At 71.4% G+C, this 112,698-nt stretch carries 100 protein-coding genes and 1 tRNA gene (2 of these 101 running past the window's edge); 65 read left to right on the top strand and 36 right to left on the bottom strand.

The features are described from left to right. On the top strand, positions 1-1,128 hold the 3' portion of the coding sequence (locus ACIGWZ_RS32240; RefSeq protein ID WP_400070259.1) for a DUF4185 domain-containing protein. 144 nt of this gene lie to the left of the window's left edge; 1,128 of the gene's 1,272 nt are visible here — the last part of the coding sequence; its start codon lies off the left edge, out of view; the stop codon is at positions 1,126-1,128. A 72-nt stretch (positions 1,129-1,200) separates the two neighbouring features. On the opposite strand, the gene ACIGWZ_RS32235 is transcribed toward ACIGWZ_RS32240, so the two are convergent. From ACIGWZ_RS32235 to ACIGWZ_RS32220, 4 genes are all read right to left on the bottom strand, one after another. Next, positions 1,201-1,602 carry a DUF1992 domain-containing protein gene (locus ACIGWZ_RS32235; RefSeq protein WP_400070258.1) on the bottom strand — a complete coding sequence of 134 codons (402 nt, stop codon included), beginning with the start codon at positions 1,600-1,602 and terminating at the stop codon, positions 1,201-1,203. A 107-nt stretch (positions 1,603-1,709) separates the two neighbouring features. Next, positions 1,710-2,315 carry a hypothetical protein gene (locus tag ACIGWZ_RS32230; RefSeq protein WP_400070257.1) on the bottom strand — a complete coding sequence of 202 codons (606 nt, stop codon included), beginning with the start codon at positions 2,313-2,315 and terminating at the stop codon, positions 1,710-1,712. Beyond that, positions 2,312-3,844: an ATP-binding protein gene (locus ACIGWZ_RS32225; protein ID WP_400070256.1), complete on the bottom strand. Its 1,533-nt coding sequence runs from the start codon at positions 3,842-3,844 to the stop codon at positions 2,312-2,314. The genes ACIGWZ_RS32230 and ACIGWZ_RS32225 overlap by 4 nt, the downstream gene beginning before the upstream one ends. Continuing rightward, positions 3,841-4,548, bottom strand: coding sequence for a response regulator (locus ACIGWZ_RS32220; RefSeq protein WP_400070255.1), 708 nt, complete (start codon positions 4,546-4,548; stop codon positions 3,841-3,843). Before ACIGWZ_RS32220 ends, ACIGWZ_RS32225 begins: the two co-directional genes overlap by 4 nt. 148 nt (positions 4,549-4,696) lie before the next feature. On the opposite strand from ACIGWZ_RS32220, the gene ACIGWZ_RS32215 reads away from it, so the two are divergent. Next, complete coding sequence (locus ACIGWZ_RS32215) at positions 4,697-5,476, top strand: polysaccharide deacetylase family protein (RefSeq protein ID WP_400070254.1); 780 nt, start codon at positions 4,697-4,699, stop codon at positions 5,474-5,476. Positions 5,477-5,521: 45 nt separating this feature from the next. Here the strand turns inward: ACIGWZ_RS32215 and ACIGWZ_RS32210 are convergent, their stop codons facing one another. Both ACIGWZ_RS32210 and ACIGWZ_RS32205 read right to left on the bottom strand, forming a co-directional pair. Continuing rightward, positions 5,522-5,935, bottom strand: a complete 414-nt coding sequence (locus tag ACIGWZ_RS32210) for an SsgA family sporulation/cell division regulator (protein WP_400070253.1) — start codon at positions 5,933-5,935, stop codon at positions 5,522-5,524. A gap of 194 nt (positions 5,936-6,129) precedes the next feature. Beyond that, entirely contained in the window at positions 6,130-7,395 is a 1,266-nt protein-coding gene (locus ACIGWZ_RS32205; RefSeq protein ID WP_400070252.1) for a LuxR C-terminal-related transcriptional regulator, read from the bottom strand. Between the two features lie 148 nt (positions 7,396-7,543). Between ACIGWZ_RS32205 and ACIGWZ_RS32200 the strand changes: the two genes are divergently transcribed. After that, the gene (locus tag ACIGWZ_RS32200; protein WP_400070251.1) at positions 7,544-8,458 is read left to right on the top strand and encodes an NADP-dependent oxidoreductase; all 915 of its coding nucleotides are present in this window, start codon (positions 7,544-7,546) and stop codon (positions 8,456-8,458) included. Between the two features lies 1 nt (position 8,459). Here the strand turns inward: ACIGWZ_RS32200 and ACIGWZ_RS32195 are convergent, their stop codons facing one another. Continuing rightward, a complete protein-coding gene (locus ACIGWZ_RS32195) occupies positions 8,460-10,004 on the bottom strand; it encodes a PH domain-containing protein (protein ID WP_400070250.1) in 1,545 nt (514 codons plus the stop codon). Next, positions 10,001-10,519: a PH domain-containing protein gene (locus ACIGWZ_RS32190; protein ID WP_400070249.1), complete on the bottom strand. Its 519-nt coding sequence runs from the start codon at positions 10,517-10,519 to the stop codon at positions 10,001-10,003. The genes ACIGWZ_RS32195 and ACIGWZ_RS32190 overlap by 4 nt, the downstream gene beginning before the upstream one ends. A gap of 128 nt (positions 10,520-10,647) precedes the next feature. Here ACIGWZ_RS32190 and ACIGWZ_RS32185 point away from each other — a divergent pair, with 128 nt between their 5' ends. Then, a complete protein-coding gene (locus ACIGWZ_RS32185; protein WP_400070248.1) occupies positions 10,648-11,316 on the top strand; it encodes a TetR/AcrR family transcriptional regulator in 669 nt (222 codons plus the stop codon). Positions 11,317-11,429: 113 nt separating this feature from the next. Here ACIGWZ_RS32185 and ACIGWZ_RS32180 read toward each other — a convergent pair whose 3' ends face one another. Then, positions 11,430-11,843, bottom strand: a complete 414-nt coding sequence (locus ACIGWZ_RS32180; protein WP_400070247.1) for an SsgA family sporulation/cell division regulator — start codon at positions 11,841-11,843, stop codon at positions 11,430-11,432. A 477-nt stretch (positions 11,844-12,320) separates the two neighbouring features. Between ACIGWZ_RS32180 and ACIGWZ_RS32175 the strand changes: the two genes are divergently transcribed. Beyond that, on the top strand, positions 12,321-13,418 hold the full coding sequence (locus ACIGWZ_RS32175) for a WD40/YVTN/BNR-like repeat-containing protein (RefSeq protein WP_400070468.1): 1,098 nt from the start codon (positions 12,321-12,323) through the stop codon (positions 13,416-13,418). A gap of 213 nt (positions 13,419-13,631) precedes the next feature. Next, entirely contained in the window at positions 13,632-13,973 is a 342-nt protein-coding gene (locus ACIGWZ_RS32170; protein ID WP_400070246.1) for a hypothetical protein, read from the top strand. 30 nt (positions 13,974-14,003) lie between these two features. On the opposite strand, the gene ACIGWZ_RS32165 is transcribed toward ACIGWZ_RS32170, so the two are convergent. Together ACIGWZ_RS32165 and ACIGWZ_RS32160 are read right to left on the bottom strand one after the other, a co-directional pair. Next, the gene (locus ACIGWZ_RS32165) at positions 14,004-14,510 is read right to left on the bottom strand and encodes a MarR family winged helix-turn-helix transcriptional regulator (RefSeq protein ID WP_400070245.1); all 507 of its coding nucleotides are present in this window, start codon (positions 14,508-14,510) and stop codon (positions 14,004-14,006) included. Positions 14,511-14,709: 199 nt separating this feature from the next. Beyond that, complete coding sequence (locus tag ACIGWZ_RS32160; RefSeq protein WP_400070244.1) at positions 14,710-16,611, bottom strand: FUSC family protein; 1,902 nt, start codon at positions 16,609-16,611, stop codon at positions 14,710-14,712. Positions 16,612-16,697: 86 nt separating this feature from the next. Between ACIGWZ_RS32160 and ACIGWZ_RS32155 the strand changes: the two genes are divergently transcribed. Next, on the top strand, positions 16,698-17,315 hold the full coding sequence (locus ACIGWZ_RS32155; protein WP_400070243.1) for a TetR/AcrR family transcriptional regulator: 618 nt from the start codon (positions 16,698-16,700) through the stop codon (positions 17,313-17,315). A gap of 220 nt (positions 17,316-17,535) precedes the next feature. Here ACIGWZ_RS32155 and ACIGWZ_RS32150 read toward each other — a convergent pair whose 3' ends face one another. After that, positions 17,536-17,847 carry a hypothetical protein gene (locus tag ACIGWZ_RS32150; RefSeq protein WP_400070242.1) on the bottom strand — a complete coding sequence of 104 codons (312 nt, stop codon included), beginning with the start codon at positions 17,845-17,847 and terminating at the stop codon, positions 17,536-17,538. A 230-nt stretch (positions 17,848-18,077) separates the two neighbouring features. Further along, positions 18,078-18,722 (bottom strand): TetR/AcrR family transcriptional regulator, encoded by a 645-nt coding sequence (locus ACIGWZ_RS32145; RefSeq protein WP_400070241.1) that lies wholly within the window; start codon positions 18,720-18,722, stop codon positions 18,078-18,080. Between the two features lie 392 nt (positions 18,723-19,114). Here ACIGWZ_RS32145 and ACIGWZ_RS32140 point away from each other — a divergent pair, with 392 nt between their 5' ends. After that, a complete protein-coding gene (locus tag ACIGWZ_RS32140; protein WP_400070240.1) occupies positions 19,115-19,891 on the top strand; it encodes an SDR family oxidoreductase in 777 nt (258 codons plus the stop codon). 134 nt (positions 19,892-20,025) lie between these two features. Then, entirely contained in the window at positions 20,026-20,460 is a 435-nt protein-coding gene (locus tag ACIGWZ_RS32135) for an SRPBCC family protein (protein ID WP_400070239.1), read from the top strand. A 139-nt stretch (positions 20,461-20,599) separates the two neighbouring features. Here ACIGWZ_RS32135 and ACIGWZ_RS32130 read toward each other — a convergent pair whose 3' ends face one another. Further along, positions 20,600-21,427 (bottom strand): DeoR/GlpR family DNA-binding transcription regulator, encoded by an 828-nt coding sequence (locus ACIGWZ_RS32130; RefSeq protein WP_400070238.1) that lies wholly within the window; start codon positions 21,425-21,427, stop codon positions 20,600-20,602. A 644-nt stretch (positions 21,428-22,071) separates the two neighbouring features. On the opposite strand from ACIGWZ_RS32130, the gene ACIGWZ_RS32125 reads away from it, so the two are divergent. Beyond that, on the top strand, positions 22,072-23,328 hold the full coding sequence (locus ACIGWZ_RS32125; RefSeq protein ID WP_400070237.1) for an SLC13 family permease: 1,257 nt from the start codon (positions 22,072-22,074) through the stop codon (positions 23,326-23,328). Positions 23,329-23,333: 5 nt separating this feature from the next. Continuing rightward, a complete protein-coding gene (locus ACIGWZ_RS32120) occupies positions 23,334-23,825 on the top strand; it encodes a universal stress protein (protein WP_400070236.1) in 492 nt (163 codons plus the stop codon). Positions 23,826-23,967: 142 nt separating this feature from the next. On the opposite strand, the gene ACIGWZ_RS32115 is transcribed toward ACIGWZ_RS32120, so the two are convergent. Both ACIGWZ_RS32115 and ACIGWZ_RS32110 read right to left on the bottom strand, forming a co-directional pair. Continuing rightward, the gene (locus tag ACIGWZ_RS32115) at positions 23,968-24,849 is read right to left on the bottom strand and encodes a ketose-bisphosphate aldolase (RefSeq protein ID WP_400070235.1); all 882 of its coding nucleotides are present in this window, start codon (positions 24,847-24,849) and stop codon (positions 23,968-23,970) included. Between the two features lie 55 nt (positions 24,850-24,904). Further along, positions 24,905-25,813: an SIS domain-containing protein gene (locus ACIGWZ_RS32110; protein ID WP_400070234.1), complete on the bottom strand. Its 909-nt coding sequence runs from the start codon at positions 25,811-25,813 to the stop codon at positions 24,905-24,907. Positions 25,814-26,135: 322 nt separating this feature from the next. On the opposite strand from ACIGWZ_RS32110, the gene ACIGWZ_RS32105 reads away from it, so the two are divergent. Beyond that, entirely contained in the window at positions 26,136-27,578 is a 1,443-nt protein-coding gene (locus ACIGWZ_RS32105; RefSeq protein WP_400070233.1) for a sugar porter family MFS transporter, read from the top strand. Between the two features lie 156 nt (positions 27,579-27,734). On the opposite strand, the gene ACIGWZ_RS32100 is transcribed toward ACIGWZ_RS32105, so the two are convergent. After that, positions 27,735-28,034, bottom strand: a complete 300-nt coding sequence (locus ACIGWZ_RS32100) for a YciI family protein (RefSeq protein ID WP_400070232.1) — start codon at positions 28,032-28,034, stop codon at positions 27,735-27,737. Between the two features lie 221 nt (positions 28,035-28,255). Here ACIGWZ_RS32100 and ACIGWZ_RS32095 point away from each other — a divergent pair, with 221 nt between their 5' ends. After that, entirely contained in the window at positions 28,256-28,987 is a 732-nt protein-coding gene (locus tag ACIGWZ_RS32095; protein WP_400070231.1) for an endonuclease V, read from the top strand. A 7-nt stretch (positions 28,988-28,994) separates the two neighbouring features. On the opposite strand, the gene ACIGWZ_RS32090 is transcribed toward ACIGWZ_RS32095, so the two are convergent. Continuing rightward, entirely contained in the window at positions 28,995-30,194 is a 1,200-nt protein-coding gene (locus tag ACIGWZ_RS32090; protein WP_400070230.1) for a saccharopine dehydrogenase family protein, read from the bottom strand. 243 nt (positions 30,195-30,437) lie between these two features. Here ACIGWZ_RS32090 and ACIGWZ_RS32085 point away from each other — a divergent pair, with 243 nt between their 5' ends. Both ACIGWZ_RS32085 and ACIGWZ_RS32080 read left to right on the top strand, forming a co-directional pair. Beyond that, positions 30,438-31,379 carry a dihydrodipicolinate synthase family protein gene (locus ACIGWZ_RS32085; RefSeq protein WP_400070229.1) on the top strand — a complete coding sequence of 314 codons (942 nt, stop codon included), beginning with the start codon at positions 30,438-30,440 and terminating at the stop codon, positions 31,377-31,379. 59 nt (positions 31,380-31,438) lie between these two features. Then, positions 31,439-32,908, top strand: a complete 1,470-nt coding sequence (locus ACIGWZ_RS32080) for a sialate:H+ symport family MFS transporter (RefSeq protein WP_400070466.1) — start codon at positions 31,439-31,441, stop codon at positions 32,906-32,908. A 7-nt stretch (positions 32,909-32,915) separates the two neighbouring features. On the opposite strand, the gene ACIGWZ_RS32075 is transcribed toward ACIGWZ_RS32080, so the two are convergent. Continuing rightward, a complete protein-coding gene (locus ACIGWZ_RS32075) occupies positions 32,916-33,083 on the bottom strand; it encodes a hypothetical protein (protein ID WP_400070228.1) in 168 nt (55 codons plus the stop codon). Between the two features lie 384 nt (positions 33,084-33,467). Between ACIGWZ_RS32075 and ACIGWZ_RS32070 the strand changes: the two genes are divergently transcribed. From ACIGWZ_RS32070 to ACIGWZ_RS32045, 6 genes are all read left to right on the top strand, one after another. Further along, entirely contained in the window at positions 33,468-33,845 is a 378-nt protein-coding gene (locus ACIGWZ_RS32070) for an MmcQ/YjbR family DNA-binding protein (RefSeq protein ID WP_400070464.1), read from the top strand. 195 nt (positions 33,846-34,040) lie between these two features. Further along, a complete protein-coding gene (locus ACIGWZ_RS32065; protein ID WP_400070227.1) occupies positions 34,041-35,198 on the top strand; it encodes a CaiB/BaiF CoA transferase family protein in 1,158 nt (385 codons plus the stop codon). Then, on the top strand, positions 35,198-36,223 hold the full coding sequence (locus ACIGWZ_RS32060) for an LLM class F420-dependent oxidoreductase (protein WP_400070226.1): 1,026 nt from the start codon (positions 35,198-35,200) through the stop codon (positions 36,221-36,223). The genes ACIGWZ_RS32065 and ACIGWZ_RS32060 overlap by 1 nt, the downstream gene beginning before the upstream one ends. Positions 36,224-36,250: 27 nt before the next feature. After that, complete coding sequence (locus ACIGWZ_RS32055; RefSeq protein ID WP_400070462.1) at positions 36,251-37,393, top strand: acyl-CoA dehydrogenase family protein; 1,143 nt, start codon at positions 36,251-36,253, stop codon at positions 37,391-37,393. Between the two features lie 117 nt (positions 37,394-37,510). Continuing rightward, positions 37,511-38,725 carry an acetyl-CoA C-acetyltransferase gene (locus ACIGWZ_RS32050; RefSeq protein ID WP_400070225.1) on the top strand — a complete coding sequence of 405 codons (1,215 nt, stop codon included), beginning with the start codon at positions 37,511-37,513 and terminating at the stop codon, positions 38,723-38,725. A gap of 35 nt (positions 38,726-38,760) precedes the next feature. Continuing rightward, entirely contained in the window at positions 38,761-40,965 is a 2,205-nt protein-coding gene (locus ACIGWZ_RS32045) for a 3-hydroxyacyl-CoA dehydrogenase NAD-binding domain-containing protein (RefSeq protein WP_400070224.1), read from the top strand. Between the two features lie 40 nt (positions 40,966-41,005). On the opposite strand, the gene ACIGWZ_RS32040 is transcribed toward ACIGWZ_RS32045, so the two are convergent. Next, positions 41,006-41,761: a MerR family transcriptional regulator gene (locus tag ACIGWZ_RS32040; protein ID WP_400070223.1), complete on the bottom strand. Its 756-nt coding sequence runs from the start codon at positions 41,759-41,761 to the stop codon at positions 41,006-41,008. 160 nt (positions 41,762-41,921) lie between these two features. Between ACIGWZ_RS32040 and ACIGWZ_RS32035 the strand changes: the two genes are divergently transcribed. From ACIGWZ_RS32035 to ACIGWZ_RS32005, 7 genes are all read left to right on the top strand, one after another. Next, positions 41,922-43,754: an AMP-dependent synthetase/ligase gene (locus ACIGWZ_RS32035; protein ID WP_400070222.1), complete on the top strand. Its 1,833-nt coding sequence runs from the start codon at positions 41,922-41,924 to the stop codon at positions 43,752-43,754. Between the two features lie 115 nt (positions 43,755-43,869). After that, positions 43,870-45,330, top strand: coding sequence for an amino acid permease (locus tag ACIGWZ_RS32030; RefSeq protein WP_400070221.1), 1,461 nt, complete (start codon positions 43,870-43,872; stop codon positions 45,328-45,330). A gap of 121 nt (positions 45,331-45,451) precedes the next feature. Next, the gene (locus ACIGWZ_RS32025) at positions 45,452-45,943 is read left to right on the top strand and encodes a macro domain-containing protein (RefSeq protein ID WP_400070220.1); all 492 of its coding nucleotides are present in this window, start codon (positions 45,452-45,454) and stop codon (positions 45,941-45,943) included. Positions 45,944-46,039: 96 nt separating this feature from the next. Further along, on the top strand, positions 46,040-46,480 hold the full coding sequence (locus tag ACIGWZ_RS32020) for a hypothetical protein (RefSeq protein ID WP_400070219.1): 441 nt from the start codon (positions 46,040-46,042) through the stop codon (positions 46,478-46,480). A gap of 259 nt (positions 46,481-46,739) precedes the next feature. Continuing rightward, positions 46,740-47,534, top strand: coding sequence for a lysostaphin resistance A-like protein (locus tag ACIGWZ_RS32015; RefSeq protein ID WP_400070218.1), 795 nt, complete (start codon positions 46,740-46,742; stop codon positions 47,532-47,534). Further along, positions 47,524-48,798: a sensor histidine kinase gene (locus ACIGWZ_RS32010; protein ID WP_400070217.1), complete on the top strand. Its 1,275-nt coding sequence runs from the start codon at positions 47,524-47,526 to the stop codon at positions 48,796-48,798. Before ACIGWZ_RS32015 ends, ACIGWZ_RS32010 begins: the two co-directional genes overlap by 11 nt. After that, complete coding sequence (locus ACIGWZ_RS32005) at positions 48,762-49,412, top strand: LuxR C-terminal-related transcriptional regulator (protein WP_400070216.1); 651 nt, start codon at positions 48,762-48,764, stop codon at positions 49,410-49,412. Before ACIGWZ_RS32010 ends, ACIGWZ_RS32005 begins: the two co-directional genes overlap by 37 nt. Before the next feature lie 153 nt (positions 49,413-49,565). Here ACIGWZ_RS32005 and sph read toward each other — a convergent pair whose 3' ends face one another. Further along, entirely contained in the window at positions 49,566-50,546 is a 981-nt protein-coding gene (gene sph, locus ACIGWZ_RS32000; RefSeq protein ID WP_400070215.1) for a sphingomyelin phosphodiesterase, read from the bottom strand. Between the two features lie 167 nt (positions 50,547-50,713). Next, a complete protein-coding gene (locus ACIGWZ_RS31995) occupies positions 50,714-51,898 on the bottom strand; it encodes an acyl-CoA dehydrogenase family protein (RefSeq protein WP_400070214.1) in 1,185 nt (394 codons plus the stop codon). Positions 51,899-52,092: 194 nt separating this feature from the next. Here ACIGWZ_RS31995 and ACIGWZ_RS31990 point away from each other — a divergent pair, with 194 nt between their 5' ends. After that, on the top strand, positions 52,093-52,680 hold the full coding sequence (locus ACIGWZ_RS31990) for a TetR/AcrR family transcriptional regulator (protein WP_400070460.1): 588 nt from the start codon (positions 52,093-52,095) through the stop codon (positions 52,678-52,680). 29 nt (positions 52,681-52,709) lie between these two features. Here the strand turns inward: ACIGWZ_RS31990 and ACIGWZ_RS31985 are convergent, their stop codons facing one another. The 3 genes from ACIGWZ_RS31985 to ACIGWZ_RS31975 form a co-directional block, all read right to left on the bottom strand. Further along, positions 52,710-53,591, bottom strand: coding sequence for an oxygenase MpaB family protein (locus ACIGWZ_RS31985; RefSeq protein ID WP_400070213.1), 882 nt, complete (start codon positions 53,589-53,591; stop codon positions 52,710-52,712). A 227-nt stretch (positions 53,592-53,818) separates the two neighbouring features. Next, entirely contained in the window at positions 53,819-55,072 is a 1,254-nt protein-coding gene (locus ACIGWZ_RS31980) for a DUF6114 domain-containing protein (protein ID WP_400070212.1), read from the bottom strand. Between the two features lie 18 nt (positions 55,073-55,090). Further along, complete coding sequence (locus ACIGWZ_RS31975; protein WP_400070211.1) at positions 55,091-55,711, bottom strand: DUF6230 family protein; 621 nt, start codon at positions 55,709-55,711, stop codon at positions 55,091-55,093. A gap of 170 nt (positions 55,712-55,881) precedes the next feature. Between ACIGWZ_RS31975 and ACIGWZ_RS31970 the strand changes: the two genes are divergently transcribed. Both ACIGWZ_RS31970 and ACIGWZ_RS31965 read left to right on the top strand, forming a co-directional pair. Continuing rightward, the gene (locus ACIGWZ_RS31970; RefSeq protein ID WP_400070210.1) at positions 55,882-56,826 is read left to right on the top strand and encodes an oxygenase MpaB family protein; all 945 of its coding nucleotides are present in this window, start codon (positions 55,882-55,884) and stop codon (positions 56,824-56,826) included. A 160-nt stretch (positions 56,827-56,986) separates the two neighbouring features. Then, entirely contained in the window at positions 56,987-57,763 is a 777-nt protein-coding gene (locus ACIGWZ_RS31965) for an oxygenase MpaB family protein (RefSeq protein ID WP_400070209.1), read from the top strand. A 77-nt stretch (positions 57,764-57,840) separates the two neighbouring features. On the opposite strand, the gene ACIGWZ_RS31960 is transcribed toward ACIGWZ_RS31965, so the two are convergent. Further along, positions 57,841-59,340, bottom strand: coding sequence for a M1 family metallopeptidase (locus ACIGWZ_RS31960; RefSeq protein ID WP_400070208.1), 1,500 nt, complete (start codon positions 59,338-59,340; stop codon positions 57,841-57,843). A gap of 119 nt (positions 59,341-59,459) precedes the next feature. On the opposite strand from ACIGWZ_RS31960, the gene ACIGWZ_RS31955 reads away from it, so the two are divergent. From ACIGWZ_RS31955 to ACIGWZ_RS31945, 3 genes are all read left to right on the top strand, one after another. Then, positions 59,460-61,484 carry a Xaa-Pro dipeptidyl-peptidase gene (locus ACIGWZ_RS31955; RefSeq protein ID WP_400070207.1) on the top strand — a complete coding sequence of 675 codons (2,025 nt, stop codon included), beginning with the start codon at positions 59,460-59,462 and terminating at the stop codon, positions 61,482-61,484. A 121-nt stretch (positions 61,485-61,605) separates the two neighbouring features. Next, positions 61,606-62,901 carry a M14 family metallocarboxypeptidase gene (locus tag ACIGWZ_RS31950; protein WP_400070458.1) on the top strand — a complete coding sequence of 432 codons (1,296 nt, stop codon included), beginning with the start codon at positions 61,606-61,608 and terminating at the stop codon, positions 62,899-62,901. Positions 62,902-62,930: 29 nt separating this feature from the next. Further along, complete coding sequence (locus ACIGWZ_RS31945) at positions 62,931-64,709, top strand: BCCT family transporter (RefSeq protein ID WP_400070206.1); 1,779 nt, start codon at positions 62,931-62,933, stop codon at positions 64,707-64,709. 45 nt (positions 64,710-64,754) lie between these two features. Here the strand turns inward: ACIGWZ_RS31945 and ACIGWZ_RS31940 are convergent, their stop codons facing one another. Then, on the bottom strand, positions 64,755-65,741 hold the full coding sequence (locus ACIGWZ_RS31940) for an FAD-dependent oxidoreductase (RefSeq protein WP_400070205.1): 987 nt from the start codon (positions 65,739-65,741) through the stop codon (positions 64,755-64,757). A 335-nt stretch (positions 65,742-66,076) separates the two neighbouring features. On the opposite strand from ACIGWZ_RS31940, the gene ACIGWZ_RS31935 reads away from it, so the two are divergent. Together ACIGWZ_RS31935 and ACIGWZ_RS31930 are read left to right on the top strand one after the other, a co-directional pair. Next, positions 66,077-68,065, top strand: coding sequence for an FUSC family protein (locus tag ACIGWZ_RS31935; protein ID WP_400070457.1), 1,989 nt, complete (start codon positions 66,077-66,079; stop codon positions 68,063-68,065). A 169-nt stretch (positions 68,066-68,234) separates the two neighbouring features. Continuing rightward, positions 68,235-69,725 (top strand): SDR family NAD(P)-dependent oxidoreductase, encoded by a 1,491-nt coding sequence (locus tag ACIGWZ_RS31930; RefSeq protein WP_400070204.1) that lies wholly within the window; start codon positions 68,235-68,237, stop codon positions 69,723-69,725. A 52-nt stretch (positions 69,726-69,777) separates the two neighbouring features. Here the strand turns inward: ACIGWZ_RS31930 and ACIGWZ_RS31925 are convergent, their stop codons facing one another. Together ACIGWZ_RS31925 and ACIGWZ_RS31920 are read right to left on the bottom strand one after the other, a co-directional pair. Further along, on the bottom strand, positions 69,778-71,658 hold the full coding sequence (locus ACIGWZ_RS31925) for an AAA family ATPase (protein ID WP_400070203.1): 1,881 nt from the start codon (positions 71,656-71,658) through the stop codon (positions 69,778-69,780). Beyond that, complete coding sequence (locus ACIGWZ_RS31920) at positions 71,655-73,058, bottom strand: hypothetical protein (RefSeq protein ID WP_400070202.1); 1,404 nt, start codon at positions 73,056-73,058, stop codon at positions 71,655-71,657. Before ACIGWZ_RS31920 ends, ACIGWZ_RS31925 begins: the two co-directional genes overlap by 4 nt. 128 nt (positions 73,059-73,186) lie before the next feature. On the opposite strand from ACIGWZ_RS31920, the gene ACIGWZ_RS31915 reads away from it, so the two are divergent. Next, complete coding sequence (locus tag ACIGWZ_RS31915) at positions 73,187-73,924, top strand: hypothetical protein (protein WP_400070201.1); 738 nt, start codon at positions 73,187-73,189, stop codon at positions 73,922-73,924. A gap of 100 nt (positions 73,925-74,024) precedes the next feature. Here the strand turns inward: ACIGWZ_RS31915 and ACIGWZ_RS31910 are convergent, their stop codons facing one another. Next, positions 74,025-76,481, bottom strand: a complete 2,457-nt coding sequence (locus ACIGWZ_RS31910) for a Tex family protein (protein ID WP_400070200.1) — start codon at positions 76,479-76,481, stop codon at positions 74,025-74,027. A 193-nt stretch (positions 76,482-76,674) separates the two neighbouring features. Continuing rightward, positions 76,675-77,544, bottom strand: a complete 870-nt coding sequence (locus ACIGWZ_RS31905) for a hypothetical protein (RefSeq protein ID WP_400070199.1) — start codon at positions 77,542-77,544, stop codon at positions 76,675-76,677. Positions 77,545-77,675: 131 nt separating this feature from the next. Between ACIGWZ_RS31905 and ACIGWZ_RS31900 the strand changes: the two genes are divergently transcribed. Together ACIGWZ_RS31900 and ACIGWZ_RS31895 are read left to right on the top strand one after the other, a co-directional pair. After that, positions 77,676-78,641 (top strand): GlxA family transcriptional regulator, encoded by a 966-nt coding sequence (locus ACIGWZ_RS31900; protein ID WP_400070198.1) that lies wholly within the window; start codon positions 77,676-77,678, stop codon positions 78,639-78,641. Between the two features lie 197 nt (positions 78,642-78,838). After that, positions 78,839-79,501 (top strand): DJ-1/PfpI family protein, encoded by a 663-nt coding sequence (locus tag ACIGWZ_RS31895; RefSeq protein WP_400070197.1) that lies wholly within the window; start codon positions 78,839-78,841, stop codon positions 79,499-79,501. Between the two features lie 37 nt (positions 79,502-79,538). Here the strand turns inward: ACIGWZ_RS31895 and ACIGWZ_RS31890 are convergent, their stop codons facing one another. Then, a complete protein-coding gene (locus ACIGWZ_RS31890) occupies positions 79,539-80,309 on the bottom strand; it encodes an enoyl-CoA hydratase/isomerase family protein (protein ID WP_400070196.1) in 771 nt (256 codons plus the stop codon). A gap of 55 nt (positions 80,310-80,364) precedes the next feature. Here ACIGWZ_RS31890 and ACIGWZ_RS31885 point away from each other — a divergent pair, with 55 nt between their 5' ends. From ACIGWZ_RS31885 to ACIGWZ_RS31870, 4 genes are all read left to right on the top strand, one after another. Next, positions 80,365-82,023 (top strand): ABC-F family ATP-binding cassette domain-containing protein, encoded by a 1,659-nt coding sequence (locus tag ACIGWZ_RS31885; protein WP_400070195.1) that lies wholly within the window; start codon positions 80,365-80,367, stop codon positions 82,021-82,023. A gap of 66 nt (positions 82,024-82,089) precedes the next feature. Continuing rightward, a tRNA-Met gene (locus ACIGWZ_RS31880) sits at positions 82,090-82,163 on the top strand. Positions 82,164-82,278: 115 nt separating this feature from the next. Further along, positions 82,279-82,896, top strand: coding sequence for an HdeD family acid-resistance protein (locus tag ACIGWZ_RS31875; RefSeq protein ID WP_400070194.1), 618 nt, complete (start codon positions 82,279-82,281; stop codon positions 82,894-82,896). A 192-nt stretch (positions 82,897-83,088) separates the two neighbouring features. Beyond that, positions 83,089-83,580, top strand: coding sequence for an ATP-binding protein (locus ACIGWZ_RS31870; RefSeq protein ID WP_400070193.1), 492 nt, complete (start codon positions 83,089-83,091; stop codon positions 83,578-83,580). Here ACIGWZ_RS31870 and idi read toward each other — a convergent pair. Continuing rightward, on the bottom strand, positions 83,555-84,166 hold the full coding sequence (idi, locus tag ACIGWZ_RS31865) for an isopentenyl-diphosphate Delta-isomerase (protein WP_400070192.1): 612 nt from the start codon (positions 84,164-84,166) through the stop codon (positions 83,555-83,557). The two genes, ACIGWZ_RS31870 and idi, sit on opposite strands and share 26 nt — an antisense overlap. Positions 84,167-84,712: 546 nt before the next feature. On the opposite strand from idi, the gene ACIGWZ_RS31860 reads away from it, so the two are divergent. The 17 genes from ACIGWZ_RS31860 to ACIGWZ_RS31780 all read left to right on the top strand — a co-directional run bounded on the left by ACIGWZ_RS31860 (position 84,713) and on the right by ACIGWZ_RS31780 (position 105,307). Continuing rightward, a complete protein-coding gene (locus ACIGWZ_RS31860) occupies positions 84,713-86,506 on the top strand; it encodes a DUF5941 domain-containing protein (RefSeq protein ID WP_400070455.1) in 1,794 nt (597 codons plus the stop codon). Next, positions 86,503-87,240, top strand: a complete 738-nt coding sequence (locus ACIGWZ_RS31855; RefSeq protein WP_238576330.1) for a sugar phosphate nucleotidyltransferase — start codon at positions 86,503-86,505, stop codon at positions 87,238-87,240. Before ACIGWZ_RS31860 ends, ACIGWZ_RS31855 begins: the two co-directional genes overlap by 4 nt. After that, positions 87,228-88,289 carry an iron-containing alcohol dehydrogenase family protein gene (locus ACIGWZ_RS31850; RefSeq protein WP_400070191.1) on the top strand — a complete coding sequence of 354 codons (1,062 nt, stop codon included), beginning with the start codon at positions 87,228-87,230 and terminating at the stop codon, positions 88,287-88,289. Before ACIGWZ_RS31855 ends, ACIGWZ_RS31850 begins: the two co-directional genes overlap by 13 nt. Continuing rightward, the gene (locus tag ACIGWZ_RS31845; RefSeq protein ID WP_400070190.1) at positions 88,267-89,046 is read left to right on the top strand and encodes a CDP-alcohol phosphatidyltransferase family protein; all 780 of its coding nucleotides are present in this window, start codon (positions 88,267-88,269) and stop codon (positions 89,044-89,046) included. The genes ACIGWZ_RS31850 and ACIGWZ_RS31845 overlap by 23 nt, the downstream gene beginning before the upstream one ends. A 14-nt stretch (positions 89,047-89,060) precedes the next feature. Beyond that, entirely contained in the window at positions 89,061-89,933 is an 873-nt protein-coding gene (locus tag ACIGWZ_RS31840; RefSeq protein ID WP_400070453.1) for a glycosyltransferase family 2 protein, read from the top strand. 78 nt (positions 89,934-90,011) lie between these two features. Further along, positions 90,012-90,941 (top strand): ABC transporter permease, encoded by a 930-nt coding sequence (locus ACIGWZ_RS31835; protein ID WP_400070189.1) that lies wholly within the window; start codon positions 90,012-90,014, stop codon positions 90,939-90,941. Next, complete coding sequence (locus tag ACIGWZ_RS31830; protein ID WP_400070188.1) at positions 90,934-91,719, top strand: ABC transporter ATP-binding protein; 786 nt, start codon at positions 90,934-90,936, stop codon at positions 91,717-91,719. The genes ACIGWZ_RS31835 and ACIGWZ_RS31830 overlap by 8 nt, the downstream gene beginning before the upstream one ends. Positions 91,720-92,202: 483 nt before the next feature. Then, complete coding sequence (hpnC, locus tag ACIGWZ_RS31825; protein WP_400070451.1) at positions 92,203-93,069, top strand: squalene synthase HpnC; 867 nt, start codon at positions 92,203-92,205, stop codon at positions 93,067-93,069. After that, positions 93,066-94,019 carry a presqualene diphosphate synthase HpnD gene (gene hpnD, locus ACIGWZ_RS31820; protein ID WP_400070187.1) on the top strand — a complete coding sequence of 318 codons (954 nt, stop codon included), beginning with the start codon at positions 93,066-93,068 and terminating at the stop codon, positions 94,017-94,019. The genes hpnC and hpnD overlap by 4 nt, the downstream gene beginning before the upstream one ends. 61 nt (positions 94,020-94,080) lie before the next feature. Continuing rightward, complete coding sequence (gene hpnE / locus ACIGWZ_RS31815) at positions 94,081-95,514, top strand: hydroxysqualene dehydroxylase HpnE (RefSeq protein WP_400070186.1); 1,434 nt, start codon at positions 94,081-94,083, stop codon at positions 95,512-95,514. Then, positions 95,511-96,635, top strand: coding sequence for a polyprenyl synthetase family protein (locus ACIGWZ_RS31810; protein ID WP_400070185.1), 1,125 nt, complete (start codon positions 95,511-95,513; stop codon positions 96,633-96,635). The genes hpnE and ACIGWZ_RS31810 overlap by 4 nt, the downstream gene beginning before the upstream one ends. A 164-nt stretch (positions 96,636-96,799) precedes the next feature. Continuing rightward, entirely contained in the window at positions 96,800-98,779 is a 1,980-nt protein-coding gene (gene shc, locus ACIGWZ_RS31805; protein WP_400070184.1) for a squalene--hopene cyclase, read from the top strand. Then, complete coding sequence (locus tag ACIGWZ_RS31800) at positions 98,779-99,435, top strand: 1-hydroxy-2-methyl-2-butenyl 4-diphosphate reductase (RefSeq protein WP_400070183.1); 657 nt, start codon at positions 98,779-98,781, stop codon at positions 99,433-99,435. The genes shc and ACIGWZ_RS31800 overlap by 1 nt, the downstream gene beginning before the upstream one ends. A 5-nt stretch (positions 99,436-99,440) precedes the next feature. Next, positions 99,441-100,466, top strand: a complete 1,026-nt coding sequence (gene hpnH, locus ACIGWZ_RS31795; RefSeq protein ID WP_400070182.1) for an adenosyl-hopene transferase HpnH — start codon at positions 99,441-99,443, stop codon at positions 100,464-100,466. 174 nt (positions 100,467-100,640) lie between these two features. Further along, positions 100,641-102,542, top strand: coding sequence for a 1-deoxy-D-xylulose-5-phosphate synthase (gene dxs / locus ACIGWZ_RS31790; protein WP_400070181.1), 1,902 nt, complete (start codon positions 100,641-100,643; stop codon positions 102,540-102,542). Further along, positions 102,539-103,924 carry an aspartate aminotransferase family protein gene (locus tag ACIGWZ_RS31785; protein WP_400070180.1) on the top strand — a complete coding sequence of 462 codons (1,386 nt, stop codon included), beginning with the start codon at positions 102,539-102,541 and terminating at the stop codon, positions 103,922-103,924. The genes dxs and ACIGWZ_RS31785 overlap by 4 nt, the downstream gene beginning before the upstream one ends. A 177-nt stretch (positions 103,925-104,101) precedes the next feature. Continuing rightward, on the top strand, positions 104,102-105,307 hold the full coding sequence (locus tag ACIGWZ_RS31780) for a serpin family protein (RefSeq protein ID WP_400070179.1): 1,206 nt from the start codon (positions 104,102-104,104) through the stop codon (positions 105,305-105,307). A 105-nt stretch (positions 105,308-105,412) separates the two neighbouring features. On the opposite strand, the gene ACIGWZ_RS31775 is transcribed toward ACIGWZ_RS31780, so the two are convergent. Next, positions 105,413-106,261: a tyrosine-protein phosphatase gene (locus tag ACIGWZ_RS31775; RefSeq protein ID WP_400070178.1), complete on the bottom strand. Its 849-nt coding sequence runs from the start codon at positions 106,259-106,261 to the stop codon at positions 105,413-105,415. 233 nt (positions 106,262-106,494) lie between these two features. On the opposite strand from ACIGWZ_RS31775, the gene ACIGWZ_RS31770 reads away from it, so the two are divergent. Continuing rightward, positions 106,495-107,295: an SGNH/GDSL hydrolase family protein gene (locus ACIGWZ_RS31770; protein ID WP_400070177.1), complete on the top strand. Its 801-nt coding sequence runs from the start codon at positions 106,495-106,497 to the stop codon at positions 107,293-107,295. Positions 107,296-107,367: 72 nt separating this feature from the next. Here the strand turns inward: ACIGWZ_RS31770 and ACIGWZ_RS31765 are convergent, their stop codons facing one another. Further along, positions 107,368-107,829, bottom strand: a complete 462-nt coding sequence (locus ACIGWZ_RS31765; RefSeq protein WP_400070176.1) for an ATP-binding protein — start codon at positions 107,827-107,829, stop codon at positions 107,368-107,370. Between the two features lie 136 nt (positions 107,830-107,965). Between ACIGWZ_RS31765 and ACIGWZ_RS31760 the strand changes: the two genes are divergently transcribed. The 3 genes from ACIGWZ_RS31760 to ACIGWZ_RS31750 are packed head-to-tail and all read left to right on the top strand — an operon-like array spanning position 107,966 to position 110,019. Continuing rightward, positions 107,966-108,832: a helix-turn-helix domain-containing protein gene (locus ACIGWZ_RS31760; protein WP_400070175.1), complete on the top strand. Its 867-nt coding sequence runs from the start codon at positions 107,966-107,968 to the stop codon at positions 108,830-108,832. A 6-nt stretch (positions 108,833-108,838) separates the two neighbouring features. Further along, positions 108,839-109,117: a DUF397 domain-containing protein gene (locus ACIGWZ_RS31755; RefSeq protein WP_388269505.1), complete on the top strand. Its 279-nt coding sequence runs from the start codon at positions 108,839-108,841 to the stop codon at positions 109,115-109,117. Continuing rightward, positions 109,114-110,019: an SAM-dependent methyltransferase gene (locus tag ACIGWZ_RS31750; RefSeq protein WP_400070174.1), complete on the top strand. Its 906-nt coding sequence runs from the start codon at positions 109,114-109,116 to the stop codon at positions 110,017-110,019. The genes ACIGWZ_RS31755 and ACIGWZ_RS31750 overlap by 4 nt, the downstream gene beginning before the upstream one ends. A 12-nt stretch (positions 110,020-110,031) precedes the next feature. Here the strand turns inward: ACIGWZ_RS31750 and ACIGWZ_RS31745 are convergent, their stop codons facing one another. Further along, a complete protein-coding gene (locus ACIGWZ_RS31745) occupies positions 110,032-111,666 on the bottom strand; it encodes an FAD-dependent oxidoreductase (RefSeq protein ID WP_400070173.1) in 1,635 nt (544 codons plus the stop codon). A 248-nt stretch (positions 111,667-111,914) separates the two neighbouring features. Between ACIGWZ_RS31745 and ACIGWZ_RS31740 the strand changes: the two genes are divergently transcribed. Further along, positions 111,915-112,698, top strand: the 5' portion of a protein-coding gene (locus ACIGWZ_RS31740; RefSeq protein ID WP_400070172.1) for a SchA/CurD-like domain-containing protein. Its footprint extends 341 nt past the window's final position; 784 of the gene's 1,125 nt are visible here — the first part of the coding sequence; the start codon lies at positions 111,915-111,917; its stop codon lies off the right edge, out of view.

Below are 112,698 nucleotides of genomic sequence, written 5' to 3'. Positions count from 1 at the left end.
GATACCGGACACACCGCCGCATTCGCCCGCTACGGGGACGACAACAGCCGCGTCGACGACTGGACCGGCGGCGACGGCACCCACTCCGTGCGCCTCCCCGACGGCCGAAGCCTCTGGCTCTTCTCCGACACCTTCCTGGACCGGGTGCAGCCGCCGCCCAACCCCCAGGGGCAGCCCTACCGCTGGCGGACCGCCGACCGCGGCGGCATCCCCTACCTCCGCCACAACTCCGCCGTCGTGACGTCCCGTTCGGGCCGGCCGGAGCGCACCCTGACCGGCGGCACCGCGGCCGACCCCGGCCCCCTCTTCCCGGACCCGCCGGGCGGCGGCTGGCGCTGGCCGGTGCACGCGAGCGTGGAGCCCCGTACGCCGGGCGCCCGGGAGAAGGTCGTCCGCGTGCTGCTGTGGAACCGCGCCCCCGGAACCGGTCCATGGATCTTCGGCGTGCCGCGCGCCACCGAGGTCGCCACGCTCTCGCTGCCCGGTCTGCGGCTGGAGGGCATCACGGAGACCGTCGGCCGAACGTCCGTCGCGGACCCGGGGCGACGGGTTCTGTACGGGACCGCGACGGTCACCGACGGCCCCTGGACGTATGTCTTCGGCGGCGACGACCCGCCGTCGTCACCGGCGTCCAGCGCCTATCTCGCCCGCGTCCCGGTGGGGCGGCTCGCCGATCGCGCCCACTGGCGGTTCTGGGACGGCGCCCGCTGGCAGCGGCGGGCCGGGCGGACCGCGCCGGTGCTGCGCGCGGGCGGGCGGCGCGGCGTCGGCAGCGCCTTCAGCGTCGTCCGCGACGGCCGGACCTGGGTGCTGTTCACCATGGACACCGGGGGCGGCGGCACGGCGGGGATGCGGACGATCACCGGCTACTGGTCCTGCTCGCCCCGCGGCCCCTGGCACGGCCCGGCCGGCCGCCTCACCCCGCCCCGCCCGGCCGACACCGATCCGCAGTACGTGGCCGCCTACAACCCCCAGGCGCATCCCGAATTCACCGCGTCCGGACGGCTGCTGCTCAGCTACGACGTCAACCGGCTCGGCCCGGGGCCGGCCGACCCGCATGTCAACGGGAACGTGGCGCTCTACCGGCCGCGGTTCCTGCGGGTGCGGCTGGCGCCGGTCACGCGGTGAGGGAACTCAACGCCGCGAACTCACCTTCGCGACGGTGAGGGAACTCACCTCCGCGAACTCACCTCCGCGAACTCAACTCCGCTTCTTCTCCCGCCAGTTACGGGCCGCCTCGTCGATGTCGAAGGGCGTCACCCGGAGCGGCGGGCCTTCCAGCGGTGTACGCAGGGCTTCGCGGATCCGTTCGTTGACGGCCGTCAGAATGCGGCGCAGGGCCGCCTCGGTGGGGGCGTTGGACGCCGCCTCCAGCGCGTCCTCGGCCTCCTTGCGCAGCACCAGCGACGGCGGCAGATACGAGAGGTCCTCGCGGCGCATCTTCTCCTTGATCCACCACAGCTCGTCGTACGGCTGATCCAGGTGGGGCAGCGGCTTGCCCGCGCCGGCCAGGCGTGCGAAGTCGCCGCGCTCGGTGGCCTCGCGGATCTGCTTGTCCACCCAGCTCTCGAAGGGGACACCTGGGGGCTTGCGCTCGGTCATCGCTACGTCTCCCGGGGGGTGTGGGGCCGTCCGGTCCTGGCGGCTCCGCCGCGGCTCACGCGGGGGCCTGTCTTCACACTAACGCGCCCGCCCCGCGGCGTGGGCCCTCAGTCCGAGGGCCGCGGCGTGGTGGTGTTCGGGCTCGGCTGGACCACCGGGAAGGCGTTGTTGCCGCCGCAGACCATGGGGCCGACGCGGACGCCCTCGCCCACGACCGTGACGGTCACCTCGCCCGGCGGCTTGTCCCCGGGGACGCGGGCGTTGGCCGCCGTACACACCAGCTGGTTCAGCGAAGCGGAGTCCAGCAGCTTCGCGTTCATCGGCAGCGTGAGGGCGACCCTGCCCCGCCCGGTGGTGGCGAGCAGCCGGCCGGGGAACTTCGGCAGCACGCTGGAGAGGCCGCGTTGCCGCTCGGCGTGGTTCGGGCCCTCCATCAGCATCGCGATCGCGTTCTGGGGATCGACCGGTGCCTTGGCGGGGCGGGTCGCGGAGCGCAGTCCGTTCGGGCCGTAGAAGAACAGCTGGACATCGGCGGCGGGCTGGCCGGGGGACTTCACGCCGGTGGCGGGCTCCCCGGCGTCGATCACATCCGTGGGGGCGATCCCGCAGGCGCTCAGCGCACCGGCCAGTGCACCGGCCAGCAGGCCGGCGCCGAGGCCGCCCGCCAGGATCCGCCGGGTCCGCGCGCCGAGCACGGTGGTCAGGGCGTTCATGCGTCGTCCTCTTTCCCGGCCCCGGGACCGTCGGCGTCCCGGCCGTCGTCCGCGGCGGTGTGCTCCGCGGCCCGTCGCAGCGGCAGTTCCACGGTGAAGACCGCGCCGCCTTCGGGGCAGTTGGCGGCGCGCAGGGTGCCGCCGTGCAGCCGTACGTTCTCCAGCGCGATGGCCAGGCCCAGGCCGCTGCCCTCCGACCGGGCGCGCGCCGAGTCGGCCTTGTAGAAGCGGTCGAAGACATGCGGCAGCACCTCGGGGTCGATGCCGGGCCCGCTGTCGGCGATCTCGATCAGCAGCCGGTCGTCGCCCGGCTCCGGTGCGTGCAGCACCACCCGCACCGGCTCGCCGCCGTGATGCAGGGCGTTGCCCACGAGGTTGGCGACCACCACATCCAGCCGCCGCGGGTCGAGCCGGGCCCGTACGTCCTCCGGCAGCTCGGCCGTCACCCGCCGCTGCCAGGCCCTGGCCTGCAGCGTCTTACGGATGGTCTCGGCGACGTCCACCTCGTCCGGATGCAGCGCCGCGGCCCCCGCATCGAACCGCGAGACCTCCATCAGGTCCTCCACCATCCGCGCCAGCTTCCCGGTCTCCTGGCTGATCAGCCGGACCGCGGAGGCGGTGTCGGGGTCGAGGGACTCGGCGTCCTCGTCGAGGACGTCGGTGACCGCGGTCATCGCCGCCAGCGGCGTCCGCAGCTCGTGCGAGACATCGGCGGCGAACCGCCGGGAATTGGCCTCCAGCCGGCGCAGCTCCGCGACGTTCTGCTCCAGCTCCGCCGCCATGTCGTTGAACGTCATGGAGAGGTCGGAGAGTTCGTCGGTGCCCTTCACCTCCAGCCGGGTGTCCAGCTTGCCCTCGGCGAGCCGCCCGGCGGCCTGCCGCAGCCGCCGTACGGGACGCAGCACCCCGCGCGCGGCGAGCAGCGCCGGGATCACGGCCAGCGCGAGCACCGGCAGCGCGCCGCCCCGGGCCGCGTCCACCAGCGCCTCGACATTGGCCTCCTCGGCGCTGAGCGGCAGCTGGGCGTAGATGGTCAGGGCGGAGGCGTTGCCGTCGGACTGCCGTACCGGCATGCCGATCAGCAGCCAGGGATCGCCGCTGCGGTCGATGCGCTGGAAGACCGGCACATGCCGCTTCTCCACCGAGTCCCGCAGGCCGGCCGGAACCGTCACGCCGCCCTGCAGCGTGCTGTCCTCGCTGTCCGGGACGCCGTTGTAGTGCACCGAGATGTCCCAGTCCCGGGAGGTGCCCGAGCGCTCCAGCTGGACCCGGAAGAAGTCCAGGTCCGACTGGGACGGCGGCACCGGGAGCTCCGGTGCCAGCGAATTGATCTGCGCCCGCAGGTCGTTGACGGCGATGTCCTGGGAGCGCTGGAGGATGGCGTTACGGGCCTCGCGGTACGTCAGACTCGCGGTGGTCAGCGCGCTCACGGCCGCCACCAGCACGAACGCGACGACGAGCCGGGCGCGCAGCCCGCGCAGCCGGGTGGGCACAAGACGGGTGGGCAGCAGACGGCCCAGGCGGCTCACAGCGGCCCGAAGCGGTAGCCGAAGCCGCGCACGGTCTGGACGTAACGGGGGCTGCGCGGGGTGTCCTCTATCTTCGTCCGCAGCCGCATCACACACGCGTCGACCAGCCGGGCATCGCCGTGGTAGCTGTGCTCCCACACGTGCTCCAGCAGCTGCTGGCGGCTGAAGACCTGCCCCGGGGTGGCCGACAGGAACAGCAGCAACTTCATCTCCGAGGGGGCCAGCGCCAGATCCTGGCCGCCCTTGCCGACCACCAGACCGGCCCGGTCGATGGCCAGCGCCCCGTACGTCTCGACGGGCGCCGGGCCCGGTTCCGTACCGGCCGCTTCGCCGTTGGCGGGCAATGCGGTGCGGCGCAGCACCGCACGGATCCGCGCCTCGAGGACCTCGCCCCGGGCGGGCTTGACGATGTAGTCGTCCGCACCGGCCTCCAGCCCGAGCACCACGTCCAGATCGTCGCCGCGGGCGGTGAGCATGATGATCGGCAGCTGCCGGTCGGCGCGGATCAGCCGGCACACCTCGAAGCCGTCCTTGCCGGGCAGCATCAAGTCCAGCAGGACGATGTCCGGACGGAAGCCGGGCAGCACATCGAGGCCTTCTTCGCCGCTGGCCGCGGCCGCCACCTCGTGGCCGCGCCGCCGTAGTGCGAGGGTCACTCCGTCCCGTACGGCGGCGTCGTCCTCGATCAGAAGTACACGTGGCATGGGTCCAGTATCAATAAGTTTCATGATGGATCCGTAACAGGAGCAGCCTGTCCGCCCTCCCCTGCATCTGTCCTGGTGCAAGGCGGCGCGTGCGGCGGCACCGCGGCCGCGGTACGCACACGGGCATCGGGTGAGGGACGGGGTTCACATGGCACGGCGCTTCGGCATCCAGGGCGGGATCATAGGAGTGGTCGCGGCGGCGGCCGTGTCACTGTCCGTTGCGGGGATTCTCGCGTTCGCTCAGCCCGGTGCCACCGTAAAGGCCAGCGCAGATACCGTCGACTCGGGAGGCAAGGACGGCCGGCAGGGGGCCCGGACCGCGCCGGTGAAGTCGTCGATCGTGCACGCCTCGGACCGCCCCGGCCGCAGCCTCAACATCACCATCGACGACGGCCCGGACCCGGTCTGGACCCCGAAGGTGCTGGAGGTCCTCAAGAAGCACGGCGTCAAGGCCACCTTCTGCATGATCGGCCCGCAGGCCGCGGCCCACCCGGACATCGTCAAGCAGGTGGTGGCCGCCGGGCACAAGCTCTGCAACCACACCATCACCCACAACACCGGCATGGACCATCGCCCGCAGAGCTACCAGTCGCAGGAGATCCTCGGCGCCCAGAAGATGATCGAGAAGGCGGCGGGCGGCGCCGTGGTGGAGTACTACCGCGCCCCTGGCGGCGCCTTCACCCCCTACAGCCGTCAGCTCGCCGCCGACCACGGCATGCGCCCGCTGGGCTGGAACGTCGACAGCAAGGACTTCGAGAGCGGCAGCGTGGAGGCGATCGAGTCGACGGTGCGCGGCGAGCTCTCCAACGGGCCGACGGTGCTCTTCCACGACGGCGGCGGCAACCGCGCCAGGACCGTCGAGTCGCTGGACCGGCTGCTGCCGTGGATGGCGCAGCAGGGCTACGGGTTCGGGTTCCCGCAGCGATAGCCGGGCCGCCCGGGGCGGCGCGGGCCGCCCCGGATCCTCGGTGGCTCAGGCCGCCCCGAACAGCTCCGTCAGGCCGCGCTCGACGGCGCGCTGCGTCTGCTCCTGGCCGGCGGGCACGGCCGCGTACGAGCGCTCCAGGAACAGCCGGAGCTCCGCGGTCTTCATCTGCACCATGGCGACGCCCTCGTCCGCGTGGAACTCCATCACCGTCCGGTCCGGGCCGTACGGCCGTATCCGCACGTCGCCCCGCCCGGCGGGCCCGCGCAGCCCCTCGTCCAGCAGCTCGCGGGCGAACGCCCAGTCCACCGCGGAACCGTCCAGCGAGATCTCCGGCGGGAAGGACATCCTTACGGCGAGCGGGTCGGCGGGCCGGTACTGCAGCACGGCGGGCACCGCGTGCGGGCCGGGGGCGGTCGCGATGAGGCGGACCTGCACGGCATGGTCGATGACGCTGGGCATCGCGGCTGCTCCCTCACGGCTGTCGGCCTCGGATGCGGGCCTGGACATGGCTCGTTCAGTTCGTCCTGTAGGACGGCGGGGCGGCGCTCGCCGTGCACGTGACAGAGGGAACTGCCTGTGTGATCTGTGTCACCTTGCGCGCGGGGGTGCGAGGCGGGCCGCCGCCCGGACGGCCCGCGGAACGGCCGGGGCGCCTACGCCGCCGTGTGGAACAGCGCCGCCGCCTCGCCCCGTGACTCCACCCCCAGCTTGGTCAGGATGTTCGCCACATGGAACTTCACCGTCGACTGGCTGATGTGCAGTTCCTCCGCGATCATCCGGTTGCGGTGGCCGAGCGCGAGCCGGGCCAGCACCTGCAACTCCCGTTCACCCAGGGCGGTCAGCGGATCGGGCACCGGATCCTGGGAGGCGCTCAGCGGGATCGTCGCGGAGACCGTGGACCCCCACCCGGGCACCGCATCGACGTCCAGCCGTCCGTTCAGCACGTCGAGCCGGTCCCTCAGCAGGCCGGGGGAGAGGGCGCACGGGGTGAGCGTGCCGGGCCCGTCGTCGCGTACCGTCGCGCGCAGTTCGCCGTCGGCGATGCCCCAGCCGATGTGCACCCGGCTCACCTCCTTCTGCTCCAGCACCTTCAGCAGCACCGCCCGGACCGTCGCCCGCGCCGTGTGCGCCACATCGGCGGGCAGCGTCCGCGGGGAGTCCGGCGCGGCCAGCTCGAGCCGTACGGGGCTGTAGCGCACCAGCGGCCGCAGCGAGTCGGCGAGCCGGGCGAATGCCTGCCCGGCCGGTTCCTCGGCGAGCTCCTGGTCCCGCTCCGCGTCCGCGCGCAGTGCCACCAGCGCGGAGACGGCCAGATCCGTGGCGGTGGCGCGGGCCGCCGCATCGTCGAGGTTCCGGCTGCGCAGCACCCCCAGCAGTGCGGTGAGCGCGGCGGAGTACCCCTCGCCCAGCTCGGCGATCACCCGGGCCCGGGTCCCGGCGGCGGTCCGCGAACGGGCCAGCGCCCCGGGCATCGCCTCGATCGCCAGCCGATCGAAGTGGCTGGTCACCACGTCCCACAGCGCCTGTACGAGGGCGAGCGCCGGCTCAGCGGCCGGCGCGGCGGCCGCCTTCCGTACGAGCAGCAGAACGGCGCCCCGCGGCGTCGCATGGCTCGTCACCGCGAGCACCGGCCGCTCGGCCCCGGCGAGGTCGAGGACGCCCTGCCACGGCCGGCCGGGCCTACCCGAGGCGAGCAGCGGCGCCAGGTCGGCGGTGGTGAGCCGGTCGACGATTGCCGGGTCGCCGTGCGTTTTGAACGGCGAATGCGCGCAGTGCGTGGACAGTTCCGCCGCCGCCAGGTGCGGGATCGGCTCGGCCAGGACCGAGGAGAGCCGGGGCAGGATCTCGCCCAGCGGCTGGCTGATCACCTCGTAGGCGGCGGTCAGGGCGGGTATCGATCCGGATCCGGTCAACTCCATACGAGGCAGCCTAATCGGCGGCCCGGGGCGGAAGCTGGCCTTTTGGCCAGGTAGGACTGTTCCGATGGCTGGCCGTTGCACCCCGTGCCACCGGCCAGGCTTGTGTCAACAACCCACCGCTTCCACCACATCGAACGGGGAGACCGCCATGCGCGCGATCATCTACAACGAATTCGGCGGCCCAGAGGTGCTCACCTACGGGCACACCGACAAGCCGGCACCCGCGCCGGGCGAGGTGCGGGTGAAGGTGGTCACGGTCGGCATCAACCCCCTGGACTACAAGCGGCGTTACGGGTGGGTCGAGGAGTTCTATCCGACGACGTTCCCCGCCGTGCCGGGCCTGGAGTTCGCCGGGGTCGTGGACGCGCTCGGCGACGGCGTCACCGAGTTCGCCGTCGGCGACGAGGTCTTCGGCTGGACCAGGACGGGGGCGTACGCGGAGTACGCCCTCGCGGGCGACATCGTCCGCAAGCCCGCCGAGCTCTCCTTCGCGGCCGCCGCGACGCTGCCCGTCGCCGGTGAGACCGCTCAGCGCGTCCTGGACGAGCTCGGCCTGAAGAGCGGCGAGACGCTGCTCCTGCACGCCGCGGCGGGCGCGGTCGGCCAGGTGGCCGTGCAGCTCGCGGTGGCCCTGGGCGCCACCGTGATCGGCACCGCCTCCCCGGCCAACCACGACTTCCTGCGGGCGCTGGGCGCCGTCCCCGTGGCGTACGGCGAGGGCCTCGCCGACCGCGTACGGGAGGCCGCCCCGCAGGGGATCGACGCGGTCTTCGACGCGGCCGGCCATGACGCACTGCCGGTGTCGATCGAGCTGCGGGGCGGCACCACCGACCGCATCGTCACCATCGCCGATCCGAATGCCGCCGATCACGGGGTGCCGTTCTCGGCGGGCGGCACGCCGCCGGAGGTGGTCCGTGCGGGGCTCGCCGCGCAGGCCCGCCTGGCCGTCGAGGGCCGGCTGACCGTCCCGGTCGCCGAGACCTTCTCGCTCGCCGAGGCCGCCAAGGCGCAGGAGTTGAGCGAGGCGGGGCATGTCCGCGGCAAGCTCATCATCGAGATCTGAGCTACCGCTCCCTCGCCGCGGTACGTGGGGCCCCGGGATGCACCAGGAACTCCTCCAGGATTCCCGGGGCCGCCGACGCGGCGAGGGCCGCGGCGTCGTCGGCGGCGAGGTCGGGGAGGCGATAGCCGTCCTCGCCCGCCGCGACCGCCGCGGTCAGCGTGACCAGCCCCGCCCGCCGGGTGAACGGTGAGGTCGAGAACGTCCAGGCGGCTATCGCCTCGCGCTGCAGGGCGAGGGTGTCGCGGCTGAAGGTGCCCGAGCGGACGACCAGGTACCGGCCGTGTATGCCGTGGCCCAGACTGCGGTACGCGTCCCGTGCCAGCCACAGCACCGCGGCCGTGCCGACCACCGCGTAGATCCAGGCGCAGTGCAGCAGCACGGGCGTGAACGCGGCCCCGAGGCCGGCGAGTACGGCCGTACCGGGCAGCACCGCGAAGATCAGGCCGCGCACCCGCCGGCGGCGCAGGGCGACCCGGGGGTGCGGCGTCAACTCCGTGGCGGGGAACGGGGACCGCAGGGCGCCGCCGGCCACCCGCAGCGCCTCCCGGCGGGGCGCGGGCGGCAGCAGTCCGCTGCGACTGCGGTTCTCCTCGCGGTTGCCGAGGCCGCCCGCCACCGCGCGGACCAGTGCGCCGCCGCCGGCCCGCAGCAGCAACGGTTCCCGTACCAGCACACCCCTCAGCCGGGCCCGTTCGATGGTGACGGAGCGGGTGGTGAACAGCCCCCGGCGCACCCGCAGGGTGCGTGCGTCGGCCCACTCCAGGCGGTAGCTCCACCAGTTCTCGACGTAGAGGACGACCGCGCCGACCGAGCCGAGGGCCAGGACGGCGAGCAGCGCGGCCGGGATCGTCAGCCACAGCATGCTCGCGCCGAATTCGGTGAACGCCCGCTGGACGAAGCCGATTCTCCAGGCCTCGATCCCGATGCCGTCCAGCACGCGGTAGACGGATCCGACCGCCACGAACACGCCGCCGACGACCCAGAAAGTGAGCGGGGCATAGCGCAGCCAGCGCCAGTTGATGCGGGCCAGCACCGGGTCCTCGGCGCTCGTCCCGGCGCCTGCGCGGGCCATCAACTGCGCGCGCAGCCGGTCCGCTTCGGAGACCTTGAGCGCCTCCAGCGACAGCTCGCTGCCGCCGTCCCCGGAGCCGGCCGTACCGGCCCGCAGCACGGTGACGCCCAGCAGCCGGTGGAGCGGGCTCGCGGTCAGATCGACGGTACGGATGCGGTGCAACGGCACGCTGCGCAGCCGCCGGGTCAGCAGCCCGCTGCGCACCTCGAAGCTGTCGTCGGTCACGCGGAAGTCCGTACGCGCCCAGCGGATCAGACCGATCGCGGTGACGACGGCGAAGGACGCGGCGATGACGAGGAGGGTGCGCCACGCGCCGGTGGTGATCCGGCCCCCGGTGGCCAGCGCCGTCAACGCCAGCGAACCGAGCGGCGCCGCCATCCAGCCGCAGTGCACCAGCAGCGTACGGGGGTCGAGGCGCTGCCAGCGGACCGCGTGGGCAGAGGTGTGGGTCCGGGTGTGGGAGCGGCCGGTCATGCGGCATCCCCCGGTACGTCCTGCGCCGCCTCGCCGATCCGCCGCGAGAGCTCCTCGGCGTCCGCGTCCGACAGTCCCGCGATCTTGATGTCGCCCGCGGTGGACGCGGTGGTGACGGTCACCGTCGCCAGCCCGTACCGCCGCTGTATGGGGCCGCGCACGGTGTCCACCGTCTGCACCCGCGACAGCGGCGCGATCCGCCGCTTCTGCCAGAACCAGCCGCCCGCCGCGTACACCGCGCGCTCGCCCAGCTCCCACGCGTGCACCGCATACCGCCACCGCGGCATCAGCGTGAGATAGCCGAGGGCGGGCAGCACGAGCACGACCAGCAGCAACGGGCCCAGCCACGGCAGCGCGCCCGGGAAGAACAGCGCGCTGAGCGCCGCCATGACGAGCGCGGTGAGCAGCATCGGACCGCTGAGCGTGAGCAGCGCCTGCACGGTCCACCAGCGGCGGGCCCGGGGATCGACGCGATGGCGGGGTGGGCGCAGGAGCGGGGCGGTGTGCTCGGGCATGCAAGGTCACCGTTTCCAAGTCAGCTGTATTGAGTAGCGTTACGTTATAACGGTACAAGCGACTTGTAAAAGCGCGCGCGGAGACGACGGACGCCGCCGCCGACGAGCGAGTCGGCAAATGAGACGACATGCGGGACGACCAGCAGGACGACCTGCGAAGGGAAGGGAAGCCGTCCATGCCCAAGAAGGTGGACCACGAAGCCAGGCGTCAGGAGATCTCCGAGGCGCTGTGGCGGCTCGCGAGCGCCCGGGGTCTGGACGGCGTGAGCCTGCGCGATGTCGCCGCCGAGGCCGATATCTCGCTCGGCCGGCTGCAGCACTACTTCCGCACCAAGGACGAGATGCTCGCCTTCGCCCTCCAGCACATCAACCGCCTCGCCGACCGCCGGATCCGCGAACGCATCGCGGCCCTGCCCGGGGAGCCGTCACCGCGCGAGGTGCTGCGCGCCTGCCTGTCCGGGATGCTGCCGCTGGACGAGAAGAGCCGCATCGGGACGCTGGTCGGCGCGGCGTACTTCCAGCGTGCCGTGCACGACGAGGCCCTGCGTGCCGAGGCCAAGGAAGGCATCCCCCAGCTCCGCGCCTTCTTCGCCGACCAGCTGCGGCGCGCTGCGGAACGCGGTGAACTCCGGCCCGACCGGGCTACCGAGGACGAAGCCATGCTGCTGATCAGCCTGGCCGACGGCCTCTCCACCTACGTCCTTCTGGACGTGCACGGTCCCGAGCGGGCGATGCGCCTGATGGACCTGCAACTGGCCAACCTCTTCGGCGGCGAGGAGCGGCCGGCCGACCGCTGACCGCCCGGCATCTGCCCGCCCGCCCCGGCGGCTTCCGCATCCTGTGCCGATCGGGCGCGACGCCGCGTCGAGGGAGGCGCCGGGCCCCTTCCGCTTCTTCTGCGCCTCGCGTCCTACGCCTCGCGCAACAGGGCGGCGAGATCGGCGTCGACATCCAGATGCCGCGCCTCGTCGCCCTTGTCGACGACCGCGTACGACCGGATCAGAAACAGCCGCAGATCCCGCGCCTCGAACTGCACCAACGCCATCCCGCCGGCCGTATGGAACTCCACCACGACGCCGTCGATGCCGCACGGCCAGATGTGCACATCCCCCGCCCCGGCGGTCCGCCGCAGCCCCTCCGCCAGCAGATCGCGCCCGAAGGTCCACACGACCTCGGCGCCGTCCAGCGAGGCGGCGGGCGGAAAGACCAGGTGCACCGCGTAGGGATCGGTGCGGTCGTAGCGAAGGGCTGCCGGAATCACCCGCGACTGCGGTGCGGTCGCGATGAGACGGGCCTGAACGGCTTGCTCGATGACGGTGGACATCGCCGGCTCCCTTACGTTCGGTGCGGTTCCTTGCCTGTACAACGACTAGGACGCGCGTGTCATCTCGACCGTGCATCGCATTCCTGCGTGACCTGCGTCACCACTCTTCGAATGCGAGGATATGCCCTCTTTACGCATGCGAAATGCAAGCATTGCCGCGAAGGTCCGAACCTATGTGAATCGCTGGGCCACGCCGCCCTTGCCCCAGTGCATCCCGGCGGGACGGGTGGAGTTGCGCGCCCGCCCCGCCTGCACCGGCCTGCCCCGCCACTGCGGCAACTGCCGATCCCGGCGGTGTCCCAGGACGCACCGGCGGTCTGGACGGGCCCGGCACGCTGGGCTAGCTTCCAGCGCGATGGGGGCCGTGCGGGCCGGAAGGGACGGGTGGGGCAAATGCGGTGTCCAGGGCGTCAGTTGCAGGGGAGACGCGGGGTGCGGGTCTCCCGCTGCGGGGTGGCGGTGCGGGCCCTCGCCGCGATGACGGCCGGCGTGGCGGCGCTCGCCGCGATGGCAGCCGGCCCGGCGACCGCATCGCAGCCCCGCAGCAGCGCTCCGGCACCCCGCTGGCACTGGAGCCTCAAGCCCACCACCGCCCACCAGGACACGCACTCCACCGCCCGTCACGACGCCGACGCCGCCGCCCGCTTCCGTGGCCTGGCGGCCGTCAGCCGCACGACCGCCTGGGTCGCGGGCACCAACGGCACCGTGCTGCGCACCCGCGACGGCGGCAAGCACTGGAGCGATGTCTCACCGCCCGGCGCCGAAGCCCTGGAGTTCCGTGACATCGAGGTGCTCGACGCCCGCCACGCCGTCGTCCTCGCGATCGGCGAGGGTACGGCTTCCCGCGTCCTGCGCACCGACGACGCCGGCGCCACCTGGACCGAAAGCTTCCGCAACCCCGACCCCCGGGCCTTCTACGACTGCCTCACCTTCTTCGACCGCCGCCACGGCCTCGCGCTCAGCGATCCCGTCGACGGCACCTACCGCATCCTCTCCACCCGAGACGGCGGCCACAGCTGGCACGTACTGCCGTCCGGCGGTATGCCTCCGGCGCAGAAAGGCGAAGCCGCGTTCGCCGCCAGCGGCCAGTGCCTGGTCTCCGCGGGCCGCCGTGACGCCTGGATCGCCACCGGCGGCGCCGCCCACGCCCGGGTCCTGCACACCACCGACCGCGGCCACACGTGGACGGCCGCCGACGCCCCCATCCCGGCGGGCGACCCGGCCCGCGGCGTCTTCGCCCTCGCCTTCCGCGACCGTGCGCACGGCCTCGCCGTCGGCGGCGACTACCGCCCCGACCAGCCCTCTCCCCGCGCCGCCGCAGTCAGCGCCGACGGCGGCGCCACCTGGACCCCGTCCACCACGCCCCCGAAGAACTACCGCTCGGGCGCCGCCTGGCTCCCGTACTCCCGGCATGTCGCCCTGGCCGTCGGCCCGTCCGGCAGTGATCTGACCACCGACGGCGGCCGCACCTGGTCCACCTTCGACACGGGCTCGTACGACACCGTCGACTGCGCCCCGGACCGGGCCTGCTGGGCGGCGGGCGAACAGGGCCGCGTCGCACGCCTGGAGCCGTGACCGGGATTTCCGCTGCCGACCGGCGCTGTCGGCCCCGCGTCCGCTCGGCCCGCGCCACCACCGCAACGACCGCCTCCCGCCCAAACCGCCCGCCCGCTCTCACCCGGTCTGAGATCCTGTCGTCCGACCGTCACGCGTCCTGCGCGCCCCCGCGCCGTCGGCGGGGCGCGCCGCGCGTGTCACCGGCACGACCAAGGGGAGGCGGCAATGCCGATGATCGGCAAAGTGTGGCGGGTGGAGCGGGGGACGGACGTGGTCGGGGAGATCACGATCATGGAGGCCGACTTCCCCTGGCTGAACGGCCGGTTCGTGCCCGGCCCGGGCTATCCGGAACTGCGGCCCCACTTCGCCCGTGAGCTGGAGCTCGTCGAGACGATCGACGACGACGTGACGGCCTGGGAAGACGCCTACAGCCGGGCCTCCGACGGCGTACGGCTGGTGGCCCCGAACGGGCGGCCGGTGGCCGAGTTCCTGCTGCACATCGAGGACGACGCGGCGTGGTTCCGCTGGAACGACGAGCCGGTCCCGGCGGAGCCGGCCGACGGGTCCGCCTGATCCGCCCGTTCGTCCCCAGGCCGGGAACCGTCACTCCAGCAGGCTGCCGAGCCGCCCCTCCAGCACCACCAGCAACTCGCCCAGCCCCGCGGAGAGTTCCTCCTGCCGCTCGTCGCCGATGCCGGCCAGCAACGCCGCCTCGTACCGCAGCTGTTCGGGCAGCAGCCGGTCGATGGTCTCGCGCCCCTCGTCGGTGAGGGAGAGATGGGTGACGCGGCGGTCCCGGTCGTCGGGGCGGCGGGCGATCAGGCCGCGCTCCTCCAGCTGCCGTACGCGTTTGGTGACCGCGGCCCCGGAGGCGAACGTCTCGCGCGCGATCCGGCCGGGGGTCAGCTCGCGGTCCATCCGCCGCAGCGTGCCGAGGATGTCGAACTCGGGCCGGGTCAGCCCGGCCCGCCGCAGCGGGGCGTCGGCGGCCTGCTGCAACAGTGCGGAGCACCGGTTCAGCCGCCCGATCACCGCCATCGGGCCGGTGTCCAGCCCGGGGTGCACCTGCTGCCACTGGCGCAGCACCCCCGCGACGATGTCCTCGGCCACCCGCGCTCTCCTCTCGACCACTGCCGTACCGCCTCGCCGGACGTTCCGATGACCGGCCCGGCTCACGGATCCAATTGTGCCTGCCGCGCGGCGTCCGACGTGCGGTGGCCGCCGTGTGGCGTCGGCCGTGTGAGGTCGGCCGCCGGGCGGGTCGGCCCCGGGGCCCCACCCGCGGCGTGGGGCGGGGGCATAGCGCAGGTCAGGCCGCCAGCGCGGGCGCCGAGAGACGCCGTACGAGACCGGCCAGTGCGCGGTGGCCGCGCTGTTCGGCGTGGGTGATCCGCTCCTGCGGAAGCGCCCGCTGCCACCACTCGCCCGCCGCGACGTCGACGGCTTCCCGCAGCTCCACCAGGCAGCCGACGAGCCGGTCGCGGGCCCAGCCGGTCTCCCCGGCATCGTCGGCTCCGGGCGCGGGCGCCGTCGCCAGCAACCGGTGGGCCGCGGCCTCCGCGGCCGCCACCCGCTCCAGAGCGATGTCGATACGGTCGGCGGCTCGCCGGTTGGTCACCAGGACGCAGCAGGCCAGGCCGACCGCCGCGCCCACCACGGTGTCGATCCAGCGGTCGCCGATCAGCGTCTTCGCGGGCAGGTGACCGCCGAATCCGGTCAGCAGCAGTGCCATGGGGGTCACGCAGACCGAGCCCAGCCAGTAATTCCTGGTGATGCAGGCCTCGGCGCCGAACTGGAAGGCCAGCACGAGCGCGATCATCGCGAGCTGCCCGGTGTGCGTCAGCGGCAGCAGCACGCAGAACAGCAGCAGGCCGAGCAGATTGCCGACCGTGCGTTGTACCGCGCGCTGCCAGGAGAGCGTGGTGTTGGCCTGGTAGATCGAGGCCGCGGTCACCACGGCCCAGTACGGGTGCCCGACGCCGACCACCATCGAGACCCAGCCGGCCAGCACACAGCCCGCCGCGACCCGCGCCCCGATCGGCAGCAGCGGCGAACCGGGCGCCAGCCGCGCCAGTACCGCCCGTACCCCGCGGGGGCGGCCGGGCGCGGGCCGCCGCAGGGCCGGTCCGCCGAGGCCGAGCAGCGGGGCCCGTCCCTCCCGTACGGCTCCCGGCGCGGCCACCCCGGACGACCCGTCGGCCACCCCGGAAGACCCGTCGGCGACCGCGGACGCCGCACCCGCGGCCTGCGTCCCGCTCTCCGCGGCCCCCTCCCGCGTGATCCCGGCCGGCTCCTCGGTCTTCGCCGCGGTGGGCGCGATCTCGGGGAGCGGCCGGCCGCGCCGCAGCTGGTGGGCCCAGCCGTCGAGGCGTTCGGCCTCCGCCGTCGGGTCCGCCTCTCCGGGCCTGCCGCCGAGCGCCGACTCGGCCTGTACGAGGAGCCGTTCGAGGCGCCCGCGCGCGGCGGCCCGCGCGGGGGTGCGCACCGGGACGAGGAAGAGCGTGTGCCAGGCGGCGTTCACGGCGGCCGCGGTGGCATGCCGGGCGTGCGCCACCCCGGCCCCGTCGGTGCCCGTGCCCGTACGCAGCAGCCCGGCCGCGGCCTGCAGGGCGCGCGCGGTGGCGATCCGCTCCGGCCCCCGCGGCCGGACCAGCACCGGCGCCATGCACACCAGCCAGGCCAGTCCACCGGCACCGAGCGCCAGCGCCATGTGACCGGGCACCTGCCCCAGGCGCTGCGGCACGAAGAACGCCGACGCGGCGATGAAGGTCGGGATGAGATTCCCCGGCGGCCCGATGTGCGTGGCATCGCACGCCATCTTGTGCGCGGCGGCGAGCAGCGAGGCGAGCACGACGAGCACGGCGGCAGAGGTGATCGCCGACGCGGCGGTCAGCGCGATGCCGAGGCTCGTGACCATGCCGAGCACCACCCACAGCAGCGTGCGGGCGCGGGCGGCGTACGGGAGGCCGTGCGCGTACAGGGCGCACAACGATCCGGCGGAGGTGTAGAGGATCAGATCCATCCGGCCGAGGGCGAACAGCGTGAGAGCCGGGATCGCCATGGCCACCACCGCGCTGAGTGCCGGCTTGTGCCAGATGTCGAGGGGGCGGCGAAGCCGGACGGTGCTCCTGACCGGCAGCGGACGGAACCGGACCCCGCCCTCGGGCGCGGTGGTCGGTCTCTTCTCGGTGGGCCTGGCGTGCTTCCCCATGAAGAAAAGATTAGCAGGTGTTTTACTGGTGAAAGATATGTCGCGGTCGGCCCCGGGACGCCCGGCCCGGCAGCGACAATGGCCGGGTGCCAACCGCCAAGAAGAAGACGACGACCGCGAACGCTTCCCCGGAGCGCCGCCGCGAACTGCTGACCATCGCGGCAGAGGTGTTCGCCGCGCAGGGGTACAACGCCACCACCGTCCGCCGCATCGCGGACGAGGCCGGCATGCTCGCGGGCAGCCTCTACTACCACTTCGATTCCAAGGAATCGATGCTGGACGAGATCCTCGCCACCTTCCTGTCCGAACTCTGGGACGGCTACGACGCCGTCCTCGAAGCCGGCCTCGGGTCGAGGGAAACCATCGAGGCCCTGGTCACCGAGTCCTTCCGGGAGATCGACCGGCACCGCGCCGCGGTCGCCATCTACCAGAAGGAGTCCAGGCAGCTCGCCGCCCAGCCCCGGTTCGGCTATCTCGCCGACTCCCAGCAAAAGTTCGAGAAGGCATGGCTGGGCACCCTGGAACGCGGCGTGCGCGACGGGGTCTTCCGGGCCGACCTCGACATCCGGCTCACCTACCGCTTCGTCCGCGACACCGTCTGGGTCGCCGCGAGCTGGTACCGGCCGGGCGGGCAGCACACCCCCGAGGAGATCGCCCGGCAGTACCTCTCCATGGTGCTGGACGGCATCGCCGTACGGACATGAGCCGCTGCGGAGGCGTCGGCCACGGAGCCGAGTTCACCGCTCCCCGCCTCACCGGCGGCTGGGCGCGGCCGATCGTGCCAGGGGGCATACCGGCCGCGGTCGCCGTCCCCTGCTGTTGTCCACTGCCCGCCGTCCGCTGCTGTTGCCTGCGCTCGCCGCTCGCCTCGGCCGCCGCCCCAAGCACTGGCGGCGACCGCTGGACGGCGGCGGGGTCACCGGCTCAGCAGTGCGTGTTCTTGACGTAGAGCGCCCGCGGCCCCCACGTCGTCCCGTAACGGACGTCCTTGGTCTGGCCCTTCCCGAGGCGGCCGCGCGGGTCCTTCGCATACGGGACGACGATGGTGAAGCACGAGGTGCGCTTTCCGCACAGATTCGTCAGCTGCACATAGCGGTGGTGACTCTTGTTGAAGTACTTCCGTACCTTGACGCACTGCGGCGAGCGGTCCGCCGCCGCGGCGTCGGACGCCGTGGACAGGGTCAGCGTGGCGCTGCACGCGGCCGCTGCCAGGCCTATCGCGATGATCTTCCGCACTTTTCTGTCCCCCGTTGGAAACCGTTGTGGAGGCCGCTCATGCCGGCCTCCTGCCGGACATGCACCGGCTTCGTGCCGGACGGGCATTCGCACGTACATTCTCCATTGTCCCTACGCGCCCGGAAAAATTCAGCCCTGGGTGGCGCACCGCGCCACAAGCGCGATCCTTTCGGAACCGGACCGGGGCCGTTTTCCGGGAACCGGAACGGCGGCAGGGGCAGCGGTGCAGGTCAGACGGTGGGGGAGTGCGCGCGGGCCCCGGCGGCGGTGGTCTGGAGCTCGTCGATCCGCAGATAGTCCAGCGCGCGGCGGGTCAGCTCGGCGATGTCCTCCGGGGCGTCCTGACGGGCCCAGTGCTCCATCGCGACGCTGATCGCATCGATCAGCGCAGAGGCCAGCAACCGCACCTCGAGGCTGTCCTGCGGCGCTCCCGAACGCGCCGCCAGCACGGGTACCAGCCGGTCCTGCATATCGCGCCCGGCGGCCATCCATCGCATACGGATCGCCGGCACGCCGCCCATGACACGGATCAGCCGCCGCGCCCGCTCGGTGTCCGCGAGGCGCCGGGTCGATGTCGACGTACCGAATGCCGTCCGTACCGCGCTGGTCAGCGGTTCGTCGACGGGGCGGGCGGCGATCTCTTCGACGAGCTGGCCGACGCTGGAGGTCAGTACGGGCGTGAGCGCGTCCTCCTTCGCCGCGCAGTAGCGGTAGAAGGTGCGCAGCGAGATGCCGGCCGCCGACGCGATGTCCTCGACTGTCGTCGCGTCGTACCCCTGATCGGAGAAGAGGCTCGCCGCGGCCTCCGCGATCTCCATCCGGGTCTCCTGCCGCCGCCGCTCGGTCAGCGTTGGTCTGCCTCGCGCTGCCGTCATCCACCTCTCCTCGCCAAGCTGCTGTCGGGGTTGTTCGGGTCGTCCGAGCCGTCCGAGCCGTCCGGGCTGTTCGGCTCGTCCCAGCAGTCCGGGCCGTCCGAACCGTCCGGGCGTCAACTCTGTCACGGAATAGTTTATTGGCACGACGTGCCAGTAAAGCGTATGTTGGCCGAGCCTGGACCCAACGACGTGAACGTCCGTGAACGACGTGCGGCCGTGGCTGGCCGCTGCGCCCGCCATGGCGCGACACGGCGACATGACCGCTCGGGCGGTCGACGCCACCCCCGCCCGGCGCCGACCCCTCTCGACTCGCCTCTCAACTCTCAACCGACGCTCAACCGACTCTCAATCGACTCGCTATCGACCGGTACGCATCAGCGAAGGAGCCGACCATGCCGCGCACTTACCTCGTCACCGGAGCCGCCTCCGGGATCGGCAAGGCCACCGCCGCCCATCTCCGCCAACAGGGCCACGCCGTGCTCGGCGCCGACCTCAAGGGCGTCGACATCTCCGCAGACCTCTCCACCCCCACCGGTCGTACGGAACTGGCCGACCGCGCCCGCGAGTTGACGGGTGGGCGGCTCGACGCCGTGATCGCCTGCGCCGGCCTCGCCCACTTCACGCCGCTCACGGTCCAGGTCAACTACTTCGGCGTGGTCGCCACCCTCGAAGGGCTACGCCCACTGCTGGCCGCCGGCACCGACCCGCGCGCCGTCCTGATTTCCTCGGTCTCCTCGGTCCACCCCCATGACCCGGCCCTTGTCGACGCGGCTCTGGCGGGCGACGAGGACGCGGCCGTCGCCGCTGCTCAGGCCGCCATCGACCGGGGCGAGGGGCATCTCATCTACGGTTCGTCCAAACACGCCATCGCCCGCTGGCTGCGCCGTACCGCCGCGACCGAGGGCTGGGCCGCCGCCGGCATCCCGCTCAACGCCGTCGCCCCCGGCACGATCGTCACCCCGATGACCGAGCCCATGCTCGGCAACGCCGAAATGCGCAAGGTCGTCGACGCGTCGGTCCCGATGCCGCTGCACGGTCACGCCCGTCCGGAGCAGGTCGCCCCGCTGCTCGACTGGCTGACCGCCCCGGAGAACACGCATGTCACCGGCCAGGTCGTCTTCATCGACGGCGGCGCCGACGCGGTCCTGCGCGGCGACGGCGCTTGGTAACGCGACCCGTAACGCCGACCTGTGACGCCGACCTGTAACCCGACCTGAAACAACAGTCGTCCCGCACGCGCTCCGCCACACCTCCCCAAACGACAGGCCCCAAGGCCCCGAGGCCCCCAGGACCAGGTGACACCATGCCCAGCCTCATCCGTACCATCGTGCTCTCCGCCGACCCCGACACGGTCTGGCGTACCATCGGCCGCTTCGACGGCCTCGCCGACTGGCACCCGCACGTCCCGCCCTCGGTCATCGAGGACGACGCCGACCCCGAAACCCCGGGCGCGATACGGGCGTTCACCCTCGACGGCACGGTCGTGGCCCGCGAACGCCTCCTCGCCAAGGACGACACCACACGTGCCTATCGCTATACGGTCCTCGACCCGTTCCTTCCCCTCAGCGCTTACGAGGCCACGCTGACGGCCGTTCCCCACGACCGGGGCACCGAGGTGCGCTGGACGGCGACGTACCAGGGCGCCGCGGAGGTCGTCCTCCAGGTCGAGGAGGTCTTCGGGGACGCGGTGTACGGGACGGGGTTGGCGGCGCTGGAGGAGCGGTTCGGCAAGTCGTAGGGGGTGGGGAGGGACGGGCGCGGGGGAGGCGGGGCGGGGACCGGGGCGACGACCGGACAGCCCGACGGCCAAGGGGCAGTCGGCCCGACGGTCAAAGGTCAGTCGGTCAAAGGTCATTCGGTCAGTCGGCGAGCCGATGTCAGCGTTCGGCGGCGGCGCCCGTATCGGTGCTGCCGGACGGTCGTGCCGTCACCACTTTCAGGCCCCGGTCGGTGAACTCCCGGCGCGTCGCCTCCTTTGCTCCGCTGTCCGTGATGAAGGTGTCGAAGACATCCGCATCGCCGACCCGTGCGAAGCAGCGCTCGCCGATCTTCGATGAGTCCGCGACGACGACGGCGCGCCGGGCACGCTCGGCCATCAGGCGGTTCACCCTGGCCTCCGCCTCGTCGTGCACCATGGCTCCCATCACCGGGTCGACGCCGTTCGCCCCGATGAAGGCGATGTCGATGGAGATCTGCTGCAGTACCAACTCGCTGAAGGGGCCGACGAGTTCGAACGAGCGGGAGTGCGCCACTCCACCCGTGAGCACGATCTTGATCTGTGGTCGCACCGCCAGCTCATTGGCGATGTTGAGAGAGTTGGTGACGATCGTCAGATGCGGCTGCGGACCCGCTTCCGCGAAGTCGGGGCGGGTGGCGAGCACCCGGGCGATCGCCGTGGTCGTGGTGCCACCGCTGAGCCCCACCACGTCACCGCGCTCGACCAGCTTTGCCGCCGCCTCCGCCACCGCCTCCTTTTCCGCCGACCGATGAGCGTGCTTGTACCGGATCGGCAGGTCGTACGCCACCGAGCTGAGCACGGCCCCGCCCCGCGTGCGGGTCAGCAGCTGTTGTTCGGCGAGGGCATCCATGTCGCGCCGCATCGTGGCGGCCGAGACCTCCAGCTCGGTCGCCGCCTCCTCGACATCCACCCGACCCCTGTCCCCGAGCAGCTCGAGCAGTGCGTTCATCCGTTCATGGCGCTTCATGGCGCGAGCCTAATTCGTTTCGATCGCCCACGTTGAGGCCGCTCGAGCACGGCCCGACGCCGACCACGAGCCAGGCCGTGCCATGGGGACCGTGGGTACGGCCGGTGCATGCCGCCGCATGCCGGAGGAGCGTCCGACCGAGGAGCGGGCTTGGGCGCACCGACGGTTCGTCGAGGAGCCGGTACGCCTGGAACCGGAGCGCCGAGAGGCCGACGACGCTGTTCGATCATGCGGTGGCGGGCTGCGCAGGAACCGGGCGCCGCTGCCCTGGAGGGCCAGGCGACCGCCGCGGCGAAGGGCAACCACGGCGGACGGCCGAAGGCCACCGACGACGACCTGCTCACCTTCGCCGACGCGCTGAAGAACTCGGACGCGCTGAAGAACACCGACGCGCTGAAGAACTCGGACGCGCTGAAGAACAAGGGCGTCCCGGTCCCGAGATCGCGAAGAAGCCGACCATCAAGGCCGGGAAGAACGCGGGCAGGTCCCCGTCGGTCGGGGAGGCGGCCGCCGCCTCCCCGCTGGACCGGGCGCCGGCCGGAGCCGAGGAGGTCGCGGTGATACCCCGGCCGGCACCGGCACCGTCCGCCGGAACGTACGACCGGGAGAAGACCGGAACGTACGACCGGGAGAAGATCTGACCTGTGAACTCCTCGCTGGCGGAGGCTCTCTCCGCGGTCCTGCTGCTGTTGGTGCTGGCGTGCGCGGTGATCCGTCCATGGGGCTGGCCGGAGGCGGTCGTCGCCGTCCCGGCCGCCGGGGTGGTCATCGCCACCGGGGCGATCTCGCTGGACCATGCCCGCGCCGAGGTCGAGCGGCTGGGGCCGGTGATCGGCTTTCTGGCCGCCGTCCTGGTGCTGGCCCAACTCTGTGACGACGAGGGCCTCTTCCATGCGAGCGGGGTGTGGATGGCCCGCACCGCGGCGGGACGCCCGCGCCGCCTGCTGATGCAGGTGTTCGCGACCGCGTCGCTGATTACGGCGGTGCTCAGCCTGGACGCCACGGTGGTCCTCCTGACGCCCGTGGTGTTCGTCACGGCCGCCCGCATCGGAGCCCGTCCCAAGCCCCACGTCTACGCCTGCACGCATCTGTCCAACACCGCCTCGCTGCTGCTACCGGTGTCCAACCTCACCAACCTGCTGGCGTTCGCCGCCAGCGGGCTGAGCTTCACCCGCTTCGCCGCTCTGATGACGCTGCCCTGGCTGGTGGCCATCACCGCCGAATACGTCATCTTCCGACGCTTCTTCACCACCGATCTGGACGCCGCAGCCCCCGCACCGCCCACCGCAGAGCCCCGCGAAGTGCCGGTGTTCGCCCTGGTCACGGTGGCATGCACGCTGGCCGGGTTCGTCCTGACCTCCGCCCTGGGGATCAACCCCGCGTGGGCGGCCTTCGCCGGCGCCGCAGTGCTCGCCCTCCGGGCCCTGGCCCAGCGCCGCACCACCCCCTCCGCCGTCCTGCGCGCCACGGCGGTGCCGTTTCTCGCCTTCGTGCTGGCCCTGGGCATTGTGGTCCGCGCCGTCGTCGACAACGGGCTCGCCACCGCGCTCGGCCATCTCGTCCCGGACGGCACGGGGCTCGTGGCCCTGCTCGCCCTCGCGGCGCTGGCCGCCGGGCTGGCCAACGTCATCAACAACCTGCCCGCCGTGCTGGTGTTGCTGCCGCTGGTCGCCCCCGCCGGGCCCGGTGCGGTCCTCGCGGTGTTGCTCGGCGTCAACATCGGTCCGAACCTCACCTACGCCGGCTCCTTGGCAACCCTGCTGTGGCGGCGCATCGTGCACGAACACGACACCGACGTCCATCTCGGTGAGTTCACCCGGCTCGGCCTGGCCACCGTGCCTGCCGCCCTGCTGCTCGCGGTGGTGGCACTGTGGACCTCGCTCACGCTCATCGGAGGCTGACCGCCATGACCGTCATCGCCTGGATCGTCGAGGGCACCTGGCCCGCCTGTATCGACGCCGCCCGCACCCACGCACCCCCCGACGTCGACATCGTGCTGCTGCACGTCACCGGCCCCGACGTCCCCGGCGCCGCCCACGGCGCCTTTGCCGGGCTGCTCGGCCGCGCCCGCCCCGACCGCGACCCCGGCACGGCCCTGGAACACCTGGCCGCGGCCTCCGCCGAAGAACTCCTCGCCCACGCGGCCGAACGGCTGGGACGCCCCTGCACCCGAGTGGAGCGCACCGGCCGCGTCGAGCGGGAAGTCGTGGCCGCCGCCGAAGGCGCCGACCTGCTCGTCCTCGCCCGCGACGGCGACCCCAGCCACCTCGGGCCCCACAGTCTCGGCCCCGCCAGCCGCTTCATCGTCGACCACGCACCCTGCCCCCTCCTGCTCGTCTGGCCCGAGACCGCCCCCGGCATCGCCACCATCCCGCCCCCGCCACCACACCACCGGTAGCGGCGGCGCCAGCGGCAGCGCGACACAGGCCGAAGAGCTCGGCCGCGGCCGGCACATCCCGTCCCCGCCGACGCGCACGGGTCTTCCGAATGCGCTGCCCTGGAGTCTCGTATCGTCGCGCGGACGGTGCCGGGTGTCGGACTCACCCAGGGGTCGGTGCCTGGGCCGCGTACTGCTCCGGGACCGCCACCGGAGTGCTCAGCACGTCCAGGAGCCGCGCTGCCTCCTGCGCCACCGCCTCCCGGGCCGGCTTGATGTACTTCCGGGAGTCGATGAGTGCCAGGTCCGCGCCAAGTGTCTGCCGTATCGAGTGGGTGAAGACGGAAACCAGGTGGGTGGAGATATTGATCTTCGTCATCCCGGCGGCGATGGCTCGACGGAGCTCTTCGTCCGGGACCCCGGAGGAGCCGTGCAGCACCAGGGGCACGGGCAGCATCGCCCGCAGCGCCGCGATCAGGTCCTTGTCCAGTACGGCCGTGCGCTCGTGCATCGCGTGGGAGGAGCCGACGGCGACCGCGAGTGCGTCCACGCCCGTTGCCTGGACGAAGGCCAGTGCCTCGTCCGGGTCGGTGCGGACACCGGGGGCGTGCACGCCGTCCTTGCCGCCCACCTCGCCGAGCTCCGCCTCGACATGGACATCGCGGTCGTGACACCAGGCGGTGAGCTCGGCGGTGGTGGCGACGTTGCGTTCGTAGGGGAGGGCCGAGGCGTCCACCATGACCGAGCCCACCCCGGCGGCGACGCCCTGATGGACGAGTTCCGCATCGGTGATGTGGTCGAGATGGACCGAGATCGGCGCCGCGGAGCTCTCGGCGAGGGCGAGCGTGGCGCGGGTGATGGGCAGCAGGCTTCCGTGGTAGCGGATGCAGTTCTCGCTGATCTGCAGGATGAGTGGGGTGTTCGTGCGCTCGGCGGCGGTGGCGAGTGCCTCGGCGGTTTCGAGATGGATGACGTTGAAGGCCGCGGCACCGACCCGCGCCTCACGCGCAGCGTCGACGATGGATGAGGTCGGAACGAGGGGCATGGGAAGGCGACTCCCTTGCGGGCTAGGTGAGTTGACGTAGAAGGGCTGATGGGGGCTACGGCAGGGCGGGGGCCTCGAGCATCACGGAACGGGTCAGGTTGCGCGGGTTGTCCGGGTCCAGGCCGCGGGCTCGTGCTCGGGCCAGGGCGACCCGCTGCACCAGCACCAGGTCGGCCAGCGGATCGCGCGTATGGCACACGAACCGGGCACCGGTCCGGGCCACCTCCGCCTCCAGCCCCTCCGGGGCCTGCCCGAAAAGCCACGTCACCCGGCCCGGAGCCGCTATCGAGATCGGGCCGTGGCGGTACTCCATCGCCGGGTAGGACTCCGTCCAGCTCTGCGACGCCTCCCGCATCTTGAGTGCCGCCTCGTTGGCCAGCCCATAGGTCCAGCCCGTGCCCAGGAAGGAGAATTGCTCGGCATCCACCCACTCCCGCTCCAGCGGCGCGGCCAGTGCCTCCTGCGCGTCGGTCACCGACCGGGAGACGTCCTCGCCCACGTGCGCGCGCAACAGCGTCAGCGCCGTCGTCGCGAACCGTGTCTGCACCACGGACTCCTCATCGGCGAACGGCAGCGCGACGGTCTCGTCGGAGATCGCCACCGCCGGCGTCTCGGGATCGCCAATGATCGTCACCGTAGGGATCCGCCCCTTGACCGCGTCGAGGACACGCAGCACCTCGGTCGTGGTGCCCGAGCGGGTGATCGCCACCACCGCGTCGTATCCGCGGTCGCTGCCCAGGAACGCTTCCGATGCGGCGAACGGGTCCGTCACCCCCAGTCCCGCGCCTTCGCGCAGTGCCGCGTACGACTGCGCCATGAACCACGAGGTGCCGCAGCCGACGACGGCCACGCGTTGTCCGGCCTCGGGCAGCGGACCTCCCGCGGCCGCGCCGATCCGTGCCGCCTCCCGCCAGGTCTCCGGCTGACTGTTCAGCTCCTGCTCCATGTACGAGGTCTCACTCATGGCACGCCCTCCCGTGATCCGTGGAACCATTCTGCGTAATTCTGCAAGTTCTGGCTTCGTTGCAATCGACTCTACGCATCCCTCGCTCGCGGATCCATCCCTCGAAAGGGTGGACGATCCAGAGGGGAGTGGCGGGGAGTGGAAGATGCTCCCGAAAAATGTGCGGTTTGAGGCTATTTGGGTGGCCCAAGCGAGTGGTCGGAGAGGGCGGCGCAGGGCTCACCACCACCTGTTGACAACTGCGTGAAGTGCGCCGAATACTCGCAAGATCAGTCATGGCTAGTCATGCAGCAGGCCGCTCCGCCGCACAAAGGACTCCCCCATGTCCATTGCCACGCTCTCCGAGACGCCCCAGCCGCCGTCATCCAAGACCCCGCGCCGCACCGGCAGGCTGTTTGCGCTCACCGGCGCCGTCGTCGGCGTCATCTACGGCTATGACACCGGCAGCATCTCCGGCGCCCTGGTGTTTCTCAGCCGGGACTTCCATCTCACCGAGGCGGAAAAAGGCCTGGTCAACAGCGTTTTGGTGTTCGGGTCCATCCTCGGCGCGCTGATCGGCGGCAAGCTCGCCGATCTCTTGGGCCGCAAGGCCGCGATGCTGATCGTCGCCGGCTCGTATGCCGTCTTCGTCGCGCTCTCCGCGGCCGCGCCCAGCGTCATCGTGCTGGATGTCGTCCGTTTCCTGCTCGGCGTCGCCATCGGCATCTCGATCGTGGCCGCGCCGCTCTACATCGCCGAATCGACGCCGGCGCGTATCCGCGGCGCATCCGTCGCCATGTACCAGGTGGCCACGGTCGCCGGCATCGTCGTCACCTACTTCGTCAACTGGGGGCTGTCCGGCGGCGGCCACTGGCGCTGGATGCTCGGCCTTTCCGCGATCCCCGCGGCGCTCGTGATGATCCCGCTGCTCCGGCTCCCCGACACGCCGCGCTGGTATGTGCTCAAAGGACATACGGAGCGCGCCGTCGAGGTCATGGCGATGACCGATCCGGACGTCGATGCGCGCGCGGAGGTGGCCGCCGTGAGCGCCGCACTGGCCGAGGAGAACGGCGGCTCGGCGCGCTCGCTCCTGCGTAAGCCGTACGCCCGCGCCGCGCTGTTCGTCGTCGGTCTCGGATTCTTCTGCCAGATCACCGGCATCAACGCCGTGACGTACTACAGCCCGCAGATCTTCGAGGAAATGGGCTTCACCGGCAGCGGCCAGAACTTCCTGCTGCCGTCCTTCGTGCAACTGGCCTCACTGGCGGCGACCGTGCTCGCCATCCTCATCATCGACCGGCTCGGCCGCCGCGTGGTGCTGCTCTCCGGTATCGGCACGATGGTCGCCATGCTCGCCGTACTGACCGTCGTCTTCGCCATGGGGGATCTGCACGGCGCCACGACCTGGGTGGGCTTCGGGGCCATCCTGCTGTTCACCGCGGCCTTCAACTTCGGCTTCGGATCGCTGATCTGGGTCTACGCGAGTGAAGCCTTCCCCGCCCAGCTGCGCTCGACGGGGGCATCGGTGATGCTGACGGCCGACCTGGTGGCGAACCTCCTGATCGCCCAGTTCTTCCCTTCCCTGATGGCCTGGGCCGGCGCGGCCCGGACGTTCGCGGGCCTCGGCGTCCTCGCGCTCTGCGCCCTTGTCTTCGCCTCCTTCACCGCGCCCGAGACCAAGGGCCGCCAGCTGGAAGAGATCCAGGGCTACTGGAGGAACGGAGGCCGCTGGCCCACCCCCGCCCCGACGGGGAACCCTGCCCCGGCTCCGGAGGCCGCGCTGTAGGCCGACAAAGGGCGAGCGGGCTCGCCCGAACGGCGCAGCGGCTGGTCGCGGCCCGCACGCCTGGCACCTCGCCGGAAGCCGAGGTAGGTGTCCGAGCGGGTGTCCTCAGGGGATGCCCCGGGTCGTCGGCGAAAACCGTCGGCCCGGGGCGATGCCTCAGGACGGCAGCTGCTCCCGGTACTCCTCCAGCGCCGGGGCGGTCGTCGTCGCCACGAATTCGGTGATCCGGTACGTGCACACCTCGGCCACGGAGAACGGGTCCTCGGCCACGAGCTGCTCGACGGTCGCGCGGTCCGGTCCGGTAGCGATGATCACGCCCCCGTCGCGCGGCACCTTGCGGCCGGCGGCGATGAAGTGCCCCGCGGCGTATTGCTTGTTCAGCCAGGCCACATGGTCCTGCAGCGCGGCGTCGACGCGCTCAAGGGGCGCGGTGTAGGTCAGTTCCAGTACGAACATGCAGGCAATATAAACAATGCCCCGGAGCGCTCCCGGTCCAGGCGGACCGCTCCGGCCCCAGGTGATGCAGAGCGCCGGTCACGACGGGCCTCGGGGAGGAGGGGCCGGCGCCCGGGGTTCCTCGGTACGGAATTCCTCGCCGGATCGGTGGAGAGACGGCAAGAGGGACGGCGGCGGCGGCCGGAATCGCCGGTCATGGGTTCGATAGCGTGGCGATCACCATGGATACTCCCGGAACGATTTCGTGCGACGACGAGCTGGCCCACTGGCCGACGGACGAGGCCCAGGCGCGTGCCGTCCAGGACCGGCTGCGGCACTACGTGCGGCTCGATGAACCCGGTCCCCGGCCGGGGTTCGCGGGCACCGTCGTCGGGGTGGATGTCGCCTACGACGACGAGCGGGACGTGGTCGCCGCGGCGGCCGTCGCCCTCGACGCCCGCACGCTCGCGGTCGTCGAAGAGGCCACCGCCGTCGGGCAGATCTCCTTTCCGTACGTCCCCGGGCTGCTCGCCTTTCGCGAGATTCCCACCGTGCTCAAGGCCCTCGCTCGCCTCACCTGCACGCCGGACCTCGTGGTCTGTGACGGATACGGGCTGGCGCATCCGCGGCGTTTCGGCCTGGCCAGCCACCTCGGGGTGCTGACCGGGCTGCCGACCATCGGGGTCGCCAAGACTCCGTTCACCTTCCGCTACGAGCCGCCCGGCCCCGAGCGCGGCGCGACCTCCCCGCTCCTGGACCGGGGCGAGGAGGGTGAACGCGACGCCGGTGGCGAAGAGGTGGGACGTGCGGTGCGCACCCAAAAGGGCGTCAAGCCGGTCTTCGTATCCGTGGGGCACCGCGTCGACCTCGACCGGGCCTGTGCGCACACGGTGCATCTGGCGGCCGAATACCGTCTGCCGGAGACGACGCGGGCCGCCGACTCCCTCTGCCGGAAGGCACTGGCGAGCGCCTGACCCGTGGCTACAGGGGCAGCCGGCCCTGGACGACCCGGAAGGTGATGCCCGCCTTCTGGAGGCGGTCCGTCAGGGCGTCCCCCATGGCGACCGCCGAGGTCACCTGGCCGGCCGTCTCCGGGAGGTCGTCGAAGGCCAGGCTGAGCGCCGACTCGGCGAACATCTTGGCGGTCTCCTCGTAACCGGGATCGCCACCCGAGACCTCGGTGATCAGCTGCCGGCCGCCGCCGGTCGCCACGAAGCGCACCGCGAACCAGCTCTTGGCTCGCCGCTCCGGACTCGGCCCCTCGCCCGGCTGCACGCGTCCCGCCAACCAGCGCCGGGCGGGCGGCACCTGGGCGAGCGCGGCCAGCGCGCCGGCCCCCAGCGTCCCGGCCACGGCGACAGGCAGGCGCCGCACACCGGCGTAGTGGCGGTAGCGGAAGTCGGGCCCGTAGCGCTCGAGGGCGGCCGCGGAACGGGCGATGACCTGCGGGTCCAAGGTCGGCAGCGGCACGCCCCAGGTGCTCGTCTCGCCGCTCCGGAGAGGCGGACCGAAGGGCGCCCGGACCGTACGGCCGACGGGGCGCGGTTCCACCGACCGGCGCTCGCGGGCGGCCCGTGCCATCGGCAGCGGGCGCGAGACCACGGTGAGCGCGGAGGCCAGCGTGCCGCCGGAGATCATGCCGCTGCCACGGACGAAGCCGTCGATGCGCAGCGGTACGCCCTCGGGGAGCAGCCCGACGGTGTAGAACACCCCCAGGTCGTGCGGCACGCTGTCAAAGCCGGAGGCGTGCACCAGACGGGCGCCGGAGGCCTGGGCCGTCGCATGGTGGCGGAGATACATCCGGTCGATGAACTCGGGCTCGCCGGTCAGATCGAGGTAGTCCGTGCCGGCCGCGGCGCAGGCGGCGACCAGCGGCTCGCCGTGGAGCAGATACGGGCCGACGGTCGTGGCCAGTACGCGGGTGTCGGCGGCGAGCGCGCGCAGCGAGTCGGGGTCGTCGCTGTCGGCCCGTAGCAGGGGGACGTCGGCGCAGGCCGGGTCGATGCCGGCCAGGCGGTCGCGCAGCCGCTCGAGTTTGCCGGTGCTGCGGCCGGCCAGCGCCCAGCGGCATTCCTTGGGGGCGTGCCGGGCCAGGTATTCGGCGGTGAGCGCCCCGGCGAACCCGGTGGCGCCGTAGAGGACGAGATCATGGGCTCGTCCCGAGGTGTCCTGCCGTCGCATCGCGCATCCTCTCGACCTGAGCTCCGGACCCTAAGCACGTCGTAGACGCTTCGTCAACGACGGTCTTCGGTCATCTCGTTGGGGGTGCACGGTGTGGCGCCCAAGGTGGCGCGGAGTCTTGACACGGCGTCGGAGCGGGGCCAGATTCAGGATGACATAGGACGTCCTACGTCCGGATCGCCGGGGTCGCCGCTCCGTTCCCGGGGACGCCGGGCCGGACCGTACGGCAGAAAGCCGGACGCGATGCCCCTTCCCCCGCCGCTCCCCGCACCGCTCAGCGGGGTCGTGCCACCGTTGTGCACGCCGCTCACCGACGCCGGCCAGGTCGACGCCACGTCGTTGGCCGCGCTCACCGAACGGCTGGTCGGCGCCGGAGTCGACGGCCTCTTCGTGCTCGGCTCCACGGGAGAGGCCGCCTACCTATCGGACGTCCAACGACGCACCGTCATCGAGACGGTCGTCGAGGCCGCCCGGGGCCGGCTGCCCGTCCTGGCAGGCGCCATCGACATGGCCACGGCCCGGGTCATGGACCACGCCCGGACGGCCCACGGCCTGGGCGCCGACGGCATCGTGGCCACCGCGCCCTTCTACACCCGCACGCATCCGGCCGAGATCGCGGAGCATTTCACTCGGCTGCGCAACGCCGTCGACCTGCCGCTTTTCGCCTACGACATCCCCACGGCCGTACACACCAAGCTCCCCGCCGGCACGGTGCTCGCGCTCGCCGCCGACGGGGTGCTCGCCGGGCTCAAGGACAGCAGCGGCGACGACGGTGCGTTACGCCGTCTGATCGTGCGGCTGCGCGCAGTGAACGGGAAGTTCTCCGTTCTGACCGGGTCGGAGCTCTCCGTGGACGGCGCCTTACTCGCCGGCGCCCACGGTGTCGTACCGGGGCTGGGAAACGTCGATCCGGCCGGCTACGTACGGCTCTATGCGCATGCGAGGGCCGGCCGGTGGGCCGCGGCGGCCGCCGAACAGGACCGGCTGGCCGCGCTGTTCTCCCTCACCGATGTCGGGGACGAGGCGGACATGGGACGCAGTTCCTCCGCCCTCGGCGCCTTCAAGGCCGCGCTGCACCTGCTCGGCGTCATCGACAGCCCGGCCACCGCGGCCCCGCAGCTGCCGCTGGACGACGGCGCCAACCGAACCGTCCGCCGACTGCTGGAGGAGGCAGGGCTGCTGTGACGACGCGCTCCCAGGGCCGCCGCGAACGTCCCGGTCGTCCCGTCCGCCCTGCCCGTCCCATCGGAGCGGCCCCCTGGTACCGGGAGGTGACGCCACGCCAGTGGAAGGCGATGTTCGCCGCGTGGATCGGCTATCTCCTCGACGGCTTCGACTTCGTCCTGATCACCCTCGTCCTGACCGAGATCGCCGACGAGTTCCACCTGAGCACCGCCACCGCCGCCTCGCTCATCTCCGGAGCCTTCATCACCCGGTGGCTGGGCGGGGCCGTCCTGGGCGCGATGGGCGACCGCTACGGCCGCAGGACCGCCATGATCGCCAGCATCCTGCTCTACTCGCTGGGCACCTTCGCTTGCGGATTCGCCTGGGGTTACACCAGCCTGTTCGTCGCCAGGCTGGTGATCGGCCTGGGGATGGCGGGGGAGTACAGCACCAGCGTGACGTATGTGCTGGAGAGCTGGCCCGCCCGGCTGCGCAACCGCGCCTCCGGATTCCTGATCTCCGGTTATGCGGGCGGCAGCGTCATCGCGGCCGAGCTCTACACCTGGGTGGTTCCGCACTGGGGCTGGCGCTGGATGTTCTGGATCGGCGTGCTGCCCGTCCTGGTGGCCGTGTGGATCCGCAGATCGCTGCCGGAGGCCGCCGAGTGGCAGGCCGAGATCGGCCCCGCGGCGAACGGCCCGCAGCCGGAGCGCCCGAATCCGTTCCGGCCGTTGTTCACCGGCCGCCCACGCTCCTGGGGCAACGCCGCCCTGATGGTGGCCGCCACGGGCGCGCTGTTCTGCGTCTTCACGCCCGTGGGAGAGGGGTACGTCCCCTGGTTGTCGGCCGTCGCAGCGCTCTGTCTGATCGGCTTCGCCGTACAGCTCGGCGGCCGGAAGGGCTGGTTGCTGTATGTGTCCCTGATGGCGACCGTGTTCTGTGCCTTCCTCTACAGCTGGCCCATCCAGGCGCTGCTGCCCACGTATCTGAAGACCGAGCTGGGGTACGCCCCCGCACAGGTCACCGACGTGATGTTCTACGCGGGCTTCGGCACCATGGCGGGGTGCTGGCTGGCGGGCTTCGTCGGCGACTGGCTGGGGACCCGGCGCGCCTACGCGTACACCCTGCTGGCCTCGCTCGCCTTCGTCTTCCCGGTCTTCGCCGTCCAGGGCAGCCTGGTGGGGCTCGGGGCGCTGCTCTTCGTGCTGCTGGCGCTGAGTCAGGGAATCTCCGGCATTCTGCCCAAATACATCGCCGGGCACTTCCCGACCGCGACCCGCGCCGCCTCGCTCGGCTTCGTCTACAACGTGGGGGCCCTGGGCGGGGCGGTGGCGCCGGTCCTGGGGGCCCGGCTCGCCGAGGGGATGTCTCTGGGGCGGGCGCTGGCGGTGCTCACCTTCGGGCTGACGCTCCTCGTCATCATCCTGGTGGGCGGGGACGTCCCACGAAAGCTGGCCCGCCTCCTGGATCGCGAGGCGCCCGACGACCACCTGGTGCCGGCGGGCGGCTCCGGGGCGCTGCCCGAAGGGGCGCCCACCGGCTCCCCCTGAGGCCGGCTCACTCCGTACTGTCGTCCCGCCGGCCCAGCGCCACCCCGGGCACTCCTTCCCGCTCCGCCAGCGCCTCGACCAGGGGATATGCCGCGCCGTTCCCCTCCGGACGGAGCAGCGACCCGGCCGAGACGGGCTCTTCCTCCGCGCCGGTCCGCGCCTGGACGTCGGTCACCCGGAAGCCGCTGCTGGTGCCCCATGGCCAACATCCGCGCCAGTGGTCCGCGTTGGCTGCGGTAGGTCGGGCGCGGCTCCACTTGGGCGAAGGACGGCGCCGTACCGATGCGGTCCGAGGCGAAGGCGAAGCCGGTCGAGAGGCACACCGTGGTGGCCGAGCAGCCCGACGCAGCACCTGGCCGGTGGGGAAGTCGAACAGGGCGGCGGCGAGTTGCGGGTGCGGTAGGGGCGCCTTGTCCCTCCGTCGGCCCTGCCTCCGGCGCTCCGCGGGCCGTTGTCAGTGGTCGCGGTTAGCGTGGAAGGCGTTGGGGCGGGCGTGCGCGGAACACGCCGGCAAGGGCACCGCGGCGGTGCGGGAGGGGGCACGGACGTGGAGGAGCTCATGGCGAAGGCGGGTCCGGCGGCGGTACGGGCACGGGTGCGCAGGTTCGCGCTGGGGCTGCCCGGGGCGGTGGAGGAGTTTCCGTGGGGCGAGAGCGTCATCAAGGTCAACAAGAAGGTCTTCGTCTTCCTCGGCATCGACGACGGCAGTCATCCGCCGGGGATCACGGTCAAGCTCAAGGACCTGGAGGCGCATGCCCATGCCCTCACCTCGCCCGGCGCCAAGCCCGCCGGCTACGGCCTGGGCAAGTCGGGCTGGGTGCAGATTCCGCTGGCGGAGAAGGCCGCCCCGGCCGCCGAGCTGCTCTGTGACTGGACCGAGGAGTCCTATCGCGTCATAGCCCCGAAGAAGCTCATCGCCGAGCTCGACGGGGGATAGCGGCGCAGCGGCGGAAGGCGCGCAAAGGCCCGTGACGGCGATGGCAGTTGAGCATCGTCGGCGCGGGCCTTTTCCGGTGGTCGGCACTTGGCCCGGGGGGGCTTGTGGAAAGTGGAACACGTTCTTAACATCGCGAGTGTTACATCAGAAGTGTCACAGTGGCTCTCGAAGTGCGGCGGAAGGGCAGGGGGCGCGATGGCAGCGTCAGACAACGGCCCGCTGAGCGGGGTGCGGGTGGTCGAGCTCGCCGGCATCGGTCCCGGCCCGTTCGCGGCCATGCTGCTGGCCGATCTCGGCGCCGATGTGGTCCGCGTCGACCGGCCCGGCGGCGCGGGGCTGCGCATCGACCCGGCGTACGACGTCACCAACCGCAACAAACGCTCGGTGCTGGTGGACCTCAAGGAGCCCGACGGGGTGGCGCAGGTCCTCGATCTGGTCGAGCGGGCCGATGTGCTGGTCGAGGGATACCGCCCCGGGGTGGCCGAGCGGCTCGGCGTCGGCCCCGACGCGTGCCTGGCCCGCAACCCCCGGCTGGTCTACGGGCGGATGACCGGCTGGGGACAGCACGGGCCGCTCGCCGACACCGCCGGGCACGACATCGGCTATATCGCCATCACCGGAGCCCTCGGCATGATCGGCCCGCCCGACGGCCCGCCCGCCATTCCCGCCAACCTGGTGGGCGACTACGCCGGTGGCTCCCTCTATCTGGTCATCGGCGTCCTCGCGGCCCTCCAGCACGCCCGCTCCGAGGGCGGCCGGGGCCAGGTCGTGGACGCCGCGATCGTCGACGGCACGGCCCATCTGACGGCGATGATCCACGGCATGCTGGCGGCCGGCGGCTGGCAGGACCGGCGCGGCGCCAATCTGCTCGACGGCGGGACGCCGTTCTACGGGGCGTACGAGACCGCGGACGGCGGCTATATGGCCGTCGGCGCGCTGGAGAAGCGCTTCTACGCCGAATTCATCCGCCTGCTCGGCATCGAGGAGGAGGCCCCCGGCCGCGACGACCTCGCCGCCTGGGGCGAGCTGCGGACCGTCATCGCCGCCCGCTTCAAGACCCGTACCCGCGACGAATGGACCGCCGTCTTCCAGCGGTCCGACGCCTGCGTGGCGCCCGTACTGTCGCTGCGCGAGGCCCCCGAGCATCCGCACCTCGCCGCCCGCGGCACCTTCGTCGACCACGGCGGTATCACCCAGCCCGCGCCCGCGCCGCGCTTCTCGCACACCCCGGGGACGGTGCGCAGACCGCCCGCGCAGCCCGGCGCGGACACCGAAGAGATCGCCCGCGACTGGCAGATCCCGGGCCTGATCGCCGGTCCGGCCCGCACCGAGCCGCAGGAGGCGGACAGCTGATGGAACTCGCCACGACGCTCCAGTACGCGGGCGACCCCCGCCAGGCCGCCGAAGAGGTCGCCGCCCTCGAAGCCGCCGGACTGGACGCCATCTGGGTCGCCGAGGCCTATGGCTTCGACTCGCCGACCATCATGGGCTTCCTGGCCGCCCGCACGGAACGGGCCAGGATCGGCTCGGCCATCCTGAACGTCTACTCCCGCACCCCCGCCCTGATCGCCCAGACCGCCGCCGGCCTCGACGCGGTCTCCGGCGGCCGGGCGCTGCTCGGCCTGGGTGCCTCCGGCCCGCAGGTCGTCGAGGGCTGGCACGGCAAGCCGTACGACAAACCGCTGGGCCGCACCCGCGAGACCATCGATCTGTGCCGCCGTATCTGGCGCCGCGAGATCATCGACCACCACGGCATCACCGATATGCCGCTGCCCCCGGAGAAGGGCGGCCGGCTCGGTAAGCCGCTGAAGATCCTCACCCGGCCGGTGCGACCCGAAATCCCCGTCTATGTCGCGGCGCTCGGCCCCGCCAACGTCCGCATGACCGCGGAGGTCGCCGACGGCTGGCTGCCCACCCTCTTCATCCCGGAGAAGGCGGGCGCGGTGTGGGGCACCCCCTTGGCCGAGGGGGCCGCCCGCCGCGACCCGGCGCTCGGGCCGCTGCAGACGGTCGCCGGTGGCCTGCTGGCGATCGGCGAGGACGCCGCAGCCGTACGGGAGCTGGCCCGCCCGATGATCGCGCTCTACGTCGGAGGCATGGGCGCCAAGGGCAAGAACTTCTACCACGACCTCGCCGTCGCCTACGGCTACGAAGAGGCCGCGGGCACCATCCAGGAGCTGTACCTCGCCGGGAAGAAGAAGGAGGCCGAGGCGGCCGTACCGGAGGAGTTCTGCGAGCTGATGTCGCTGTGCGGGCCCGAGGGATACGTCCGCGAGCGCATCGCCGCCTTCCGGGAGGCGGGTGTGACGATGCTCAACGTCCACCCCGTAGGACCCGAGCCGGCGAAGCTGATCGAGACCGTCAAGAACTGGCTCTGAGGAGGGCCCCCAGCGATGACCGCGCAGATGAAGCGCCAGATCTTCACCGAGGAGCACGAGGCTTTCCGGGAGACGGTACGGACCTTCCTGGCCAAGGAGGTGACGCCGCATTACGAGCAGTGGGAGAAGGACGGCATCGTCAGCCGCGACGCCTGGCGGGCGGCCGGCCGGCAGGGGCTGCTGGGGCTGGCGGTGCCGGAGGAATACGGCGGCGGTCGGGAGAGCGACTTCCGCTACAGCGTCGTCCTGTCCGAGGAGTTCACCCGGGCCGGCGCCGCCGGGCTCGCCGTAGGGCTGCACAACGACATCATCGGGCCGTATCTGACCACCCTCGGCACCGACGAGCAGAAGCGGCGCTGGCTCCCCGGCTTCTGCAGCGGCGAGATCATCACCGCCATCGCGATGACCGAGCCGGGGGCGGGATCGGACCTCCAGGGCATCCGGACCTCCGCCCAGGACCACGGCGACCACTGGATCCTCAACGGCTCCAAGACCTTCATCTCCAACGGCATCCTCGCCGACCTGGTCATCGTCGTCGCCCGGACGACCCCCGAGGGCAGGGCGCACGGCCTGAGCCTGCTGGTCGTCGAGCGCGGCATGGAGGGTTTCGAGCGGGGCCGCAACCTCGACAAGATCGGCCAGAAGGCCCAGGACACCGCCGAGCTGTTCTTCCACGACGTACGGGTGCCCAAGGAGAATCTGCTCGGCGAGCTGAACGGCGCGTTCATCCATCTGATGACGCATCTCGCGCAGGAGCGGATGGGCATCGCCGTCGCCGGGATCGCCGCCGCCGAACACCTGCTGGAGATCACCAGCCAGTACGTCAAGGAGCGCGAGGCGTTCGGGCGGCCGCTGGCCAAGCTCCAGCACATCCGCTTCGAGATAGCCGAGATGGCCACCGAGTGCGCCGTCACCCGCGCCTTCCTCGACCGCTGCATCGTCGACCACTCGGCCGGCGAGCTGGACGCGGTGCACGCCTCGATGGCCAAGTGGTGGGCCACCGAGCTGCAGAAGCGGGTCGCCGACCGCTGTCTCCAGCTTCACGGAGGCTACGGCTATATGACGGAATACCGCGTCGCGAAGGCCTTCACCGACGGGCGCATCCAGACGATCTACGGAGGCACCACCGAGATCATGAAGGAGATCATCGGCCGTTCCCTCCTCGGCTGACCCCCGTTCCCCCGACGCATCCGGACCGCACCCCGACCGCATCCGGACCGGCCCCGGTCTGCGGTCCGCATCCGCCGCCCCGCCTCACCCTCACCCTCATCCGAAAGGCTTGTTGACTTGAGTACCGAAGCGTACGTATACGACGCGATCCGCACGCCGCGCGGCCGCGGCAAGGCCAATGGCGCACTGCACGGCACCAAGCCGATCGACCTGGTCGTCGGCCTGATCCACGAAGTGCGCAGCCGCTTTCCCGGACTGGACCCGGCCGCCATCGACGACATCGTGCTCGGCGTCGTCGGCCCGGTCGGCGACCAGGGCTCCGACATCGCCCGGATCGCGGCGATCGCCGCCGGACTGCCGGACACCGTCGCCGGCGTCCAGGAGAACCGCTTCTGTGCCTCGGGCCTCGAGGCGGTCAACATGGCCGCCGCCAAGGTCCGTTCGGGATGGGAGGACCTGGTGCTCGCGGGCGGCGTCGAGTCGATGTCGCGGGTGCCGATGGCCTCCGACGGCGGGGCCTGGTTCGCCGACCCGATGACCAACTTCGAGACCGGCTTCGTCCCGCAGGGCATCGGCGCCGACCTCATCGCCACCATCGAGGGCTACACCCGGCGCGACGTCGACGAATTCGCCGCGCTCTCCCAGGAGCGGGCCGCCGCGGCCTGGAAGGACGGCCGCTTCGAGCGGTCCGTCGTCCCGGTACGCGACCGCAACGGCCTGGTCGTCCTCGACCGCGACGAGCACCCGCGCCCCGGCACCACCGCGGACAGCCTGGCCGGCCTCAAGCCCTCCTTCGCCGCCATCGGTGACGCGGGCGGCTTCGACGCGGTCGCCCTGCAGAAGTACCACTGGGTCGAGAAGATCGACCACGTCCACCACGCGGGCAACTCCTCCGGCATCGTGGACGGCGCGGCCCTCGTCGCCATCGGCTCCAAGGAGGTCGGCGAGCGCTACGGCCTGACCCCGCGGGCCCGCATCATCTCCGCCGCGGTCTCCGGCTCCGAGCCGACGATCATGCTCACCGGACCCGCGCCCGCCAGCCGCAAGGCCCTGGCCAAGGCCGGCCTGACCATCGACGACATCGACCTCGTCGAGATCAACGAGGCCTTCGCCGCGGTGGTGCTGCGCTTCGTCAAGGACATGGGCCTGAGCCTGGACAAGGTCAATGTCAACGGCGGCGCCATCGCCATGGGCCACCCTCTCGGCGCCACCGGCGCGATGATCCTCGGCACCCTCATCGACGAGCTGGAGCGGCAGGACAAGCGCTACGGCCTGGCCACCCTCTGCGTCGGCGGCGGCATGGGCATCGCCACCGTCATCGAGCGCCTCTGACCCCCTCGTCCCACCCCACTACGGAGTACGCACCCATGAGTGAATCCGCTGCCTCGTCGACCATCCGCTGGGAACAGGACGAGACCGGCATCGTCACCCTGGTCCTGGACGACCCCGACCAGTCCGCCAACACCATGAACAACGCCTTCAAGGCCTCCCTCACCGCGGTGGCCGACCGCCTGGAGGCCGAGAAGGACAGCATCCGCGGCATCGTCTTCACCTCCGCCAAGAAGACCTTCTTCGCCGGCGGCGACCTGCGCGACCTGATCGCCGTCACCCCCGCCCAGGCCCAGCAGGCCTTCGAGGCGGGCAACGGCATCAAGCGCGACCTGCGCCGCATCGAAACCCTCGGCAAGCCCGTCGTCGCCGCCATCAACGGCGCGGCGCTGGGCGGCGGTTACGAGATCGCGCTCGCCTGCCACCACCGCGTCGCCCTCGACGCCCCCGGCACCAAGATCGGCCTGCCCGAGGTCACCCTCGGCCTGCTGCCCGCGGGCGGCGGCGTCACCCGTACGGTCCGCCTCCTGGGCATCACCGACGCGCTGCTGAAGGTGCTGCTCCAGGGCACCCAGTACAACGCCACCCGCGCCAAGGACAACGGCCTGATCCACGAGGTCGCGGCCGCCCCCGAGGAACTGCTCGCCAAGGCCCGCGCCTTCATCGACGAGCACCCCGAGTCCCAGCAGCCCTGGGACGTCAAGGGCTACCGCATCCCCGGCGGCACCCCGGCCAACCCGAAGTTCGCGGCGAACCTCCCCGCGTTCCCCGCCAACCTCAAGAAGCAGGTCAACGGCGCGCCCTACCCCGCGCCGCGCAACATCCTCGCGGCCGCCGTCGAGGGCTCCCAGGTCGACTTCGAGACCGCGCAGACCATCGAGGCGCGCTACTTCGTCGAGCTGGTCACGGGCCAGATCTCCAAGAACATGATCCAGGCCTTCTTCTTCGACCTCCAGGCGGTCAACTCCGGCGCCAACCGCCCCAAGGACATCGAACCCCGCAGGGTCGAGAAGGTCGCCGTCCTCGGCGCCGGAATGATGGGCGCGGGCATCGCATACTCCTGCGCCCGTGCCGGGATGCAGGTCGTCCTGAAGGACGTCACCCTCGACGCGGCCGAGAAGGGCAAGGAGTACTCGGAGGGTCTGCTGGCCAAGGCGCTGTCGCGGGGCCGCACGACCGAGGCCCAGCGCGACGAGCTGCTGGCGCGCATCACCCCCACCGCCGACCCGCAGGACCTCGCGGGCTGTGACGCCGTCATCGAGGCCGTCTTCGAGGACGTCGCGCTCAAGCACAAGGTGTTCAAGGAGATCCAGCACATCGTCGCCCCCGACGCGCTGCTGTGCTCCAACACCTCCACCCTGCCCATCACGCTGCTGTCCGAGGGCGTCGAGCGCGACCGTGACTTCATCGGACTGCACTTCTTCTCCCCGGTCGACAAGATGCCGCTGGTGGAGATCATCAAGGGCGAGCGGACCGGCGACGAGGCGCTGGCCCGCGCCTTCGACCTCGTACGCCAGATCAAGAAGACCCCGATCGTCGTCAACGACTCGCGCGGCTTCTTCACCTCGCGCGTCATCGGCCACTTCATCAACGAAGGCGTCGCGATGATCGGCGAGGGCCTGGACCCGGTCTCCGTCGAGCAGGCCGCGGCCCAGGCCGGCTACCCGGCCAAGGTGCTCTCCCTGATGGACGAGCTGACCCTCACCCTGCCCCGCAAGATCCGCAACGAGACCAAGCGGGCGGTCGAGGAGGCCGGCGGCACCTGGCAGCCGCACCCGGCCGATGCCGTCATCGACCGCATGGTGGACGAGTTCGAGCGGCCCGGCCGCAGCGGCGGCGCGGGCTTCTACGAATACGGCGAGGACGGCAAGCGCATCGGCCTGTGGCCGGGGCTGCGCGAGCACTTCGCCAAGGAGGGCGCCGCCGTTCCGTTCGTCGACATGCAGGAGCGGATGCTGTTCTCCGAGGCGCTGGACACCGTCCGCTGCTTCGAGGAAGGCGTGCTGACCTCGGTCGCCGACGCCAACATCGGCTCCATCTTCGGCATCGGCTTCCCCGGCTGGACCGGCGGCGTGATCCAGTACATCAACGGTTACCAGGGCGGACCGGGGCGCGAGGAACTCGTCGGCCTGCCCGGTTTCGTGGCGCGCGCCCGCGAGCTGGCCGCGTCGTACGGCGAGCGGTTCGCGCCGTCCGCGCTGCTGGTGGAGAAGGCCGAGAAGGGCGAGAAGTTCAGCGACTGAGCGAAGCGGGGGCGGGCCCGGTGGCCCGCCCCCGCACTCCTCATCCCTCGCCCCCGTCGCCCTCCCCGCTCTTGTCGTTCTCGCTGAACCACTCCCGCAGTTCCTGCTTCATCGACCGCTGGAAGGCCGTGACCAGTGCCTGCACCACCATCGGCTGCATATGGGCGGACAGCGACTTCATCCGCGCCATGTCCTCCGCGTCCGGCCCGCCCTCGCGGTAGGGCTCCCATACCTCGTCCTTGAAGAGCCGGCTCAGCTCGCGCGCCGCCGAGCGGGTGTGCTCGATGACGACGGTGCGCGCCGCCAGAATCGTCTCCAGCGCGATCGGCACGTCCAGCAGCCGGGTGCCCAGATGCAGCAGGCCCGGGTCGACCTGGAAGACCCCCGGATCATCGGTCCGCACGAGCACGCTCATGGCCGCCAGCCGGTCCAGGTCCTCCTCCGTCAGCTCCCGGCCGACCCGCCGCTCCAGCTGCTCCCGGGTCGCGTCCTCCGCCTTGTCCGGCACCCAACTCGCCACCAGCGCACGGTGGATGGCCAGATCCTGGGCGCTCAGATCGGTCGGCAGCTGCGCCAGATAGCGCTCGATCGCGGACAAGGTCAGGCCCTGGTGCTGGAGTTCCTCGATCAGCGCCAGCCGCGAGAGATGGTCCGGTCCGTAGCGGCCCACCCGGCGCGGACCGATCTCGGGGGGCGGCAGCAGTCCGCGCGTGCTGTAGAAGCGGATCGTGCGGACCGTGACGCCGGCGCGGGCGGCCAGTTCGTCGACCGTGAGGTCGGTGGCGGACTCCATCATGTTCAACAGTATTGCTGTCTCACCACTCCTGTGAAACCTTCTGAACCGTTCTGCCCCTCTTCCCTGCCTCCCCTCGCCTCCGCTCCACTCCGCAAGCGCAGCGCCGCAGCCAGGCCCCCAGTTCGGTCCGCAGATCAGGCTCACTCATCGGGAGACCGCCTTGACCACGATCCTGCGCATGCCCGGCGAACCGGGCGAACTCACCCTTCCCGCACTGCTGTTGCGCAACGCCGAGGACCACGGGCCGCTGCCCGCGCTCTCCTGGCGCACGGGCGACGGGCCCGGAGGCTGGCACACGCTGAGCTGGGCCGAGGTCCGGCACCGCGTCGCCGAGCTGGCGGCCGGGTACCGCGCGCTCGGCGTACGGCGCGGCGAGATCGTCCTCCTCATGATGGGCAACCGCCCCGAGCACTGGCTCAGCGACCTCGCCCTGGTGCACCTCGGCGCGATCCCGGTCACCGTGTACGGCACCGCCGCGCCCGTACAGATAGCGCACATCGTCCGCCACAGCAGGGCCCGCTTCGCCGTCCTGGAGGGTGCTCGGGAGTTCGGGCGCTGGCAGCCCCTGCTCGACGACGCGTCCGCCCGGCTCGAAAAGCTGGTGCTCGTCGAGCGGGACGAGGCGAGCGGGTCCGGCCCGTACGAGAGCTATGCCTCGCTGGCCGCCCGCGGCGCCGAACTGTACGACCCCGAGGAGTTCGAGGCGGCCTGGCGGCGGGCGGACGCGGCCGACACCCTCACCGTCGTCTACACCTCCGGCACCACCGGCGACCCCAAGGGCGTCGTCGTCAGCCACCGCAATGTGCTCCTCAACGCGACGGCCCTGGATGCCGCCGTCGAGCTGCCCGATCATGTCGAGCACCTCTGCTACCTCCCCTTCGCCCATATCGCCGAGCGGATGCTGGGCCTTTATCTGCCGGTCTTCCGCGCCTCGCACGTCTACCTCTGCGCGGACCCGGCGACGGTCGCCGCGACGGCGCGTGAGCTGCATCCGGCGCAGTTCTTCGGCGTACCGAGGGTCTGGGAGAAGCTGGCGGCGGCCGTCCGGGCGGCGCTCGCGCGGCTCCCGGAGGAGCGGCGGGCGGCCGTCGAGGCGGCCGGCCGGACGGCCCGCGCCCATGCGGCCTGCCAGGAGCGCGGCGAGCGCCCCTCGGAAGCGCTGGCGGCCACGTATGCCCAGGTCAAGGCCGAGGTGCTGGATCCGCTGCTGGCGTCGGCCGGATTCGACCGGCTGGTGTGGACGGCGAGTGCGTCCGCGCCGATGCCGCCGGATGTGGTGCGCTTCTGGGCCGGTCTGGGCATTGTGATCATGGATGCCTGGGGGCTGACGGAGACGGCCGGCGTGTCCACGGCGAACAGCCCGGGCGCCTTCCGGCTCGGCTCGGTCGGCCGCCCGATCGACGGCGTGGAGGTGCGCACGGCCGAGGACGGTGAGATCGAGGTCCGCGGGCGCACCGTGTGCGACGGCTATCTGCGGGCGGACGGATCGGTGGAGCCGGCTACCGACGGCGATGGCTGGTTCGCGACCGGCGACATCGGCCGGCTGGACGAGGACGGCTTCCTCTGGCTGACCGACCGCAAGAAGGAAATGATCGTGACGTCCACGGGCAAAAATGTCTCGCCCGCGCTGGTCGAGAACACCCTCAAGGAGCACCCGCTCATCGGGCAGGCGCTGGCGTACGGCGACGGCCATTCGTATCTGGTGGCGCTGCTGGTGCTGGATACGGAGCTGGCCCCCGCCTGGGCGGCGCGCCACGGCATCGAGGGGACGCTGGAGGAGCTGGCCGGGCATCCGGCGGTCCGGGAAGAGGTCGAACGGGCGGTGGCCGCCGCGAATGCGCGCCTGAACCGCACCGAGCAGGTCAAGCGATATTTCCTGCTGGGCGAGGAGTGGTGTCCGGAAACCGGCGAGTTGACTCCTTCGCTGAAGCTGCGACGCCGCGTAATTCACGAGAAATACCGTCAGATCCTACAAGGTTTTTACGCCATGTGATCTTGCCCACAGACGGGTGGGCGGTCTTCGTGGAAGGTGTGCCGTCGGCCGACTCGCGCGATCCGCTTGATCCGGCCCCGCTCAAGCACCTGCCTGAAAGCGAGATCCACCAGCAGTGAGCACAGAAACCGTCACAGACGCAGCCCAGAAGTCACACGACGGGGGGAGCGGCGCACGGCAGGACGCGGGCGACGCGGGCTACAGCAAGGGCCTCAAGGGCCGCCACATCAACATGATCGCCATCGGTGGGGCGATCGGCACCGGCCTGTTCCTCGGCGCCGGTGGTCGGCTCCACTCCGCCGGTCCCTCGCTGGCAGTGGCCTACGCGGTCTGCGGCCTCTTCGCGTTCTTCGTCGTACGGGCCCTCGGCGAGCTGGTGCTGCACCGCCCGTCCTCCGGCTCCTTCGTCTCGTACGCCCGGGAATTCCTGGGGGAGAAGGGCGCGTACGTCGCCGGCTGGATGTACGTCGTCAACTGGTCCACGACCGGTATCGCCGACATCACGGCCATTGCCCTCTACACGCACTACTGGAGCCTGTTCACCAGCATCCCGCAGTGGGTGATGGCGCTGATCGCGCTCGCGGTCGTGCTGTCGGTGAACCTGATCTCGGTGAAGATCTTCGGCGAGATGGAGTTCTGGTTCGCGATCATCAAGGTCGCGGCGCTGGTCGCCTTCATGTTCATCGGCATCTTCCTGCTGGCCACCCATCACCCGGTCGCCGGACATGCGCCAGGGCTGAGTCTGATCACCGACCACGGTGGGCTCTTCCCGACCGGTCTGATGCCCATGGTGATCGTGCTCCAAGGCGTGGTCTTCGCCTACTCCGCGGTCGAGCTGGTCGGTGTTACCGCCGGTGAGACCAGCGAGCCCGAGAAGGTCGTGCCGAAGGCGGTCAACTCCATCATGTGGCGGGTCGGCGTCTTCTACGTCGGTTCGGTCGTGCTGCTGGCGATGCTGCTGCCGTGGAACAAGTTCACCGGTGACGAGAGCCCCTTCGTGACCGTGCTGTCCAACCTCGGTGTGCCGTACGCCGGCGATGTCATGAACCTCGTCGTGATGACCGCCGCCATGTCGAGCCTGAACTCCGGCCTCTACTCGACCGGACGGATCCTGCGCTCGATGTCCATGGCGGGTTCGGCGCCGAAGTTCGTCGGTCGCATGAACCGCAACCAGGTTCCGTACGGCGGCATCATGCTCACCGCCGCGGTGTGCGTCCTGGGTGTCGGGCTCAACTACCTCGTCCCGGGTCAGGCCTTCGAGATCGTGATCAACATCGCGGCGCTGGGTGTCATCAGTACCTGGGTCACGATCATGATCTGTCACATGGTGTTCGTGCGCCGCTCCCGCGAGGGGCTGGTCTCGCGCCCGAAGTTCCAGCTCCCGGGCACACCGGTCACCGACATCGCCACCATTGTCTTCCTGATCGGCGTCATCGTGCTGATGTGGTTCGACGACGGCGTCGGCCGCCAGACCGTGATGCTGATCCCGGTCCTGGCCGCCGCGCTGGTCGTCGGCTGGTACGTGGTCCGTGGCCGGGTGGCCCGGATCGCCAAGGAACGCGAACTGGCGGAATAGTCGCGCGGTAGCGCACGCCTGAGCATGCAGGGGCGGCCGCGGAGGCCCGAGAGGCTTCCGCGGCCGCCCCTGCGCTTGCCCGTCCCGGCTGGTTGTCAGTGGTCGCCTTTACCGTGGAGGCATGACTGAGAACACGGGGATCTCAAGCGTCAGGTACATCAAGGGGGACGCCACCGCGCCACAGGGCAAGGGCGTCAAGATCATCACGCATGTCTGCAACGACCTCGGGGGCTGGGGCAAGGGCTTCGTCCTGGCGCTCTCCCGCCGCTGGCCGGAGCCGGAGGCCGCCTACCGCGCCTGGCACCGCGCGCGGGCGGGGAACGACTTCGGGCTCGGCGCGGCCCAGTTCGTCCAGGTCGCCGAGCGTCTGTGGGTGGCGAACGTCGTCGGACAGCGCGGGACGCGGACGGGCAGCAAGGGAGTCCCGGTGCGGTACGACGCCATCGATGCGGGCCTGGTCCGGGTGGCCGCCAAGGCCCGGGAGCTCGGGGCCTCGGTCCATATGCCGCGGATCGGCTGCGGCCTGGCGGGCGGCAAGTGGTCCCGGGTGGAGCCGCTGATAGCGGAACGACTCACCCGGCAGGGCATAGCGGTGACGGTCTACGACCACTGAGGCATCGTCTCTCATGGCGGTCTGCCTCTGGCTCAAAGCACCCGGGGCAGCCGGGATCGGTCCGAGCCCGGTTGTCGGCGCCACGAAAATGACGGCATGAGGACCGAAGAGGACACCCCGCTCGCTGACCGCGTTCTGCTCATCGAGAGCCGTGCCGACGAGGGTGCTCTCGCGTCCATCGGCCAATCGCTTCCCCGGCGCTCGGCGAACGACGAAGCCCTCTTCCTTTCCTACAACTACGCGGACGTGCCGGTGGGCAGGCGCTTCGGTTGCTGCTTCCGACGCTCCGACGAGAGCGATGTCGTCCGGGTGACCACGACTGTCGTGGCGGTCACCCAGCAGTTCGGAGTCGGGTGGGACGAGATCCCGCACGGCTGGAAGACACTGGCCGTGTTGAGGTTCGACCCCGAGATCCCCGCGCTGATCCGTGACCTTCCGGAGGCCGCTCGATGGTTCGATCAACCCGTCTCGATCCATGTCTCGGACAACGACACCTGGGAAGCGCGAGCCGCCAGCAGGCAGCGCAACGAGAGCTGACAGCAGCGTGTTCCGGGTGGCCTGCGTGAGCAGCGGCTGGTAGCCGATGAGGGCTGCGGCCATGCCGATGAACCCACTCGGCGAACCGCCGGTAGGCCGTCCACCGGCGAGGCCCGAAGACCGGTGGAGCCGCCGCCGGGTGCAGCCCGATGCGGTCACAAAGATGATCACGGCGAGCGGCGGGGGTGTATCCAGGTACACCCCTGCCCGGCACCCAGGCGCAATGGCGGCGGGGGCGCCGGGCGGCATCGTCGGTGCCATGCGAAGGAAAACCGTAGACATCGGGGCGATGGCCCTGTTCCTCGCCGTTGCCTTTCCGGCGGCCGGAGCGCTGGGTGCGCTCCAGCCCGCGACCCGGATACCCGGCGAGGTCATCCAGCTGACGCAGTTCGGACCCGCAGTCGGGGTGGGAGTTGTTGCGCTGCTGTGGCCGGGGCGGGTGCGGGAAGTGCTCGCCGGGCCCGAGCCGGGGCGCGGCGGCCGGGGGGTGCTTCTCCTCATCACGGCGGCTGTGATCATCGCGCTGAGCGTCGGTGCGTACGCGGCGCTCACCGGGGACGGGCGCTTCACCCGGCCGGGTGCCCCGTTCGTGCTGATCGCCGTGGCGCAGCTGATCGGCGCGTGCGGCGAGGAGATCGGGTGGCGCTGCTTCCTGCAGCCGCTGCTGCGCACCCGCTTCGGCCCTCTTGCGGCGTCGGTCGCGGTGGGCGTGGCGTGGGGCGCCTGGCACGTCCAGATATTCGCTCAACACCCCGTGTACGCGGGGGCGTTCATGATGGCGGCGGTGTCCATGTCGGTCGTGATGGGGTGGGCCCTCGAAGGGGCGCGGGCATCCAGGCTGCCGCTCGCCGCGGGCTTTCACGCGCTGATCAACCTCGGCATGCTGCTGTTCATGGACGAAGGGTCCGGCGCGGTGCCGCCCATGGTGGCGTTCGGCGCCTCGTGCCTGGCAGCGGCGGGACTGTGGACGTGGACGAGCGCCGGCAGGCTGCGGACGGCGGCACCGGCACCGGCACCGGCTAGGATCCCCCCGATCATGGACGATGTTCGATAAGCCACGTGCGGTCGCCTCCCGCGCCTGTGTCGCCTTCGGCCGGTGCCAGTTGGCGAGCCTGCATGCCCTCGCGGTGTCGGCGGTGGGCTCGCTGGTCGTCCTCGCCCTGCTGCTGGTGCCCGTGGGCGTGGGCTTCCGGCTGCTGCCGCCCGCCGCGCGGGCCCTGCGCGCACTGTCCGACCGTTCCCGTTCACGCGCCGGCCGGTGGACGGGCGTCCGCATCGGTCCACCGGAGCCGCTGCCCGGGGACCGTGCCCTCAACGCCCGCAAGAGGTCGGGCGCGCTCATCGCCGACGAGGGTTTCTGGCGCGACCTGGCGTGGGCCTGGCTGGAGCCGGTGGCCGGCGGGCTGCTCGTCGCGGTGCCCCTCGCTCTGGTCGAGTACGGGGCGTTCGGCGCGCTGGTGCAGCCGTTCATCTGGCGGCTCATCGACGACGGCAACTGGTACGCGTTCGTCCCCGTGCACAGCACCGCGACCATGTGCGCCGCGCTTGCGCTGGGTCTCGCCTTCATCGCCGCCGGGCTGCTGGGCGCCCCCGCCACGCTCCGGCTGCACACCCGGCTGAGCCGGCCGCTGCTCTCCGCGCCGCGCAGCATCCGGCTCGCCCGGCGGGTCGAGCGGCTCACCGACATCCGTACCAAGGCCCTGGACGCTCAGGCCGCCGAACTGCGCCGCATCGAGCGGGACCTGCACGACGGGGCGCAGGCCCGGCTGGTCGCCCTGGGAATGACGCTGGACCGTGCCACCCGCCTGATGGAGACGGACCCCGCGGCGGCGCGCGACCTCCTGCTGGACGTCCGCCGCACGTCCGAAGGCGCCCTGCAGGACCTGCGCGACCTGGTGCACGGCATCCACCCGCCGGTCCTCGCCGACCGGGGCCTGGGCGACGCCGTCCGGTCGCTGGCGCTCGACAGCTACCTCGACGTCCACGTCGAGACCCGGCTGCCGGGCCGGCTCCCGGCACCGGTCGAGTCCGCCGCCTACTTCGCGGTGAGCGAGGCGCTGACGAACGCGGCGAAGCACTCCGGGGCCTGCGAGGTCGGCATCGCCCTGACCTATGAGAGAGGCCTGCTGCGCGCAACCGTCACCGACGACGGTCACGGCGGCGCCGACCCCGCACGGGGCACCGGGCTGACCGGCGTACGACGGCGATTGGATACCTTCGACGGCACCCTCGACCTGCACAGCCCGCAGGGCGGACCGACCACCGTGACGATGGAGATACCGTGCGCGTTGTCCTCGCCGAAGACCTCTTCCTCCTGAGAGACGGGCTGATACGCACACTCCAGGAACACGGCTGCGAGGTCGTCGCGGTGGACAACGGCCCGTCCCTGCTGCGCGCGCTCCTCGACGAGGGGGACGCGGCGCCGGATGTCGCCGTGGTCGATGTGCGGCTGCCGCCGACCTTCACCGACGAGGGCCTGCAGGCCGCGCTGGAGGCCCGTTGCCGGCGGCCCGGACTCCCCGTCCTCGTCCTCTCCCAGTACGTCGAGCAGCTGTACGCGAACGAGCTGCTGGCCGGGGGCGAGGGCGCGGTCGGATATCTGCTCAAGGACCGGGTCACCCACACCGAGCAGTTCATCGACGCGGTCCGCAGCGTGGCTGCCGGAGGCACGGTGATGGACCCTCAGGTCATCTCCAGACTGCTCTCGCGCAGCGACGCCCGCGGCACGATCGGCGACCTGACACAGCGCGAACGGGACGTCCTGGAGCTGATGGCCGAGGGCAGGTCCAACGCCGCCATCGCCGGCGGCCTGCACATCAGCGAGAGCGCGGTCGCCAAGCACACCGCGAGCATTTTCACCAAGCTCCGGATCGACCCGTCGGCGGACGACAACCGCAGGGTGCTGGCCGTTCTGGCCTATCTCAAGCGTTGAGACGCCGGTTCGTCCGGTGAGTCCGGTGAGTCCGGTGAGCCGGCGGAGCCATGAGGGCCACGCCGTCCTCCCCGGACGGCGCGCCGAGACGCACAAGGAACTCGACGCGCCGCGGACGGCAGCAGCCTCGGCCCGGTGCGGCCGCAAGGCCGCCTAGCCGACGCTACCCACGACCGGGTAGTGGTCCGAGAGATTGGTGTAGGTGTAGTCCTTGCCCCAGCTGGAGACCGTCCAGGGCGCCGACTCCTCCTTGATCACCTTGTTCTGCCAGCCCGCGGGCCGGGCGTTGCCCTTGCGGTACAGGATGTAGTCCAGGTCCTCGCGGGGGTCGTTCGGGTAGCGGTACTTCGCGACGGAGTTCTCCTGGGTGTCGAAGGAGTACGGGTGGCCCGTGCGGCCGTCGGCGGGCGCGAGGTCGGCGTTGCTGAGCAGCGCGTTGTACTCGGCGCTGTGCGAGTCGATGTTCAGGTCGCCGGCCAGCATGACCTCTTCGTCCGCCGGGATGTTCTTGGCGTCCAGGAAGGCGTCGATCTCCTTGAGCTGCTTGGCGCGGTCGGCGGCCGCCTCGCCCGCCTTGCAGCCCGAGTCGGTGGACTGGGTGTGCGTGCCGACCACATGCACCTTGGTGCCGTTGACGTCCAGCACCGCATAGACGAAGCCCTTGTTGGACATGGAGTCCGAACCGCAGGCGTCCTTGTAGATGTACTGCTCCTTGCGCACGATCGGCCACTTGCTCAGCAGCGTCACACCGCCGTCCTCGGGGGTGACGGCCGAGTAGGCGCCGCCGGTGGCGTCCCAGCCGTCCTTGCTGCGGCCGACCACCGGGGTCTGGTGCGGGTACTGCGCCGAGGCGTTGGACTTCAGCGCGTCGGAGGAGGAGTTGTCGAAGGCTTCCTGGAGGACGACGACGTCGTTGCCCTGGAAGAAGTCCGCGGCCGAAATCGCCTGCGCGCGGTGGTCCTGGCCCCAGTTGGGATAGAGGTTCTTGCTCATGAGGAAGGTGTTGTAGGTGAGCACCTTCAGTTGGGGGGCAGCGGCGGCCGACGCCGCGGGGGCCGCGGCGGTGAGCGTGACGGCGGCCAGGGCTGCGGCTATCACGGCGGCCCGGGAAGTGCGGAGCACTGAGTGCGACACGGGAACTCCCTGTGGGAGGTGGGGGGTTGATCCGGCGTCGCTCATCCAATCAGCTGAGGTTACTTCGAGGTAACCACTCGGGGGGAAGGAGATTGAGGGGAGAGGGATTTACCCCCACGGAGTGCCCACCGAGTGCCCGCCGCGGATCCCGCGGCCACGGCCGGCGGCTACAGATGACCGCGCCGCACCGGATCGCTGCCGCTGTTCCCCAGCCCGTAGCTCTTGCCGATGATGTCGCGCTGGATCTCGCTGGTGCCGCCGTAGACGGTGGAGACCACGGCCGTGCGCAGGTGGCGTTCCATGTCGTATTCCGTCGCATAGCCGTAACCGCCCATCATCTGCATGCCCTCCAGGGCGGCGCGTTTGGCGGTTTCGGTGGCCTTGAGCTTCGCCATGGACGCCTCGCGGGGGAAGAGCCGGTCCGGTTCCGCGTCGCAGCGGGCCGCCACGTCCCGGACGAGCAGGCCCGCGCAGGTGATCTCGGTGGCCAGATCGGCGAGACGGTGACGCAGCGCCTGGAACGAGCCCACCGGGTGGCCGAACTGCTCCCGCTCGCGGACGTAGGCGAGGGTGTCGTCGAGGATCCGGCGGGAGAGGCCGAGCATATGGGCGGCGAGGAAGAGGCGTTCCGCGTTCAGGCCCGCCATCAGCTGGGACCAGGCGTGGTCGGCGCGTCCGACCACCGCTTCGGCCGGCAGCCGGACGTCGGTGAGGTAGACATCGTTGACCTCCCGGCCGCCCATGGTCTCGATGCCGCGGATCTCGACGCCGGGCGTGGCGGCCGGGAGATGGAACATCGTCAGCCCCTCGTGCCGGTCGCCGCCGGTGTTGGTCCTGGCCACGAGCAGGATGTGCGCGGCGAGGTGGGCGTTGGAGATCCAGGTCTTGTGGCCGTTGATCAGCCAGTCGCCGTCCCGGGTGCGTGCGGCGCGGCAGCACAGCGCGGCGACATCCGATCCCGCGCCCGGCTCGGACATGGCGAGGGACAGTACCTGGCCGGCGACCGCGCCGCCGATCGCGGCCTTCCGCTGGGCCGGGCTGCCGAATTTCTCGTAGGTCTTGGCGGCGATCACCGAGGTGATGAAGCCGCCGGCCGGGACGAGTCCATAAGCGCACTCCTCCAGGAACAGGCAGGCGTCGGTCATGCCGCCACCGGCGCCGCCGTACTCTTCGGGAAGGCAGACGCCGAGCCACCCCAGGGCCGCCAGGCGCGCGTACAGGGAGGGGCTGTGCGGGCCGCCGGTCTCGGCGGTCAGGGCGTCGCGCTGTGCGCGGGTGCCGCACTCGCGGTGGGCGAAGTCGCGCAGCGCGGTGACGAAGTCCCGCTGTTCCGGGGTGGGCGGCGTGGCCATCGAATGCCTCCTGTACAGGGCGTAGTTACAAAGTTATTCGGTTAGTGTCTTTGTTACGAGGACCTGCGGGACGGCCCGGCCGAGGGGGTCGCGGAACCGCGAGGACGGGAGGGCCGATGGGCGTACGGAGTACCGACGCGACGCCGAGCGCCGGGGCGGGCACCGGGGACGACGGATCGCTGCTGGCGCGGGCGATGGCGAGCGCGCCGGCCGGGGATGCGCTGACCGAGAAGATTCTCGATGCGGCGCGGGAGCAGTTCATGACGTTCGGGCTGCGCCGGTCCACCGTCGACGATGTGGCCAAGCGGGCCAAGGTCTCGCGGGTCACGGTGTACCGGCGCGTGGGGAACAAGGACGAGCTGGTACAGCAGGTGCTGTTGCGGGAGTACCGGCTGTTCGTGGCCGAGGTGGATGCGGCCGTCGCGGGGCTGCCGACCATGGAGGAGCGGATGGTGGAGGGGTTCGCCGCCATCCTTCGGCTGATCCGGGGGCATCCGCTGATCGGGGGGCTGATGCGGTTGGAGCCGGAGACGATGCTGCCGTATCTGACGCTGGAGAGCGGGCCCTCGTTCCTGGCGATGCGGGGTTATCTCGCGGGGCATCTGCGGCGGGCGCAGCGGGTGGAGGGGCGGGCGGAGAGCGATCCGACGCCGGTCGCCGAGCTGATGGTGCGGATCACGGTGTCCTTTCTGCTCAACCCGGTCAGCTGTTTCGCGCTGGACGACGATGAGCAGGCGCGGGGGTTCGCGCGCCGGTATCTGATGCCGCTGCTGGAGCGCTGAGGAGGCGGGACGTTTGCGAGGGGGAGGAGTCACGAGGGGTCCTCGCAGGGGAGCGGCGTGAGCGGACGGTGCTGGGCCCAGGCCGGCCCGAGGTCGTCGAGGGTGTAGCCGAAGGGGTACGAGCGGGGCGGGGCGAGGCCGGGGCGCGAGGCGGGCCGGGCCGGGGTGAGGCGTACGAAGGCGGCGCGGGCCCGTAGGAAGCGGACCGCCAACGCCCTTGTCCAGGCCGGCTGTTGGGGGAATCCGAGGGCGCGCAGCAACGGCTCGTCGAGAAGGGCGAGGGAGAAGCGGGCGAGGGTCGGGCGCAGTGCGGCCGGGTACCGGGCGGACATGATGCGGAAGGTGGCGTTGGCGACGCGGTGGTTGGCCGGGTCGTACGCGAACATCTCGGCTTCGTAGTCGTCGAGCAGCTTCTCGTACCCGGCCATGGTGCGCGGCGCGCCCTCGATGCCCATCATCTCGGCCATCTTGTGGCCGACCAGGGCGAGCGCCTGGCGTTCGTTGGCGCACAGCGGCCGCCAGCCGAAGCGGTCGATCCAGCGTTTGGGGCCGACGACGGTGGTGGCCAGGACGAACCGGTAGTCCTCGTTGGCGATCTTGTACTTGCCGTGGATGCGGTTGAGGTGGCGGGCGGCGGCGCGGCCCCGTTCGGAGTCGAAGCCCTCGGCGGCCATCTCGTAGCCGAGGAGCACCGTGTCGTCGTAGCGCTTCTGTCCGGCGCGCTCGAACTCCTGGGTTCGGTCGAGGAGTCGGGAGATTCTCGGAACGCCGTAGTCGCGCAGGAAGGCGATGCTGACGCCCTGCGCGTAGTCCCAGGGGAACTCGTACTGGGTGATCCAGCGGAAGATCTGCTCGTAGTCGCGCTCGGGGTCCATCCGGCGGATCTCGCGCAGGCGGCTGTAGCGGCCCATGGGCGGTACCTCCTGGGACGGGGGAGTCGGACGGGGGAGTCGGGTGTGGCGCTAGGTGGTGTCCGCAAAGTCCCGCCTGGCTCGCGGCGCCTGGCACGCACGCTCGCTGCGTTGTCGGGATCGTCCACGTAGCCCGCTACGAGGACGACCCTCCGCCTTGCGATCGCACGCACCAGACGCCGCGAGCCCCGCCCTCCGGGCGGACGACGGGACTTTGCGGATACCACCTAGGGGTGGCTGCCGAGGACCGTGTAGCGCACCTCGGCGGCATCGACGAGGACCTGGCCCGCGGTGACCGGTTCCATGGTCAGTTCGGGGAGCTGGACGGCGAGGGGGAGATTGGCCGGAACGACGTCCGCGCCGATGCAGATCACCGGGGTGCTGACCTTCAGGCCGGGGATCTCGAGGGAGCCCTTGAGGGAGGTGGCGTAGACATCGACGTCACGGATGTCGAGCCGGACGTCCAGGATGTGGGTCCGGCCGTCCGGACCCTGCACCTCGAAGTGGTAGTTGTCGGCGACGATCCGCCCGGCATGCACCCACAGGACCTTGATGCGGCCGCCGCCCAGGGTGGGGAGGTAGGTCGCGCCGTGGATGATCGCGTCGGTGGCGGCCAGCCGGGTGGCGGCGACGGTCGGGTGGTACGGGCTGACGGGGTAGGCCGCCCGGCCCGGCCCCGGCTGGTCGCCGATGACCAGCGGGGGCTTGAGCGCGGTGAGGCCGTCGGGGGCGCCGACCGCGCCGGGCTGCGCGGTCCTGGTGGGGCGGCCGGCTCCGGAGGGCGGCGGCCCGGTGGGTTCGGGGTTGTCGGCGCCTCCGGTGTCCACGCCGGTGAGGCAGGGGAGGGAGAGCCGGGCCGCCGCGTCGCGCGGGTCGCCGGCGGCCGGGCGGGCCGCCGCCGGGGGCGCGGCCGCAACCGGCCCCGCGGCGAGCGCGAGCGGCAGTGCCAGAGCGAGGGCGGACGTGCCCGGCAGGTGTCGGACGGCCCGGCTCTCCTGCGCTTCTGGGCGGGCGGTCACCGCTTCCTTGCCGACCGTCTCCGTGCCGACCGTCTCGCGCCGATGCGGCAGCCAGCCGAACGCCATGGACGAGCCCAGCAGCCCCAGCCCGCAGCCGATCCCGAAGCCGCCGAGATTGGTGGTGGCGAGCGAGACGAGCGAGGCGATGGCGGTGACGACCGAGACGAACATCCGTTGCGCGGGGGCGAAGAGGAAGAAGAGGCCGCCCGCGATGAGCACCAGGCCGACGCCGATCGCGGACATTGCACCGATGCCGACCTTGAGCATCAGCGGCAGCGGCGCCAGGGGCAGGAGGATCATCTCGAGGCCGCCGGCCACCGCCCACACTCCCGCCCAGAACGGGCGTCGGCGGCGCCACGACCGCACCGGCCGGCGCAGCCCGGGTGCGGGCAGTATCCGGTCGAACCAGCTGCCGAACTCCTTGGCCAGCTCGGCGAGAAAGCCGAGGACGAAAGTGATCACGGGTAGCTCGCCTCCCGGCTAGTAGCACTCTTTGCCGGTGTGGCTCAGCTCGATCTCGACCTTGTCGAGGGTGAGCGAGCCGCCGTTCGAGGCCCAGGCCGTGCTCCGTACGTCACGGGCGAGGGCGCTGTTCGCCTGGACGCCGAACAGTCCTTGCGGGCCGCTGACCCCCGGTGCGGCGGTGAGCGTCGAGGCGTCCCGGCCCGCCTGTACCCCGGTCACCCGGCCGCCGCTGCTGGTCAGCGCGTCGGCGTTGACGACGAGGTGCTCGCCCTTGATGGCCCGCTCGCCGCCCGACCGTACGATCAGCGACACCTCGCCGACCAGCGGCAGATTCTGCTTCATCGACAGGCAGACCCCTTTTGCCGTGCCGGACCTGATGCCCGCGAGCAGTACGGCGTGCCCCTTGCCGTCCTTGCTGCCGAGGGAGGACGGGAAGCTGGAGATCCCCTGGCCGGTGATCTCGTCGGCGGAGACCTTGAAGTTCTTGCCGGAGACGGCGAAGGACGCGGCCATCGCGCCCTGGGCCAGGGCGATGACGACCGCGCCGACGCAGGCGACGCCGGGCACCAGCATCACCGCGGTCCGCTTCCAGTGGGTGCGTCCTTCGGGGCTCAACTCACGTGTTCTCGCGGCCATTTCGAGGCCCTCCCGACGGGGTGAGTCAATGTTACAAAGACTATTGACTTGTTTCATCGGTCGCGTCAACACTGCTGACACGGATTCAGATAAGGGCGCGGAGGCGCGAGGTGCCGATGCATGAGACGCAGCTGCGCGAGGCGTAGAGGCAGATTGCCGAGGAGGCCCGGATGAGCGCCGCGGCAGCAGCCGACAGCCGTCCCGAACCGGCACCCGAACCGGCACCCGGCGGAGCGGCATCACGGGTCCGTGCGCCCCGGCGCGGCGGCATGGCCTGGCGCCACTTCGGCGACACCCGTGCGTTCCTGACGTCACCCCAGCTGCTGCTCCTCCAGGTCGCCCACCCCGTCGTCGGCGCCGGTGTCGAGGACCACTCGGACTTCCGCGCCGAACCCTGGCAGCGGCTGTTCCGTACCGTCGGTTCCCTCGGCGCCGTCATCTACGGAGGGCAGAGCGCCGCCACCGCGGAGGCCCGGCGGCTGCTGGAGGTCCACCGGGAGATGAAGGGCGTCGACGCGCAGGGGCGCCGCTACCACGCGCTGCACCCCGAGGCGTACCACTGGGTGCACGCCACCCTCGTCCGCGGCCCGGTCGACGCGCTCCGGCTCTTCGGGAAGGGCATGTCGCAGCGCCAAGTCGAGGAGTACTACCGCGAGATGCGGGACGTGGGGCGCGTATGGGGGCTGCGGGAGCACCATCTGCCGCCCGACTGGGCCTCGTTCTGCGCCTACTACGACGCCATGGTCGAGGATCGGCTGGAGATGAACCCCTCGGTCCGGGACGTCCTGGACGAGCTGGCCCGTCCGCAGAAGCCGCCCGTGTGGTGGGTGCCCGGACCGCTGTGGCGGCCGTTCGCCGCGCTCGCCGCGCACTGTGCGCTGCTGGTCACCGTCGGCCTGCTGCCGCCCGTACTGCGCCGGCGCCTCGGCCTGACCTGGACCGCGCGGCAGCAGCGGCGGCTGCGGCGGTTCGCCCGGCTGGTGCGCTGCCTGATGGCGCCGGTGCCGCCGCCGCTGCGGATCGCCCCGGCCATGTTCCTGGCGTACTGGCACACCCATCGGCCGGGCACCGATCCGCGCACCCGACGACCCCTGGGGGAGTCGTATCATGATTAACGGAGCAAAGCAGGGCAAATCCGAGCCATCGGAAACCTCGAAGCGCTCCGACCGACCGCAACGATCCGACCGATCCGAGCACGCAGTGCGAGCAGCGCCGACCGATCCGATACCCCCGCCGCCAGGAGGAGTCCTCTGGTCGCTGGTCGGGGACATCCGCATGCTGCTGACCCTGCCCGCCGCGCTGACGATGCAGGTCGCGCACCCCGCGGTGGGCGCGGGCGTGGACGAGCACTCCGTATTCCGCACGGACCCCTGGGGGCGCGGTGAGCGCTCGCTGGTCTCCCTCCAGATGTGGGTGTACGGGGGCGAGGAGGCGGCCGAGGAGGGGCGCCGGCTGCGGCGGCTGCACAGGACCGTCCAGGGCACCGACGCGCACGGCCGGCAGTACCACGCGCTCAGCCCGGCCTACTACGCCTGGGTGCACGCCACCGGCTACCCCGTCTTCCGGCACGCACAGCGCTATCTCGGCCGCCCCTTCACCGAGGCGCAGGAGCGGCAGCTGTACGCGGAATGGCTCCAGGTCGGCCGGATCCTGGGCATCCACGACCGCGATATGCCGCAGACGATCGAGGAGTTCTGGCCCTACTACCGCAAGGTCCTCGACAACGAGCTCGAAGAGACCGCAACGGTACGGGAGTTGCTCGCACCGGAACGCCCGATGCCGGTGCCCGACCGCGGTCCGCGCCCGCTGCTGGCGCTGCTCCGGCTGACCTGGCCGTGGGTCTACCCGCGCTTCGCCAGGCTGCGGCGCTTCGCCACCGTCGGGCTGATGCCGCCGGACGCGCGGCGCGCCATCGGCCTGGAGTGGACCGAGGAGCAGGAGCGTGCGCTGCGCCGCTTCGGACGGGTGGTGCGGGCCGTGGTCCCCCTGCTGCCGGAGCGGGTGCGCTATCTGCCCCTCGCGCGCCGGGCCCGAAGGGCGGCCCGCGGCTGACACGTGCAGGGAGCCGGGGGCGCGACACCCCCGGCTCCCCTCATCCGGCCTTCACCCGGCCGTCACGCGGTCCGCGCTCAGTGCTGGTGCGCCTCGTGCACGTCATTCGTGGCCGCGATCGACTTCCACGACTTCGGCTGCGCCACCGGCGCCTTCCGCGCGTCGATCGTGACGCCCTTGGCCGCCCCCGCGGACGGCTTCGCGGACCGGAACAGCCAGGCGTCGAAGAAGTCGCCGAGCTTCTTCCCGGACTTCTTCTCCGCGAACTTCACGAAGTCGGCCACCGAAGCATTGCCGTACCTGTTCTCGGTCGGCCAGGTCTTCAGGATCTTGAAGAAGACCTTGTCGCCGAGCTTGTTGCGGAGCGCCTGGAGGGCCAGCGCGCCCCGGTCGTAGACCGCGATGTCGAACTGGTTCTCCGCGCCGGGGTTGCCCGGCTTGACCTTCCAGAACGGGTCGTCGGCCGGGTGCTGCCGGTAGACGTAGTCCGCGAGCTCCTGGGCGGTGCCCTCACCCTCCTTCTCCGACCACAGCCACTGGCTGTAGCGGGCGAAGCCCTCGTGGACCCAGATGTCCTTCCAGTCCTTGAGGGACACGCTGTCGCCGTACCACTGGTGTGCCAGCTCGTGGACGACCACGGACACGTTGGCGCCGTTGTCGAACGCCTTCGAGCCGTAGAACGGGCGGGTCTGGGTCTCCAGCGCGTACCCGGCCGGCACGTTCGGCACATACCCGCCCAGCGCGTTGAAGGGGTACGGGCCGAAGATGCCCTCCTCCCACTCCACGATCTCCGCCGTGCGCGCGATGCTGGCCTTCGCCGCGCCCGCGTTGCTGCCGAGGTCCTTGCTGACGGCGTTGATGACCGGCAGGCCGTTCGCGGTGGTGTCCTTGGTGATGTCGAACTTGCCCACCGCGAGCGTGGTCAGATACGTCGACTGCGGCTTGTCCGAGCGCCAGTTGTACCGGGTCCAGCCGAGCTTGGAGGTCTCCGACAGCAGCACGCCGTTGCTGAGCGCCTGGGTGCCGTCCGGGACCGCCACGGAGATGTCGTACGTCGCCTTGTCGGTGGGGTGGTCATTGCTCGGGTACCACCACACGGCGGCGTCCGGCTCCTGTGCCACCACACCGCCGTCGGGCGTACGGGCCCAGCCGCTGTAGCCGTCGATCTTCACCTCGGAGGGCTTGCCCGCATAGCGGACCACGACGCTGATCTGCTTGCCCTTCTCCAGCGGCGCGGCCGGGGTGACCTCCAGCTCATGCTTGCCGGAGGTGGCAAAGGAGGCCTTCTTGCCGTTGACCCGGATCTCGCTGACCTTCAGCGCGAAGTCCAGGTTGAAGCGGGAGAGGTCCTGGGTCGTCGTGGCGAGCAGCGTCGCCGTGCCTTCCAGCAGGTCCGTCTTCGGCTGGTACTTGAGCCGCAGGTCGTAGTGGGAAACGTCGTATCCGCCGTTCCCGCTCGCGGGGTAGTAGGTGTCACCCACGCCCGGAGCCCCCGGGTGGAAGTCGGCCGCGGATGCCGGGATCGCCAGCAGCAGGCTGAGTACGGCCGCACCCGGGACGATAAGTCTGTGACGCACGAGTCCTCCAACTCGTAGGGGAGATGGATCTCTTGGGAGCCTATGTACTCATCGGGGTCACCGTCATGTCCATGGCCACATCCGACACATGATCGACATAACGTCGTCATGCACCTCCGATGGCCCCCTTCTGTCCGGGAGTTGACCCGCGCTACGGTCCGCCCGTGACGATACGTGTGCGGACACCCCGCATCCTTTGGAAAGCGCTCGTGACGGCGGCCACCGTCGCCCTGTTGTCCCTGCTCATCGGACCGAACGGCGCGGGCGCGACGCCCGCCTCCGCCGCGTCCGGCGAGAGCAGACCCGTGTACTCCTACGACCACGCGATACGCGAGTCGGTCTGGGTGGACACCCGGCTGGACGGCGACGCGGACGGCAGAACCGACCGCGTCGCCGTCGACATCGTGCGGCCCCGCGAGCCCGCCCAGCAGGGCCACCGGATACCGGTGATCATGGACGCCAGCCCTTACTACTCCTGCTGCGGACGCGGCAACGAGAGCCAGAAGAAGACCTACGACAGCAAGGGCCGACCGGTCCAGTTCCCGCTCTTCTATGACAACTACTTCGTGCCGCGCGGCTATGCGGCCGTCCTGGTCGACCTGGCGGGCACCAACCGCTCGGACGGCTGCATCGACATCGGCGGACGCTCCGACATCCAGTCGGCGAAGGCCGTGGTCGACTGGCTGGGCGGCAGGGGGCGCGCCTATTCCGCCCGTACGGGAGGCACCCCCGTCGCCGCCGACTGGTCCAACGGCCGCACCGGCATGATCGGCAAGAGCTGGGACGCCACCATCGCCAACGGCGTCGCGGCCACCGGGGTCAAGAACCTCAAGACCATCGTCCCGATAGCCGGCATCTCCTCCTGGTACGACTACTACTTCGCCAAGGGCGCCCCGCTCTACGACTCCGGCCCCGACGCGCTGGCGACGGCGGTCGAGAGCCCCGAGGCGCAGAAACGATGCGCCGCCATGCAGCGGAAGCTGGTCGAGGGGGCGCCGCGGACCGGGGACTGGACCGGCCTGTGGACCGAGCGGGACTACGTCCGCAACGCCGCCAAGGTCCGCGCCAGCGTGTTCATGGTGCACGGGATGCAGGACCTCAACGTCCGTACCCGGCACGCCGGCCGCTGGTGGGACGCGCTCGCCCGGCACGGCGTCGAGCGCAAGGTCTGGCTGTCCCAGACCGGGCACGTGGACCCCTTCGACTACCGGCGCGGCGCCTGGGTCACGACCCTGCACCGATGGTTCGACCACTATCTGATGGGCTACGACAACGGCATCGAGCGGGCGCCGATGGCGGACATCGAGCGGGCACCGGGCAAGTGGTCCACCGATGTGCAGTGGCCCGCGGCCGGCACGAAGGCCACCACCCTGCGGCCCCGTAACGGCACCGCGCCGGGCGTCGGCGTCCTGGGCACCGAGCCCGCACCGCGGGGCGCCCGGGCGGCCTTCACCGACGACCCGAAGCTGAGCGAGGCCGACTGGGCGGCGGACATCGATCGATCGACGCCCGCCAAGGCCGGGTTCTCCACCGGCCCGCTGTCCGCACCCCTGCGGCTGTCCGGCTCCGGCAAGGTGACCGTCACCGTCACCCCGAGCACGTCGACCGCCCACCTCTCCGCCGTCCTGGTGGACCTCGGACCCGACACCATCCGCAATTACGGGGCCGAGGGCGAGGGCATCACCACGCTGACCAAGCGCACCTGCTGGGGCGTCGGCAACAAGGGCGACACCGGCTGCTTCAAGGAGACCGCCGCCGACACCCAGAAGGTGGCGCACACCGTCCTCAGCCGCGGCTGGGCCGACCTCGGCAACTACGCCGACGACCGCAAGGGCCGCCCGCTCACCCCGGGCAAGCCGTACACGATCACCCTGGATCTGGCCGCCAGTGATCACATCGTGCCCGCGGGCCACCGCCTCGCGCTGATCGTCGCCGGCACCGACGCGGGCCTGATCGACCCGCCGTCGTCCAGGCCGAAGCTGACCCTCGACCTGCGCCGCACCAGCGCCGCACTGCCGGTGACCGGCGGCGCCCCGGCGTTCGCCCGCGCCACGGCGGGCGCCGCGCGGGAGACCGTCACGGACGCTCCGCTGGACGGGATCGCGCCGCCGCGCTCGATCGACCGTATGCCGTTCGCGGACTGACCCGCCGAAGGGGCCGCCCCACCCGGGCGGCCCCTTCTTCGCATCTCCTCGACCCAAGGAGGCACCCCTCGTGAGACCCCGCTCCCGCGGCCTCGCCCTCGGCACGCTCGCCGTCGGCCTGATGGCCTCGCTCGCCGCCACCCTGCCCGCCGCCCCCGCCGGCGCGGCCGGACCGCCGATACCCCGGACCGGCTTCGAGGCCAGCCATGGCGCCCGGTGGACCAGCCAGCCCGAGGAGCAGACCTTCCTCGCGGCCGTCGACCGTGCCACCCCCCGGGTACGGATCGACCGCATCGGCGTCACCCGGCAGGGCCGTCCCGTGCAGCTCGTCCGGATCGGCGCCCCCGCCCCCGAGCGCCCCCAGGACGTCCGCCGCGGCAACTCCGTCCTGCTCATCTGCACCCAGCACGGCGACGAACCCTCCGGCCGCGAGGCGTGCCTCACCACCATCCGGGACCTCGCCTACGCCAAGGACCGGGCGACCCTGCGATTCCTCGCGCACACCAGCGTGCTGGTCGTACCGACCGCCAACCCCGACGGCCGGGCGGCCGACACCCGCGGCAACTCCGACGGCACGGACATCAACCGCGACCACCTCGCCCTCCGGACCCCCGAGGCCCGCGCAATGGCCGCGGTGATCCGCGACTACCGCCCCGACACCGTCTACGACCTGCACGAGTACGGGCCGACCGCGCCGTACTACGTGAAGGACCTGCTGTCCCTGTGGCCGCGCAACCTCAACACCGCGGACGCGGTGCACCGCGAAGCCACCGCCCTCTCCCGCGACTTCGTCGAACCCGCCGTCCGGAAAGAGGGCTTCAGCACCGGCGTCTACGGCATCTGGACCGATCCGGAGACCGGTGACCCGGTCAAGCAGGTGGCGGGCGACGGCCAGGAGCGGATCCTGCGCAACACCGCGGGGGTGAAGGGCTCGGTCGGACAGCTCGTCGAGACCCGGGTCGACGCTCTCACGGACGCCGAGAAGGCCGACCCCGCGCTCAACAACCGTCGTCGGGTCATCTCCCAACTGGCCGCGCTCAAGGGGGCGTTCGGCTTTCTCGACCGCCACCGCACACGCATCGAGGCGGCGACCACCGCGGCCCGCATCGCCGGCTACGCCGACCGGGGCCCGGTCTACCTCGGAGGCGCGGACAACGATCCGGCGTCGGAGGACGAGGTGTTGGCCGACCCGCCGTGTGCCTACCGCCTGGATGCCGGCCAGGTCAGGAAGGTCGGGGCCACATTGGCGCTGCACGGGGTCGGTTGGCGGCGGGACGCCGACGGGGGCGCGGTCGTCCCCCTCCGACAGTCGCTGCGGAAGCTCGTCCCGCTGTTGTTGGACCGACGGGCCGGTTATCACCTTACGGTCGCAACGCCGGTGCGGTACTGCGACGGTGTGGTAGGGGGTAACAGGTAAGAAAAATCTCGCCAATTGGAAGGTCAACAGTGTCGGACACGGTCAAGGAAAAGGGACAGGAAGGTGGCCCGCCCCCGGCGGCGGAGCCGCCCGACGCCCCTCACCGGACAGCACCCCCACAGACCGACCGCGTGGTCTTCGGTGTCACCGCCCTGCTCACCCTGGCATTCATCGCCTGGGGAGCGGGGTCCACCGAATCGCTCAAGAGCGTCTCGACGTCGATGCTCAACTGGGTCATCGACAACGGTGGCTGGGCCTTTGTGCTCGCCGCCTCCGGATTCGTCATCTTCGCGATCTGGCTCGCCGTCAGCAAGTACGGCCGGATCACGCTCGGCAAGGAAGGCGAGGAGCCGGAGTTCCGTACGGTGTCGTGGGTCGCGATGATGTTCAGCGCGGGCATGGGCATCGGGTTGATGTTCTACGGCGTCAGCGAGCCGCTGGGACACTTCGTGAAGCCGCCGCCCGGGACCGACCCCAAGGACGCCGCCCAGGCGATGGACACGGCGCTGGCCACCACGCTGTTCCACTGGACGCTGCACCCCTGGGCGATCTACGCCGTCGTGGGACTGGCCATCGCGTACAGCTGCTTCCGGCGGGGGAGACGGCAGACGATCAGCGCGGTGTTCACGCCTCTTATCGGCAAGCGGCGGGCAAACGGCTGGGGCGGCCGGGTCATCGACATCCTGGCCATCTTCGCCACCCTCTTCGGCTCCGCGGCCTCGCTCGGCCTCGGCGCCCTGCAGATCGGCAGCGGCATCAAGGTGCTGGGCTGGATGGACAGCGTCAGCACCACGCTCCTGGTGGGCATCATCACCGTGCTGACCATCGCCTTCATCCTGTCCGCGGTCTCCGGCATCGCCAAGGGCGTCCAGATGCTGTCCAACATCAACATGGTGCTGGCGCTGATCCTGGCGGTCTTCGTCTTCGTCGTCGGACCGACCGTCCTCATCCTCAACCTGGTGCCGACCTCGATCGGCTCCTTCATCGGCGAGCTCCCGCAGCTGGCGGGCCGTACGGAGGCCAGCAGCGGCAGCGACGTGGGCGGCTGGCTGCGCAGCTGGACCGTCTTCTACTGGGCGTGGTGGATCTCCTGGACGCCCTTCGTGGGCATGTTCATCGCCCGGATCAGCCGCGGCCGGACGATCCGTCAGTTCATCGGCGGCGTCATCCTCGTACCGAGCGTCGTCAGCCTGGTCTGGTTCGCGATCTTCGGCGGCTCCGCCATGAAGCTGCAGGACGGCAAGCAGCTGAACGGCTCGGCGACCTCGGAGGGCCAGCTCTTCGACGTGCTGCACCAGTACCCGGTCGCGACGCTCACCAGCATCCTGGTGATGATCCTCGTCGGCATCTTCTTCGTCTCGGGCGCCGATGCCGCCTCCATCGTCATGGGCACCCTCTCGCAGAAGGGAACCTTCGAGCCGACCCGCCTCGTTGTGGTGTTCTGGGGGGTCGTGACCGGCGCGGTCGCCGCGATCATGCTGCTCATCGGCAGTGGCTCGGGCGACGCCCTGATCGGACTGCAGAATCTGACGATCCTGGTCGCCGTGCCGTTCCTGGTCGTGATGATCGCCATGTGCTGGGCGCTGATGCGGGATCTGCGCAGCGATCCGCTGATCGTGCGGGGGCAGAAGGGCGAGGAGGCCGTGGAGATGGCCGTGATCGCGGGCCATGAGCAGTACGACGGCGACTTCGAGTTCCGGATCGGGCCGGGGAACGGCAACGGTGGTCACGGCGAGGAGGACTCCGGGGCCGATGGGTCCGGGGGCGCCCGGTCCGACGGGGCCGGGTCCGACGGGGCCGGGGCCTAGCGGGAAGTGCGCGGAGGGCCGGGGCCACCGGCCCTCCGCGGTCGCTCATCGCGGCCGGACCGCCTCCCGGACCAGCCCGGCCACCTCGTCCGCACACCCCCACGCCACGGTCACGCCCGCACCGCCGTGCCCGTAGTTGTGCACGCACAGCGCTCCGCCGGGCAGCCGCTCCGCAGCCAGCCGCACCGCCGAACGGGCCGGTCGCAGGCCCATCTTGTGCGTCAGCACGCGGGCCCCCGCCAGCTCCGGGAACCGTCGGGCGCACCGCGCCACGATCGCCTCCGCCACCGCCGGGTCCGGCTCCCGCCCCCAGGCGTGCTCGCGGGCCGTACCGCCGAGGACGACGCCGTACGGCTGCGGCAGGACATAGGACGTCTCGTCGGACCCGGGGTCCGCGGAGACGTACCACTCCTCGATGCCGGGGTTCTCCATGATCACCAACTGCCCCTGAACCGGATGGACTTCGCGGTCCGGTACCAGCTCCCGCGCGCCCAGCCCCGAGCAGTTCACGACCACGGCGGCCTCCTGCCCGGCGGCCTCCAGCGAGGCGAGAGAGCGCCGTTCCACCGTCCCGCCCGCGTGCGTCAACCGCCGCTCCAGATAGCTCAGATGGGCCGGCATGTCGACCAGCGGAGTACGGGCCCGCCATCCGGCCGGGCACCCCGCGGGAAGCTCGTCCGGGCGCGCCCGCCGCAACCCGGGCACGGCGTCGTACCAGGCGGCCAGGTCGTCGTCCCGCTCCGGGGCGGCGTCGGTCATCGTGCCCGTCACCATCCGCGAGCCGGTCTCGGCCGGGCGCCGCGCCAGAGCTTCGAGCACCTCGAAGGACCGCAGGGACCATCGCACCGCCCGCTCGTACGGCCGGATGCGGTACGGCCAGCACAGCCCACCGGCCACCGCCGAGGTCGTACCGCCCGCCGCCTCCCGGCTCACCACCCGCACCCGGTGCCCGGCCTCCGCCAGCGTCACGGCCGAGGTCAGCCCGATCACGCCGCCGCCGATCACCAGTACCTCACTTGCATGGATCGTCATGCGGGGACGCTAACCGCGACCGGCCCCGTCGAAAAAGGGGCGGACGGCGGCGGCCGACGCGGCGGTGCCCGGACGAGGCGGCGCAGCGCGAGGGCGGAGCAAGTCCTGGGTGCCCGAGGTGTCGGAGCGGAGCGGGGCGGCAGGGTCGCGGGGGTGGGGCCCGTCCCGGCGTCGCCGTGGCGGGTTCCCCCGTCCCACCGGTCGTCCCCGTCCCACCGGTCCTTCCCGCCCCATCGGCGCCACCATCGCGTGATCTTGGTGTAACCCGTCGGACGTCATCCGGACAAAACCGGACCTTAGGCTGGTGGCAGCACCGTCGGCCGATGAGGAAACCCATGCCCCGCGCCCCGCGCGCCCTGCCTGCCTGGCTCGCCCACCCTTTCCGCTGGCAGCGGCTGCCCGTTCCGTGGGCGGCCGTCGCGCGTGGCGCGCTGTGCGCGGGTCCGCTGCTCGGCGCGGGCATCGCCACCGGGCGTACGGCGGCGGGCGTGCTGGCCGGGCTCGGGTCCATGCTGGCCGGGGTCAACGACCGCCCCGGCACCCGCCGCACCGGCATCGTCCACATCGGCCTGCCCGCCCTCGCCTCGGCGCTCGGCATGCTGGTGGGTGCCGCGTTCCAGTCGGTTGGCGCGGGATGGTGGATCGTCCCGGCGCTGTTCGCCGTCGGTTATGTCTCCGGCGCGGGCAGTGTCGCCGGACCCGTGCGGTCCACCGCCGGTATGCAGATGCTGGCCACCACCATCCTCGGCGCGGGCATGCCGCTGCCCGGGGCGCCCTGGGAGAAGGCCCTCTACGTCCTGGCCGGCTGCCTGTGGCTGCTTGTGCTGCGGCTCGTACTGCGCTCGCCGCGCCCCGCGGGCGGCGCGCTCAGCGGTGAGCGCGCGGCCGTCGCGACCGTCTTCGACGCGCTCGCCGACGCGCTGGGCGCGGTGGGCGGCTCCGGCGCCGAGCCCGCCCGGCGCCGCCTGACCGCCGCCCTGGACCGCGCCGACGAGGCCCTGCGCCTGCGCCGCCTGACCAGCCGACTGCTGTGCAGGCCGGCCCGTACCGAAGAACTCCTGCTCGCCGAACGCTCCGCCGCGGCGACGGCGCTGTGCGAGGCCAGCGTCGCGCTGCTGTGGGAAGCCCGCCCGCTGCCGCCCCGCGTCGTGCAGAGCCCCCGGCGGTTCGCCGACGCCCTGCGCACCGGGAGCTCACCGGGGCGGCTGTCCGCGCCGGAGTCCAGTTCGCCGGCCCGGAGGGCCTTCGACCGTGCCCTGCTGGATGCGGCGGTCGCGTTCGCCCGCACGGAGCCGTCGGCACAGCCGGACCGAACGACGGCCGACGGTTCCCGGCGGCGGTCCCCGCTCCGCCGGGCGCTCGGCATCGTCGGTCGGCGGACGCGTCCCGGCCGGGGCCTCTTCGGGCCCGCCGGGCGGGACTACGGCCTGCGGGTCGCCCTCTGCATCGCCGCCAGCGCCGCGGTGGCCCTGCTGCTGCGCGCCGACCACTGGTACTGGCTTCCGGTGACCGCCACCTTCCTGGTCAAGCCGGACCTGGGCCCGCTGTTCTCCCGTACCGTCAACCGCTTCGCCGGGACCGTCGCGGGCGTTCTGGTCTTCGCCGGGGCGGGGCTGCTGCTGACCGGGGCGGGGGCGTGGTGGCCCGCCCTGGTGGCCGGTGCGGGCGGGGCGCTCCTGCCGTTCGCCACCCGCCACTTCGCGCTGCAGACGTTGGCGATCACCCTCATGGTGCTGTCGTTCGTGCACGTCGGCGGCGACCCGCAGGCCGCCTCGGAGCGGATCGTCGACACCTCCATCGCCTGCGGGATCGTCCTCGTCGTCGGCCATCTGCCGCACCTCGCGGACCCCCGCCGACGGGTCGGCCAGCGCGTCGCCGCTGCGCTGCGCGCCACCGAAGCCTTCCTGCGGCACGTCCTGGAACAGGAACCCGTGCCGGACCCCACCGCGCGGCTGGCGCTGCGCCGGGCCGCCTACCGGGCGCTGGCCGAGGCCCGGGCGACGGCCGAGACCGCCGCCGCCGAACTCCGCACCGCCCGCGACCGCACCCCCGACTGGCTGACCGCGGTCACCGCCGCCGAACGCATCGTGGATGCCGCCACTGCCTGCGCCGTACGCCTCGACCACGGCGCCCGCCGCCCCGGCCCCGACGAGGCCGAGCGGCTGTGCCAGGCGCTGTCCGTCATGGCCGACGCCCTCGAGGACCCGCGCCGTCACGACACCGGCGCGCCCGCCCCCGAGCTGCGGGCCGACCCGGACTGCGCCACCCTCACGGATGTTGCCGCCGAACTGGAACGCCTGCGGGGGTATGCGGGGACGGGCTAGGTGCGCCGTCCCGGGGGCGGAGACGCCCGGCATCGCGGGCCGTCCGCCGCCGCTGTCCGCCGCTGCCCGCCCGCTGTCCGCCGGGCAGAAACGCCGTGTCGGTACGGAGGCCGGGTCGCATAGGGTGATCGTTGGTCAAAAGCCGACGGTATGTCACGGGGGAAGGTTCATGCGGACGGAGGCGGACACGGGTCGCGCGGCCGGGGCGGAGGAGGGCGGCGCGGTCACCGAGGACGAACTCGCCGCCCTCGACCGTACGGTCGCCCGGTTGCGGGCGCTGCCTCTCGACGACCCCGCGCGGGTGCGGGCGGAACGGATCGCCGGGACGTTCGTGCGCGATACCCGGATGATCCGGCGCAAGGAGCGCAAGCGGGAGCAGGCCGCGGCCGATGCCGCCGTGCTGGCGGCGACCGCGACCGGGTCCCCCGATCGGCGCGAGGACACCGCCCTGGAGCAACGGGACGGCAGGGGCGGCGAGTTGCACCGGCCGCGCCGTTGCTATGTCTGCAAGGCGCTCTACCGGCAAACCGATGCCTTCTACCACCTGCTCTGTCCCGCCTGCGCCGCCGACAATGCGGCGCGCCGCGGACTCCGTACGGATCTCGCCGGGCGCCGGGTACTGCTCACCGGCGGCCGGGTCAAGATCGGGTTCCAGCTGGCGCTGATGATGCTGCGCGATGGCGCGGAGCTGCTGGTCACCAGCCGCTTTCCGCGGGATGCCCGGCGTCGGTTCGAGGCCGCGCCGGGCAGCGCGGAATGGCTCGACCGGCTGACCGTCGTCGGCATCGACCTGCGTGACCCCCGCCAGGTGCTCGGGATGTGCCAGGAGCTGCTGGAGGAAGGCCGCCCGCTGGACATCCTCGTCAACAACGCGGCGCAGACGATACGCCGGCCGGCCGCGTCGTACGCACCGCTCGTGGCGGGGGAGCGCGGGGAGCTGCCGGAGGGGGTGCGCCGTGCCCCCGGCTTCCGCACCGACCTCGTTCTGACGGACCGTCAACATGCCGACGTCCTGGGGGTGATGCCCCCGCGCCAACCTGCGCCCGTCCCTATCCCGGTCCCCGTAACCCGTCCTGCCGCTGTCGCTGCCGCTGCCCCCGTTCCCGCACCCGTCGCGACCCCCGACCGGACGCCGGAGCTCGCCGTCGACGAGGCCGGGCTGCTGCCCGACACCGCGCCCGTCAACTCCTGGAGGGTTCGTATCGGGGACCTCGACCCCGCCGAGCTACTGGAGACCCAGCTGGTCAATGCCCTGGCGCCCACCCTCCTCTGCGACCGTCTGCTGCCACTGCTGCTCGCCTCGCCGCACCCCCGCCGCTATGTGGTGAACGTGAGCGCCGTCGAGGGGCGGTTCGCGGTGCACAAGAAGACCGGCCGCCATCCGCACACCAATATGGCCAAGGCCGCCCTGAACATGCTCACCCGCACCAGCGGACCCGAACTCGCCGCCCACGGCATCCATATGTGCAGCGTCGACACCGGTTGGATCACCGATGAGAACCCGCTGCCCATCAAGGAACGGAGCGCCAAGGCCGGGTTCCGCACGCCCCTGGACATCGTGGACGGCGCGGCCCGTGTCTACGACCCGATAGTGCGCGGCGAGGCCGGCGGCCCCGTCTCCGGCGTCTTCCTCAAGGACTACCGGGAAGCCGACTGGTAGCGCAGAGCGGCGGCGCCGAGACGTGCGGCGAGGGTCGCCCGCGCGACCCGCCTCACCGCCGGGGTATCCGCGCGAACGTCTCGATCCAGAACCGCTGCGCCTCGTTCGACGCGCCGACCAGGTACGTGGAGCGCAGCTTCGGCGGCAGCAGGGGCAACAACCGGGCCACCGTGTCCTGGTGCTTTCTGAGCTGCGACACCTCGGCGTTGGCCAGGACCTGATGGACCAGGTCGCTGTCGTTCGACCCCTCGCTCGACTCGGCCGCCGCCTTGCGCAGCCGCTCCTCCCACGCGTCGATGTCGTCGGCCAGCTCCCGCAGCCCGGTGACCGGACGTTCGCTGAGCCGGTCGATCAGGGCGGTCAGCGGCACCGGGGCGTACTCGCCCTCGCCGAGATACACCATCGCCATCTCCAGCGGCAGTCCCCGCTGGTGGAGCTTGATCAGCCGCTCGATGGTGCGCTTGGTGATCCAGGCCCGGCCGTCCTCGTCGATGTCGTGCTTCCACCACTCCAGGACCGTCTCGGCGACCTCGCCGTACTTGGCGATCAGCCACTCATTGGCCGGGATGTCGCCGGGCTCGACCGTCAGGGAGGCGGTGAAGCGGGTCGCCTGGGCGATGTTGTTCCGGGCGACCAGGAGCTTGCGGCCCAGGTGGTAGGGCGGGTTCTGCACCGCGATCTGCGCCCGCAGATTCTCGATCCGCCGCCCCGCCAGCGACCACTCCTGGGTGATCTCCATCAGCTTCGCGAACGCGGCCTTGTCCTTGGGGCGGTTGTACTCGTCCCACACGATGACCTTCGGCTCCGGCCCCAGGAACGACCCCGCCAGGAGATTGTCCAGCGAGCCGTCGGCGGTCGGAATCGGCGCGCAGAGGTCCTCGACATTGGTCACCGGCATGGAGAAATACAACGGCTCCCGCCCGCCCAGCCCGTCCCGGACCGTCTCGCGCACCAGCTCCGTCTTCCCGCACCCCGGCGGCCCCTGCAACAGCACCGACCAGCGGTTGCGCAGCGCCGCACGGACGACCGAGCGGACCGGATCGGGGATCGTGACGGGATTGGCCGCGCCGATCGCCGCGGCGATCCGGTCCAGGACCTCGGCCGTACGGTCGGTGCCCGGCTTGCCGTCGCTGCGCCGCTCGCGCAGCCGCAGCCGCTCGCCGTTGACCAGCGGCAGCCCCCAGCGCAGCGGAAACCCCTCGCGGGCATTGGCCAGGATGTGATCGATGGTGCGGGGCGACAGCAGCTCGCGCAGCTCCGGGCCGAGGGCTGCCCAGGTGGTGAACACCTCGCGCAGATTCCACTCGGGGTACTTCGAGGCCAGCTCGTACCGCCAGGCCGTGTCATTGGCGGTCATCCGGATCGTCACCATCCGGTCGAGGACGGCCAGATCGCTGCGCCGGGCCGCCGTCTCGGCCAGCGATTCGTTGTCCGTCAGGAAGACGCCGATGCAGCCCAGCGCCCGCAGGTCGTACTCACCCAGCGTCCAGTTGCAGGCGATCTGCATCAGCTGCGACTGGATCGTCGAGCCGGCCTGCAGGGAGTCGTCGATCAGCAGCACGAACGGCTTGCCGGGGCGCAGCTGGCTCATCACCAGCTGCCGCAGCACCAGCTCCCCCGTCGCGGCATCACGCACGGGGGCGTTGGCGAGCAGATCGTCGGGTGTGAGATTGGCGGCCGGCACGAAGACCAGCTCGGCATCGGGATACGCCTTCGGCAGATGGGAGAAGAACGTGGCGGTCTTGCCGATGCCGTGCTCGCCGAAGATCTGGCCGGTCTGCCCCATGTCGATCATCGCGTCGATGAACGACTCCAGCCGGGAGACACCCGTCCAGCCCTTGGGCGGCTCCGGGTAAGTGGCGCTCGCCCGCCAGCTCTTCGGTCCGTTCCCGGCAGCCGTCCCCGGCCTCTTGGTCTGCATGGTCGCGCTCATCGGTCTCCTGTCGTCACCCGGTGGCAAGCCATCTGCGGGGTGTGGTGGTCGGGCCAGTCGTCGCCGTCCTGGGTGATCAGCCAGATCCATTTGTCCGGCTCGGCGGGGGTGATGCGCGGTGCATAGCCGTCGGTGAGCATCACGACCGCGTCCGGTATCTCGTCGAAATGCCGGTCGTCGACCGCCGTGCGGCCCTCGACGTAATCGGCCACCACCTGAAAGCTGGTGCCCCCGCCGCCGTACACCCGCTCCCCGGGCCGGAACGGCATCACCACGGCGTCGAACGACAGCCAGTGCGCCGCCACCCCGTCGATCTCGCCGACCAGCTGCGTCAGCCAGTCCACCACCCGGTCGGACATCGACCCCGAGGTGTCATAGGCGATCACCAGTACCTTGTCGCGCTCCGGTCCGCGGCGCGACAGCATCGGGTCATGGCCCAGCGCGGCCAGCAGGGCGCCGCGCTTCTTCGGATAGATCAGCCGCTCACCCTCCCGCAGCTTCGAGGCGAGGACGTCGACGAGCCAGCGCTGCCACCAGTCGACCTTCCCGGTCCGCGCCGTCTCGCCGCGCAGCGCCCCCGCACCCAGCCGCCCCCATACCCGGCTCGCATGCTCCGACGTCCCGTCCGTGCGGTCCATCAGATCGAGCAACTCCCGCTCCGCGACCGGGTGTCCGCGGCGCGCGGCCAGCAAGGTGTTGAGCAGCGCCGAGGAGGCGGCCTCGTCGGTGGTCTCCTGGTCCGCCCCCATCATGGGGCCCTCCACATGCACACACGCCGACGTCCCGGCGGGCGGCTGCTTCATCCGCTTCAGCTCGCGGAACACGCCCATGTCCGTTTCGACGAAGTCGCCGTAGGCGAGGGGTTCGAGACCCTGTTCCGTCAGATCGGCGACGTACTGCCGGTGGACCTCGCGCGGGTCCACACCCGTCGGACGCCCGTCCAGCACCGGGAGCTGCCTGCGGCCCAGCCGTACGAGCGCGACATGGTTGATGGCGACCTCGGCGGCCAGCGCGAAGACAGGGTCGTCGCGCAGCTCCGGATCGGCGAACAGATGGCGGTGCACCAGATGGCGCGCCTCGTGGAAGAGGACGAACTTCACGCCGTCCAGGCCCAGTCGGACGAAGAAGTCCGGGTTGTAGAGCAGCGGGCAACTGCCGTCCCCCGAGGCCACCACGGCGGCGGTCGCCACGGCCGTCGTCGGGATCTGATGGTGGCACTTGGCATAGATCCACGACGCGATCACGGAATCCGTCAGCCCGAAGTCCAACAGCGCGGCCTCCTTCAGCCGCCGCGCCTCCTCCACCACCGACGGCTCCGCCGGCCGCCAGCGCTCCAGCGCCCGCCGGTCGGTCAGATCGACCAACGGCCGGTGCCCCACCGTTTCCGTGTCGTACGTCATGCGCCACCACCCCCGTTCTCAGCTGCTCCTATTCGTACCAGCAGGCACTGACAACGGATCTTGGCGACCTCCGCCGCCGCGGCGGAAACGGGCTGCGGTCCGGCGCGGCCCCCGGCTACCGTGAGCGGATGTCGTACCAACTCGACGCCGTCATAGGAGACTTCGACCGCCTCCGGAGCCGGGCCGCCGGAGATCCGGAGGCGCTGGTCGCCCCGCTCCACCAGCGCATGGGGCTGATGCCGCTCACCAAGGCGCACCGCGACGAGCTGCCGCAGACCCTGGGCCGGCTTTCGCAGGGCGGGCCGATCGCCCATGTGGAAGCGGACTTCTGGGCCGGGGACGGATGCCAGACCGCCTCGCTGTGGCGAGCCGGTGTGCGGGAATGGGGTCCGGCGCACACCTCCACCTTCACCGGCCCACAGCGGGACTGGCCGATCAACGCCGCGCTCGCCCGCCTCGGAGTGGCTCCGGCCGGCCCCGGAGCGCCGGACCACTGCGACCTGTTCGAGGTGGTGGGCCTCGGCAGCGGACGGGACGAGGACGACTGGCACCTCGCGGCGCGACAGGCCGACTGGGCCGCGGACTACGACGAGTGGCACGCCCGGCGGGCCGCCGCGCACGAACGAGAGGAGCGCGCGGCCGCCGAGCGCGCCCGGCACGAGCGTCTGCCGGACGTCCCGGTGGCCATGGACGGCAGGGACGTCATGGACGTGCTCGGCACACCTCCAGGCCGGACGGTCGCGGCGGCCATCCGCCACCTGCAAGAACTCCACCTCGCACGCGGCCCGTTGCCACGCGCCCAAGCCGAGGCCGCACTGCGGACATGGGCCGCGGAACACGACCCGACCACCGCCCCGGACAGTTAGGGCGCTTCTGACGGATCTCCGCGGCGTCCACGGAGATCCGTCAGAAGCGCCCCAGCGGCGGGCGGAGGCATCGCGCCCCGCCCGCCCGTACCGCAGGCCGCTACCGCCGCCCGCCGCCCTCCTTGCCCAGGAGCCCGGCCCGCCGCAGCGCATCGGCCATCGCGTCATTGGCCGGCGCGGCGTCTCGGCCACCGCCCCGGCGGTCCCCGCCGCGTGCCGCGCCGCCGCCCTGCCGCTGCCGCGGCGCGCCGCCCCGGCCGCCCTCGCGCGGTCCGCCGCCGCGGCGCTCGCCGCCGCCCTCGCGCGAGCCGCCACCACGGCGCTCGCCGCCGCCCGCCGCCGCGGCCTTGCCGTGCTCGTCGTCCAGCCGCAGCGTCAGCGAGATCCGCTTCCGCGGAATGTCGACATCGAGCACCTTGACCCGCACGATGTCGCCCGGCTTCACCACATCCCGCGGGTCCTTGACGAAGGTCTTCGACATCGCCGACACATGCACCAGACCGTCCTGGTGGACGCCCACATCCACGAACGCCCCGAAGGCGGCGACATTGGTCACCACGCCCTCCAGGAGCATTCCCGGCTGCAGATCGCCGATCTTCTCCACGCCGTCCTTGAAGGTCGCCGTCTTGAAGACCGGACGCGGGTCGCGGCCCGGCTTCTCCAGCTCCTGGAGGATGTCGTTGACGGTCGGCAGACCGAAGGAGTCATCGACGAAGTCCGCGGCGCTGAGCGTGCGCAGCACCGTCGCGTTGCCGATCAGCGAGCCGACCTCGCCGCCCGCCGACGCGACCATCCGGCGCACCACCGGATACGCCTCGGGGTGCACGCTGGACGCGTCCAGCGGGTCGTCGCCGCCCCGGATGCGCAGGAAGCCCGCGCACTGCTCGTACGCCTTCGGGCCGAGCCGCGCCACATCCTTGAGGGCCTTGCGGGAGCGGAAGGGACCGTTCTGGTCGCGGTGCGCGACGATGTTCTCGGCGAGGCCGGAGCCGATGCCCGACACCCGCGAAAGCAGCGGCGCGGAGGCGGTGTTGACGTCCACCCCGACGCCGTTCACACAGTCCTCGACCACCGCGTCCAGCGAGCGCGACAGCTTCAGCTCGGACAGATCGTGCTGGTACTGGCCGACCCCGATCGACTTCGGGTCGATCTTGACGAGTTCGGCCAGCGGGTCCTGGAGCCGCCGGGCGATGGACACCGCGCCGCGCAGCGACACATCCATGTCGGGCAGTTCCTGGGAGGCGAAGGCGGAGGCGGAGTACACCGAGGCGCCCGCCTCGGACACCATCACCTTCGTCAGCTTCAGCTCCGGCTGCGCGGCGATCAGATCGGCCGCCAGCTTGTCGGTCTCGCGGGAGGCGGTGCCGTTGCCGATCGCGATCAGCTCGACGTCGTGCTCGCGCGCCAGCTTCGCCAGGGTCGCCAGCGAGGCGTCCCACTTCTGCTGCGGCACATGGGGGTAGATGGTGTCGGTGGCCGCCACCTTGCCGGTCGCATCGACGACGGCGACCTTCACACCCGTACGGAAACCGGGGTCCAGGCCCATCGTGGCACGCGTCCCGGCGGGCGCCGCCAGCAGCAGATCGCGCAGATTCGAGGCGAAGACCCGCACCGCCTCGTCCTCGGCGGCCTGTCGCAGCCGCAGCCGCAGATCGATCCCGAGGTGCACCTGGACGCGGGTGCGCCAGGCCCAGCGGACGGTGTCCTGCAGCCACTTGTCGGCCGGGCGGCCCCGGTCGGCGATGCCGAAGCGATGCGCGATGGAGCGTTCGTACGCGCTGGGGCCCTCGGTCGCGGACGACGGGGCCTCCGGCTCCAGCGCCAGCTCGAGGACCTCCTCCTTCTCGCCGCGGAACATCGCCAGCACCCGGTGCGAGGGCAGCTCGGTGAACGGCTCGGCGAAGTCGAAGTAGTCGGCGAACTTCGCGCCGGCCTCCTCCTTGCCCTCGCGCACCTTCGCCGCGACCTGCCCGCGCGACCACATCCGCTCGCGCAGCTCGCCGATCAGGTCGGCGTCCTCGCTGAACCGCTCGGTCAGGATCGCCCGCGCGCCTTCCAGGGCGGCGGCCGCATCGGCGACCCCCTTGCCCTCGTCCACGAACGCCGCGGCGGCCGCGGCCGGCGCCACCGACGGATCGCCCAGCAGCCCGTCGGCCAGCGGCTCCAGACCCGCCTCCCGCGCGATCGCCGCCTTGGTGCGCCGCTTGGGCTTGTACGGGAGGTAGATGTCCTCCAGGCGTGCCTTGGACTCGGCGCCGCGGATCTGCGCCTCCAGGGCGGCGTCCAATTTGCCCTGGGACCGTACGGATTCCAGGATCGCGGTCCGCCGCTCCTCCAGCTCCCGCAGATAGCGCAGCCGTTCCTCGAGCGAGCGCAGCTGCGCGTCGTCGAGCATCTCGGTGGCTTCCTTGCGGTAGCGCGCGATGAACGGGACGGTCGAGCCACCGTCGAGCAGTTCGACCGCGGCCTTGACCTGCCGCTCCTTGACGCCGAGTTCCTCGGCGATCCTCGCTTCGAGGGACCCGAGAGACCCGGTGGACACAGTGGATGCCGTCACGTTGATCCTGCCCCGCCTTCCAGCGCTTGCTTGAGCCTGCATTGTGCCGGGTGGGGGGCCGGACTGTCGCGCCGCCCAGCCGCGCGCGCCGGGGTGTGAGAAGGCGCACGCACACCCCGGCGGCGCCTTATCACACGCCGATCCGCCGACCGGTCGGGTGTCGGCTCACTTGCGTCGGCTCATGTGTATCGGCTCACTTGCCGAACATCTCCGCGGGGAAGGCCCCGGCATTCAATGCCGCCCCGGTGAAGGCCGTCGCCAGCTCGGTGAGCCGGGCGACGCCCTCGGCGCCCAAGTGCTCGTACGGCGCCCGGTCCAGCCGGTCCGTCGTCCGCTCCAGGTCCTTGCGCAGCTGGACACCGGTCTCGGTCAACTCGCCCTCGGCGTCCAGGAGGCCGCGGCTCCGCAGTCGCTCCTGGGCCGCCTGCCAGTCCTCCTCCGACCAGCCGCGGGTCGCCATCACGCCCCGGTAGCTCATGCCGCGACCGCTGGCGGTGTGGCTGACCAGCGCCTCCAGGCCGTCCAGCTCGGCGTCGAGCAGCGCCAGCAGGTGACCGTCGCCGCGGTGTTCGCGCAGCAGGGTGGCGGCGTGCCAGTAGGCGAGATGCGGGGCGTCCGGCACAGGGAGGTCGGCGTGCGCGGCGTACAGCGGCCGGGCCTGGCGGGCGCAGCCCTCGGCGGCCCGCAGCGCCAGTTCGGCCGCCTCCGCCATCTCCGGGGACTCGAGGGTCTCTTTCCCGAGCAGTCGGTGCAGCGTGGCGTCGACCACGCGCAGCCGGGCCTCCAGTACGGCCTCCGGGGTGGTGACCGACCAGACGTGCGGTACATGCTGCGCGATGAGGTCGTGGTTGAAGTTGTAGAAGGTGGCCGCGATGGTGCCGGGGCCCACCGCGCCCATGGCCGCGGCCCGCGCGGCGAAGTAGGCGGCCCGACGGTTCTCGAGGCCGATCTTGGCCAGCTCGACGGGGAACTCCGGCGCGAAGTAGTGCGCCGAGTGATACGGGTTGATGACGTTATGACACTGACGTCCGGCGTTCTCTGGCAGTGCGCTGGTAGAGGTCATGGCAGCAGGTTACCGACCGCTCGGTATGGCTGCGCTGGCGCCCCGGGCTTCGGCAGTCCATAACAGCCCATGGCAGGAAAGGTGGGAAATTCGTCATTGCCGCCATCGCCGCCGCTGTCCAGGATGGAGGCATGGAACAGCGCGACGTACTGGTCGTTCTCTTCGACGGCTTGCAGAGCCTGGACGTCAGCGGGCCGGTCGAGGTCCTCAGTGGCGCCAACGTCCACACCCCGGGCGCCTACCGGATCCGTACCGCAAGCCTGGACGGCGGCCCGATCCGTACCTCCAGCGGGCTGACGCTCACCCCGGACCTCGCGGTCGCCGACGCCGAGCCGCCGCACACCCTCCTCGTGCCCGGCGGCAACGGCACCCGTACCCCCGACCCCCGGCTGATCGACTGGCTGCGCACGAACGCGCCGCGCGCCCGGCGGAAGGTCTCGGTATGCAGCGGGGCGCTGCTGCTTGCCGAGGCCGGGCTGCTGGACGGGCGTCGCGCGACCACCCACTGGTCGCTGTGCGACACCCTGGCGCGCCGGTTCCCCGCCGTCCGCGTCGAACCGGAGCCGATCTACGTACGGGACGGCGACCTGGTCACCTCCGCGGGCGTCACGGCCGGGATCGATCTGGCGCTGGCCCTGGTGGAGGAGGACTTCGGCCGGGACCTCGCGCTGACGATCGCCCGCCATCTGGTCGTCTTCCTGCGCCGCCCCGGCAACCAGACGCAGTTCAGTGCGCAGCTCGCCGTCCAGACGGCGGAGCGGCGCCCGCTGCGCGACGTCCAGCAGTGGATCACCGAGAACCCGGCGGCGGATCTGTCCGTCGACGCGCTCGCGGCCCGCGCCGGACTTTCGCCGCGGCACTTCGCCCGCGCGTTCCGCGACGAGGTCGGGATGACGCCGGGGCGCTATGTCGACCGCACGCGCCTGGAGGCCGCCCGACGGCGTCTCGAGGACAGCACCGACGGCATCGAGGAGGTGTCCCGTCACTGCGGCTACGGCACCGCCGAGGCGATGCGCCGCGCGTTCGTACGGGTGCTGGGCGCCGCCCCGGCCGAATATCGCCGCCGCTTCCAGCCGGTCCCTGCGCCGGTGAGCTGACCGGGCCGTACCCCTGGGGGGCGCTCGAACGGAACCCGTAGGGGACACGAGGCCCCCCTACGGGGCCCACAACGCGGCGGGGCCGGGCGATGTTCCCGCGGCGCGCAACGCGCTCCCTTGCCGCCCCCGCACGCCCCGCCCCCGCCCATCCGATCCATGGCCGCCATCCACCACCCGCCATCAACAGGAGCACCCAGATGCAGATCGCGATCCTCCTCTACAACCGCTTCACCACCCTGGACGCCATTGGCCCGTACCAGACGCTCAGCCAGCTGCCGGGTGCGGAGACGGTGTTCGTCGCCGAGCGCCCCGGCATCGTCCGGGACGACGTCGGCTCCGTCGGGCTGGCCGTCGAGGCCGCACTGGCCGATGTCACCGAGCCCGACATCCTCGTCGTACCCGGCGGGCTGGGGCAGGTCGAGCAGATGGACAACGGCGCGCTGCTCGACTGGGTCCGCGCCGTGGACGGCCACACCACCTGGACCACCTCGGTGTGCAACGGCTCGCTGATCCTGGGCGCTGCGGGCCTCCTCAAGGGCCGCCGGGCCACCTCCCACTGGGTGACGCTGGACCAGCTGCCCGGCCTGGAAGCCGAGCCGACGGGGGAGCGGGTGGTCTTCGACGGCAAGTACGTGACGGCGGCCGGCGTCTCCTCCGGGATCGACATGGGGCTGGCCCTGGCGGGGCGGATCGCCGGGGACCCGGTGGCCCAGTCGATCCAGCTCGGCATCGAGTACGACCCCCAGCCGCCGTACGACGCGGGCTCGCCCGACAAGGCCCCGGCCGAGATCACCGCGCTGCTGCGGGAACGCCTCGGCGTCCTGCTGCCCGGGCCGGAACAGCCCCGCCAACCCCGATAGCCCTGCCACCCCGCTCGCACTGCCCCCGGCTACCCAGTCACCCCGCGGGCCAGGTGAAGCGCGGCGCCCGGCGCTCCAGGAAGGCGGCGGCACCCTCCACGGTGTCGCCGCTCTCCCGCGCCTGCGCGGCCCAGTACGCGCCCCGCTCCTCGGCGTCGGCGGGCAAGACGTCCCACGTCCCGTCGGCCAGTTCCTTCGCCGCGGTCTGCGTCAGCAGCGACCGGCCGGCCAGTACGGCAGCGAAGTCCGCAACCCGCTTGCCCAGCTCGCCCTCGGGCAGCACCTCGTCCACCAGCCCGGTGCGCAGCGCCCGCGCACAGTCGATCAACTCCCCTGAGAACAACAGGTACTTGGCGGAAGCGGGCCCGATCAGCCGCACCAGCCGCCGGGTGGCGGACGACGGATAGACGACCCCCAGCTTCGCCGGCGTCACCCCGAACAGCGCGCCTTCCTCCGCGAAGCGCAGATCGCAGGCGGCCGCCAACTGGCAGCCGCCCCCCACGCAGTACCCGCGTATCGCCGCCAGCGTCGGTCCGGGGAACGCCGCCAGCGCCTCCTCCGCCGCCACCGCCAGCCCCTGCGACTCACCCGACGCATCCCGCAGCGACCCGATGTCCGCCCCTGCGCAGAACGTCCCGCCCTCGCCGGTCAGCACCAGCTGCCGGACGGCACGGTCGCCCGCCAGGCGCTCCAGCAGCGGCGGCAGATCCCGCCACATCTGCACGGTCATCGCATTCCGCTTGCCGGTGTTGCTGATCGTGACGGTCGCCGTGCCGTCGCTGACATGCGTCTTCAGAGCCGGTTCCATGTCCCGGATATTAGAGCGACCGGTCAGCGGGCGGCCGGATACGATCGGCGGCCTGATGTCAGCAACTCTTGTCGCCAAAGACCTCGCCGCCGGCCACGGCGAGCGCGTCCTGTTCTCCGGCCTCGATCTGGTCGCCGCCCCCGGCGACGTGATCGGCCTCGTCGGCGCCAACGGCGCGGGCAAGTCCACCTTGCTGCGCCTCCTGGCCGGCCTGGACACCCCGGAGGAGGGCAAGCTCGCGCTCAGCCCGCCCACCGCCACCGTCGGCCATCTCCCGCAGGAGCCGGACCGCCGCCCCGGGGAGTCCGTACGGCACTTCCTCGCCCGCCGCACCGGCGTCGCCGACGCCCAGCGCATTCTGGACGCCAGCACCCAGGCGCTGGTCGAGGAGCGGCCCGGCGCGGACGACGCCTACGCCGTAGCCCTCGAGCGCTGGCTCGCGCTGGGCGCCGCCGACCTCGACGAACGCGCCGAGGAGACCGCCGCCCAGCTCGGCCTCACGGTCAGCCTCGACCAGCCGATGACCTCCCTGTCCGGTGGCCAGGCCGCCCGCGCCTCGCTCGCCTCGCTGCTGCTCTCCCGCTACGACATCTTCCTGCTGGACGAGCCGACCAACGACCTCGACCTGGACGGCCTGCGCCGCCTGGAGTCCTTCGTCACGGGGCTGCGCGCCGCCACGGTCCTGGTCAGCCACGACCGCGAGTTCCTGACCCGCACGGTCAGCCGCGTCGTCGAGCTCGACCTCGCCCAGCAGCAGGTCAACACCTACGGCGGCGGCTACGCCTCCTACCTGGAGGAGCGCGAGCGGGCCCGGCGGCACGCCCGCGAGGAGTACGAGGAGTACGCCGAGACCAAGGCCGCCTTGGAGACCCGCGCGCACACCCAGCGCAACTGGATGGAGAAGGGCGTCAAGAACGCCCGCCGCAAGGCCCCCGACAACGACAAGCTCGGCCGCAAGGGGCGGGTGGAAGCCACCGAGAAGCAGGCTTCCAAGGCCAAGCAGACCCAGCGGCTGATCGAGCGGCTCGACGTCGTCGAGGAGCCGCGCAAGGAGTGGGAGCTGCGGATGGAGATCGCCGCGGCGCCCCGGGCCGGCGCGGTGGTGGCCACCCTCCGCGGCGCCGAGGTCCGCCGCGGCGACTTCCGTTTCGGCCCGGTCGACCTCCAGATCGACTGGGCGGACCGGGTCGCCATCACCGGACCCAACGGCTCCGGCAAGTCCACGCTGCTCGCCGCCCTCCTCGGCCGGCTCGCGCTGGACGAGGGCCAGGCCTCGCTCGACCCCGGCGTGGTGGTCGGCGAGATCGACCAGGCACGCGGCCAGCTCTTCGGCGGACGCGGCGCCGGCGACGAGCCCCTGATGGACGCCTTCCGGGCCTGCGTACCGGACCTGTCGCCCGCCGACGTCCGCACCCTGCTCGCCAAGTTCGGCCTGAAGGCCGCGCATGTGCTGCGCCCGGCACGCACCCTCTCGCCGGGGGAGCGGACGCGTGCCGCGCTGGCCCTCCTCCAGGGCCGCGGGGTCAACCTCCTCGTCCTCGACGAGCCCACCAACCACCTCGACCTCCCGGCCATCGAACAGCTGGAGTCGGCGCTCGCCTCGTACCCGGGCACGTTGCTGCTGGTCACGCACGACCGGCGGATGCTGGAGGCGGTCCACACCACGCGCCGCATCGAGGTCGAGGGCGGACGGATCGCCGACCGCACGGTGTGAGCCGTGCCCCACTCGAACAATCGATTTGGTCCTGCGGCCGGCGACCCGTACTGTGGTGTTCACCGACGCGGGGTGGAGCAGCTCGGTAGCTCGCTGGGCTCATAACCCAGAGGTCGCAGGTTCAAATCCTGTCCCCGCTACTCCATACGACAGCAGGCCCGGTGCTCAGGCACCGGGCCTGCTGTCGTACGTTGATCTGCCGTCACCCGCGATGCGGGGTATACCGGGACAAAGACCCCGGTGGAGGAGGCGGCGATGACCGACGGACCCGGATCCCCCCGGCATGACCCGCCGGCCGAGCGGCTCGGCCGAAGCTTCACCCGGCTCGCCGTACTCGGTGCCGTCCTGGTCGTCGCCGGGGTGGTGGGTCTGGTCTACGTCGGCCTGGCCACGCTCACCACGATGCTGCTGTTCGGCTGGCTGCTGCTGATCGGCGGGGTGGTCGGCCTGCTGCATGCCGTTGAGGCGCGCGGCTCGAACTTCTTCTGGCTCGCGGTGATCGTCGCGGCGCTGGACATCGCGGCGGGCGTGGTGATCATCCTCCGGCCCGAGGTCGCGGCGGTGGCGCTGACGATGTTCGCCGCGCTGCTCTTCCTGACGGGCGGGGTGTTCCGGCTGGTCGGCGGGCTGGTGGTGCGCGGCCCGCAGTTCGGCTGGACGCTGGTGCAGGGCGCGCTCGGCATTCTCCTGGGCGTCCTGGTGCTCATCAGCTGGCCGTACAGCAGCCGGTATGTGATCGGCACCTTCTTCGCCCTCACGCTGGTCTTCGACGGGCTCGGCCTGTTCGCGATGGGTATCGGCGGCCGCCGGGTCGTCGTCATGGCCGAGGAGGGCGAAGTGGCCGGATCCGACCCCCGGTCCGGGGAAGAGTGACGGCCGGCCGGACATGGCGCGTACCGTTCGGCCGCCGTTCCCTGCCGCTCCGCGAACAGGGAACAAAGGGGGCAGAACCAGTCGCCGCATCGATCGGACCGCGCCACATCGGTCAGAAAGCGTCGATAAGCGCTGACTTGTGTTCAGCGGGCCGGTCCGGACCAACGCATTCTCAACACTCTTCCTGTGAGGATGCCTTCCGGACCCCCCGCAGAACCCCCCGAGGAGCTGACCTCCGCGCTCGCGTACGAAGGTGCCTGGCGCTTCACCGCCCCGGCACTGGAGTCGTCGGTGCCGCAGGCGCGCCACGCGGTACGGGATCTGCTCGGCGAACAGCGTGTGCCGGTCGCCGCCGACGTCATGGACGGTCTGCTGCTGATCGTCTCCGAACTCGTCACCAACGCCGTCCAGCACGCCGCACTGCTCTCGCCCCAGATTGTCGTGCAGCTCACGATCGGGGCGAACTGGCTGCGGGTCGCCGTCGAGGACAACCACCCCTACCGCCCCAAGGCGCTCGAGGCGGACGAGGGTGATGTCGGCGGCCGCGGCCTGTGGCTGGTCAAGGCGCTGACCGCGGAGGCGGGCGGCAAGTGCGACGTCGAGCACACCGCGAACGGCGGCAAGGCCATCTGGGCCGAGCTGCCCCTCGTCCCGCTCGCTACCAGCCCGCCGACTGTCCCGTGAGCTCGCGGACCGCCGGGCGCGCCGCGTCCAGCACGGTCATGAACCACGCGGAGAACGGCACCCGGGTATGCCGCTCGGCCAGCTCCTGCGGCGTCACGAACGCGATCTCGCCCACCTCGTCGGGATCGGGCGTGGGCTCGGCCCGCACGAGCCCGACGAACAGGTGGTTGAACTCCTGCTCCACCAGGCCGGAGGCCGGGTCGGGATGGTTGTAGCGCACCGTGCCGGCCTCGGCCAGCAGCGCGGGAGCCAGGCCCAGCTCCTCCGCGGTGCGCCGGGCCGCGGCCGCGAACGGGGTCTCGCCCGGGTACGGGTGCCCGCAGCAGGTGTTGGACCACACACCGGGGGAGTGGTACTTCGACAGCGCCCGTCGCTGCAGCAGCAGACGGCCCTTCTCGTCGAAGAGGAAGACCGAAAACGCTCGGTGCAGCTGTCCAGGAGGCTGATGGGCGGCGAGCTTCTCCGTGGTGCCGATCGTCTTGCCGTCCTCGTCGACCAGCTCCAGCATGATCGGTTCGGCGGCGCCGTCCGCTGTGCTCGCCGCCGGGATCCCGGCGGTCTGTCCGTTGGCAGGTGTGATCGGCATGCCCATCCTTGTCGTCGGTCTTCGACGCCAAGTCTGCCCCACCTGCGTGCCCATCAGGCGCACAGCGAGCCAGGTCGTGCGCGGTGCCGCGCCGTTTGCCAGGCCGGACTCGGTGTCCGGCTCGGTGTCCGGAAGTGTGTCCGAATGCAAAAACGATCAGCCGCGGCCGGGCCGGCCGTGAGAGAGGCCACAGCGGCCGGCCCCCGAATGGCTCTCGCCACAGCCGCCCCGGCACAACCCGCACCACCCATGACCAGCCCACTCATAACCGGCACCGGATCGAGCACCTGGTCAGGGCGGCAGTTGTTCCGGGGCCGTCCGATCCACCATGATGATCGCGGCAGGCGCAGCCGTCGGTCACCCGATCGTGCGGTGAATGCGCGGTGAACGGCCGCATCCGGCGATCCGATAGCCTCTGCCGACGTGCCACCCAGCCCCTCCGGGCGCCAGGTGTGCCACGCCCGCTGCCCGGGTAGTTCGTATCGAATGCGGATCGATTGCGGACCGACCCGTGCTGCCTTGTCAGCATCCAAGGAGTGAGTTCGTCTGTCGACCGCCATCCTCACCGGTCCGCCGGTCGCCGGGTCGCCACTCGAAGCCGACCTGCGCACGCTGGGCTTCGACGTCCGTACGGCGAACGATGCCACGGCTGCCGCCGAGCTGATCGCCGCCGCCCCCGCCCAGGAGCGGGTCGCCGTCGTCGACCCCCGCTTCGTCGGACATCTGCACGCCCTGCGGCTGGCGCTGACCGACCCGCGCTTCCCGGCCGCCGCCGTCCCGGGGGCGCTCACCGCGCAGCCCGAGGCGCGCGCCGCGCTGGTCCGGGCGGCCGGCAAGATCCCCGTCGGCGCCGGTACCGCCCATCTCACCGACGTCCTGACCGACACCCTCACCGAGTCCCTGGACCACGAGGACATCGGCCTGCACCGCGTCGAGCTGGGCAGCCTGGTCGCCACTGTCGCCCTCACCCCGGCGCAGCGCGAGGACGCGCAGGAGGCCGTCGCCGCGGTCGACGACGAGGCCGTACGGCTGCGTACCGCCGTGAAGTCCCGCGACGGCTTCTTCACGACGTACTGCATCAGCCCGTACTCCCGCTACCTCGCCCGCTGGTGCGCGCGCCGCGGGCTCACCCCCAACCAGGTCACCACCGCCTCCCTGCTCACCGCGCTGATCGCGGCGGGCTGCGCGGCCACCGGGACCCGCGGCGGCTTCATCGCCGCAGGCCTCCTTCTCCTCTTCTCCTTCGTCCTGGACTGCACCGACGGGCAGCTCGCCCGCTACTCGCTGCAGTACTCGACGATGGGCGCCTGGCTGGACGCCACCTTCGACCGGGCCAAGGAGTACGCCTACTACGCGGGCCTCGCCCTGGGGGCGGCCCGCGGTGGCGACGACGTATGGGCGCTGGCGCTCGGCGCGATGGTGCTGCAGACCTGCCGCCATGTCGTCGACTTCTCCTTCAACGAGGCGAACCACGACGCCACCGCCAACACCAGCCCCACCGCCGCGCTCTCCGACAAGCTCGACAGCGTCGGCTGGACGGTCTGGGTGCGCCGGATGATCGTGCTGCCCATCGGCGAACGCTGGGCCATGATCGCCGTACTCACCGCGTTCACCACGCCGCGCATCGTCTTCTACGCCCTGCTGATCGGCTGCGCCCTGGCCGCCTGCTACACCACCGCCGGCCGGGTGCTGCGCTCGCTGACCCGGCACGCCCGCCGTACGGACCGGGCGGCGCAGGCCCTGGCGGACCTGGCCGACTCCGGCCCGATCGCCGAGCTCGTCGCCAAGGGCCCGGCCTCACGCGGATACATGGCGGCCCCCTTGATGGCCGTGGCAGGTGTGGCATTCCTCATGGCCCAGCTGCTGTGGAAGGACGGCGGAAGCTGGTGGCCCGTGCTCGGCGCCGCCATCTACGCGGCCTTCTCCGGCGCCGCGGTCGCCCGCGCCCTCAAGGGCCCCCTCGACTGGCTGGTGCCGCCCCTCTTCCGGGCCGCCGAGTACGGCACGGTCCTCCTCCTGGCCGCCCGCGCGGACGCCCCCGGAGCGCTGCCCGCGGCGTTCGGGCTGGTCGCGGCCGTCGCCTACCATCACTACGACACCGTCTACCGCATCCGCGGTGGCACCGGGGCGCCGCCGCGGTGGCTGGTCCGGGCAACCGGCGGACACGAGGGACGCGTCCTTGTAGTGACCGTCCTGGCCGCCGCACTGTCCCCCTCAGGTTTCACAATCGCGCTCACGGCTCTCGCCGTGGTCCTGGCGCTGCTGGTGCTCATCGAGAGCATCCGCTTCTGGGTCTCCTCCGGAGCACCCGCCGTACACGATGAAGGAGAACCCGCATGATCGGCCTCGTGCTGGCAGCCGGCGCCGGACGGCGTCTGCGCCCCTACACCGACACCCTGCCCAAGGCTCTGGTGCCGGTCGACGGCGACACGACCATCCTGGACCTGACCCTCGGCAACTTCGCCGAGATCGGCCTGACCGAGGTGGCGATCATCGTCGGCTACCGCAAGGAAGCCGTCTACGAGCGCAAGGAGGCCCTGGAGCAGAAGTACGGCCTCAAGCTCACCCTCATCGACAACGACAAGGCCGAAGAGTGGAACAACGCCTACTCCCTGTGGTGCGGTCGTGACTCCATCAAGCACGATGTGATCCTCGCCAACGGCGACACCGTGCACCCGGTCTCCGTCGAGAAGACCCTGCTCGCCGCCCGCGGCAACGGCCAGAAGATCATCCTCGCCCTCGACACGGTCAAGCAGCTGGCCGACGAGGAGATGAAGGTCATCGTGGACCCCGAGAAGGGCGTCCAGCGCATCACCAAGCTGATGGACCCGGCCGAGGCCACCGGCGAGTACATCGGTGTCACCCTCATCGAGGGCTCGGCCGCCGAGGAGCTCGCCGACGCCCTGAAGACCACCTTCGAGCGGGACCCCGACCTCTACTACGAGGACGGCTACCAGGAGCTCGTCAACCGTGGCTTCAAGGTCGACGTGGCCCCGATCGGCGACGTCAAGTGGGTCGAGATCGACAACCACGACGACCTGGCGAAGGGCCGTGACATCGCATGCCAGTACTGACCCGCCTCATTCCGTCCCCGGTCGTCGTTGACATCAACGCCGGCGCCCTGGACGACCTGGCGGGCCTGCTGGCCGATCAGCGCATCTCCGCGTCCGGCAAGCTCGCCATCGCGATCAGCGGCGGCTCGGGGGCACGGCTGCGCGAGCGGCTGTCCCCCGCGCTGCCGGGCGCCGAGTGGTACGAGGTCGGCGGCGGCACCCTGGACGACGCGATCAAGCTCGCCGACGCCATGAAGAAGGGGCACTACGACGCGGTCGTGGGCCTCGGCGGCGGCAAGATCATCGACTGCGCCAAGTTCGCCGCGGCGCGCATCGGCCTGCCGCTGGTCGCCGTCGCGACGAACCTGTCGCACGACGGCCTGTGCTCGCCGGTCGCCACCCTCGACAACGACGCGGGCCGCGGCTCCTACGGTGTGCCGAACCCGATCGCCGTGGTGATCGACCTCGACATCATCCGCGAGGCCCCGGTCCGGTTCGTCCGCTCCGGCATCGGCGACGCGATCTCCAACATCTCCGCGGTCGCGGACTGGGAGCTCTCCCACCGCGAGACCGGAGAGGCGATCGACGGACTGGCCGCCGCCATGGCGCGGCAGGCCGGCGAGGCCGTGCTGCGGCACCCCGGCGGGGTCGGCGAGGACGCCTTCCTCCAGGTGCTCGCCGAGGGCCTGGTGCTGACCGGCATCTCGATGTCGGTGGCCGGCGACAGCCGTCCCGCGTCCGGCGCCTGCCACGAGATCAACCACGCGCTCGACATCCTCTACCCCAAGCGCTCGGCAAGCCATGGCGAGCAGTGCGGCCTGGGCGCGGCCTTCGCCACGCACCTGCGCGGCGACAAGGAAATGTGCGCGCTGATGGTCGAGGTACTGCGCCGGCACGGCCTGCCGGTCACGCCCGACGAGATCGGCTTCACCGCCGAGGAATTCGTCGCGGCCGTCGAGTACGCACCCAAGACCCGCCCCGGGCGCTACACCATCCTGGAGCACCTGGACCTGTCCACCGACCAGATCAGGGACGCTTACGCCGACTATGCACAAGCCGTCAGTAGCTGAACTCCGCCCGGTGGTGCACCCCCCGGGGGTGAAGGACCGGCGGAGCGGCGAGCACTGGGCCGGCCGGCTCTACATGCGCGAGATCTCCTTGCGCATCGACCGGCACCTGGTGAACACGAAGGTCACGCCCAACCAGCTGACCTACCTGATGACCGTCTTCGGCGTGCTCGCGGCCCCGGCCCTCCTGGTGCCGGGGATCGCGGGCGCCGTGCTCGGCGTGCTGATGGTCCAGCTCTACCTGCTGCTCGACTGCGTCGACGGCGAGATCGCCCGGTGGCGCAAGCAGTACTCGCTCGCCGGCGTCTGGATGGACCGCGTCGGCGCGTACCTCACCGACGCCGCCGTGCTCGTCGGCTTCGGCCTGCGCGCCGCCGACCTGTGGGGCTCGGGCCGGATCGACTGGCTGTGGGCCTTCCTCGGCACGCTGGCCGCGCTCGGCGCCATCCTGATCAAGGCGGAGACGGACCTGGTCGGCGTGGCCCGCGCGCAGAGCGGCAAGGAGCAGGTCAAGGAGACCGCGTCCGAGATGCGCTCGTCCGGTATGGCGCTGGCCCGCAGGGCCGCCGCGGCGCTGAAGTTCCACCGGCTGATCCTCGGGGTCGAGGCGTCCCTGCTCATCCTGGCCCTGGCGGTCGTGGACCAGATCCGGGGCGACCTGTTCTTCTCCCGCCTGGGCGTCGCCGTGCTCGCCGGCATCGCGCTCGTCCAGACCCTGCTCCACCTCGTGTCCATCCTCGCCTCCAGCAGGCTCAAGTGACGGGGGCGTCCCAGATGCGCGTCGGTGCGGTTGTTCTCACGATGGGCAACCGCCCCGACGAGCTGCGCGCGCTGCTGGACTCGGTCGCCAAGCAGGACGGCGAGCGGGTCGAGATCGTCGTCGTCGGCAACGGTTCGCCGCTGCCCGAGCTCCCCGAAGGCGTACGGACCGTCGAGCTGCCGGAGAACGTCGGCATCCCTGCGGGCCGCAACGTCGGCATCGAGGCCTTCGGGCCCGGCGGCAGCGAGGTCGACATCCTGCTGTTCCTCGACGACGACGGGCTGCTGGCCAAGGAGGACACCGCCGAGCTGTGCCGGCAGGCGTTCGCCGGGGACCCCGAGCTCGGCATCATCAGCTTCCGGATCGCCGACCCGGACACCGGCGAGACCCAGCGCCGCCACGTACCGCGGCTGCGGGCCGCCGACCCGATGCGCTCCTCCCGGGTCACCACCTTCCTCGGCGGCGCCAACGCCGTCCGTACGAAGGTCTTCCAGGAGATCGGCGGGCTGCCCGACGACTTCTTCTACGCCCATGAGGAAACGGACCTGGCCTGGCGGGCGCTGAACGCGGGGTGGCTGATCGACTACCGGTCGGACATGCTGCTGCTGCACCCGACGATGGCCCCGAGCAGGCACGCGGTCTACCACCGCATGGTGGCCCGTAACCGTGTGTGGCTGGCCCGCCGCAATCTGCCCGCCCTGCTGGTTCCGGTCTATCTCGGCGTCTGGTTCCTGCTCACCCTGGCCCGTCGTCCCTCCTGGCCCGCGCTGCGGGTGTGGCTGGCCGGCTTCAAGGAGGGCTGGACGACCCCGTGCGGTGACAGGCGCCCCATGAAGTGGGCTACCGTTTGGCGACTGACCCGACTGGGCCGCCCTCCCGTCATCTGAGAAGCTCGTATCCGAGAGCATCAGGCGCGATGCGGGGCGTGACCCCGGCAGCGCACATTGAGGACGAAAGTGTCAACTGTGAGCGAGACAACGCACGACAGTGCGGTCGCCATGAGTGCCCCGCCAGCTTCCGACGAAGGGCTCACTGCGGCCCAGCGGGCCCAGAAGTACGGGCTCGCGCAGAGCGGGGCCCGCCCCAGCCTGCCGCAGTACGTCCGGGAGCTGTGGGACCGGCGGCATTTCATCTCCGCCTTCGCCAGCGCCAAGCTGACCGCGCAGTACAGCCAGGCGAAGCTGGGCCAGGTCTGGCAGGTGGCGACGCCGCTGCTGAACGCCCTCGTCTACTTCTTGATCTTCGGCCTGATCCTGAAGGCCGACCGGGGCATGGACCGCCAGATCTACATCCCGTTCCTGGTCACGGGCGTCTTCGTCTTCACCTTCACGCAGAGCTCGGTGATGGCGGGTGTCCGCGCCATTTCGGGCAACCTCGGCCTGGTGCGTGCGCTGCACTTCCCGCGGGCCTCGCTGCCGATCTCGTTCTCGCTGCAGCAGCTCCAGCAGCTGCTGTTCTCGATGATCGTGCTGTTCATCATCGCGATCGGCTTCGGGAGCTATCCGCGCCTGTCCTGGCTGCTGATCATTCCGGCGCTCGCCCTGCAGTTCCTGTTCAACACGGGCCTTGCGATGATCATGGCCAGGCTGGGCAGCAAGACCCCCGACCTCGCGCAGCTGATGCCGTTCGTCATGCGGACGTGGATGTACGCGTCCGGCGTGATGTTCTCGATCCGGACCATGCTGGCGGAGAGCCCCCCGTGGGTCGCCGACATCCTGCAGTGGAACCCCGCCGCCATCTACATGGACCTGATGCGCTTCGCGCTCATCGACGGCTACGCCCACAAGAACCTGCCCCCGCACGTCTGGGCGTTCGCGCTCGGCTGGGCGGTGCTCGTCGCCGTCGGCGGCTTCGTCTACTTCTGGAAGGCTGAGGAGCGTTACGGCCGTGGCTGACGACAACAACCCCCAAGAGGGGCGCATCCCCACCGTCATCGCCGACGAGCTGCACATCGTCTACCGCGTCAACGGCGCGAAGACGGGCAAGGGCAGCGCCACCGCCGCCCTGAGCCGCATCGTCAAGCGCGGCCAGGAGCGCGGCGTACGCAAGGTGCACGCGGTCAAGGGCGTCTCCTTCACCGCGTACCGGGGCGAGGCGATCGGCCTCATCGGCTCCAATGGCTCCGGCAAGTCCACGCTGCTGCGTGCCATCGCGGGCCTGCTCCCCGCCGAGAAGGGCAAGGTCTACACCAACGGCCAGCCCTCCCTGCTCGGCGTGAACGCGGCCCTGATGAACGATCTGACCGGCGAGCGCAACGTCATCCTCGGCGGGCTCGCCATGGGCATGAGCCGCGAGCAGATCAAGACGCGCTACCAGGAGATCGTCGACTTCTCCGGCATCAACGAGAAGGGCGACTTCATCTCGCTGCCGATGCGCACCTACTCCTCCGGTATGGCGGCCCGGCTGCGGTTCTCCATCGCGGCGGCCAAGGACCACGATGTGCTGATGATCGACGAGGCGCTGGCCACCGGTGACCGCAAGTTCCAGAAGCGCTCCGAGGCCCGCATCCGCGAGCTGCGCAAGGAGGCCGGCACGGTCTTCCTGGTCAGCCACAACAACAAGTCGATCCGGGACACCTGTGACCGGGTGCTGTGGCTGGAGCGCGGCGAGCTCCTGATGGACGGCCCGACGGACGAAGTGATCAAGGCGTACGAGAAGGAGACGGGCAAATAGCCCGGCCCTTTTGACCCAGCCCGCTCTCGAAGGTCTCCGCGAGTCCGGCTCGCGGAGGCCTTCGAGTGTTACGGCGATCTTTAACAGATGGTCAACTCTTCCGGGGGCGGGAACAGTTGGATCGTTGTCGATGGTGACCGGATTGTTGCCCGAAGCTTCGGTACCCCCTCGTACGCGGGCGAGATGTACGGCGTAAGCTGTACGGGTACTGAACAGCACAAGTGGTACAAGTCGGGCAACACTCACCTGAGCGGGCGAGGGAAGCTTCGTTCGGGGCGCGGCGTGACCTGCGGCGTGTCCGAAATGGGATGTTTTAGCTTGGCGGTGTAGAACGGGAGACGTGACGGCAATGGCTACTGGTTCGCTCCGGCTCCGAAACGCGCCGGGCAGCCCGCGGTGAGCGAAGGGGAGGCGTTGACGCGCACCGTCATCCATCGACGGGCGAAGGCGACCGGCGAGACGGCCGACGCACAGTCGCGCGCCGTGCTCGACAAGGCCGCGCACGAGAATTTCCCGGTGGCGCCGTTCTTCCTGCCGCGCGCGTGGCGGGCCGACCTGATGGCCGTCTACGGCTTCGCCCGGCTCGTCGACGACATCGGCGACGGCGATCTCGCGCCCGGTGGCGGCGATGCCGTGCTGCTGGGCCTGGACGCCGCGGCGACCGACGACCGCACCGCGATGCTGGACGCCCTGGAGGCGGACCTGCGGCGCGTCTTCCGCGACGCCGCCCCCGGCCCCCGGCATCCGCTGCTGCGCCGCCTGGGCCCGACCGTCCGTCGTTGCGCGCTCACCCCCGAGCCCTTCCTCGGCCTGATCGAGGCAAACCGCCAGGACCAGATCGTCACCCGCTACGGCACCTACGACGACCTGCTGGCCTACTGCGAGCTGTCCGCCAACCCCGTCGGCCGGCTCGTCCTCGGCATCACCGGCACCGCCAGCCCGCAGCGCCTCCGCCACTCCGACCGGATCTGTACCGCCCTCCAGATCGTCGAGCACGTCCAGGACGTGGCCGAGGACCTCGGCCGGGACCGCATCTACCTTCCCGCCGAGGACCTGAAACGTTTCGGTGTCTCCGAAGCCGATCTGGCCGCCCCGAGCGGGGGCGCATCGGTGCGTGCACTGATCGCATACGAAGCGGAACGCGCCCGTGACCTGCTGGATGAAGGCGCCCCACTGGTGGGTAGCGTCCACGGCAGGCTCAAGCTGCTGTTGGCCGGCTTCGTCGCCGGCGGGCGCGCCGCACTCCGGGCGGTCGCGGCCGCCGATCACGACGTACTCCCTGGACCGCCCAAGCCGACCAAGCTCAGCCTGCTGCGCGAGGTGGGGGCGACATTGCGAAGAGAGGGGTGAGCCGGACCGTGGAGGCAACCGCACACGCGTCTGCGCCGGTGCTCGCTGCGTACCGCTACTGCGAGGCCGTCACCGGGCAGCAGGCACGGAACTTCGCCTATGGCATCCGGCTCCTGCCGACCGACAAGCGGCAGGCCATGTCGGCGCTCTACGCCTTTTCGCGCCGGGTCGACGACATCGGCGACGGCAGCCTGGAAGCCGCCGCCAAGCAACGGCGCCTGGAGGACACCCGGGCGCTGCTGGCCCGCGTCAAGGACGGCCGGATCGACGAGGACGACACCGACCCGGTGGCCGTCGCGCTCGCCGACGCCGCCCGGCGCTTCCCCATTCCCCTCGATGCGCTGGACGAGCTGATCGACGGCGTGCTCGCGGATGTGCGCGGCGAGACGTACGAGACCTGGGAGGACCTCAAGGTCTACTGCCGCTGTGTCGCCGGAGGTATCGGCCGGCTCTCGCTGGGCGTCTTCGGCACGGTGCCCGGCGCGCTGGACGCCGAGCGCGCCGGCGAGTACGCCGACACGCTCGGCCTCGCCCTCCAACTCACCAACATCCTCAGGGACGTTCGGGAGGACGCCGACAACGGCCGCACATACCTCCCCGCCGACGACCTCGCCAAATTCGGATGCTCGGCCGGCTTCCACGGCCCCGTTCCGCCGCCCGGCTCCGACTTCGCCGGCCTGGTGCACTTCGAGGTCAAGCGCGCCCGCGCGCTGTTCGCCGAGGGCTTCCGGCTGCTGCCGATGCTCGACCGGCGCAGCGGCGCCTGCGTGGCCGCCATGGCCGGCATCTACCACCGCCTGCTGTCCCGGATCGCCGCCGACCCCGAGGCGGTGCTGCGCGGCCGGGTCTCGCTGCCCGGCCGGGAGAAGGCGTTCGTCGCGGTGCGCGGGCTCTCCGGCCTCGACGCGCGCGCGATCGGCCGCCGGGAGTCCGTCAGGAGGCGCGGATGATCCTCCGGGCAACCCTCCCCGGGACGCCTGCGTCCCTTTCAGCGGTACGGGGGGAGATCACATGACATCGGCAGCCAGGCCGCCCGGCCGTCCCCAGGGGGCGGCCGCCGTGGTCATCGGCGGCGGTCTCGCGGGCACCGCGGCGGCGCTCGCGCTGGCCGACGCGGGGCTGCGGGTCACCCTCGTCGAGGGCCGGCCCAGGCTCGGCGGGCTGGTCTTCTCCTTCCGCCGCGACGGCGCCGCCGGCGAGCTGACCGTCGACAACGGCCAGCACGTCTACCTGCGCTGCTGCACCGCATACGGCGCGTTCCTGGAGCGCATCGGCGCCACGCATCTGGCGCCCCTCCAGGACCGCATGGACGTCCCCGTCCTGGACGCCGACCGGATGCGGCTCGGCCGGCTGCGCCGCACCGCCCTGCCGGTGCCGTTGCACCTGGCGAAGAGCCTGGCCCTCTATCCGCACCTCACGCCCGCCGAGCGCGCCGGGGTCGTCCGCGCCACCCTCGCCCTCAAGAGCCTGGATCCGGCCGATCCCGCCCTGGACGGCGTGGACTTCGGCAGCTGGCTCCGGCGCCACGGCCAGACCTCCCGGGCCATCGAGGCGCTGTGGGACCTGGTCGGCATCGCCACCCTCAACGCCACGGCCGGCGACGCGTCCCTGGGCCTGGCCGCCAAGGTCTTCAAGACCGGCCTGCTCTCCGCACCGGGCGCCGCCGACATCGGCTGGGCCCGGGTGCCGCTCGGCGACGTCCACGGCACGCTTGCCCGTACGGCCCTGGAGAAGGCCGGCGTACGGATCGCGCTGCGCACCCGCGCCGAGGCCCTCTCCCGTACGGACGACGGCTGGCAGGTCTCGGTGGCGAACGGCCCGCACGGCCGCGAGCGGCTCGCCGCGGACACCGTCGTCCTCGCCGTACCGCAGCGCGAGACGCACGCCCTGCTGCCCGACGGTGCGCTGGCGGACCGGGACCGGCTGCTGGAGATCGGCACGGCGCCGATCCTCAACCTCCATGTGGTGTACGACCGCAAGGTGCTGCGCCGCCCCTTCTTCGCCGCCGTCGGCTCCCCGGTGCAGTGGGTCTTCGACCGTACCGACGCCTCCGGGCTCGCCGGACTCCCCGGCGGGGCCGGCTGCCAGTATCTGGCCGTCTCGCAGTCCGCCGCGCAGGAAGAGATCGACGAACCGGTCGCCAAGCTCCGCGCCCGCTATCTTCCCGAGCTGGAGCGGCTGCTGCCCGCCGCCCGGGGCGCCCGGATCCGGGACTTCTTCGTCACCCGCGAGCGCACCGCGACCTTCGCGCCCGCACCGGGCGTCGGCAGGCTCCGCCCCGCCGCCCGCACTCAAGCCCCCGGCCTGTATCTGGCCGGTGCGTGGACCGCCACCGGGTGGCCCGCGACCATGGAAAGCGCTGTTCGCAGCGGCACTGCCGCCGCTGGCGAGGCACTCACCGAACTCGGCTTCCCCCAGGGCCAGTTGCCTCAGGAGGCGGCATGACTACGAGTACTTCGAGCGCTCGCACGAGCACGAGCACCGGAAACAGAGGAGAAACCGTGAATCCGGCTTCCCCAGCTATCGACACCGAGAGTGTCACCGCGCTGCTGGAGCGCGGGCGGACGCTTGCCACTCCCGTGCTGCGTGCCGCCGTGGACCGACTCGCTCCTCCCATGGACACCGTCGCCGCCTACCACTTCGGCTGGATCGATGCCGCGGGCAACCCCTCGACGGGGGACAGCGGGAAGGCGGTACGCCCTGCGCTCGCCCTGCTGTCGGCCGAGGCCGCGGGCGTCGCCCCCGAGGTCGGCATCCCCGGTGCGGTCGCCGTCGAGCTGGTGCACAACTTCTCGCTGCTGCACGACGACCTGATGGACGGCGACGAACAGCGCCGCCACCGCGACACGGTCTGGAAGGTGCACGGCCCCGCCCAGGCCATCCTCGTCGGCGACGCGCTGTTCGCCCTCGCCAACGAAATACTGCTGGAGCTGGGCACGGTCGAGGCCGGCCGGGCGACCCGCAGGCTGACCCTGGCCACCCGCAAGCTGATCGACGGTCAGGCCCAGGACATCTCCTACGAGCACCGCGAGCGGGTCACCGTCGAGGAATGCCTGGAGATGGAGGGCAACAAGACCGGCGCGCTGCTGGCCTGCGCGGTCTCCATCGGGGCGGTCCTCGGTGGCGCCGACGACCGCATGGCGGACATCCTGGAGAAGTACGGCTACCACCTCGGCCTCGCCTTCCAGGCGGTCGACGACGTGCTGGGCATCTGGGGCGACCCGGAGGCCACCGGCAAGCAGACCTGGAGTGATCTGCGCCAGCGCAAGAAGTCGCTGCCGGTCGTCGCCGCGCTGGCCGCGGGCGGCCCCGCCTCCGAGCGTCTCGCCCGGATCCTGGCGGCCGACGCCAAGAAGACCGAGACCGAGATCGCCGACTTCACCGAGGAGGAGTTCGCCTCCCGGGCGGCCCTGATCGAGGAGGCCGGCGGCCGCGAGTGGACCTCTCAGGAGGCCCGCCGCCAGCACGCCACGGCCATCGCCGCGCTGGACGAGGTCGACATCCCGGAACAGGTCCGCGCGCAGCTGGTCGCGCTCGCGGACTTCGTCGTCGTACGAGAGAGATGATCACCATCGATACGAACTAGTTCGCAGTCGCCGGCCGGTGCCTGGGGGTACTCCCCAGCCACCGCTGGGAGGTGCCCCTCCCACGCCTTCAGGGCAGTGGGGGAGGGCACCGGCCGACGGAATCCCTGAACACGCATTGACAGTTCACTGCAGAAGGGGAAGCCATGACAGCGACGACCGACGGAAGCACCGGGGCGCTGCCGCCCCGGGCCCCTTCGGCCAGCGATGCCACCGCTGAGAAGACCGACACCGTCACCGCCGTGCGGCGCGCGACCGCCCGCGCCACCGACCATCTGCTCTCCCTCCAGGACTCCGCCGGCTGGTGGAAGGGCGACCTCGCCACCAACGTCACGATGGATGCCGAGGACCTGCTGCTCCGTCAGTTCCTGGGCGTGCAGGACCCCAAGCTCACCGAGGCCGCCGCCCGCTTCATCCGCGGCGAGCAGCGCGCGGACGGCACATGGGCCACCTTCTACGGCGGCCCCGGCGAACTCTCCACCACCATCGAGGCGTACGTGGCCCTGCGGCTCGCCGGGGACGCCCCGGACGCCGCCCACATGGCCAGGGCCTCCGCCTGGATCCGCGAACACGGCGGGATCGCCGCCGCCCGGGTCTTCACCCGGATCTGGCTGGCCCTCTTCGGCTGGTGGAAGTGGGACGACCTCCCCGAACTCCCCCCGGAGCTCATCTACTTCCCCAAGTGGTTCCCGCTCAACATCTACGACTTCGGCTGCTGGGCGCGGCAGACGATAGTGGCCCTGACCATCGTCTCGGCCAAGCGCCCGGTACGCCCGGCCCCGTTCGCCCTCGACGAGCTGCACACCGACCCGCGGCGCCCCAACCCGCCGCGCCCGCTCGCCTCCGCCGTTAGCTGGGACGGCGTCTTCCAGCGCCTGGACAAGGCGCTGCACGTCTACCACAAGGTCGCCCCGCGCCGACTGCGCCGGGCCGCGATGCGCTCCGCCGCCCGCTGGATCATCGAGCGGCAGGAGAACGACGGCTGCTGGGGCGGCATCCAGCCGCCCGCCGTCTACTCCATCATCGCCCTGCACCTCCTCGGCTACGACCTCGACCACCCGGTGCTGCGCAGCGGCCTGGAGTCGCTGGACCGATTCACCGTATGGCGCGAGGACGGCGCCAGGATGATCGAGGCCTGCCAGTCCCCGGTCTGGGACACCTGCCTGGCCACCATCGCCCTCGCCGACGCCGGACTGCCGCCGGACCACCCGCAGCTGATCAAGGCCGTCGACTGGATGCTCGACGAGCAGATCGACCGACCCGGCGACTGGTCGGTGCGCAGGCCTCAACTGGCCTCCGGGGGCTGGGCGTTCGAGTTCGAGAACGACAACTACCCGGACATCGACGACACCGCCGAGGTGGTGCTCGCGCTGCGCCGCGTGGAGCACCCCGATCCCCAGCGGGTCGACGCCGCGGTCCGCCGGGCGGTGCGCTGGAACCTCGGCATGCAGTCCAAGAACGGCGCCTGGGGTGCCTTCGACGCCGACAACACCAGCCCGTTCCCCAACCGCCTGCCGTTCTGCGACTTCGGGGAGGTCATCGACCCGCCGTCGGCCGATGTCACCGCCCATGTCGTCGAGATGCTCGCCGACGTCGGCCGTACCCACGACCCGAGCACCCGGCGCGGCATCGACTGGCTGCTGGCCGAGCAGGAGCCCAACGGTGCCTGGTTCGGACGCTGGGGCACCAACTACGTCTACGGCACGGGATCGGTGCTGCCCGCGCTCGCCGCGGCCGGCTTTCCCGCCTCGCACCCCGCGATCCGGCGGGCCGTCAGCTGGCTGGCCCGGGTGCAGAACGACGACGGCGGCTGGGGCGAGGACCAGCGTTCCTACCGGGACAAGGCCTGGGCCGGACGCGGCGCCTCGACCGCCTCACAGACCGGCTGGGCGTTGATGGCGCTGCTGGCGGCCGGAGAGGGGGAGAGCGAGGCGGTCCGGCGCGGGGTGCGCTATCTGGCCGACACCCAGCTCCCGGACGGCTCCTGGGACGAGCCGTACTTCACCGGTACGGGCTTCCCGTGGGACTTCTCCATCAACTACCACCTCTACCGCCAGGTCTTCCCGCTGACGGCCCTGGGCCGTTATGTCCACGGCGGACATGCCGACGCGCCGTTGGGGGACTGATGCCGAGACCGGCCCCGGCCGACGCGGATCCGCCGCTGCTGATCGCCTGCGCGCTCGGCATCGAGCGGCTCGCGCTGCGGGGCAGGGGCGGCGGTGGCACGCGTCCGCCGGTGGTCACCCTCCGTACGGGCATGGGCCCCCAGGCCGCCGAACGCGCTCTGGCACAGGCGCTGCGCGAGGGCGCCGCCACCGCGCATTCACCGGTCGTGGCCAGCGGCTTCTGTGCCGGCCTCGCACCGGGGATGCGGCCCGGGGACGTGGTGGTCGCCGAGGCCACCCGTGACCACCGGCCGGACGCCCCGGACATCGTCTGCCGCGACAACGGACCGCTGCTGGCGGCCCTGCGCGAGCGCGGGCTGACCGTGCACACCGGTCTGCTGCGCGGCTCCGACCACGTCGTACGCGGCGCGGAGCGGGCCGCGCTGCATGCCGAGGGGGCGGTGGCGGTGGACATGGAATCCGCGGCCACGCTACGGGCCGCGCGGCATGCCGGAAATCGTCCGGTTGCGGCCGTCCGGGTGATCGTGGACGCTCCAGGACATGAACTCGTACGTATCGGCACCGTGCGCGGTGGAATATCGGCCTTCCGTGTGCTGCGCTGCGTTCTTCCTGTTTTCTTCGAATGGCACCGTTCTTTGCTGCTCCCCAGGAGGTGAGCCAGATGGCCATGCCGCTTCGTCAGACCATCCGGGTCGGGACCTATCTTTTTGAACAGAAAGTGCTTCGCCGACGCGAGAAGTTTCCGCTCATCGTCGAGCTGGAACCGCTCTTCGCCTGCAATCTGAAGTGTGAGGGCTGCGGGAAGATCCAGCATCCGGCGGGCGTTCTCAAACAGCGGATGCCGGTGGCGCAGGCGGTCGGCGCGGTGCTGGAGTCCGGTGCGCCGATGGTCTCCATCGCCGGTGGCGAGCCGCTGATGCATCCGCAGATCGACGAGATCGTCCGGCAGTTGGTGGCGAAGCGGAAGTATGTCTTCCTGTGCACCAATGCGATGCTGCTGCGCAAGAAGATGGAGAACTTCACGCCCTCGCCGTATTTTGCATTCGCGGTGCATATCGACGGGATGCGGGAGCGGCACGATGAATCCGTCGCAAAGGAAGGCGTATTCGACGAGGCCGTGGCGGCGATCAAGGAAGCCAAGCGGCGCGGCTTCCGGGTCACCACCAACTCCACCTTCTTCAACACCGACACCCCGCAGACCATCATCGAGGTCCTCAACTTCCTCAACGACGACCTCCAGGTCGACGAGATGATGCTGTCGCCCGCCTACGCCTACGAGAAGGCCCCCGACCAGGAGCATTTCCTGGGGGTCGAGCAGACCCGGGAGCTGTTCAAGAAGGCCTTCGCCGGCGGCAACCGGCGCCGCTGGCGGCTCAACCACAGCCCGCTCTTCCTGGACTTCCTGGAGGGCAAGGCGGACTTCCCCTGCACGGCCTGGGCGATCCCCAATTACTCGCTCTTCGGCTGGCAGCGCCCCTGCTATCTCATGAGCGACGGCTATGTGCCCACGTACCGCGAGCTCATCGACGACACGGACTGGAGCAAGTACGGCCGCGGCAAGGACCCGCGCTGCGCCAACTGCATGGCGCACTGCGGCTATGAGCCCACCGCCGTCCTGGCCACCATGGGCTCCCTGAAGGAGTCGCTGCGGGCCGCCAGGGAGACCGTCGGCGGAAACCGCGGGTGATGCGCGAGCGGTGAGCCGCCGGCGCCGGGCTCCCCGGACGTCCCGGCCCGGCCCGGCCCGCGGCGGCGCGCCGCCGCGGGCCGGGCCGGCGCACACCGCACCCACAAGCCGAGGGAGCGCTGCCAGGCACCCCCGATGTCACCGTCAGCCGAAACCCATGGAGGGGGACCGAGCATGACCCTGCTGGAGCACATCCGCGAGCCGCGCGATGTCAAGGCGCTCCCCGAGGAGCGGATGGACGAACTCGCCGAGGAGATCCGGCAGTTCCTCGTGCAGGCCGTCACCCGCACCGGCGGCCATCTGGGACCCAACCTGGGCGTGGTCGAGCTGACCCTTGCCCTGCACCGGGTCTTCGACTCGCCCGCCGACCGCATCCTGTGGGACACCGGCCACCAGTCCTACGTCCACAAGCTTCTGACGGGGCGGCAGGACTTCTCCAAGCTGCGCGCCAAGGGCGGCCTGTCCGGCTACCCCTCCCGCGCCGAATCGCCGCACGACATCATCGAGAACAGCCACGCCTCCACGGTGCTGGGCTGGGCCGACGGCCTCGCCAAGGCCAACCAGGTCCGCGGCAAGGACGACCATGTCGTCGCGGTGATCGGTGACGGCGCGCTGACCGGCGGCATGGCCTGGGAGGCGCTCAACAACATCGCCGCCGCCAAGGACCGCCCGCTGATCATCGTCGTCAACGACAACGAGCGCTCCTACGCCCCGACCATCGGCGGCCTCGCCAGCCACCTCGCCACGCTGCGCACCACCGACGGCTACGAAAAGTTCCTGGCCTGGGGCAAGGACGTCCTCCAGCGCACCCCGGTCGTCGGTCAGCCGCTCTATGAATCGCTGCACGGTGCGAAGAAGGGATTCAAGGACGCCTTCGCGCCGCAGGGCATGTTCGAGGACCTCGGGCTGAAGTACCTCGGGCCGATCGACGGGCACGACATCGCCGCCGTCGAGTCCGCGCTGCGCCGCGCCGCCGGCTTCCACGGCCCGGTACTGGTGCACTGCCTGACCGAGAAGGGCCGCGGCTATCGGCCCGCCCTGGAGGACGAGGCGGACCACTTCCACTCCGTCGGCGTGATGGACCCGCTGACCTGCGCGCCGGTCACCCCGCCCAGCGCGCCCTCCTGGACGTCCGTCTTCGCCGATGAGATGGTCCGGATCGGCGCCGAGCGCGAGGACGTCGTCGCCGTCACGGCGGCGATGCTCCGGCCGGTCGGGCTGGGGAAGTTCGCCGAGGCCTACCCGGACCGGGTCTGGGACGTGGGCATCGCCGAACAGCACGCCGTGGTCTCGGCGGCCGGGCTGGCCACCGGCGGACTGCACCCCGTCGTCGCGGTCTACGCCACGTTCCTCAACCGCGCCTTCGACCAGGTCCTGATGGATGTCGCGCTGCACAAGTGCGGCGTCACCTTCGTCCTGGACCGGGCGGGCGTCACCGGCACCGACGGCGCCTCGCACAACGGCGTGTGGGACCTGTCGGTGCAGGGCGTCGTGCCGGGCCTGCGGATCGCCGCACCGCGCGACGCCGACCAACTCCGCGCCCAGTTGGGGGAATCGCTGGACGTGACCGACGCCCCGACGGTCATCCGGTTCCCCAAGGAGCCGGTGGGCGACCCGATCCCGGCCGTCGGGCGGATCGGTGGCGTCGACGTACTGCACCAGGCCCCGCAGCCGGACGTCCTGCTGGTCGCGGTCGGCGTGATGGCGCCGGTGTGTCTGCGGGTCGCCGAACTCCTCGCGGCGCGCGGCGTCGATGCGACGGTCGTCGACCCGCGCTGGGTCAAACCGGTGGACCCCGCGATCCCCCCACTCGCCGCGCAGCACGCCATGGTGGCCGTCGTCGAGGACAACAGCCGCAACGGCGGGGTGGGCTCCGCGGTCGGCCAGGCGCTGCGGGACGCGGAGGTGGACGTACCGCTGCGGACCTTCGGCATCCCCGAGCAGTTCCTGCCGCACGCCAAGCGTGGCGAACTGCTGGCCGACCTCGGCCTCACCCCGGCCGAGATCGCCGGCCGGATCAGCGCCGCGCTGGCCCGCAAGAACGGCGCCCCGGTCCGGAAGGAGAATGCCTCGTGACCGGATTCGACCTGGCGAAGCTGCTCGCCGAACGCGGCGCCGAGCGCTACGACCTGCATGCCCGCCATCTCAACCACCAGCTTCCGCGGATGCTGCACACCATCGGCTTCGACAAGGTCTACGAACGGGGCGAGGGCGCCTACTTCTGGGACAGCGACGGCCAGGACTACCTCGACATGCTCGCCGGATTCGGCGTGATGGGCCTCGGCAGACACCATCCCGTCGTACGCCGGGCGCTGCACGACGTCCTCGACGCCGGCCTCCCCGACCTCACCCGCTTCGACTGCCAGCCGCTGCCCGGCCTGCTCGCCGAGAAGCTGCTGTCCTACGCGCCCCATCTGGACCGGGTCTTCTTCGGCAACAGCGGCACCGAAGCCGTCGAGACGGCCCTGAAGTTCGCCCGCTACGCCACCGGCAGACCCCGCATCCTCTACTGCAACCACGCCTTCCACGGCCTGACCACCGGCTCGCTCTCCGTCAACGGCGAGGACGGCTTCCGCGACGGCTTCGCGCCGCTGCTGCCGGACACCGCCGTCGAGAGGGGTGATCTGGCTGCGCTGGAACGGGAGTTGAAGCGCGGAGACGTCGCGGGTTTCGTCGTCGAGCCGATCCAGGGGAAGGGCGTCCACCCCACCCCGCCCGGATTCCTGCGCGCCGCCCAGGAGCTGCTGCACCGCCACAAGGCCCTGCTGATCGCCGACGAGGTGCAGACCGGCCTCGGCCGCACCGGCGACTTCTTCGCCTACCAGCACGAGGACGGCGTCGAACCGGACCTGGTCTGTGTGGCCAAGGCCCTCTCCGGCGGCTATGTCCCGGTCGGCGCGACGCTCGGCAAGGACTGGATCTTCAAGAAGGTCTACTCGTCGATGGACCGGGTGCTGGTGCACTCCGCCAGCTTCGGCGCCAACGCCCAGGCCATGGCGGCCGGCCTCGCCGTGCTCACGGTGATGGAGGACGAACAGATCGTCGCCAACGCCCGACACACCGGCGATCTGCTGCGCGAGCGGCTCTCCGCACTGATCGGCAAGTACGAGCTGCTGCACGACGTCCGCGGCCGGGGACTGATGGTCGGCATCGAGTTCGGCAAGCCGAAGTCGCTGGTGCTGCGCGGGCGCTGGACGATGCTCCAAGCCGCCCGCAAGGGTCTGTTCGCGCAGCTGGTCGTGGTGCCCCTGCTGCAGCGCCACCGCATCCTCACCCAGGTCTCCGGCGACCACCTGGAGGTCATCAAGCTGATTCCGCCGTTGATCATCGGGGAGCGGGAGGTGGACCGCTTCCTCGACGCCTTCACGGCCGTCATGGACGAGGCCCACAACGGCGGCGGCCTGCTGTGGGACTTCGGGCGGACGCTGGTCAAAGCGCAGCTGAGCGCCCGCGGGTGAGTCCGCGCCCGCCGCTGTGGGGCGGGCGCGGAGGCGAATCCGTCCGCTCCTAACGGGATTCCACGGTGACTGTCAGTGCCGGCCGTTACCGTCGAAGGCGTGAGTGACAGTGTCACCATGGCGACCGGGGAAGCCGGTCGTCGTTCCGACGCCGCAGGAATTCGGGGGAGCGCAAGGATGATTGCCGCGACGACGGTTCGGGCCGTCAACGACCTCACCGCCCGCTGGGCGCGGGTGGCTGTGGGGGAGCGGGGCACGGCCCTGACCGCCGCCGGACTCTGGCCGCTGCTGGCGCTGCTCGCCGGACCCGCGGACGGCCCGGCCCGCAAGGAACTGGCCGATGCCCTCGGCACGGACGCGGAGCGCGCCGCAGGGGAGGGCCGCGCGCTGCTGGACGCGCTGGCCAAGGCGGACGGCGTCGATGCCGCGGTGGGTCTGTGGAACCGGCGCATGCTGGAGCTGCGCCCCGACTGGCTGCAGAGCCTGCCGTGGGATGTGCACGGCGAGCTGACCGGGGACGCGGCGGCGGACCTGGAGGCGATGAGCGCCTGGGTGCGGCGGCACACCGACGGCCTGATCGAGCGGATGCCCGTAGCGGCCGATCCGGGCACCCTGTTCGTCCTCGCGAGCGCGCTGCTGGTGCGTACGACATGGCGCAAGCCGTTCCGCGAGGTCCCGCTGCGGATATCCGAAGGGCCCTGGGCGGGGCGGGAGATGACCGGTCTGCGGCGATCCGGCGCGGATCCGGAGCAGATCCGGGTGCACCGCACGCCGGCCGGTGAACTGACCGTGGTGGAGGTCACCGGCGACAACGGCCTGGACGTGCGGCTGCTGCTCGGCCCGCCGGAGATGCCCGGCGGCGAGGTGCTGCGCCATGGCGTCGCGGCCCTGGGCGGGGGCTATCCGGCGGTGTCCGGTACGGCTCTGGGTGACGGCGCCGGGCCGGGCGTGCGGGTGCAGAAGGTGACGAGCTGGGACGGCGCCCCGCAGACCAGGCTGACCTGCCCGCGCTTCACCGTCGACGCCGAGCACGATCTGCTGGAGCGGGCGGGGCTGTTCGGGCTCGCGGCGGCCACCGATGCCTCGCGGGGGCACTTTCCGGGGATCAGCGAGCAGCCGCTGGCGGTGTCCTCGGCCCGGCAGACGGTCACCGCGAGCTTCGGTGCGCTGGGATTCCGGGCGGCGGCCGTGACGGCCCTCGCGATGAATCCGGGATCCGCCCTGCGCCCCCAGGAGCGGTCGCGGCTGGTGTCGGCGGACTTCGACCGGCCGTTCGGCTTTCTCGCGGTGCACCGGGAGTCGGGGCTGGTGCTGGTCGCGGGCTGGGTCACCGACCCGGACGCGTGGCAGGAGCGCCCGCGGCGGCCCGGCGAGATCTGGTGACGGGCGGCCCGCGCCGCTGAGGTGCGGCATGCGGAACGGCCCGGCGGGGGAGCCGCCGGGCCGGTTGTGCGTACGTCCGGTGCCGTTCGTCCTCTGGCGGGAGCCTCAGTCGGTCAGCAGCTGGTCGCGCAGCCGCTCGCGGGTCGCGGGGGTCAGCTTGAGGCCCTCGCTGAGGTAGGCCTCCGTCGAGCCCCAGGTCTGCTCGATCGTGTCGAAGGCGGCCGTGAGGTAGTCGGTGTGCGCCCCGAACAGCGGCGCGAGCAGCTCCATGACCTCCGCCGACATCCCGACCGCGGAGTTGTCGCTGCGGCGGATCTTGTAGCGGCGGTGCGGATCGTTGGACTTGAGGTAGTCCTCCTCGATGGCGTCCGGCTCCACCCCGACCGCCAGCAGCGTCACCGCGACGGACAGCCCCGCGCGGTCCTTGCCCGCCGCGCAGTGCATCAGCGCGGGAACGCTGTCCTCGGCGAGCGCGTGCAGCACCCGGCTGTGGTCCTCGGTGCGGGTGGTGATGATGTGCCGGTAGGTCCTGGCCATCCGGGCCGCGGCCTTGCCGTCACCCAGCGCGACCCGCAGCTGGTCCAGGTGGCCGTCGCGCACCATCGCCCAGAATTCCGCGCCGTCGGCCGGGTCCGTGAGCGGGATGTTCACATTCCGCACGCCGGGGAGTGCGACGTCGGGGCCCTCGATCTTGATGTCCGCGGAATTGCGGAAGTCGAAGACGGTGTGCAGCCCGAGGCCGCCGAGGAACGCCGCGTCCGCCTCGGTCGCATGGGCGAGATGGCCGCTGCGGAACAGCCGCCCCTGACGTACCCGACGCCCGTCCACGGTCGGCAGGCCGCCCACATCGCGGAAGTTGCGGACCTCCGCGAGTTCGAACTGCTCCTGCGGGACCTGCGGCGTCTGCGTCACGGGCGCTCCTTTGGTTCGGCCGCCGACGCTGGCCGTCGACATGGCGGGCAACTCGACGATACGACATTGATGCAGTAGGCAATCAGCTGGCAACAGTCCCGCCGTACAACGCGGTGGGCGACCGTCCGCGACCGTTCATGGAGCGAAGATAAAGCAGTCTGTGATCGATCATTATTCCAACTTGAGCAGAATTTGACCTGGTGGCATTAATCACCTCCCGTCAACCCCTGGTTACGGTGGCGTAAGTCACTTCTCAAGGTGAAGTATGTCCTGACGTGGCAGACGATTCGAAGAACATCAGCAGCGGCGCCGGTGGCGCCATCGGGTCGTACGCAGCCGTCGGGGACAGCTTCACCGAGGGGGTCGGGGATCCCGGCCGTGACGGGGCGTACATCGGTTGGGCGGACCGGCTAGCGGTCCTCCTGTCGGACCAGCGGGAAGAGGGGGACTTCCGCTACGCGAACCTCGCCGTACGGGGGCGGCTTCTCGATCAGATAGTCGAGGAGCAGGTGCCCCGGGCGAAGGAGCTCTCCCCCGCGCTGGTCACTTTCTGTGCCGGCGGCAATGACATCCTGCGGCCGGGTTCGGACCCGGACGCGGTGGCCGAGCGATATGAGCGGGCGGTCGCCGATCTGCGGACGTCGGTCGGAGCGGTGCTGCTGTGCACCGGCTTCGATACGCGCGGGGTGCCGGTTCTCAAGCATCTGCGCGGCAAGATCGCGACCTATACGGCGCATGTGCGGGCCATCGCGGACCGGCACGACTGCCCGGTGCTCGACCTGTGGTCGCTGAAGTCGGTGCAGGACCGGCGGGCGTGGAGCGATGACCGGCTGCATCTGTCGGCCGACGGTCACACCCGGGTGGCGCTGCGCGCGGCGCAGGTGCTCGGACTCCAGGTGCCGGCCGATCCGGACCAGCCGTGGCCTCCGGAGGCGGAGCGGTCGGCGGCCGAGGCGCGGCGGGACAACATCCACTGGGCGCGCGAACACCTCGTCCCGTGGATCGGGCGCCGGCTGCGCGGCGAGTCCTCGGGCGACCATGTCGAGCCCAAGCGGCCCGACCTGCTGCCGCTGTAGCGGGCGGCGTCCGGTAGGGCGGGCGCGCGACACGACAAAGGCCCCGGTTGCCGCGATGGGCGGTCCGGGGCCTCAGTGTGCCGCTGCGGCGTACGGCAGATCTGCCCAGACGACCCGGCCGCGGCCGCTGTCGTCGGGCCGTGTCCCCCAGCTCTCGGACAGCGCGCCGACCAGGAACAGGCCGCGTCCGCCCTCTTGGTCCACGCTGCCCGGCTGGGCGTGCGGTGTCGAAACTCCGCAGCCGCCCTCGTCCGTGATCTCGATGCGGATGTACGACCCGACGAGCGTCAGCTCGCAGCCGACCTTCTCGCTGTCGGTGTGCCGTACCGCATTGGTGAACAGCTCAGAAACCACCAACTCCACGTCGTCGCGGACTTGTTGAGCCGCGCCCCATTCACGCAGCAGCGCGATGACCCGCTTGCGTGCCTCGGGGACCGAGGTGCGCCGCGCCGGCAAATGGAACGCGTCCTGGGGGTGCTCGGCGGCCAAGCCGCACCAGCGCCCTAACGAAGGAGCGTTTTTGGAGGAAGCCACGACGTAACTATGTGCGATGTTGGTCACCGATGGCAAGGATCACTCTGTAATTTGCAGAATCGCATATGCAGCCTGTTCGTCCTCATGACGACATGACACACTGCTGACCACATAAGTCAGTTGGAGGGGATCAGACGTGGTGGATCCACGTTCGGCCGGAGCGCCGACCGTCCTTCGGGTGGTGCTCGGCAAGCGACTGCAGGACCTGCGGGAGAAGGCGGGGCTGTCCTTCGAACAAGCCGCGCGGGCCCTCGATGTCACCCACGCCACGATACGGCGCATGGAAAAGGCCGAGGTCGGCCTCAAGATCCCCTATGTCGAGAAGCTGCTGGTGACCTATGGCGTCACCGACCAGGACGAGACCGAGAGCTTCCTCGGCCTGGCCCGCGAGGCCAACAAGCCCGGCTGGTGGCACCGGTTCCGCGACGTGCTCCCCGAGTGGTTCAGCGCATTCGTCAGCCTGGAGAGCGAGGCCAACCTCATCCGGGCCTACCAACCGCACTACGTCCCCGGCCTGTTGCAGACCGAGGACTATGCCGCCGCCGTCCTGCGGGCCGGTATGCCGCACGCCCCTGCCGCGGACATCGACCGCATCGTGGCGCTGCGCATGGAGCGGCAGTCGCTGCTGACCCGCGAGAAGGCACCGATGCTGTGGCCCGTGGTGGACGAGACCGTCCTGCGGCGCCCGATCGGCGGCCCCAAGGTGATGCGGGACCAGATCACCCGGCTGATGGAGGCCACCTCGCTGCCGACCGTCCGGCTCCAGGTCATTCCCTTCGCTTCCGGCCCGCATCCCGCGATGTACGGGCCGTTCCACATTTTCCGCTTCCCGATTCCGGAGCTGCCGGACATCGCGTATGCGGAAAGCCTCGTCGGAGCCGTGTACTTCGACCAGCGCAACGACGTCTCGCAGTTCCTGGAGGCCCTGGACCGGATGTGTGCGCAGGCCGCGCCGGCACACACCACCAGGGCCATTCTGGGTGGCTTTCGCAAGGAGATCTAACCCCCCATGGATCGCATACGCATCTACAACGGCATGCCCGCCAGTGAATTGGGCAACGAAGGCTGGCACAAGCCGTGGAGTGGCGGAAACGGAGGCGAGTGCGTCGAGGCCATGCGGCTGAAGGACGGCCGGGTGGCCCTGCGCCAGTCCACCGACCCCAACGGCCCGGCCCTGATCTACACCCATCACGAAATGGTGAGCTTCATCGAGGGAGCGAAGGCCGGGCACGCCGACTTCCTGCTCACCGCGGCACCGTGCCGGCGCGTCGAGCGGAGGACGGCATGAGCGAGCACGACTTCCCCCAGGAAGCGGCCGGCAACGAGGTCCCGGATTTCGGACCGTTCACCAAGGGGCCCGAGCACTCCGGCTTCTCGGCCGAGGAGATCGACACCAGCAGGCCGCATCCGGCGCGGATGAACGACTACTACCTCGGCGGCTGGGACAACTACGAGGTCGACCGGGACGCCGGGGACCGCGTCCTTGCCATGCACCCCCAGGTGCGCGACAGCGCCATCGCCAACCGCGCGTTCCTGGGACGGGCCCTCCGCGAACTCGTCGGCGGCGGCATCCGCCAGATCATCGACATCGGCACCGGCATCCCGACCTCGCCCAACGCGCACGAGATCGCCCGCGAGGTCGCGCCCGACACCGTTGTCGTGTACGTCGACAACGACCCGATCGTCGCCACCCACGCCGGGGCCCGGCTCACCAACACCGAACACACCGCATTCGTGCTCGGCGACCTCCGCGACCCCAAGTCGATCCTGGAGCACCTCGCCGTCCGCGAGCTGATCGACTTCGACCGGCCGGTGGCGCTGGTGATGTCCGTCGTCCTGAGCTTCATCCAGGACGAGGAGAACCCGGCCGCCCTCATCGCCGGCCTCGCCGACGCACTGTCCGCCGGCAGCCACCTCGTGGTGTCCCATTCGACGTACGAGCCCTACGAGGGATACGAGCCGGGCGAGGTGGACGAGCGGATGCGCGCCGATGTGGAGGACGTCTACAAGGGCTCCATCGCCCCGCTCAAGCTGCGTTCCAAGGCCGAGATCGCGTCGTTCTTCGGGCCGTTCACGCTGCTCGAGCCGGGCGTCGTACGGGTACCGCTGTGGCGGCCGGACGGACCGGTGCCCAGCGCCGAAGAGCTCAACGACAACGTCTTCTACGGCGGAGTGGGCCGCAAGGACTGACCCCGGCGGCCGTCAGCCGCGGCAGAGCACCGCCCCCAGCGCCTCGTCGAGCTCCGCCTCCGGGTCGGCCGCCATGCTCTCCGACCGCCACGCCACGAACCCGTCCGGACGCACGAGTACCGCGCCCGCGGGAGTGGTGCCGTGCACATCGGCCCAGTCGGTGCCCTTCTCGGGGGCCAGATCGTCCTCGGGCCGGGTGCCGATGCTGTACGCGGGAAGGTGGACGGACCAGCGCTCGGCGGCGCGCGCGGCGGCGGCGCGCCACGGGGCGCCGGTGGGGCCGGTGAGCAGGACCAGGGACTTCTCGTAGAGGTCCAGCGTCGACATCCGTACCCCGGCGCGCTGGAGCCACATGTGCGGGGCCCGGGTGCCGGGGGCGCCCGAGAGCTGCATCCGGGCCGGGACGACCGGGAGTTCGGGGTCGGCGCCGACCACCGCGCCGTTCGGATAGCTGTAGCCCAGGGCGACGGTGAGCACGCCGCTCTGCCGGCCGCCGCCCGCGCCGGGGGCCGCGGCATACCCGGGGTGACTGTGTTCGGCGGACCGGGCGGAGGCGCGGGCGCTGGTCGCGCGGGCCACCGGCCGGCGCTCCGACTCGTAGGTGTCCAGCAGGGCGGGGCCGGCCCAGCCGTGCACCACGGCGGCCAGTTTCCAGGCGAGGTTGTGCGCGTCCTGGATGCCGGTGTTGGAGCCGAACGCCCCGGTGGGGGACATCTCATGGGCCGCGTCACCGGCGAGGAAGACCCGGCCGGCTGCGTACCGCTCGGCGACGCGTTCGGCGGCGTGCCAGGGCGCCTTGCCGGTGATCTCCACCGCCATGTCCGGGACGCCGGTCGCCCGGCGGATGTGGTCGATGCACCGCTCGTCGGTGAAGTCCTCCAGGGTCTCGCCCCGGTCCGGGTGCCAGGGCGCGTGGAAGACCCAGTCCGCCGCGTTGTCCACCGGAAGCAGACAGCCGTCGGCTTCCGGGTTGGTCAGATAGCAGGCGATGAAGCGGCGGTCGCCGACCGCATCCGCGAGCGCGGGGGCCCGGAAGGTGATGCTCACGTTGTGGAACAGGTCGCCGGGGCCCGTCTGGCCGATGCCGAGCCGTTCCCGGGCCGGGCTGCGCGGGCCGTCCGCCGCGATGACGTAGTCCGCGTGGATGGTGGTGTGCTCCCCGCTCTCGCGGTTCTTGACCACCGCGGTCACGCCCTCCCGGTCCTGGTCGAAGGAGAGCAGCTCGGTGCTGAAGCGCAGATCGCCGCCCTGCTCGCGGGCGCACCGCACCAGCACCGGCTCCAGGTCGTTCTGGCTGCACAGACACCATCCGGCGGGGCTGAATTTGGCCAGCCCGCCGCCCGGGTCGATCTCCTTGAACAGCCACTCCTGCTCCTCGCCGGTCAGCGACGGGGCCTGCAGGATGCCGTGGTTGTCCGCCAGCACGGAGGCGGCCTCGCGGATCCGCTCCTCGGCGCCCGCAACCCGGTACAGCTCCATCGTGCGGACGTTGTTCCCCCGCCCGCGCGGATGCCGTGACGTATCGGAATGCTTCTCCACCAGGATGTGCCGTACGCCCAGGCGCCCCAGGAACAACGACGCGGACAGGCCCACCAGGGACCCGCCCACGACAAGTACCGGAACCCGCTCTTCGACCGCTGCATTCATTGGCTGCTCCAGCTCTGTGGCGCCTACGGAGCTGGAGTTTCCCCGGAGGCGGGAGCGTTCGATCATGGTTCACCCGCATGGCCCACAGATATCGCGCGCCCCGGGGGTCCCGGCCACGATCGATTCCGGGACGGACACCCCCGCTGTGGGGCCGGTCGTCCCGGTACGCCGGGTCAGCGTCCGGATCACCTCCGGAACTGACGACGCACCACAGGAGCCGAACTCGCTCCGAGGGAGATGCGTAGACGATGACAACAGTGTCGGAACGAATATCGCAGTCCGCGTTCGACGGCTCGAGACTCCGGGTCGTGCTGATGCTGGACCTCCACGACGGCGCCCAGCAGCGCTTCCTCGAAGCCTACGAGTACCTGCGCAACCAGGTGGCGTCCGTCCCCGGTCACATCACCGACCAGCTGTGCCAGTCCATCGAGAACCCCTCGCAGTGGCTGATCACCAGCGAATGGGAGAGCGCACCGCCGTTCCTGGCCTGGGTCAACAGCGAGGAACACGTCAAGATGGTGCAGCCCCTGCACGGCTGCGTACGCAACACCCGATCGCTGCGCTTCAGCGTGCTGCGCGAGACTTCGAACGTCCACGCGCGCGCCCCGGAGAACTCCGCCAAGGGCCGGCTGCAGGCCGCGCCCCGGGTCGGCGACGGTGTGGTCCGGCACGCCCTGACCTTCACCGTCAAGCCCGGCAGCGAGTCGATGGTCGCCGAGATCCTGGCGGGCTACAGCTCTCCGGAATCGCGGGTCGACGACGTCACCCGGCTGTGCCGCACCTCGCTGTTCATGCACGGCAACCGCATCGTGCGGGCCGTCGAGGTGCAGGGCGATCTCGTCGCGGCGCTGCGGCACGTGTCGGAGCAGCCCGAGGTCCGGGCCGTCGAGGAGGCCATCAACCCGTACCTCGAGCAGGACCGGGACCTGACCGACCCCAACTCCGCCCGCGTGTTCTTCACCCGGGCCGCGCTGCCCGCGGTGCACCACATCGGCACGGACGGACCGGAGTCGCGCGACGCGCAGCGGCACG

This window comes from Streptomyces sp. NPDC053427, from assembly GCF_044544985.1.
Lineage (GTDB): Bacteria > Actinomycetota > Actinomycetes > Streptomycetales > Streptomycetaceae > Streptomyces.
The sequence above is the reverse complement of the archived record's forward strand: the minus strand, read 5'-3'. Positions and strand labels throughout refer to the sequence as shown.

What these genes read in the sequence shown, in the direction of transcription:
- ACIGWZ_RS31985 (WP_400070213.1), bottom strand. Translation starts at nt 53,591, where the DNA reads ATGGGCCGCTACAGCCGCCTGCGCGAGATCCGCCGGATGGACCCCGAG.
- ACIGWZ_RS32100 (WP_400070232.1), bottom strand. Translation starts at nt 28,034, where the DNA reads ATGTTCGTACTGGAACTGACCTACACCGCGCCCCTTGAGCGCGTCGAC.
- ACIGWZ_RS32015 (WP_400070218.1), top strand. Translation starts at nt 46,740, where the DNA reads ATGCGAAGGAAAACCGTAGACATCGGGGCGATGGCCCTGTTCCTCGCC.
- ACIGWZ_RS31900 (WP_400070198.1), top strand. Translation starts at nt 77,676, where the DNA reads ATGGAACAGCGCGACGTACTGGTCGTTCTCTTCGACGGCTTGCAGAGC.
- ACIGWZ_RS32135 (WP_400070239.1), top strand. Translation starts at nt 20,026, where the DNA reads ATGCCCAGCCTCATCCGTACCATCGTGCTCTCCGCCGACCCCGACACG.
- ACIGWZ_RS32045 (WP_400070224.1), top strand. Translation starts at nt 38,761, where the DNA reads ATGAGTGAATCCGCTGCCTCGTCGACCATCCGCTGGGAACAGGACGAG.
- ACIGWZ_RS32130 (WP_400070238.1), bottom strand. Translation starts at nt 21,427, where the DNA reads ATGAAGCGCCATGAACGGATGAACGCACTGCTCGAGCTGCTCGGGGAC.
- ACIGWZ_RS32185 (WP_400070248.1), top strand. Translation starts at nt 10,648, where the DNA reads ATGCGGGACGACCAGCAGGACGACCTGCGAAGGGAAGGGAAGCCGTCC.
- ACIGWZ_RS31920 (WP_400070202.1), bottom strand. Translation starts at nt 73,058, where the DNA reads ATGACGTACGACACGGAAACGGTGGGGCACCGGCCGTTGGTCGATCTG.
- ACIGWZ_RS31885 (WP_400070195.1), top strand. Translation starts at nt 80,365, where the DNA reads ATGTCAGCAACTCTTGTCGCCAAAGACCTCGCCGCCGGCCACGGCGAG.
- ACIGWZ_RS31840 (WP_400070453.1), top strand. Translation starts at nt 89,061, where the DNA reads ATGCGCGTCGGTGCGGTTGTTCTCACGATGGGCAACCGCCCCGACGAG.
- ACIGWZ_RS31975 (WP_400070211.1), bottom strand. Translation starts at nt 55,711, where the DNA reads ATGGCCGCGAGAACACGTGAGTTGAGCCCCGAAGGACGCACCCACTGG.
- ACIGWZ_RS32040 (WP_400070223.1), bottom strand. Translation starts at nt 41,761, where the DNA reads ATGATGGAGTCCGCCACCGACCTCACGGTCGACGAACTGGCCGCCCGC.
- ACIGWZ_RS31810 (WP_400070185.1), top strand. Translation starts at nt 95,511, where the DNA reads ATGACTACGAGTACTTCGAGCGCTCGCACGAGCACGAGCACCGGAAAC.
- ACIGWZ_RS31845 (WP_400070190.1), top strand. Translation starts at nt 88,267, where the DNA reads ATGCACAAGCCGTCAGTAGCTGAACTCCGCCCGGTGGTGCACCCCCCG.
- ACIGWZ_RS31750 (WP_400070174.1), top strand. Translation starts at nt 109,114, where the DNA reads ATGAGCGAGCACGACTTCCCCCAGGAAGCGGCCGGCAACGAGGTCCCG.
- ACIGWZ_RS32145 (WP_400070241.1), bottom strand. Translation starts at nt 18,722, where the DNA reads ATGACGGCAGCGCGAGGCAGACCAACGCTGACCGAGCGGCGGCGGCAG.
- ACIGWZ_RS31950 (WP_400070458.1), top strand. Translation starts at nt 61,606, where the DNA reads ATGGCCTCGCTCGCCGCCACCCTGCCCGCCGCCCCCGCCGGCGCGGCC.
- ACIGWZ_RS32160 (WP_400070244.1), bottom strand. Translation starts at nt 16,611, where the DNA reads ATGGGGAAGCACGCCAGGCCCACCGAGAAGAGACCGACCACCGCGCCC.
- hpnH (WP_400070182.1), top strand. Translation starts at nt 99,441, where the DNA reads ATGGCCATGCCGCTTCGTCAGACCATCCGGGTCGGGACCTATCTTTTT.
- ACIGWZ_RS32090 (WP_400070230.1), bottom strand. Translation starts at nt 30,194, where the DNA reads ATGCGACGGCAGGACACCTCGGGACGAGCCCATGATCTCGTCCTCTAC.
- ACIGWZ_RS31755 (WP_388269505.1), top strand. Translation starts at nt 108,839, where the DNA reads ATGGATCGCATACGCATCTACAACGGCATGCCCGCCAGTGAATTGGGC.
- ACIGWZ_RS32120 (WP_400070236.1), top strand. Translation starts at nt 23,334, where the DNA reads ATGACCGTCATCGCCTGGATCGTCGAGGGCACCTGGCCCGCCTGTATC.
- ACIGWZ_RS31775 (WP_400070178.1), bottom strand. Translation starts at nt 106,261, where the DNA reads ATGTCGACGGCCAGCGTCGGCGGCCGAACCAAAGGAGCGCCCGTGACG.
- ACIGWZ_RS32230 (WP_400070257.1), bottom strand. Translation starts at nt 2,315, where the DNA reads ATGAACGCCCTGACCACCGTGCTCGGCGCGCGGACCCGGCGGATCCTG.
- ACIGWZ_RS31875 (WP_400070194.1), top strand. Translation starts at nt 82,279, where the DNA reads ATGACCGACGGACCCGGATCCCCCCGGCATGACCCGCCGGCCGAGCGG.
- ACIGWZ_RS31970 (WP_400070210.1), top strand. Translation starts at nt 55,882, where the DNA reads ATGAGCGCCGCGGCAGCAGCCGACAGCCGTCCCGAACCGGCACCCGAA.
- ACIGWZ_RS32190 (WP_400070249.1), bottom strand. Translation starts at nt 10,519, where the DNA reads ATGCCCGAGCACACCGCCCCGCTCCTGCGCCCACCCCGCCATCGCGTC.
- ACIGWZ_RS31935 (WP_400070457.1), top strand. Translation starts at nt 66,077, where the DNA reads ATGCCCCGCGCCCCGCGCGCCCTGCCTGCCTGGCTCGCCCACCCTTTC.
- ACIGWZ_RS32220 (WP_400070255.1), bottom strand. Translation starts at nt 4,548, where the DNA reads ATGCCACGTGTACTTCTGATCGAGGACGACGCCGCCGTACGGGACGGA.
- ACIGWZ_RS32115 (WP_400070235.1), bottom strand. Translation starts at nt 24,849, where the DNA reads ATGCCCCTCGTTCCGACCTCATCCATCGTCGACGCTGCGCGTGAGGCG.
- idi (WP_400070192.1), bottom strand. Translation starts at nt 84,166, where the DNA reads ATGCCGATCACACCTGCCAACGGACAGACCGCCGGGATCCCGGCGGCG.
- ACIGWZ_RS32085 (WP_400070229.1), top strand. Translation starts at nt 30,438, where the DNA reads ATGCCCCTTCCCCCGCCGCTCCCCGCACCGCTCAGCGGGGTCGTGCCA.
- ACIGWZ_RS32210 (WP_400070253.1), bottom strand. Translation starts at nt 5,935, where the DNA reads ATGCCCAGCGTCATCGACCATGCCGTGCAGGTCCGCCTCATCGCGACC.
- ACIGWZ_RS31990 (WP_400070460.1), top strand. Translation starts at nt 52,093, where the DNA reads ATGGCGAGCGCGCCGGCCGGGGATGCGCTGACCGAGAAGATTCTCGAT.
- ACIGWZ_RS32070 (WP_400070464.1), top strand. Translation starts at nt 33,468, where the DNA reads ATGGCGAAGGCGGGTCCGGCGGCGGTACGGGCACGGGTGCGCAGGTTC.
- ACIGWZ_RS32170 (WP_400070246.1), top strand. Translation starts at nt 13,632, where the DNA reads ATGATCGGCAAAGTGTGGCGGGTGGAGCGGGGGACGGACGTGGTCGGG.
- ACIGWZ_RS31870 (WP_400070193.1), top strand. Translation starts at nt 83,089, where the DNA reads ATGCCTTCCGGACCCCCCGCAGAACCCCCCGAGGAGCTGACCTCCGCG.
- ACIGWZ_RS32010 (WP_400070217.1), top strand. Translation starts at nt 47,524, where the DNA reads ATGTTCGATAAGCCACGTGCGGTCGCCTCCCGCGCCTGTGTCGCCTTC.
- ACIGWZ_RS32200 (WP_400070251.1), top strand. Translation starts at nt 7,544, where the DNA reads ATGCGCGCGATCATCTACAACGAATTCGGCGGCCCAGAGGTGCTCACC.
- hpnE (WP_400070186.1), top strand. Translation starts at nt 94,081, where the DNA reads ATGACATCGGCAGCCAGGCCGCCCGGCCGTCCCCAGGGGGCGGCCGCC.
- ACIGWZ_RS31940 (WP_400070205.1), bottom strand. Translation starts at nt 65,741, where the DNA reads ATGACGATCCATGCAAGTGAGGTACTGGTGATCGGCGGCGGCGTGATC.
- ACIGWZ_RS32205 (WP_400070252.1), bottom strand. Translation starts at nt 7,395, where the DNA reads ATGGAGTTGACCGGATCCGGATCGATACCCGCCCTGACCGCCGCCTAC.
- ACIGWZ_RS32105 (WP_400070233.1), top strand. Translation starts at nt 26,136, where the DNA reads ATGTCCATTGCCACGCTCTCCGAGACGCCCCAGCCGCCGTCATCCAAG.
- ACIGWZ_RS31745 (WP_400070173.1), bottom strand. Translation starts at nt 111,666, where the DNA reads ATGAATGCAGCGGTCGAAGAGCGGGTTCCGGTACTTGTCGTGGGCGGG.
- ACIGWZ_RS32175 (WP_400070468.1), top strand. Translation starts at nt 12,321, where the DNA reads ATGACGGCCGGCGTGGCGGCGCTCGCCGCGATGGCAGCCGGCCCGGCG.
- ACIGWZ_RS31955 (WP_400070207.1), top strand. Translation starts at nt 59,460, where the DNA reads ATGGCCCCCTTCTGTCCGGGAGTTGACCCGCGCTACGGTCCGCCCGTG.
- ACIGWZ_RS32065 (WP_400070227.1), top strand. Translation starts at nt 34,041, where the DNA reads ATGGCAGCGTCAGACAACGGCCCGCTGAGCGGGGTGCGGGTGGTCGAG.
- ACIGWZ_RS32140 (WP_400070240.1), top strand. Translation starts at nt 19,115, where the DNA reads ATGCCGCGCACTTACCTCGTCACCGGAGCCGCCTCCGGGATCGGCAAG.
- ACIGWZ_RS32020 (WP_400070219.1), top strand. Translation starts at nt 46,040, where the DNA reads ATGAGGACCGAAGAGGACACCCCGCTCGCTGACCGCGTTCTGCTCATC.
- ACIGWZ_RS31995 (WP_400070214.1), bottom strand. Translation starts at nt 51,898, where the DNA reads ATGGCCACGCCGCCCACCCCGGAACAGCGGGACTTCGTCACCGCGCTG.
- ACIGWZ_RS31895 (WP_400070197.1), top strand. Translation starts at nt 78,839, where the DNA reads ATGCAGATCGCGATCCTCCTCTACAACCGCTTCACCACCCTGGACGCC.
- ACIGWZ_RS31905 (WP_400070199.1), bottom strand. Translation starts at nt 77,544, where the DNA reads ATGACCTCTACCAGCGCACTGCCAGAGAACGCCGGACGTCAGTGTCAT.
- ACIGWZ_RS31780 (WP_400070179.1), top strand. Translation starts at nt 104,102, where the DNA reads ATGATTGCCGCGACGACGGTTCGGGCCGTCAACGACCTCACCGCCCGC.
- ACIGWZ_RS31925 (WP_400070203.1), bottom strand. Translation starts at nt 71,658, where the DNA reads ATGAGCGCGACCATGCAGACCAAGAGGCCGGGGACGGCTGCCGGGAAC.
- ACIGWZ_RS31915 (WP_400070201.1), top strand. Translation starts at nt 73,187, where the DNA reads ATGTCGTACCAACTCGACGCCGTCATAGGAGACTTCGACCGCCTCCGG.
- ACIGWZ_RS32055 (WP_400070462.1), top strand. Translation starts at nt 36,251, where the DNA reads ATGAAGCGCCAGATCTTCACCGAGGAGCACGAGGCTTTCCGGGAGACG.
- ACIGWZ_RS32195 (WP_400070250.1), bottom strand. Translation starts at nt 10,004, where the DNA reads ATGACCGGCCGCTCCCACACCCGGACCCACACCTCTGCCCACGCGGTC.
- ACIGWZ_RS32095 (WP_400070231.1), top strand. Translation starts at nt 28,256, where the DNA reads ATGGATACTCCCGGAACGATTTCGTGCGACGACGAGCTGGCCCACTGG.
- ACIGWZ_RS32060 (WP_400070226.1), top strand. Translation starts at nt 35,198, where the DNA reads ATGGAACTCGCCACGACGCTCCAGTACGCGGGCGACCCCCGCCAGGCC.
- ACIGWZ_RS32025 (WP_400070220.1), top strand. Translation starts at nt 45,452, where the DNA reads ATGACTGAGAACACGGGGATCTCAAGCGTCAGGTACATCAAGGGGGAC.
- ACIGWZ_RS32110 (WP_400070234.1), bottom strand. Translation starts at nt 25,813, where the DNA reads ATGAGTGAGACCTCGTACATGGAGCAGGAGCTGAACAGTCAGCCGGAG.
- ACIGWZ_RS32235 (WP_400070258.1), bottom strand. Translation starts at nt 1,602, where the DNA reads ATGACCGAGCGCAAGCCCCCAGGTGTCCCCTTCGAGAGCTGGGTGGAC.
- ACIGWZ_RS32180 (WP_400070247.1), bottom strand. Translation starts at nt 11,843, where the DNA reads ATGTCCACCGTCATCGAGCAAGCCGTTCAGGCCCGTCTCATCGCGACC.
- dxs (WP_400070181.1), top strand. Translation starts at nt 100,641, where the DNA reads ATGACCCTGCTGGAGCACATCCGCGAGCCGCGCGATGTCAAGGCGCTC.
- shc (WP_400070184.1), top strand. Translation starts at nt 96,800, where the DNA reads ATGACAGCGACGACCGACGGAAGCACCGGGGCGCTGCCGCCCCGGGCC.
- ACIGWZ_RS31850 (WP_400070191.1), top strand. Translation starts at nt 87,228, where the DNA reads ATGCCAGTACTGACCCGCCTCATTCCGTCCCCGGTCGTCGTTGACATC.
- ACIGWZ_RS31800 (WP_400070183.1), top strand. Translation starts at nt 98,779, where the DNA reads ATGCCGAGACCGGCCCCGGCCGACGCGGATCCGCCGCTGCTGATCGCC.
- ACIGWZ_RS31855 (WP_238576330.1), top strand. Translation starts at nt 86,503, where the DNA reads ATGATCGGCCTCGTGCTGGCAGCCGGCGCCGGACGGCGTCTGCGCCCC.
- ACIGWZ_RS31965 (WP_400070209.1), top strand. Translation starts at nt 56,987, where the DNA reads ATGCTGCTGACCCTGCCCGCCGCGCTGACGATGCAGGTCGCGCACCCC.
- ACIGWZ_RS31890 (WP_400070196.1), bottom strand. Translation starts at nt 80,309, where the DNA reads ATGGAACCGGCTCTGAAGACGCATGTCAGCGACGGCACGGCGACCGTC.
- ACIGWZ_RS31930 (WP_400070204.1), top strand. Translation starts at nt 68,235, where the DNA reads ATGCGGACGGAGGCGGACACGGGTCGCGCGGCCGGGGCGGAGGAGGGC.
- ACIGWZ_RS32215 (WP_400070254.1), top strand. Translation starts at nt 4,697, where the DNA reads ATGGCACGGCGCTTCGGCATCCAGGGCGGGATCATAGGAGTGGTCGCG.